Here is a 114,860-nt window from a genome sequence, read left to right on the forward strand (position 1 = left end):
GAGCAGAACGCCACGCCGATCTCCTCTAAGGGCAAAGCATCGCGACAGCGATCGTCAACCCCGCCGGGATCAAGTCCATGCGCTTTTCAAAATCTCTGCCGTTTTCCGCGCCGTGCTGCCTAGCACAGGCCGCCATGCGACCCGCTGCGGGCCTCGGGTCGATTGTTACACCAGTAAGCATTCTTCCGGCGCCGCGGGAAAATCCAGAAATCCGAACCTTCTAGTCAAGCGACGCCCTGCTTCAGTGGGCTTTTTTCGAGGACGATAGATGACAAAGTATAAGCTCGAGTATATTTGGCTCGATGGGTACACCCCGGTACCGAACCTGCGTGGCAAGACGCAGATCAAGGAATTCGATAGTTTCCCGACGCTCGAACAGCTCCCGCTCTGGGGCTTCGATGGTTCGTCGACGATGCAGGCTGAAGGCCGCAGTTCTGACTGCGTGCTGAAGCCCGTCGCCATCTATCCCGATCCGGCCCGCACGAACGGCGTGCTCGTCATGTGCGAAGTCATGATGCCGGATGGGGTCACGCCGCATGCAAGCAACGCCCGTGCGACCATCCTCGATGACGAAGATGCCTGGTTCGGCTTCGAACAGGAATATTTCTTCTACGAAAACGGCCGTCCGCTCGGCTTCCCGGAAAGCGGCTATCCGGCTCCGCAGGGCCCGTATTATACCGGCGTCGGCTATTCGAACGTTGGTTCGGTTGCCCGCGAAATCGTTGAAGAGCACCTAGACCTCTGCCTCGCTGCCGGCATCAACCACGAAGGCATCAATGCCGAAGTGGCCAAGGGCCAGTGGGAATTCCAGATTTTCGGCAAGGGCTCCAAGAAGGCCGCCGACCAGATCTGGATGGCACGCTACCTCCTGCAGCGCCTGACCGAGAAGTACGGCATCGACATCGAGTATCACTGCAAGCCGCTCGGCGACACCGACTGGAATGGTTCGGGCATGCATTGCAACTTCTCGACCAAGTTCATGCGCGAAGTTGGCGGCAAGGCCTATTTCGAAGCGCTGATGGCGCAGTTCGACAAGAACCTGATGGACCACATCAACGTTTACGGCCCCGACAACGACAAGCGTCTGACCGGCAAGCACGAGACGGCACCGTGGAACAAGTTCTCCTACGGTGTTGCTGACCGTGGCGCCTCGATCCGCGTTCCGCACTCCTTCGTCAAGAACGACTACAAGGGCTACCTCGAAGATCGCCGCCCGAACTCCCAGGGCGACCCCTACCAGATCGCTTCGCAGGTTCTGAAGACCATCTCGGAAGTCCCGACCTCCGGCTTCGCTTCGGCTGCAGCCTAATCGCCGCCAAGCTGGCCCCTTCTAAAGGTACTGACCAATGAACAAAACGTTTGGAACGGCGGCCCGCTGGCTGCTCGTCCTCCCCTATATCGGCCTACTCTGGCCGCCCTTCTACAATAGCCGCGAGCCGGCGCTCTTCGGCTTTCCCTTCTTCTACTGGTATCAACTGCTCTGGGTGCCGATCACCGCAGTGCTGATCTGGATCGCCTACAGGAGCGTGCGCGATGGGGAGTGACATCAACGTAACGGCGCTCTCCGTCTTCATCTTCTTCTTCGTCCTGGTCACGATCATGGGCTTTATCGCCGCCCGCTGGCGCAAGCCCGAAACGCTTGCCCATATCGACGAATGGGGTCTCGGCGGCCGCTCGTTCGGCACATGGATCACCTGGTTCCTCGTCGGCGGCGATTTCTACACCGCCTACACGGTCATCGCCGTGCCGGCGCTCGTCTATACGGTCGGCGCCTACGGTTTCTTCGCGCTGCCCTATACGATCATCGTCTATCCCTTCGTCTTCATGGTCATGCCGGTGCTCTGGAAGCGGGCGAAGGAGTTCGGCTATGTGACCGCTGCTGACGTCGTCCACGGCCAGTACGGTTCACGCGGGCTGGAACTGGCGGTCGCCGTCACCGGCGTCATCGCCACCATGCCCTATATCGCCCTGCAGCTCGTCGGCATGACGGCAGTCTTGAAGGCGCTCGGCCTGCATGGCGAATTGCCGCTTGCCATCGCCTTCATCGTGCTGGCGCTCTACACCTATTCCGCCGGCCTGCGCGCACCGGCGCTGATCGCCTTCGTCAAGGACATCATGATCTATATCGTGGTGATTGCCGCTGTGGCACTGATCCCCTCGAAGCTCGGCGGCTACGCCAATGTCTTCAATGCCACCGATGCCGCCTTCCAGGCCAAGGGCTCGGGAAGCCTGCTGCTCGGCCCCCACCAGTATGTCGCCTATGCGACGCTGGCGCTGGGCTCGGCGCTCGCCGCCTTCATGTATCCGCATACGCTGACGGGCATCTTCGCCTCCAACAGCGGCCGGACAATCCGCAAGAATGCCGTCCTCCTGCCGGCCTATACGCTGCTGCTCGGCCTCTTGGCGCTGCTCGGCTACATGGGCCATGCGGCCGGCTTGAAGCTCGACAGCGCCAATGACGTCGTGCCGGTCTTGTTCAAGACACTGTTCTCGGGTTGGTTCTCCGGCTTCGCCTTTGCGGCGATTGCGATCGGCGCCCTGGTGCCGGCGGCTGTCATGAGCATCGGCGCTGCCAATCTCTTCACCCGCAATTTCTGGAAGGCTTACGTCGATCCCGCCGTGTCTCCGGCGGGCGAGGCGAAAGTCGCAAAGATCACGTCGCTCATCGTCAAGGTCGGCGCGCTGCTCGTCATCCTCTTCCTGCCGACGCAGTTTGCCCTCGACCTGCAGCTGCTCGGCGGCATCTGGATCCTGCAGACGCTGCCGGCCCTGGTCTTCGGCCTCTATACCGGCTGGTTCCGGGCGCCGGGCCTGCTCACCGGCTGGTTCGTCGGCTTCTTCGGCGGCACCTACCTCGTCTGGGACGCGGGCTGGAAGCCACTGCACGCGGTGACCATCGGCGGCGCGAGTTTCACCGTCTATACCGGGCTTCTGGCCCTTGCGGCGAACATCGTCGTCGCCGTTATCGTCAATCTGCTGGCACCGGCAAGGTCGGCAAGGAAAGCGCCGATGTCGTACCGCTGGTGAGCACACGACAGGACGTTGTCATGCTTCATCGGCAGGTAGGCTCATTCACACGCCTGCCGATATCGGCGCTTTTTTGCGCGCTTGACCGGGTGCGACGAGCCAGTGGCTCGCGAGGAAGATCCGGAATCCCAGAACAAGGTTCCTTCGAACGGGCACCCGACGTCTGTGAAGCCTTTGGCAGATTGTCCCTCAACGCCGGGAAGACTTGGCGGAGGCAATGGGAGAGATTGACATGGAAGAGCCTGACACCATTGCCGAGAGCGATAATCCGGCGCCGGGAAGGCAGAAGCACATTCTAATCGTCGACGATGATCGCGATATGCGAGACATGTTATCGGACTATCTGGGAAACCACTTCGAGGTTTCGACCGCAACCGACGGCCGGGACGCGAAGTGGATGGTTGCGCACCGGCTGATCGACCTTGCGGTCGTGGATCTCAATCTCGGTCGCGAGGACGGCCTGCAGGTGGTACGGGACCTGTCGAGCCAGGCCATACCCGTCATCATCATAACCGGAAATCGAGTTGACGAAGCCGATAAGGTCCTGGGCTTGGAGATCGGCGCCGTCGATTATCTGACAAAGCCGGTCCCGATGCGAGAATTCCTTGCCAGGATCCGCTCCCGGCTTCGCCGGCGTGAATCGAGAAAAGCTGTCCGCGGCGTCTCGTACTGCTTTGCCGGCTTTGAACTCCATCAGCGAGAGCGATCGTTCCGCCGGACAGGGGCAGATGAGATCAAGCTGTCGATCGGCGAATTCAACATCCTTTCGGCCTTCCTGCGTGCGCCGAGGCAGGTGCTCTCGCGTGAGCACCTCCTGAATGAAAGCAGGCTGAGGAGTGAGGACGTCTTCGACCGCAGCATTGACGTCCTGATTTTGAGGTTGCGCCGAAAGATCGAGCAAAACCCCGCGCAGCCATGCCTGATCAAGACGATCCGCAATAAGGGCTATGTGCTCGACGCAGACGTGACGGAACAGGATTATCTTACGTGAGAACAACCGTCGAACGCCTTACGATCGGTGTGATAGCCACCTGCGCCCTCATCCTGCTTGCCTTTGCCGGATACAGATCTGGTGCAGCCGACGACCTGACGGACGTGCCAGGCGCTGACATCAACGAGCCGATCCTGCCGATTGCAGCAATTACGGGTCTCGACGGGAGAAAAGTCGAGCTGGGGGCACAGCTGTTCTCCGACAAGCTCCTGTCGTCGCGGAGGATGTTTTCCTGCCTGTCGTGCCACGACCTGTCGATGGGCGGAACCGTTCGTTCGCCGCGCACGACCGGCTATAACGGGCGGATGCACCGTTTCAACGCCCCCTCAATCTTCAATGTGGGGCTGAATTATCGTCTGGGCTGGAGAGGCAATTTTACCTCCCTCGAGGCACAGAACGAAGCAGTCCTGCTGGACCGAAATTTGATGGCGATCACCTGGCCGGAGCTGATTTCCCGTCTGAGGGCGCATACAGACTATGCTGACGCCTTCCGGCGAGCCTATCAACGATCGATCCGCCGAGAGGACGTTCTCGATGCGCTTGCGACCTACGAGCGTTCGCTGGTGACGCCGGATGCGCCGTTCGATCGCTATCTGCGCGGCGATGGCAAGGCCCTGATGCAAAATGCCAAAAACGGCTTTCGTCTCTTCAAGACGCTCGGTTGCGCATCCTGCCACCAGGGCATGAATGTCGGTGGCAACGTGTTCCAGAAGTTCGGCATCTTCCAGGACACAGTGTCGGACAGGAAGACGATGGATGAGGGAGATCTTGGTCGTTGGACGATCACGCATGACGAGGCGGACATCGGCGTCTTTCGCGTTCCGAGCCTAAGGAACGTCGCGCTTACCGCACCCTACTTTCACGACGGACGCGTGGCATCGCTCTATGACGCGGTCAAGCTCATGGGGCGCATGCAGCTCGGCCAGGACGTATCAGACCCCGACGCTGCAGACATCGTCGAATTCCTGAAGAGCCTCACCGGAAAATTTGACGGACATGCGCTCGAACCCGCCGACTGAATATCTTGTTGTCTTTCTGCTTTTTGTCGGATCCCTGATTGCTGCCGTCATCGCTTCGGCGCATGGAGGGGACAATGGCGATCACCAGAATGTCCTGATGAGCTTTCGCCAGCTGCATGTCGACCAGGCCTCGCTGCAACGGGACGTCCTGCAGATTAGGGCGGGACTTCTGGACAATTACGATTCGCTCACGCGCTCTGTCGTCGGCCTGCACCGCGACCTCGAGGGCCTCAAACACGAAATTGAGCGTTTCGATACCGATCGGGACGGATTGCTCCGTCGAAATATCGACGACCTGAGCAAATCCATTCAATCGGAAGAGATTGCCGTCGAGGAGTTCAAGACCAGGAATGCCTTGCTTCGGAACTCATCCAGGATACTCAGTCACCTCCTGACAAAGGGCATGCAAGACGACCCAGCGCAAGACCGTCGAGTGGTCGACCGCTTCGATGGACTGATCAAACTCCTGATGCGATTTGCAGATGAGCCTCGCCCGGAACTTGCCGCCTTGCTGCGACTGAAATTTTCTGCCTTGATGCGCTCGCCCGACGCGCTCTCTCATGCCTTGTCGAGGCATGGCCAGATGATCCTCGTCACGCGTCCGAAGGTGGATTTGGCGATTGACGGTATCCAGCGCTCGATTGTACCGGCCTTCATCGACCAGTTCGAGCAACGCTATCTGGAAGCTTATATGCTAGCGAGCCGCTACGCCAATGAAGCAAGGCTCGCCCTGGCCGCAATTGCGCTTGTCCTGTGCGTGTTCGTCGCCGCTTTGCTGCGGCGATTGCGGATTCGCTCGCAGGGGCTCGCCGAACAACTCGCATTCGAAACCACGGCAAACCGGGCGAAATCAATCCTGGGGAGTACGGCTCCCGACGATTTCTCTCAGGACCTGAAAGCGGCGCTGAACGTCTTCTCGACCTTCTTCGAAGCGGACGAATTCGTGCTGTCAGTTTTAAATATTCAGACCGCGGAGGAAGAGGAACTCTACGAAACGAGACGAGGAGACGGTCTTCGAAGCGACGGTCTGATCGCGCGGGCGCTCCTGCATCTGTCGCGTGGCAGGCCGGCTCATTCGGCAAGCCACGCTGCGATCCTGACGGAATGCGATGACGCGATAGGCAAGATTGCGATCGGATCCGTGATGCGGGAGGCGGCAGCCGGTCCCATCGCATGCGTTCTTGTCCTGTCCTACCTGGACGGGCTTCCAAAGCTGACGCGACACAAGAAGCTGCTCCTCCTGTCCGCCGCCGGCGTTGTCATGGACGCGATCCGGCTGAACCGGGCGCGCAGCGACAAGGTCGCGCTCGAGCAGCGGCTCGAGCATGCCAAGCGCCTTGAGGCAATCGGCACTCTTGCGGGCGGGGTCGCGCACGAATTCAACAATTGTCTTGGTGCCGTGCTCGGATATGGTGAAATGCTCCTGCAATCGATCCGTCGCCGATCGAAGGCGTCCAGATATGCCGAAGAGATCATCGGCACATGTCATCGCGGCTTGTTCATCACCGACCAGATCCTGTCTTTCAGCCGCAAGCGCGAAAGAAAATTTCTGCCGTTCGATCTCCGCCACGCCGTCCGGGACAATATTGCCGATCTAAAAATCGCGCTGCCGACGGACTGCAGGCTCGAGCTTCACGTCGGTGACGCGCCGCTCGTCGTTCGCGCTCATCCGCTTGAGATACAGCAGATATTGATGAACCTTTGCAAAAACGCGCTCGAAGCATCGGAGGCGGACGGAACATGCGTCGTCACGTTGGAAAAATATGAGACTGCGGCGCGCCAATCGCTATCGCATGGCGAAATTGCAGGGGGGGCCTATGCCATGATCGGTGTCGCCGATGCCGGACCAGGGATCGCGTCTCATCTGCTCGATCACATATTCGAGCCTTTTTTCACGACAAAGAGCCTGCGCGGAGGAACCGGTCTCGGCCTTGCCGCGGTCCATGGCAGCGTCGCAGCGCTGTCTGGCCAGATCAATGTGAAGACCGAGGTCGGGCGTGGAACACGGTTCGACATCTATCTTCCGCTGGTCGACGAGAACCCGGTGCCTTTGCCGGCATTTCTCGAGGATATGGTCGTGCTTCGGGGCGCGGGCGAGCCCGTCGCGATTATCGATGCTGATGACGAGCGCCGCGCCAATTGGGAGGACCATGTGGCGGCATTCGGCTACGAGCCTGCCGGATTTGCAAACGCAGACGCGCTCCTCTCTTGGGCTGGGGCAGTGGGCGCGCCGGATCTGGTTATCGTCGACATGGAAACCTGTCCACCGGATGACTATCGGCGCTTGCAGCAGTACCTGCCCGGCACCGTCCTGCTCCCGATTAGCGAGGGCGACACAACCTGTGGCGTCGATAAAAACGTTTGCCTTCGACCGATCGGCGCCCGGGAACTTTCGCAACTCCTTCACCGCAAATTGGCAGAGCGAACCGACAACTTGGATAAAGAGAAATCCGAGACGCTGAACCGCTAGCGGATGGTCAAGGCATGGAAGGTCGTGACGTGACTGCGCCACGACCTTCCGCGGTCTCAGTCTATTGCGACATCTGGAAATTCAGCCGGTGATAGGCTTCGAGAAAACCGTTGCGCCGGAAGTTGTCGCGGGACGTGTGTTTGCCGCCGGATTTCTCTGGCCGCCCAGTTTCAGCCGTCAGGTAAAGGGCTCCCATCCGGCGGGCGATCCTGACGCGATTTTGGATCATCGCCGTCTGGACGCCCCGGCGTCGCGCATGTTCGAGCGTCCCGTCAATGCCGAGCCATGCCCAGCGATCCTTGGTGAAGAGTGCACAGGAGCCCACTGCCTCGTCGTCCAAAATGGCGACCATGACCGTCCAGTTCGGTCGACCAACGAGAGCCGCAAACCAGCTGCCCGTCTCACGAGGCAGTCCGAAGGCGCCGACGACAAGTTCGCCGTAGCGCGAAGGATCGGGATCCAGCACGAAGGTCAGGTTTTCGGGCTCCGGCAAGGCTCCGTCGCCGTGGAAGGCCAGGTTCTTGACGAGCTTCGACCATCCGTTGCCTGACGGTGCGAAACGCTGCTGTGTTGCCCAGGCCCTAAGATCACTCGTCATAGAGTTGTCAGCCAGCTGGAACGCGAACTCCCTCGCCGCATTGGCCTTGAGCCATCGAACGGCCTCGAAGGGCTCGAACTGGCTTGTGTCATCGAGCATGAAGGACCGGTTGAACTCGTGGATCGGAATTTCCGGTGAAGCCAGAACCGGAATGGTTCCAAACAGCTCGGAACGAAGCTTGAACGTCTTCCTGACAGCCATGGGCGCGGCGTCGTAGAGGTCTAACCATGCCTCCCGTTCGATCCATTCGACGGTCGACGGCAGGGGACTGCTTGAAGGTTTCGCCAAAGTTTTCTTCCTTTTTGATATTGCAAGCATGGAGGCTCCCCGCAGCCCAAGGCATGGACGGTGACGCTCGAAGATTCGCTCGGGAACCACGAGCGGTCAGGGCAACGGTCGTAAGGTCATGCCATCGGAGACCAGATTGTGACCGAAGCCGGCCGGGTCTTGAATGAACCGGGACCGCATTCAATCAGGGGAAAGATGCCGTAGGGGCGACTTCTTTTTCAATTTCAGAGGCCAGCATGCGAGACTGCATGACGGACTGTTGAACGGACGGCGCGAAACAATAGCCCACCCCGCGTTCGGTTTCGATCATCGGGGCTGCCTGGCCATCGCCACGAAGCTTCCGACGCAGGCGGTTGACGACAACGTCGATGGATCGTTCATCGAGCCTGTCTGCGCCTGCGTCCCGGCCACGCGACAGCTGATCACGTGACAGGATCGTTTGCGGGGATTGCAAGAATGTCGAAAGCACGCGAAACTCATTCGGTGTCAGAGGGCACCGAACGCCTGCCGGATCATGAAGCGATCGAAGACGCATGTTCAGCGACCACCCCGAAAATCGGAAGATCCGCTCCGGCTTGCGTTCGATCTCGGGCAGCGGGCGCCTCAGACAGACCCCAATCCTAGCAATGAATTCTCGAAGACCAAAGGGCTTTTCGATGTAATCGTCGGCCCCGAACTCCAGTCCGATCGCCTTGTCGGCTTCTTCGATCCGCTCGCCGGTTATGATGACGACAGGTATCGTTTCCATGCGAGCGACGTGCTTGACGATGTCCATTCCATCTTCGCCATCAAGGTTGAGATCGACGACGACAAGGTCGACATTGCCATTGCCGAGAAGGCGATCCAGCTCGGCCCCCGTTTTGCATGCGGATGGGCGAAAGCCCGATTCTACGAGACATTCACACAGCAATTCACCGATCGCAGGATCGTCGTCGACGATGACAATGTGTTTCTTCATGGTGGTCGATTTGGATTGGTGAGAAGGGCAGCGAGGGTGACCGGACGGGAATCGTCGGCGCGCTCGTTTCTGTACCGGCAAAATCCGGCGGATCTGGGGTCAGCGGCGAACACCGTTACGGTTTCACCTCTGTCGTCTGCGCTCCGGCCGGTGCCTGATCGATGACGAGAAGCTTCAGGGGCTCCAATCCGGGATTTAAGCCGGTATGCCAGGTAGACACGGATTCGATGATGAAATCGCCCGCCTTGAAAAACAGGGACTTGCCGGATTCGAGGTTCTTGACCGTCAAGGTGCCCGAAAGGACATAGCCGTAGCGGGGATAAGCGTGACGGTGAACGGGCAGCGAGGCTCCCGGCTCGATCGTGAAAATCGACGCCGCGACTTCGACTGGACCTTGCGGCAGACGCACGGGTTGATCGGCGATCGTCTGCGATGAACGGATGATTTGTTCTACCGATGCGGCCGAGCCTGCAAGGGCGGCGGTTGATATGGTCAGCGATAATCCAACAGCCATGAATAAACGCACGATTTACTCCCTCATTCTGGAACGTGGGAATGATCGCCTGGTGACGTGTCCTTGCGGTGTTGTTTTCGATCTTAATGGTTTCAGGTGCAACATCCGGCCTTCAAGCCTTGCAGTTGATGTTGCATTGCAGTATTCGGTACCCCGTCGTACCAACGGGTACGCCGCTCGTTCCGGAAGAAGAAATTCTGATAGCAAGTGCGACCATGGCTTTTGAAAGCGTCAAGGCCTTATTCCCCTCTGAAAGAGACGCAGTTCCATATCGGGCCAGCAAGACGAGGCAGAATATTCTGGTTGTCTCAGCCGATGCGGTCGAATGCCAGCAGCTGCGCAATCTGCTTTTGCAGCACGGCTTTGATGCTGTGGCGAGCGACAATCTTGTCGAGGTTAAAGCTCTGGCGAACCTCAATCTCATCGATCTCGTCATCATCGATCTCAATGTCGGAACCGAACTGGGTCTGGAGCTCCTCGGATCGATGGCGCCCGTCTTCCCGGTCGTCCTCCTTGGAGACGAACGCATCAGCGAGATCGAAAAGGTCGAGGGGCTCGAACATGGAGCGGAAGACTTCATCTCGAAACCTTTCGGCAAGTGCGAATTTGTCGCCCGTTTGCGCGTAAGCCTGCGACCGCAGGCGCAGCGCCCCAAGGCCAGTCGCCTGTACTCCTTTGCCAACCTTTCCTTGCGCACGAATGCGCGAAGGGTGCGGACCGCCTCCGGCAAGGACATCAGCCTCAGCGCCACCGAATATAACATGCTTGTGGCTTTCCTTGATCATCCGCAGACTATTCTATCGCGCGACGACCTGATCCGCGCCACGAGACGTCACGCCGGTGAGTTGGCAGGCCGGAGTGTCGATGTTTTGATCGTCAGGCTGCGCAGGAAGATCGAGATGGACGGTCAAATTCTTATCAGGACCATTAGAGGTCGGGGCTACGAGTTTGCGGCCGATGTGCAGGTCGTGGTGGGACGGGCCTCGTGACGGGCTGGTGCCCCCGATTGGAATCGGATCGGGGGCTCCGAGCGTTCAGAGCAATGCGCGGAGGTCCTCGTCTCCGGCGATCGGCTCGACAGTGCTCTCGAAGGCGTAACCGAAACCGCGGATCGTCCTGATGATCTCCGCACGGCCGCCCATTGCCACGAGCCGTTCGCGCAACCGAGATACGAGGCTGTCGATACTACGATCGCTGAGGTCCAGGTCTTCCGCGCTTACCACTTCGAGCAATTCCTCCCTAGTGATTGCCGCGTGATTGTTCAGCATGAAATGCATGAGGAGAGTACATTCCTTCCTTGGCAGTCGCGCGGATGATCGTGCGGTCAGCAGCTCCCTCGACTGAGTGTCCAATCCGAATTTGTCAAAACGGTAATTCTGCGGCCGCATCCGCGCACGCACGATGATATTGCGTCGAACACGTGCGCGCACCCGTGCTAGCAGCACCCGGTCGCAGTATGGCGAGGCTAAGCAGTCCGAAGCACCCGATTCCAAGATTTTGAGCGCCTCAATGTCGCTCAGCACCCGGTCAGACACGACGATGATCGGACAGGTCACCTGCGGGCAGACGTAGGAGACATAGCGGGCGACTTCGCTGGCATCGGCACCGAGCGAAAGCAAGATCGCGTCTGCCGCCCGATATGGCGCTGTGTCGGAATCAAAAGTCATCGGCGCACGCACCGACAAACTAACCAGATGACGTTCAAAAAACCGCGTCACCTCGGCCGCTCTCTCTAGATCGCGTTCCTCAAAAAGGATCTTCTGCATCATATTTTCAATATCTGAAGGAATAAGTCCCTCATCTCACCCGACTCATTCGGACCTGTCTCCCGCAGGCTGAGCATCCTGAAAATATCTATCCGCTAACCGATGCCATGAAAACCGTCTGGAGCAAGGTTGTCCGACAGCGATAGGCCCCGTCTTGAATGCCTGACAGTGCTCTGCGACCAGATTTGCGGGACATCGGCGACGCGGCTGCCGCCGGTGCCTGGTCAACACAACCTGCTGGAGCCTTTGCAAGACAGGTGCCGGTGCTTCGTCGGGCCGGTTGTCAACTGGATTGCCGACGCGATGCGGTCCTCCTCCCGCTGATAGCCGTCTTGGCCAATGTCCCTGAGCATGTGGTCACCGAGATCGTCCAGTCTGCCATGGTGCTTCGGCATGGTCACGAAACGGCAAAGAAGCTCACCTAAGGAGGCGGCTCGTCGCAACAGGCAACGTTTGCAGTTGTGAATGGCCTGGGGGGATTTGACGTCAACGATCATCTGAGCCTCCTATCGGGTTTTCCGGTAGCTAGAGGCTCGCAAAGGCTGGATGACGCTGAAAAAGCGCCGAGGTATTGCAGCTGTAACAAACCGACGGGCCATTTCGAATATTGGTGTCGAAGAGCTGCTCTAGACGGCTGCAGACGGGAGAACGTGGACGAGAGCAAAGGAAAGTGCAGCATGACGAGCCGGGACCTGAACCCGAACGATCTCGAGTTTTTTGAACTGCTGGTTGGCAGCTTCCGGAGAGTGGTCGGCAGGGAGCTTCTTGAGAAAAACCGTGGACCCGAATGGCTTTATGGGAACGCCCCTTTTGCGATTGTCGCCCATAACGCGGATGCAGAGCCGGTCTTCGTCTACGCCAACGCCACGGCCCAGCGGCGATTTGGCTACAGCTGGAGTGAGTTCACCCGGTTGAAAGCCAGGTTGTCGACCGGACCGGACGAGCGCGGTGAGCGTGCGCGGTTGCTGGATGCCATTACTCGCAACGGCTTCATGACCGATTACTGCGGGCTTCGGGTTACCAAATCGGGAAGTCGCTTCCGGGTGGAGGACGGGATCGTCTGGCAACTGAAGGACAGACGCGGTGTCGGCCACGGCCAAGCCGCCATGTTCTCAAAATGGGTCGAGACCAAGGATTGACCGACAAGCCCTGCCTGAGAGGCGGCCTCCCTGAGGCGCTGAAACGTTACGCGTAGGAGTGACATTGTAACGTTCAGATGACCTGCGCACCTCCTGCTCGGAGCTGAGACGCCGCCCCTCTCAGTCCTCATCGGTTAGTTTCGCGCATCGTCAGGGGTGTAAAGTAAAGCCCCCACCTTTTCGGCCGCTGCCCGCAGACGCTTGTCTCTGGTCCATAGGGCTGCTCGCTGATCGAGGAGAACTGAGGCCATCAAGTGGGCATCTGTGTAGCCAATGCCCATACTGAAAATGGCATGGCGATCAATCATCATCATGACTTCGTCGTGCGTCGCGACGAACGCTTCGCGCTGGGCCGCCAGGAAAGCTATCACGCCCCTGCGATCCCGAAGGCTGCCAAGTGCGAGCTCTCCGATCACGGCTGGATGGCATAAGAGACGATCATCCTCGATAATCTTACGCAGCTCTGAATCGGCCTGCCGGAAATGATCGATCCAGATGGAAGTGTCGGCAAGTATCACTTGCGAACTGCGCTCCGGCGGCGTGGGGCTGCCTCCGCATCCGGCATAGTTCCTCCGAGAGCGATGAGGCGTTTTCCCGATTCCAGACGGACAAGCGTCTCCAACGCTTGGCGGACCAGAGTGGCGGTTTCTTTCGTGCCGGTTAGGGACCTAGCCTTTTCCATGAGCGCGTCGTCGAGATTGATAGTCGATCGCATCGTTGGTTTCCTGATTGCGGTGTTATAGATAGCACCATTTGGTGATGAAATCTACGCCTGAGTATCCACTCTGATGCGTCTGCGGCCGGATGTGCAAATCCAGCAACGTGAAATTTCGTCTAGTCGCGGGCGCCTAAGCTTAAGGCAAGCCAGCGATATGCGTCGATGCGGTACTAGCCAAGAAACTAAAAACTGCAGGCGCGCGGGTTCGTATCCCGTCAAGGCGAACACGCTGATCAGGCATCTTGCTTGATGTCAATTGTGGTTCGGCTCGCCGGCGCCTTTGCGTCGTCATGTCGGACATTCGACCAACACCTGCACCGACGCATCGTAGCTGGCCGATGACCCGTATGGCCTCGTCCATGTCGGACGGAGGCCTTGGTTTCCTCCAACCGTGTCATCGCGACACGTCCAAACGCGTGGCCGCGACCTCGGCGAGTACAGACAGAGCCATTGAAGTGGAGTCTCGTGTCGGGTCGAAGAGACCGATGGTGCCTTGATTCGTGCCAGTTCATCTTCGCGGAAGCCTGCCTTCCGCAGTACTTCCTGCCGCCGTTGATGCGCCCTGCTAGGTCCTGTCCAACCGGGTAGTGTAGCTCGGCGGTAGCCGCCGTGGCTACGCGAGCATCTCTTGCTTATGCGCGCGAGGGCGCTACTACCAGGCGCGAGGTTACTCGTTCAAGTATCCGGCTATGCCCTTGATCTCGGTAAACTCGTGCAGTCCGAATTTCCCGTACTCGCGACCATTGCCGGATTGCTTGTAGCCGCCGAAAGGTGCCGCTGCGTCCCAGGCGGAGCCGTTGAGGCGAACGGTTCCGGCGCGCAGCCTGCCTGCAAGCGCGCGCGCCTCCTTCGGATCGCCCTGAATGTAGGCTGCCAGGCCGTAGGGCGTGTCGTTGGCGATCGCAATCGCTTCCTCTTCATTGTCATAGCCGATGATCGATAGCACTGGGCCGAAGATCTCCTCCCGCGCAATCGTCATCTGGTTGGTGACGCGGGCAAACACGGTCGGGTGCACGTAGTAACCTGCGTTGAGATGCGACGGGCGGCCGGGGCCACCCGCGACCAGCGCCGCTCCTTCCGCGATGCCGCGTTCGATCAACGCCTGGATCTTGTTGAACTGCGCGGCGCTTGCGACTGGTCCGAGGTTGGTGCGCGGATCCGAAGGGGGACCGACCACGAGCGCAGCCGCTTCCCTCGCGGCGATTGCGCTTGCTTCGTCCATTCGCTCCGCCGGCACCAGCATTCGCGTCGGCGCGGTACAGGTCTGGCCGGAATTGCCGAAGCACCGTCGTACGCCGGCGGCGACCGCGGCTGAAAAGTCGGCGCTGCGCAGGATGATGTTCGGCGACTTGCCGCCGAGCTCCTGATGCACCCGCTTGACGGTCGGTGCCGCGGCCTGCGCCACGGCAATGCCGGTGTGGGTCGACCCGGTGAAGGACACCATGTCCACGTCCGGGTGGCTGGTCAGCACCGCACCAACCGTAGGCCCGTCGCCCTGGACGAGGTTGAAGACCCCCTTCGGCACGCCGGCCTCATCCATGATCTCGGCGAGGATCACGGCGTTGAACGGAGCAATCTCCGAAGGCTTGAGAACCATGGTGCATCCGGTGGCGAGCGCCGGAGCGACCTTGCAAGCGATCTGGTTGATCGGCCAGTTCCACGGCGTGATCATCGCGACGACACCGACCGGTTCGTGCAGGATGCGTGTGGTCCCCTGCATGTAGTCGAAGGCAAAGGTCTCGCAGGCCTTCATCGTCTGCTCGAAATGGACAGCGCCGATGCCGGCCTGCTCAGCTCGGGCCATGGCGAGCGGCGCGCCCATTTCCCGTGAGATGATATCGCCGAGTTCGTCGTTGCGGCGCTTCAGGATCGCAACAATTCGCTTCAGCAGTTCGATGCGCTCTTCATTGGACGTCTGCGAGAAGGAGGCAAAGGCCCGCCGCGCGGCCGCGACCGCCTTTTCCGCGTCGGCGGCGCTGCCGAGTGCGATGGTACCCATCGGCTGCTCTGTCGAGGGATCGATGACCTCAAGCGTTTTCGACACGGAGGGCTCGATCCACTCACCGTCGATATAGAACTTGTCGGCATGTTTCATTGGTGGCTCCCATGGTTGGCATCTGGCGCACCATCGGAGGCGCGTTCCAAGAATCCGGCTACGGCCACGATGGCTGCGTCCGTGTACGGCAAGGCCGCAAATTCGCCCAGCGGCACGGGTTTGATGGGCGGGCGTAGCCGATAGTAACCGACCTCGCCGGCCGGAACGCCACGGCATTGAGCCAGCAGTTCAACCGCGGTCAGACCGCACAGCCGGCCCTGACATGGTCCCATTCCGCATCGTGTGAACGCCTTCATCTGGTTGAGGCCCGGCACGTCGAGCGCCGCAACTTCACGCAGTTTGCCGGCCGTTATTTCTTCGCAGCGGCAGACGATGGTGCCGTCGTCCTCGGGCACGCGAAACGTTTTGCCGGGCCGGAACCGATGCTCGATGAAAGTCCTGCCCCTGAGCGCAAGAGCGAGCTTTCGCGCGAATTGGTTCTGGCGCTGTTCGTAGGCACCATGGCCAATGCGATTTAGGTTCAGCGCCGCAGACAGGCCCGCGAGTTCTCCTTGGTGAGCTGAGGCAACCGCGCCGACAATTCCCGCCGCATCACCGGCGATCGAAATCCCCCGAACCGAACTGGTACCGCGACCGTCGACGACCGGGCGGAAGGCTGCCAGGCGATCGTCCCAGGCGTAATCGCACCCGGCTGCGAGCGTGAGATTGAGATTCGGCGCGATCCCCTGGTGTAGAAGGAGCAGGTCGCCTTGAATGTGCCGGGACTTGTTGCCGCGATGGACCCGCAAGGCGCCGAATTGTCCGGAACCGGCCGCCTCGAGCGCAGTCACCCCGCGGATGACACGGGTTCGACGGTGAACCTCCAAAAGAAGTTTCAGGCCCTTGAGGGCATAGGGTGACGTGGCAAAGCCAAGCAGATGAGGCAGGGCAGAGCGCCAGTTCTCGACCGGCGTGGTATCGACGACGGCTGTCACGGACACGCCTGCCCGCAGGAGTTGGCTTGCCAGCAGGTACAAAAGCGGCCCGGTCCCGGCGAGGATAGTTCGTCCCAAGGGCACCAGGCCCGACGACTTCATCAAGATCTGCGCCGCTCCTGCCGCCATGACGCCGGGCATGGTCCACCCCGGGAACGGGAATGGACGCTCGAGCGCGCCGGTCGCGAGAATTACTCGGTGGGCGGCGATCGGTCGAGCAATCCCGCCGAGCGAAATCCCGACCTCGAGCGGATGCGCGCCGTCGAAAACTTCTTCGTCAGCAGGCCCGACGCTCCACACAGTCGCACGGGGGGCGTAGCTCAAGTTCCCTTGCCGAAACCGCTCGATGAGCGTCCGTCCGGCAGTGTAGTCTGGCCCCATGCGGGCGAGGTCGGCATCTGATGCATGCTCGACCGACCGATAAATCTGCCCGCCAGGGGATTCATTTTCATCGGCAAGCAAAACCGCGAGACCGTGGATCGAGGCTTCGATGGCTGCCGAGAGGCCGGCAGGACCCGCGCCAACGACGACGACGTCATAGGCAGGCGCGAGATCGGTGGCAGACTGAATGCTTCTAATCATTCTTCCTGCCTCGGCATGGCAGCGCCGTCCTGTGTCTCGATCCGCATCCCTTCAGCAACGTTGGTCATGCACGCCTGCCGGTTCGGCCGGCCATCGATTTTGACGAGGCACTCGAAGCAGACACCCATAATGCAGTAGGGACCACGGGCGGCGCCGGACACCGGGCTGCGGCGCGTGCTGTCATATCCCGCGGCCAACAGTGCGGCGGCAACGCTATCGCCTTGTCTGGCCATCGTCGGCATGCCGTTGAATGTGAATGATATTGAACTCTCCCTTCGGTCAGGCAGCCGCCGGAACATGGAACCTCCGGGAATGAAATGCGGAAAGATCGTCAGAAAGCGCGCCGGCTGAAATCTGCCGTGGCAGGACCAGCGCATGATTGGCCGCCAGAGTCACGCCGGAATGGCAGGCACATGCGAACGCACCTGGAAACCTCTCTGAGTGCTCGTAAATGGGGTAGCCGTCCGGCGTCACCACTCGGAATGCGGCCCAGACCCGCACTGCACTGGCGTCCTTTAGAAGTGGGAATGTGCGCACAGCGCGTTCAGCCATGACCGCAGTAATCGGCCCGCGCGGCCGCTGGTGATCGATCGTGGCTTCCTTGCTTTCGCCGATCAGCACAGAGCCCTCGTCTGTCTGCCGCAGATAGCCGGTGGCATGGCTGAGGAAAGGCTTCAGCCGCTCGGTCACAATGATCTGGCCGCGGCTGGGCGAGAGCGGAACGTTCAGCCCGACCATCGGAGCGAGCGCGGTGTTGCCGATCCCGGCAGCAAGGACGATCTTGCCGGCACCGAGTCGCCACCCGTCTCCAGCCAATTCGAACGTACCTGCGCGATGACTGATTGCAATCGTCTTCCGATGCGGCAGATAATGAACGCCACGCTGCTTAAGCGCCTTATGAAAGCCCGTGAACAGCCGCAGCGGATTAACGTGTCCATCGAGCGGGCTGAAAATTGCGCCTGCCACTGTGTCGCCGACCAGGGGCAAATGGCGGCGCGTCTCCGTTTGGTCGAGTATCTCATATTCGAGGGGTGGCGTTCCTTCCGCGTCCATTCCTGGTTGGGCGGCGAGCTTCGCCATCGATGCGATACCGCGTTCCAGCTCCGTTGCGGTGAGCCGAATTGAGAAGCCGCCCGACCGGACAAAGCCAGTGTCGATGCCGGTTTCGGCCTTAAGTTCGGCTGCCAGCCGGTGCCAGTTCGCCGTCGAGGTTCGCGACCATCGCGAATACGCGGCATTGCCGAGGCCCTTGCTTGAGCTCCATACAAGACCGAAATTCGCCCGGGCGGCTCTGTTTGCCACATCGCCTTCGTCGACGATTGCAACCCTTTCCCCGCATTTCGATAGACCCCAGGCTATCGATACGCCTACCAGCCCTCCGCCGATGACGATTACGTCGTAATCCATTCCGCTAGCTTCCCTCGGCGCGTATTCCGACGGCCTTCTCCGGATCCGACCTCGCAATCAGATTGCTCCGACTTTGACTTTCGAACCATCAAGGAGGCGCGAGAGGCGGAAGGGGGTGGGGTCGACACAGGGTGTATCATTGGCAACCAGGTCGGCCGCCAAGCGGCCGATACCCGGGCCAAGGCCGAAGCCATGGCCGGAGCAGCCCGCGGCCAAATAGAGACCTCTCACACCGTCAGCCGGCGAGATGACCGGCACCGCGTCCGGCGTGAAATCCACGTAGGCTCCCCAGCTGTCGGCGACTTCGACCCCCGCCAGCGCAGGAAACTGCTCCGTGACCCGTTTCAAAATAGCCGCGATGGTGCGGCGGCTCGGCGGTGGGTCGAGAACGCGGATCCGCTCGAAGGCCGTCGGTTTGCTCTTGTTCAAGCTTCCGAATGCCTCAGGACCCTGAAGGAAGGATTTGCCGATGCCGAACTGCACCGCTTTCAGGCGCTTCATGAACATCGGCATGAACCAGCGGGCGTATCGAATACCTTGTGGGGTGATATCGAGCATCGCCCTGCCGCTGATGGCAAGCGTGTAGCTGCCATCCAGCCGGCGGGTCAGCGCGCACTCCGGCGTATAGATCGCCTCGCCCAGATTCGCCGTGGGCCGCGTACGAAGGGCCGTTTGGCGCACGCTTGCCTGCGGAAAAAGAATTCCGTACTGACGACAAAACATCGACGTCCAGGCACCGCCGGCGCAGAGGACGGCTTGTGTCCGAATGAGCCCCTTTTCGGTAATCACTCCCGCCACCGCGCCGTTGACCAGATCAAGGCCTCGGGCAGCGCACTCCTGGTGGATCGTCGCGCCAAATTTGCGAGCGCCGTTCGCGATCGTCGGCGCGGCGATGGCAGGCTCGCCCTTGCCGTCATCGATCGAATGCACTCCGCCCAGCCATCGGCGGCCGTTCGCCGGAACCGTGGCAGCCGCTTCCTTGGCGCTCAGCATCTTCGTATTGACGTTGAACTGCCGGGCCGTAGCACGCCATGCTTCCCATTCCGCCAGTTGCTGGGGATTGTCCGTAGCGTAAAGCAGACCGCATCGACGGAAGCCGACGTCCTCTCCGATTTTGGATTCAAACTCACCCCATAGCCGCAGCGCGACGCCCGAGAGCGGCAGCTCGCGCTCATCCCGGTTCTGTTGGCGGCACCAACCCCAGTTGCGGCTCGACTGCTCGCAGCCGACATGGCCCTTTTCGACCAGAGCGACGAACAGTCCCCGCTCCGCGAGAAAGAAAGCTGCCGTTGCACCAATGATGCCGCCCCCGATCACGACGACATCCGCCTTGGCAGGGAGCTGCTGATCGTTCTGTATGCGTTTGATAATTGGAGACATTGGATTGACCTGAACTTATCTTGGCGGCTGATCTATACGGCACTGTTCCTGCCCCTCCGGCAGAAACATCTGCGGCAATGACGGTTATCGCATCGGCCTGGAACGACGGTGCGAGCCGGGCGGGATACGCCTAGGCCTTGCCGTCCGATGCGCGATACGTGTCGATGACATCTTCGGCTGGAAGCAGCCTGTCGCAGATGAAATGCCCGATGGGCAGGGGCAGACTGCCTGGATCAAAGATTGGTGTCATGGCGCGTCCTGGAAGTGAGCTCATGGGAAGCTACCGGAGGAAGGCGAGCAGCATGCGTCGAATGATCATGCAGGGACGGCGGAAAATTCCGTGTTCGGCGGCACGACAGACAAATGTTCGGTCATTGAGCATGTAAGTTACGGAGCATCGTCTGACGACAGTGGTTTCGAACCGACTTCCGGTCGTAACACGACAGATGCCGCGATCGTTCATATCACCCGCTGCTACAGAAAATTGAAGAGCGTGCACAATCAAAAACAGAGATGAAGCCATGACTACAGACGTTCATGAGTCCCCTGCGCTTGCCATGATCCATACGGTCCCCGGGATCATCCCCGCGTTCAACGAACTCGTTGGCCACCATCTGCCCAGTTGGCGCACATTCAACATGTTAGATGAGAGCCTGCTGGGGAACACGATTCGCGAAGGCGTGCTGTCACGTCAAACGATGCGGCGGCTTGGGACTCACATTTCGTCGGCGGTGGATGCGGGGGCTTCGGCGGTCCTCGTCACCTGTTCCTCGCTCGGTCCTGCAGTGGATGCGGCAGTGCCGCTCTGCCCCGTACCCCTCTTCCGTATAGATGACGGGATGGCGATTGAGGCAATCCAGCGCGGGAGCCGAATTGGCGTCCTTGCAACTCTTGCAACAACAATGAACCCCACAACCCGCCTAATTGAACGCCATGCTCATAGGATGGGTCGGAACGTTTTCCTCACCAGTCGTCTTTGTGAAGGAGCCTTTGATAAATTGCGAAACGGGGACAGGGCGGCGCATGATGCGATGATACGTGAGGGTCTCGCTTCGCTCGTGGGCAGTGTCGACGTGGTTGTTCTTGCTCAAGCATCAATGGCAAATGCTCTAAATGAGATGAGCGAGGCATCGGTGCCAGTACTTACTACCCCTGAACTTGGTGTGGTGCACATGTCCTCCGCACTAAACGCGCGCTTCCGCGTCCAGGAAAGTGTGCAAAGTTAGAGCAGAGGTTTGCCGGTTTTCAGCAGTTCCGAACAGGCCGTCGTGAACCTGCGCGATCTGATCGCAAGGAGGTGACCAAAGAAGGCTTCGTGCATCAGGCGGCGCGGCATCGGCTGAAGGAGACAGTTTGCTGCAAGCCGTCCCATCGGATGGTGTGCGCGGGGAGAAGGGAAAGGGAAATGCTTTTAGGAGTGATCGCCGACGATTTTACCGGCGCAAGCGATATTGCAAACACAATTGCAAAGGGCGTGGCGCCTAACGGCGGACTGCGTACCGCGCAGTTTCTCGGCGTACCGAAAACCGCTGCAGCTGCCGACGTCGAGGCGGGTGTGGTTGCCCTGAAAAGCCGAACTATTCCAGTCGAGGAGGCGGTAGCGCAATCCCTTGGCGCCTTGAACTGGCTTCTGGCCCAAGGCTGCCGGCAGATCGTCTTCAAGTACTGCTCGACATTCGATTCCACCCGTGACGGCAACATTGGACCCGTGGGCGAAGCGCTTGCGGACGCTCTCGATGTGAAAAGCGTCGTCGCATGCCCGGCTTTCCCCGGTGCTGGCCGCACTGTCTACATGGCGCACCTGTTCGTCCATGACCGGCTCCTGAGTGAATCCGGGATGCAGAACCATCCGCTTACGCCCATGACGGACCCCGACATTCGCCGATGGCTGCGATACCAGACCCGATCGTCCGTTGGGCACGTCGCGCTTGATACGGTTCGCAAGGGTGCCGAGGAAGTCGCCGCTACGCTTGCCGCGAAGGATGACACGTTGGTGATCGTCGATGCGATATCCGATCAGGATCTCATCACTATCGGGTCGGCGATTGCCGACCACAAGCTGGTAACAGGCGGGTCCGGCATAGCGATTGGTCTAGCCGAGAACTTCATTCGGTGCGGCCTCGCTACAGGAAACTCTGGCAGATTGATCGGAAGAGATGGGCCGGAAGCGATCCTGGCGGGAAGCTGCTCAGGTGCGACCCGTGGACAGATCGATGTCCATAAGCGAAACCACCCGACTCTAGCCATCGACGTCGACAAGGTGATGAGCGGCGAAACCACCTCCGACCACGTCATAGAATTCATAACGGGCAATCATGGCGAGGCCCCGCTTGCCTACTCCTCCGGTACACCTGAAGAAGTCAAGGCCATTCAGGCGAAGTATGGTCGCGAGGAAGTCGCAGCCAAGCTCGACGCCTTTTTCGCCGACACAGCCCTCAAACTGGTTCGATCGGGCGTGACACGGTTGGTTGTTGCTGGCGGCGAAACGTCTGGCGCAGTCGTCTCGGCTCTGGATCTTGGGTCGCTGACGATTGGGCAGGAAATTGATCCGGGCGTGCCAGTCCTCCTTTCCGATGGCGAAAAGCCGATCGCTCTTGCCCTGAAGTCGGGCAACTTCGGCTCTGCCGATTTCTTCGTCAAAGCGCTGAAAAGGTTGAAAGCAAGTTGAGTAGCTCGGAAAACAGACTCCGCGAGGATATCGTACGCTTGTCGCAGTCGCTCTATGAACGTGGATTCTCGGTTGGTTCCGCAGGCAACATCAGCGCGGCCGTTGATGACGTTATCCTCATGACACCCACGAACTCCTGTCTCGGCTTTCTAGATCCCGTCAAGATCAGCAAAGTCACTCGTGATGGTCGGCACCTGTCAGGGGACCAACCATCCAAAGAAATTTTTCTGCACAAGGCATTTTATGAAACGCGGCCCCAGGCCGGAGCGGTGGTTCATCTTCATTCAACCTATGCAACCGCGCTCTCCTGTGTCACCGACATCGACCCTGACGATTGCATCCCGCCGCTCACCCCATACGTTGTGATGCGCGTGGGCCAGGTCAAACTCCTCGAATACGTGCGGCCGGGAGACGAGAAGGCGGGAGATTTGATCCGGGCGCTCGGGGGGCATTATGCTGCGGTGCTTCTCGCCAATCACGGCCCGGTCGTCACCGGAAAAGATATCTCGTCGGCCGTCTATGCGGCGGAAGAACTGGAAGAGACGGCGAAACTGCTCCTCATGCTGCGTGGCCTGCCAAAGCGGATGCTGTCGGATGAAAATGTGGTCGAGCTCAAGTCCGTTTTCGGCGCGTATTAGCCCTCCGCTGTAGCTGTAAAAACCAGAATTTTTGGAGACCATGGTTAGATCAGAATGAGGCGGTACAGGTGTAAATTGTGCTTGCCTGGGGATCTTTGGCTTTGGGCGTCAGTCAACAGACAGGCGTGAGCGGCAATAATTTCCGCTTCTGGACCCCGAGCGAGCCTTCGCTGGCTGGTCAGCATCAGCAGAGATGGTGGGTGGAGCAGCCCGTCGCCAAGCTGATCGCCGAATGACGTGTTCGCGCCGCATTCCGAACCGGCAGACTCTTGCTCGGCAATGAGAATCGCAGACGTTCAACCGCGATCGGGGTTGTGAACTGACCGAAGCTGGAACTTGTTACCCCGCTACATTGTAAATCTCGGCAAGGTCGCGTAGATCCCAGTTCCCGCCAGACAACACTGCACACACTTTTTCGTCGCGCTTGACGTCTATGCTGCCCGCCAACAGTGCTCCGACGCCAATCGAGGCGGCTGGTTCAGCGATCAGTTTCGCATCCTTGGCAAGAGCACGCATCCCGGCGATGATGTGCTCGTCTTCAACGAGAACGATCTCGTCCACATATTTTTCGATAATTGGATACGGGTTTTGACCCGGAACGCTTATCCTCAAGCCATCCGCAATGGTGTTCTTCAAGGGAAGCGATGTGCGCTCCTTGTTTATCCGGCTGTGAAAATATTTCGGAGTCAGAGCAGGCTCTGCCCCTATGACGCGAACCGATGGTTTCGTTTCTTTTATCGCAGTGGCGATCCCCGAGATCAGGCCTCCGCCGCCCACGGGAACAATGACCGTATCTACGTCGCCCAGGTCCTCGAGTATTTCACACCCGATCGTTCCCTGACCGGCCATCACGATGGGGTCCTCAAAAGCGTGAACAGTCGCGTATTTGTTTTCTTCAGCGATTTCATACACCCTTTTCCATCTGGCGGCGGTGTCGCCATCGAAAAGAATGACTTCTGCCCCGAGGGCTTTTGTGTTCTCGATCTTGATTTTGGGCGTGGTCACCGGAACGACCAATATCGCTTTTACGCCCAGCATCCTGGCGGCATAAGCAAGCCCTTGGGCATGATTGCCCGACGACGTCGCAATAATGCCGTTTGCGATCTCTTCTCTCGAGAGCGAGAGAGCCTTGTTCAGGGCGCCGCGGATTTTGAAAGCGCCAGTAATCTGCAACGTTTCGGGTTTGAGATATAGCTGACAACCAGCGGCATTCTCAATTTTGTCCGCGCGCAAGAGCGGCGTGTGTCTGACGTGCGGTTTCAGCCGTTCGTGAGCTTCACGGATGTCCTGAATCGTGGGGTAATTGCGCATGGTCATCACTCAAAAAACTGAAAGAACGTGCCGACGTTATTGGCTATGGCGTTCTGATGGACTTTGCTGGCTGTCGTATTGTCGTGTATGGCCATCCCAGTGGAATCGAAGATCGTGATTTCCTCATCACTTTCTCGTCCTGGCTTCTTTCCCAACAATACCTCGCCGATCTCGCCATAAATGTCGTCTTTGGCGATGATGTTTTTATTCAACGGGTGCCAGGTCTCGCCCTTTTCTGTGCATTGCGCGATTGAGTCCACGACTACCTTCGCGTTCCTGAAGAGCTCCGGATCCAGCTCCTGTTTGCCGCGTTGGTCGGTGCCGATTGCAACGATGTGCGTGCCGGGTTTCACCCAATCTGCTTCCACAAGCGACCCCTTCCCGCGGGTCGTCGTAATCAGGATATCGGCCTGCTCAACGGCTTCTTTTTTTGAGTTTGCCATGATTACGGGAATGCCAAATTCGCTTTCGATATCCGTCTTGTATTTGGAAAGCGTGTCCGCGCGACTGTCCCATGCGTGGATCACTTCGATCTTCATGATCTCGTTGATCGCCCGGATTTGCATTCGTGCCTGATTTCCTGTCCCGATCGATGCGATCGTCCTGGCGTTCTTCCTCGCCAGGGCTTTGACGGAGACGGCTCCGGACGCCCCCGTTCTGAGACCAAGGATCAAGCTTCCATCCATAACGCAAATCAACGCACCGCTCCTGGCATCAAACAGGAAAATGGTCGCCATGCCATTGGGCACGCCGTGTGCTGTCGGGTTATCAATGAACCCTCCGGAAGAGGCTTTCATGGAGATCACTTCAATGGCTTTGTAATAACCAAGCTTGAAGTCAATTTCCCCACGAGGCGGTGGGAGATCTATTCCGATATAGTCGGGTTGCTCCACCTGATCACTGTTAAAGGCTTTGTAAGCCTCTTCCACCGCGCCGATGACTTCCGTCATGCCGATTAGCCGTTTTACTTCATCCTTCTTAAGCAGCAGCGTTTTCATGCATGACCTCTCGATTTTTGGCTTCATGGGATGCACCGGCACGGCACACCCTGAACCACAATCACCATAGTGGGAGATCGGCGAGCCTAGTGATCGCATTCGCTGCGACCTGAAGCAGATTGTTTTGTATCGCATGGGAGCGTTGGCAGAGAGTTGCGGCGGGCGTCTGTCCGAGCTCCGGCGAGAAAAATCGGAGGAGCTGCTTGCTCAGATTGGTCCGCATGCGGGGACCTCATCTAAAAGTCAGCGACTTTACCCCAGGCAGATTTTCGGAAGCGATCCGGATGGTAGGGGCGGGGATCGACGATCGGCTCGTTACCGCTCACGATGTCTGCGATCAAGTGGCCGGCGCCCGGACCGATACCGAAGCCGTGCCCGCTGAAGCCGGCGGCGAGGATGAAACCCGGTACGGCGGCGATTTCGCCGATCCCCGGGACCCCGTCCGGCGTGCTGTCGATATAGCCCGCCCATGCGGCAGCGATGCTGGTGTTCTGCAGGGGAGGCAGGAGGTCGAGTGCGCGCAAATGGGTGAGGCGAATGGTGGCTTTATCGACCGCGGGATCAAGGATGCGCATGCGCTCCATCGGCGTGGGGGCGTCCAGTCGCCAGCGGGCCAAGGTCTCATGGCCGGAGCGGAAGCCCTCAAGCCCGCCTGGGGCTAGGCTGCGCCAGCGTTTGACGAACATCGGCAGAAATTGCGGCGAGAACCTGAGTTGTTGCGGCGTCGGGTCGACGCGGCCGCGGCCGCTGATGGCGAGTGTATAGCCGCCGTCGGCGCGGCGCGTCACCGAAACGGCGGCCGTATGCAGCGCATCCGGAAGGCCGATGGCGCCCGGCGAGACGGCAAGGATCGACGAGCGGATAGCGACCTGCGGAAAGCGGATGCCGAGCTGGCGGCAGAAGGAGGAGGCCCAGGCACCGCCGGCAAGGATCGCCGTCGTCGTGCGGATCGTCCCATGCTCGGTGACGACACTGGAAAGGCGACCGCCTTCTGTCTCTATGCCGCGGGCGGCGCAAGACTGGTGCACGGTGCCGCCAAGCTTGAGGATCGCACGCGCGACCGCGGGTGCTGCACTCGCCGGATCTGCGGTGCCATCAGTCGGCGAAAAGACGCCTCCCTTCCATGGCTTGCCGGTTGCGCGGCCGCGCTCGGTCGCCTGGGCGCTGTCGAGCATATGGGTGGTGACGCCGACGGTCCGGGCGAAATCGCGCCAGCGTGCCCAGCCGGCCAGTTCCTCTTCGCTATTGCCGAGGTAGAGCAGCCCGCAGCGGCGGAAACCGGTGTCCTCGCCGCTCTCGGCGGCGAAACGGTCCCAAAGATCGAGGCTCTTTGTCGCAATCGGCAATTCGCGGGCGTCCCGGTTCTGCTGGCGGCACCAACCCCAATTGCGACTCGACTGTTCGGCGCCGATCCGTCCCTTCTCAACGAGGGCGACTTTCATTCCGCGGCGGGCAAGGTAATAGGCCGCAAACACGCCGACAATGCCGCCGCCGATCACCACGGCATCGGCGGCCGCGGGAAGTGCAAGGGATGACTCAACGTATTGCAGGGGTGCTGGCATGAGGCGGTCTCCGGTTACTGATAATCTAGCGGGCTTTGCGGATACGGCGCTGCTGGAGTTCGACCGGCCTGCAGCAGAACATGCCGTCATGCCGGAAATGCGCAGACAGTTGTGCTTCGCGGGCACGCTCAAAACCAAATAGACAGACAAGGGCAATGTGTTACGGTTAATCAAGGGAAGGCGGCAGCATAATCTGCCGCCTTCTGACGGCCGCAACCCGAAAAGGTGCTTCGTGAAACTCGATCGAATCGACGTCAAGATCCTCCACGAATTGCAGAAGAACGGTCGTATCACCAATGTGGAATTGGCCGATCTCGTGGCGCTCTCTCCGAGCCCGTGCCTGATGCGCGTGAAAAAGCTGCAGGCAGAGGGCTATATCGAAGGCTACTCGGCTCAGATCAATGTCGGCAAGCTTGGCCAGACCTTGACGGTCTTTACCGAGATCACCCTGAAAAACCACCGGCAGATCGATTTCGCCCGCTTCCTGGCAGCGATCGACAAGGTCGAGCAGGTCATCGAATGCCATCTCGTTTCCGGCGGCTACGATTACCTCGTCAAATTCGTGACGTCAGGGATCGGCGAATACCAGACGATCATGGAGCGGCTCACGGATATGGATGTCGGGATCGATAAATATTTCAGCTTCGTCGTGCTGAAGTCGCCGATCGTCAGGGCGCATATGCCGCTGACGAGCCTGTTTCCGCTGTAGAAACAGGCTGCAGCGCAGCGTTCAGAGGGCCTGTCTGCTAACTCCTGCTATAGGCGCGCACCAGTTCCGGATCCTGTGTCAGCCCATCGAGCCAGGCGGGATCGAGCTTCGGCACCGAGGAGAAGAGCAGCTGGGAGTAGGGATGCTTTGCCGCCTTGATCTTCTCGGGCGTGATTTCCTCGACCTTCTTGCCGCCATACATCACGACGATTTCGTCGCAGATCGCCTCGACGACGGAGAGGTCGTGGCTGATGAAGATGTAGGAAAGGCCGAGTTCCCGCTGCAACTCCTTGAGGAGATCGATCACCGCGGCTGCGACCACCGTATCGAGCGCCGAGGTGATCTCGTCGCAGAGGATGAGCTTCGGATCGGCGGCAAGTGCGCGGGCGAAATTCACGCGCTGCTTCTGCCCGCCGGAAAGCTCTCCCGGCCGGCGATGGCGCAGGCTGCGCGGCAGGCGGACCATGTCCATCAATTCGTCGATGCGGGCGCTGCGCGCCTTGGCCGGCATGCCGTGGTAGAAGACGAGCGGCCGGTCGAGGATATCCTCGACCGATTTTGCCGGATTGAGCGCCGTATCGGCATATTGGAAGACGATCTGCATCTCGCGTAGCTGGTCGCGCGAGCGCTCGCGGGCGCTGTGGCCGAGCTCCTTGCCGTCGAAGACGATCTTGCCGAAGGCGGCCGGCAGGATGCCGGCGATGGTGCGGGCAAGAGTCGACTTGCCGCAGCCGGATTCACCGATAATGCCGAGGTTGCGCCCCTTCTCAACCTTTAGGCTGACATTCTGGACGGCGCGCACCAGAGGGAGGCCATCGGCCTGGCGCTGGCCGTAACCGGCAACGACGTCCTGGATGGCCAGCAGCGGCGCCGGCACGGCCTCTATATCGGCCTCCGCATTGCGCGCCTTCGGCTCGAAGGCGGCCAAGAGCTCGCGCGTATAGGGATGTTTCGCCGCGGTCAGGATTTCTTCGGTCGTCCCCGTCTCCTGGACCTCGCCGCCCTTCAGCACGACGATCCGGTCGGCGATCTGGGCGACGACTGCAAGGTCATGCGAGACGTAGACGCCTGATATGCCGCCCGTCTTCATCGCCGACTTGAAGGCGCGCAGCACTTCGATCTGGGTCGTCACGTCGAGCGCCGTCGTCGGCTCGTCGAAGATCATCAGCTTCGGGTCGCCGATCAGCGCCATCGCCGCCGACAGGCGCTGCAGCTGGCCGCCGGAGACCTGGTGGGGGTAGCGGCTGCCGATGATCTCGGGCTCGGGCAGCGAAAGCGCCCGGAAAAGCTCGACCGCGCGGCTTCTTGCCTCCTCGGCGGACATCAGCCCGTGGATGCGGGTGACTTCGATCACCTGATCCATGATCGATATGGCGGGATTGAAGGCGGCGGCGGCCGATTGCGGCACATAGGCCACTTCAGTGCCACGCAGCCTGGCGCGCTGCTTTTCGCGGAGCTTGACCATGTCCTTGCCGGCAAGGGAGACGCTGCCGCCCGAAATGCGACAGCCCGGCCGCGAATGTCCCATCAGGGTGAGCGCGATCGTCGTCTTGCCCGAGCCGCTTTCGCCAATCAGCGCAACGATCTCGCCTTCTGATATGTCGAGGCTGACGCCCCGGATGATTTCGACGCGCCGGCCGGAATCGGTGGTGGCTTCGACCCTGAGGTCGCGGATTTCGACGAGATTGGTCATCACTCGCTCCGATCGCGGATTTTCTGCGGCAGGTTGTCGATCAACAGGTTCACGCTGATCGTGAGGCTGGCGATCGCAAGCGATGGGAACATGACGGCGGGAGCCCCGAAAGGCAGGCCGCCGATGTTTTCACGCACGAGCGCGCCCCAGTCCGCATAGGGTGGCTGCACGCCGAGCCCGAGGAAGGAAAGGCCGGAGAGCAGGAGAACGATGAAGACGAAGCGGAGTCCGAGATCGGCAAGCACGGGACCGACGATATTCGGCAGGATTTCCGAGCGGATCAGATAAAGGGTGCTTTCGCCGCGGATGCGGGCGACGGTGATGAAGTCCATGGAATTGACGTTGACGGCGAGCGCCCGCGCGAAACGGTAGGAGCCGGGAATATAAATCACCGAAAGCGTCAGGATCAGCACCGGGATCGACGACCCGACGGCTGCGACCACGACTAGGCCGAAGAGCTTGCTCGGGATGGAATTCAAGGCATCGAGAAAGCGGGAGAGCAGCGTATCGAGCCAGCCTCCGGCAACGGCCGCGATCATGCCGAGCACGACGCCGCTGAAGCAGGCGATCGTCACGGCCGCAAGCGAGATGCCGACCGTATAACGCGCGCCCATGAGGATACGCGAGAAGACATCGCGGCCGAGATAGTCCGATCCCATCCAGAACTGCTGGGATATCGGACCGAAATAATCGTAATCAACGATTTCGCCCACGGGGTAGGGGACGAGCAAATGCGCGAAGATCGCGATAAAGGCCCAGAAGAGGATGACGGCAAGGCCCACGAAGCCGACCAGGTTGAAGCGGTAGCCGAGCCGGCGCGTCATGGCGGGCCGCTGTTCGATATGGGATGTCATCGCAGCCTCGGATTGGAAAGAATGGCAATGATATCGGCGAGCGTGATGAGGATGAGGTAGCCGACGCAGAAGATCATAGCGCAGGTCTGAATGAGCGGCAGGTCGCGCGTGGCCACCGCATCCACCATCAGTTTGGCAATGCCGGGATAGTTGAAGATAGTCTCGACGATGATGACCCCGCCCAGCAGATAGGATAGCGAAAGCGCGATCGCATTGACGATCGGACCAAGGGCGTTCGGCAATGCATGTTTCAAAACAATGCGACTGCGGGAGGCGCCTTTCAGCAACGCCATTTCGGCATAGGGCGTGTTCAAGGTTTCAACCACGGCAGCTCGCGTCATCCGGATCATCTGCGCCGATACACCGAAAGTCAGTGTAATCACCGGCATCGCATAGACCCGCAGCATATCGGTGAAGGTTTTCGCTTCATTCGTAAGGGAAATTGCCGGGAGCCACTGCAGATAGACCGCAAAGAACAGGACCGCCGATGTTGCAATCATGAATTCGGGCACGGAGATCACGCCAATCGTAAGCACGGTGACCGTCCGATCATAGAGCGAGCCACGCATCATGGCGGCCGTGATGCCGAGCGTCAGCGCGATCGGAACCGCGAACAAGGCGGTTATGCCGGCGAGTTTCATAGAGTTCACGAAACGCCCTCCGATCAAGTCGGCGATTGGCATGTCGTTGGCGTAAGAGGTGCCGAGGTCGCCGGACAGCAGTCCCGTCATCCAGTAGACGAAACGCAGGAAGGCCGGCTCGTCGAGATGCATGGCCTTGCGTAGCCCCTCGACCGCCTCCGGTGTCGCGGCCTGCCCGAGCAGGATCGACGCCGTGTCACCGGGAAGCATCGTCGTTGCGAAAAACACCGCGAAGGAGACGATCAGAAGCGTGACTGCGGAGATGAACAGTCGACTGGCAATAAGAGACAGGACGTGATTCTTCATATGCAGACCTCCCGTCGGCCGTTGGCTGACAGTATATCACGAAAACAGGCGGACGACCGGGGGCTTGTCGCCCCCGGCATGTGCCGATCAGCCTTCCAGCCAGATATATTCCGGGAAGGAGTAGCCCATCATGCCGCCGAGCGGGTTGGTCTCGAGTCCCTTGATCTTGGAGGACACCGCATCGACGTTGGAGAGGTAAGCCGGAATGATGGTGCCGGCTTCTTCCGACACCATGACCTGCATCTCGTTGTAGATCTCGCGGCGCTTGGCCTGGTCGAGCGAGCCGCGCGCTTCGAGCAGCATCCGGTCGAATTTTTCCGACTTGTATTGGCTCTCGTTCCATGGCGCATCGGATGCATAGAGGAGCGAGAACAGGATGTCAGGTGTCGGCCGCGGATTGATATTGCCGAAATGGATTGGCGCCTTGAGCCAGTAGTTGTCCCAATAGCCGTCGGACGGTACACGCTGCACGTCGAACTTCATGCCGATTTCTGCGCCGGCGGCCTGGACAATCATGGCCATGTCGATTGCCGAATTCGCTGCATCGGACGCGATCACCGGGATCGACTGACCGAGAAGGCCGGCTTTCTCGAAGAGGAACTTTGCTTTTTCGGGATCGAACGCTTTCGGTTTCAGGTCTGCATTGTAATAGAAGTTGGACGGTGAGATCGGCTGATCATTTCCGATCTCGGCAAGCCCGCGCAAGGCCGATTTTTGAATCTGCTCGCGATTGATCAGATACTTCATACCTTCCACGAAGCCCCTCTTGTCGCCGGGCGCTGTGTCCAGGCGGATATTCAGGTTCGTGTAATTGCCGGCGGTCGTCTTATTGAGGAAGAATCCTTCCTTGCCATCCACGAGGCGCACGGAGCGTGGATTGATGGCGGCGGCGAGATGGATGTCGCCCGAGAGCAATGCATTGACGCGGGCGTTGTCCTCGGCGATCGCGAAGAATTCGAACGAGTCAACGTTCGGATGGTTAGGCTTCCAATAATTCTTGTTCTTCAGGCCGACCGAGCGAACACCGGGCTCGAAGACCTCGCGGACGAAAGCGCCGGTACCGTTGCCCTTGGAGAAGTCGGTCGTGCCGTCGGCGACGATCATGAAATGGTGCATGCCGAGGATCATCGGCAGGTCGGCATTCGCGTTTTCCAGCGTGATCTCGACCGTCAATTTGTCGACGGCCTTGAAACCGGTCATCTGCTTGGCGATCTTGGCGACCTTTGAGCCGACCGCCGGGTCGAGATGACGCTTCATCGAGAAGACGACGTCGTCGGCCGTAAGCGGCTTGCCGTCGTGGAAGGTGACGCCGCTGCGCAGCTTGATCGTCCAGACCTTTGCGTCCTTGCTTTCGACCGACTCGGCGAGCTCCATTCGCGGCGTGCCATCGGACTGGATATAGGTGAGGCGATTGTAGAATGCGCAGCAGCGCACATAGTCGGTCGAAAGCGAAGCTTTCGCCGGGTCGAGCGTGTCGGCCGTCGAGGACGACCAGCCGGCCGCCTTGAGGGCGCCGCCGGCAACGGGCGTGGCCGCTACCGCCTGCGAGGCGCGGCCGAGGATGAGGCCGCCCGCAGACATGGCGACGCCGCCGGCCAGCATCAGTTGAAGAAGTTCGCGACGGGTCGCGCCGCGGCGGATGGCGTTTTCGATCATTGCGTCGTCCGACGCGGTCCAGTTGTTGATTTTATCGCTCATGTCATTCCCCTTTTGTCGTCCGGTTGGGGGCTGCCCGTCTTTGCGAGCTTGGCCCGAGGTTGCATTGCTTTGAGATCAATTTCGCGCAGCGGCCACCGCTTCGGCGAGGCCGGCCATCGAGGTGAAGTGATAGTCGGGCTCGGTGAATTCGGCCGGCTCGATGGTGCCGCCATATCCCTTCTGCGCATGGCGGCGCTCGATCCAGCAATTGGTCATGCCGAGCGCGCGCGAGATGCCGATGTCATGATATTGGCTCTGCGCCACGTGCAGAATATCACTTTTGGATGCGCCTTCGCCGGCCACGAAATCGAAGACGCTCTCGAAGAAAGCCGGATCCGGCTTTTCCGTTCCGGTATCGTCGGCCGTGAAAACGGCATGGAACGGGTTGCCGAGCTCGGCGGAGAAATGGTCGAAGGCCCAGCTCCGGGCATTGGTCATGGCGATCAGCCGGTAGTCGCGGGCAAGCCGCGCCATGGCCGCCGCGCTGTCGGGAAATGCCTTCCATGTCCTGGCGGAATCGCGCAGCCGTTCGCCATAGACCTTCTCGACGGGCAGGCCGAGATCGGGCGCGATGACGAGATAAACGCGCACGAGATCGTCGGGGAAGAGGATAGCATCCTCGTTGTAGCGGGCGGCGCGATAAAGCGTCAGCGCCTGCTCGCCGTCGATAGTCACACCCGCCTCGGCGGCGATCTCCTGGAGGCAGGACTTCAGGCCGCTCTCGAAATCGATCAAGGTCCCGACGACGTCGAAACTCATATATTTGAATTCAGGCAGAGACTTCGTCATGTCGTGTCCCCAGTGTCGGGCGCAGGCCGCTTCAGCCGCGGCCGCTTCGCAAAAATCTATCTCGTTCCCAAGCCCGGTTTTCCCGGGTTTCTTATGATGAGCCCCCTATTTTAAAGGGGCGCTTGGCTTCTGCTCATCTGGAGTTTGGCACCTTCTCGGCACGGATTGCGCCGAATAGGCGCCGTGATGCGGCACAAAATTCTGAATATCGGCATCCCGCAGTATTTCCTCGGTCGAGGTTCAATCCCTCAGCGCCCGCCTGACGTCGGGGTCCTCCAATGTCTGGTCGAGCGTCTTGGCGGTCCGTTCCAGGATCGCGTCGATATCGGCATCGGTGCAGCAGAGCGGCGGGGCATAGCCGATAACGCCGTTGGCGAAGGCGCGGATCACCAGGCCGTTCTCCCAGGCGCGGTCGAAAATGCGCCGCGCGGGCTGCGCTTCGGCGGGAAGCGGCGTGCGGGCCGTCTTGTCGGTCACGAGTTCGATTGCCGCCAGCATGCCGCGTCCGCGCACATCGCCGACCAGAGGATGGTCCTTCAACGCCTCGAGCCCCGCCATCAGCCGGGCGCCGGCCTTGACACCGTTCTCCAGCAGGCCGTTCTCGTAGAGCTTCAGCACCTCGAGGGCGACGGCGGCGCTGACCGGATGGGCGGAATAAGTATAGCCGTGACCGATCGCCGAAGCGCCAGCGCCCTCGGCGATCACCTGATAGACATGGTCGGCCATGAAGACGGCACCCATCGGCACATAGCCCGATGTCAGCCCCTTGGCTGTCGTCATGAAATCGGGAACGACCTCCTCCTGCGAGCAGGCAAAGAGCGGTCCGGTGCGGCCGAAGCCGGTGATCACCTCATCAGCGACAAAGAGAATATCGAGCTCGCGGCAGAGGTCGCGCATAGCCTTGAGCCAGCCGTTCGGCGGAACGATGACGCCGCCGGAGCCCTGGATCGGCTCGGCATAGAATGCGGCGACGCGATCCGCGCCGATCGCCTCGACCTTGGCCCGCAAAGCGGCAAGCGATGCCGCGATGATCGCCTGCGGATCGTCGCCGGCCGGATTGCGGTAAGGATAGGGCGACGGAATCTTATGCTGCCAGTCGAAAGGAATGCCGAAGCCGTCATGGAAGACGGGCAGCGCGGTCAGGCCCGCACCGACCGTCGAGGAGCCGTGATAGCCCTGCTCGATCGAGATGAACTGGTCGCGCTGCGGCTTTCCGCGCGCGTTCCAGTAGTAGCGGATGAAGCGGACCGTGCTGTCGACGGCGTCGGAGCCGCCGAGCGTGAAATAGATGTGGCTCAGATCTCCGGGCGCCCGCTCGGCAAGCTCGGCGGCAAGGCGGATGGCCGGTTCCGAACCCAAGCCGAAATAGGCCGTCGCATAAGGCAGTTCGCGCATCTGGCGCGTCGCCGCCGCGACGATCGACTCGTGACCATAGCCGGCATTGACGCACCAGAGGCCGGCAAAGCCGTCGATCAGTTGGCGGCCGTAAGCATCGGTGACCGTCGCGCCCTTGGCGGAGGCGAGAACCCGCACGCCCTGCGCTTCATGGCCGCGATAAGAGGCAACCGGATGAACGAGATGAGCGCGGTCGAGCTCGATGAGGGAATTTCTGTACATGAACGTCTCCTGCCTCAGCCGAGGGCCTGATTGACGAGTGCGAAAGTGGCGGCGGCCGGATAGGCGGCGCGCGGGGTTAGCGGCTTTGCCATGGCGATGCCGCCGCCGACATGGGCGAGGCCTTGCGCGGCGAGCCAGGGGGCAAGCCCGGTATCGGAAGTCGTGTCGATACGCAAAAACCGTCCGGGGCGGCGGGCGATGAAATGCGCGGCGAGAGCCTTGGCGTCATCGAGGCCGCCGGCAACGACAGGACCGATGACTTCGCCGCGGCCGAAAGCGCGCAGCACGGCAAAGCCGCAGATGCGACCGCCGCGGCGCATTACCGCGACGTCGCCGATTTTGGCGAGATAGGCGATCAATCGCCTGCGATCGGCGCCGAAGGCGCAACGGTCGAGTTCGATGATTGCATCGATGTCGGCGCCGGTCGCGGCTTCCGTTCCCGGCAAAGCAGCGACCTCTCCCGCAACGCCCTGATACTGCAGGATCGTGCCCGTCTGCGCAAAGCCGAGTTTTTCATAAAGCGGCAACCCCTCTTTCGTCGCGACCAAGCGGAGAGGCCGGCTGCCGGCGGTCTCCAATGCGGCATCCATCAGCCTGCGGCCGACGCCGCGTCCACGCATCGCCGCGTCGACGATCACCATGTTGATGGTGGCGCAGTCGGCCGCGTACATGGTCGTCAGCGCTGTTCCGACGACGCGGCCCGCTTCGATCGCAACCACACCTTCGCTGAGAGCAAGCGCCATCTGCCAGTCTTCCAGCCGGTGCGGCCAGCCCGCCTGCCGGGAGAGGGAGACCGCCGCTTCCAGGTGTTCGGGGCCGAAGGCCGCAAGGTCGATCTGACTTGTCTGCATTGGGATGTCCTTCATCTCTTGCCGGCAAGTGTGATGCAGTATCGACCGGCAGATTGTCTGAAGGCCACGATCCCGGCAGTATCTTATAGCGTTGGTCGGACGCTCCGCCGCATCTTATGCTGGCAGGCGCGCATGCTTCGCAAATCCCTCGGCCGAAACGAACAGCCGCGGCGGCGGCCATGCGCAACCTTCTGCCAAAGCCGGCTCAGGATACGAAACATTCTGCTTTGCCGGTCCGGATTTCAGTCGAGCGGACGTCCGCACCGCGGCCTATGATGAGGGCAGACGAAACAACTGGAAACGCTCAGGATACCGTCATGGCTCACTTCCGTCCGAAATACATTACCTTCGATTGCTACGGCACGCTGACCAACTTTCAAATGGCGGAAGCGGCCCGCGATCTCTATGGCGAACAGCTCGACGAGGCGCGCATGGTGGAGTTCATCAAGAACTTCGCAGCCTATCGCCTCGACGAAATCCTCGGCGACTGGAAGCCCTATAAAGAAGTGGTGCACAATTCTCTCGAACGGGCCTGCAAGCGCAACGGCATAATATTCCGCGAGGAAGCCGCGCGCATGGTCTATGAGCGCGTGCCGACCTGGGGGCCGCATGCCGACGTCCCGGCCGGTCTTTCGAAGGTTGCCAAGGAAATTCCGCTGGTAATCCTGTCCAACGCAATGAACGTGCAGATCATGTCGAACGTAGAGAAACTCGGAGCGCCGTTCTATGCGGTCTATACCGCAGAGCAGGCCAATGCCTACAAGCCGCGCTTCCAGGCCTTCGAATACATGTTCGACATGCTGGGCTGCGGCCCCGAAGACATCCTCCATTGCTCCTCGTCCTTCCGCTACGACCTGATGTCGGCCCATGATCTCGGGATCAAGAACAAGGTCTGGGTCAATCGTGGCCACGAGCCTGCCAACCCCTATTACGGCTATGTCGAGATTCCCGATATTTCGGGTCTGCCCGGCGTCGTTGGGCTTTGAGGACGCGAGGCGATGAAGCTTCAATCCTACTGGCACGATACCGCTCCGGCTTTCGCCAATGCGGCGCAGGGGCCTGTCGAAGGTCACTATGACGTCGCGGTCATCGGCGCCGGCTTTACGGGGCTTGCCGCGGCGCGCCAGCTCGCCAAGGCGGGTGCGCGCGCCATCGTGCTGGAGGCTGAGAGGGTCGGCTGGGGAGCATCCGGGCGCAATGGCGGCCATCTCAACAACGGCCTTGCCCACAGCTTCATCGGCGCCAAGGCCGAACTCGGCAAGGAGCGCGCCATCGCGCTCTACCAGGCACTCGACGCCTCGATCGACACGATCGAGGCGATCGTCGCCGAGGAGGAGATCGACTGCAATTTCCGCCGCGCCGGGAAACTCAAGCTCGCCTCCAAGCCACAGCATTTCGATGCGATCGCCCGCAATTTCGAGGCTGTTCACGCCGAAGTGGATCCCGAGACGGCCCTGCTGTCGGCAAGCGAACTGAAAAACGAGGTCGGCGCGACCTTTCATGGCGCGATGCTGTCGAAGAAAAGCGCCATGATGCATATGGGGCGCTATGTCGTCGGGCTGGCGGAAGCGGCCGGACGCCATGGCGCGATCATCGTTGAAAACGCTGCTGTCACCGACCATCGCCGGGCGGATGGCAGACATGTGCTGAAGACCGCCAAGGGCGTCGTGACGGCGGATCAGGTGCTGATCGCAACGGGCGCCTATACGACGCCCAACTTCGGCTATTTCCGCCGCCGCATCATCCCGGTCGGCAGCTTCATCATCGCAACCCGGCCGCTGACGCAAGCGGAGATCGCGGCGACCATGCCCGGCAACCGCACCTGCGTGAACTCGATGAATATCGGCAATTACTGGCGGCTGGCACCCGACAACCGGCTGATCTTCGGGGGCAGGGCACGCTTCTCCGCCGCCTCGGATCAGCGCTCCGATGCCAAAAGCGGCGCGATCCTGCGCGAGAGCCTCAGCCGCATCTTTCCGCAGCTTGCCGATGTCGAGATCGATTATTGCTGGGGCGGGCTGGTCGACATGACCAAGGACCGCTACCCCCGCGCCGGATATCAGGACGGAGCCTGGTTTGCGATGGGCTATTCCGGCCATGGGGCGCAGCTCTCAACCCATCTCGGCATGATGATCGCCGACGCGATCCTCGGCCGCCCGGACCATAATCCATTGAAGGGTCTGGAATGGCCGGCGGTGCCCGGTCATTTCGGCAAGCCGTGGTTCCTGCCGCTGGTGGGACTCTATTACAAGATGCTCGACAAGGTTCAGTAAGCCGGCTGTATCTTTTTCCTCCCAGGCAGATAGAGGGGTTGTGTTGGCAACCCCTCTATCTGTTTTATCGGCAGGAACCGGTCAGGCGAGGCCGCCGATGTGGAAGGATTTCATTTCGAGATATTCCTCGATGCCGGCCTGCGCGCCTTCGCGGCCGAGCCCCGACTGCTTGACGCCGCCGAAGGGGGCGACCTCGGTCGAGATGGCGCCGGTGTTGAGGCCCACCATGCCGAATTCGAGCGCTTCGCCGACCCGCCAGGCGCGCTTGAGGCTTTCCGTATAGAAATAGGCGGCAAGGCCGTAGGGCGTGCCGTTGGCTGCGGCGAGCGCCTCTTCCTCGGTCTCGAAGCGGAAGAGCGGCGCGACGGGACCGAAGGTCTCCTCGCTGGCAAGCTGCATCTCGGTGGTCGCGCCGGTCAGGACCATGGGGGCTGTATATTGCCGGCCGGCCGGCAGCTCCGCTCTTCTGGTGACGATCGTCGCGCCTTTGGCCAGCGCATCATCGATGTGGCGGTTGATCTTGGCGACCGCCGCCTCGTTGATCATAGGCCCGATCGCCACGCCTGTTTCCGTTCCCGGACCGACCTTCATCCTGTCGACACGGGCCGCGAGCTTCTCGGCAAAGGCGTCATAGACGCCGGCCTGGACGAGAATGCGGTTGGCGCAGACGCAGGTCTGGCCGCCATTGCGGAATTTCGAGGCGATCGCGCCCTCGACAGCGGCATCGAGATCTGCATCGTCGAAGACAATGAACGGCGCGTTGCCGCCGAGTTCCAGGGAAAGTCGCTTCACGCTGTCCGCGGCACCCCGCATCAACAGCGAGCCGACGCGGGTCGAGCCGGTGAAGGAGATCTTGCGGACCGCCTCGTTGGCCATGATCTCGTTGCCGATCCCGGTCGGCATGCCGGTGACGATGTTGATCACGCCGGCCGGAATGCCGGCTTTTTCAGCAAGCCAGCCGATGGCGAGCGCCGAAAACGGCGTGAATTCCGAGGGCTTGATGACGACGGTGCAGCCGGCGGCGAGTGCGGGCGCCACCTTGCGGGCGATCATCGCATTCGGAAAGTTCCAGGGCGTGATGATGCCGCAGACGCCGACCGGCTCCTTCAGCACCACAATACGGCGGTCCGCCGTCGGCGAGGGGATCGTGTGGCCGCCGATTCGGCGGGCTTCCTCAGCAAACCATTTGACGAAGGAGGCGCCATAGCGGATCTCGCCGCGCGCCTCGTCGAGCGGCTTGCCCTGTTCCGTGGTCAGGATCAGCGCCAGATCCTCGATATGGTCGATCATCAGCGCGTGCCAGGTTTCCAGCAGCGCGGCGCGCTCGGCATGGGTCTTTTTCTTCCATGGACCATAGGCCGCCTCGGCGGCTTCGATCGCGGCGCGCGTTTCGGCGGCTCCCATGTCGGGCACCGTGCCGATGACCGTTTGCGTGGCCGGATCGGTGACCTCGACGCTATTGCCGGATGCGGCGGCAATCCATTTTCCGCCGATGAGCGCCTGTTGCCGGAAGAGGCCGGTTTCCTTCAAGTTCTGCATCTGTCTATCCCCGATGAAGATGTTACAACTGAGCGAGAATGGAGGCGGTGATCGCCTCGGTTCTGTCCTTGCCCTGGATCGTGCCGATGCCGCAGGCGGTGGTCCATTCGATCGCCTTGATGATGGCGCCGGCGGCGGCTCTCTCGCCGAGGTGATCGAGCATCATGGCGCCGGACCAGATGGCGGCGATCGGATTGGCGATGCCGAGATGGGCGATGTCGGGCGCCGATCCATGTACGGGTTCGAACATCGACGGCGCGCTGCGATCGGGATTGATATTGGCGGAGGCGGCAAAGCCGAGCCCGCCCTGGATAGCGGCGCCGAGGTCGGTCAGGATATCGCCGAAGAGATTGGAGGCGACGACCACATCGAGGCTTTCCGGCGCCATCACCATGCGCGCCGCCATGGCATCGATGTGATAGCTCGTGACCTCGACATCGGCATATTCATCGGCGAGCTTACGGGTGATCTCGTCCCAGAAGACCATCGAAAATTTCTGGGCGTTCGACTTCGTCACCGAGGCGAGCTTGCCGCGGCGGGCGCGCGCCTGTTCGAATGCGAAGCGCAGGATGCGTTCGACGCCCGTCCGGGTGAAGATCGATGTCTCGACGGCGACCTCGTCCGCCGTGCCCTGATGGACGCGGCCGCCGGCGCCGGAATATTCGCCCTCGGTGTTTTCGCGGATGCAGAGGATATCGAAGCCTGCCGATCTCAGCGGACCCTGCACACCGGGCAGCAGCCGATGCGGGCGGATATTGGCATATTGCACGAAGCTCTTGCGGATCGGCAGCAAAAGGCCATGCAGCGATACCGAATCCGGCACCTCCGCCGGCCAGCCGACTGCGCCGAGCAGAATGGCGTCGAAACCGCGCAGCGTCTCGATGCCATCGGCCGGCATCATCGCGCCGGTCTCTTTGTAGAAGGCGCAGGACCAGGGGAATTCCTTACCGTCAAGCATGAAGCCCGCCTTGTCGGCTGCCTTCTGCAGCACCGACCAGGCGGCTGCGGTGACATCGCGTCCGATGCCGTCGCCGGGAATAAGAGCGATCCGATAGTTTGTCATGGCGATATCCTCCTCAAAGGCTGATCAAGACGCTCTTGCTCTTGCGGTTGGCGTGATAGGCCTCGCGGCCGAGATCCTTGCCGATGCCCGACTGCTTGTAGCCGCCGGTCGGCAGGATATGATCGCGCGAGCGGTTGTATCGGTTGACCCAGACCGTTCCGGCCTGCAGACGGCGGGTGAGCCGGATTGCCCGGGAAAGGTCCCGGGTGAAGAGCCCGGCGGCAAGGCCGTAGGTCGGATGGTCGGCAAGTGCAAGCGCCTCCTCCTCGTCCCGGAAGGTCTGGAGCGTCAGCACGGGACCGAAAATCTCTTCGGTGATGGCGGGTGAGTTCCGGTCGATCCCGGCGATCAGGGTCGGCCTGTAGAAATAGCCGGGACCCTCCATCGGCATGCCGCCGGCCAGGCATTCGCCGCCGGCTTCGACAGCCGCCGAGACGATCGAATGGATGCGATCCTGCTGCCTGTCGGAAATGATCGGCGAATATTGCGCCGCGCCATCCCAGGTCGGGGCGGCAGCCACGATCTTCATGCGGGCGACGATCGCCTCGACGAGCGGGGCGGCCGCAGTTTCCTCGACGATGAGGCGGGAGCCGGCCACGCAGGCCTGGCCGGCATTGCTCATGATGCCGGCGGCAATCGCAGCCGCCGTCTTGCCGAGATCCGCATCGGCGAAAACGAGCTGCGGGCTCTTGCCGCCAAGCTCCAGCGTCATCGGCTTGATGCCGGTGCGGGCGATGTTTTCCATGATCGCCGAACCCGCGCGCGTCGAGCCGGTGAAGCTGACCTTGCTGATGTCAGGATGTCCAGTAATCGCCGTGCCGGTGACAGGGCCGTCACCCAGTACGACATTGATCAGGCCGACAGGCAGGCCGGCGCGAAGCGCGAGTTCGGCAAGGCGGATGGTCGAAAAGGGCGTGATCTCGGACGGCTTCAGAACCACGGCATTGCCGGCGGCGAGCGCCGGGCCGAGCTTCCAAGCCGCCATCGATACCGGAAAATTCCACGGTGTGATCGCGCCGACCACGCCATAGGGCTCGGTCATGATCATGCCGAGATTGCCGTCGTCGGTCGGCACCAGATCGCTGCCTTCCTTGTCGGCAAACTCGGCGAAGAAGCGGATCTGTTCGGCTGATACCGCGATGTCGCCTTCCACCAGATGGCCGACGGGACGGGTCGATGACAGCGCCTCCAGCCTTGCGAGCTCGGGCGCTTCCTGCTCGATCAGATCGGCCCATCGATGCAGCACCTTCAGGCGCTCACGCGGGCGAATGCCGCCCCAGTTGCTGTCCTTCAGCGCGGCCTTTGCGGATTGAACGGCATGGTCGACCAGGTCCTCGCCGGCGACAGGGCAATCGGCATAGGCCTTGCCGTCGGACGGGCGGCGCATGGGAATGACGCCCTCGGCCGGTATGAGGCGATCTCCAATGAGATGGCCGATGGGAAGGGAAATTCTGTCGGGATCGAAACTTAGGGTCATGGCAATACCTCGGATCACTGAAACGAGGCTAGCCGAACGGCCGAAGTAGCTTGATCCGATGATGGCGGGGAGGGCAGCGGAAAAACCCGTTCTGCCGCCGCCCGGCAGCTTATTGTTTTGCGTCCCGATGCATGGCGACATCGGAACGCGGAAGCCCTCTCACGCCATGACGGTGACGTAGATCTTGCGGACCGTCTCGATGGTCTTCCAAACGCCGACGAAACCGGGCTTCATGACGAAGCTGTCCCCCGCCTCGTAGACCACGGGATCGCCGCCTTCGGGCGTCAGTTCGACGACGCCAGACAGGATGTGGCAGAATTCGAAGGTCTCGCCCTTGATCGAGCGCGTGACGCCGGGCGTGGCTTCCCAGACACCGGTATGGATCATCTCGCCGCGGGCAATATCCTGCGCCCAGGTCTTGAACTGAGGGTCGCCGGAGATCAGCCGCTCGGGCAGCGGCACGTTTTCGCGCGGCGCAAAGGAAGGGTTGGGATCGATGGTCTTGAGAAGTGGCATGGAGTTTTCCTTTCGAGGTTGGACATGTCAGTAGCCGCGACGGCGGTCGATGAGGCCGACCGGATCGGATCCGGCGCGCATCCGCTTGATGTTTTCGGCAACGGCGCGGGCGGCGGTCTGGGGCTGAGTGACGCTCGCCACATGGGGCGTCAGCAAGATGCGCGGATGGCCCCAGAAGGCGTGGTCCGCCGGCAGCGGTTCCGGATCGGTGACGTCGATCACCGCGCCGGAGAGATGGCCGCTGTCCAAAGCCGCAATCAGGGCTTCATGATCGAGCTGCGGCCCGCGGCCGGTATGAACGAGCGCCGCGCCCTGCGGCAGGCGGCTGAAAAGATCGGCATTGAGAAAGCCGCGGGTCTCATCGGTGAGCGGCAGAAGGCAGACCAGAATATCGCTCTCGGCAAGCATGGCCTCGAGGCCGGCATCTCCCGCGTGGCAGCTCACGCCTTCAAGTTCATGGTGTGATCGGCTCCAGCCCGACAGGGGAAAACCGAAAGGCTTCAGCCGCTCGAGCACGGCCCGACCGAGCACGCCGAGGCCGAGCACGCCGATGCGGCGCTCCGAGGCCTGTAGCTGCGGCAGAGCCTGCCAGAGCCGGTCGCGCTGCTGGCCGATATAGGCGGGCAGGTTGCGGTGAAGCACCAGCGCGGCAAGCGTCACATATTCCTGCATCATCCGTACGATACCGTCCTCGACCATGCGCACCACCTTCACGTGATCCGGCACCTCGGCGATCTGGAACTGGTCGACTCCGGCGCCGATGGAAAACAGCACTTCGAGATTGCGGTAACGAGAGAGGTCGGACGGGACCGTCCAGGTGATCAGGTAGCGCACCGCCTCGGGGTCGACGGTCGCGGGGTCCATCGAAAAATCCAGATCCGGCAGTTCGCGCGCGAAGATCTCCTGGAAAATTGCGCCGCGGCGGGCATCGGAATTGAAGAGAAAGGTCATCGGCGTTGATCCTTTAAGTCTTGCCGCAGTCAGGCGCGGCAGCGGGCGGCAAGCGCCTCGACCATCGCCTGGCAGGCGGCGAGTTCGCTCGTCAGAATGAACTCATCGGGCTTGTGGGCGCGGGCGATATCGCCAGGACCGCAGATGATCGCATCCACGCCCGCGCGCTGGTAGAGGCCGGCTTCGGTACCGTAGCTGACGGCGGCGAGCGGCGCTTTGCCGGTCAATTCCCGGAGGAGACCGGCAAGCGGTGCGGTGGGCGCAAGCGAGAGAGCCGGATAGGCGCTGAGGATTTCCCATTCGACGGCAAAACCGCGTGCCTTCTGGGCTTCCGCCGCGTTGCGCACGAGAGCAAGCGGAGAGACGGGATCGATGCCGGAGATTGCGCGTGCCTCCACTTCCAGCGTGCAGACCTCGGGAATGATGTTGACGGCTTGGCCGCCGCTGATCGTTCCGGCCTGCAGGGAGGAATAGGAAGGCTCGAATGCGCCGTCGAACGGCCCTTGCATCAGATCCTCCGCCGTTGAAATTGCCGCATTCAGCACGTCCGCCATGGCATGCACCGCGTTGAGACCGAGATCGGGCCGGGAGGAATGGCCGGAGCGGCCCTTGATGATGATGCGCGCGGCGGCCTTGCCCTTGTGGGCGAGGATCGCCTGCATGCCGCTCGGTTCCCCGATGATCGCGCCGAGCGGCGGCGCGCAGAGTTCGGGCAGCCGGGCGAGCAGGTGAGGCACACCACGGCAGCCTGCCTCCTCATCATAGGAAAAGGCGAGATGGACGGGGCGGGCAAGCGGGCTCGCCGTCAGCGTCGGCACGGCGGCGAGGACGGCAGCCAGAAATCCCTTCATGTCGGAAGTGCCGCGGCCGTAAAGTCGCTCTCCTTCGGTTCTCAGCACGAAGGGGTCGGCGCTCCAGCCGGCTTCGTTGGCGGGGACGACATCCATATGGCCGGAAAGGATGTAGCCCGGCCTGTCGGAAGGGCCGATAGTCGCAAAGAGATTGGCCCGATCGCCTTCGTGGCCCGGAAGAATATGAGCTTCGACCGCGAAGGAGCGGAGATAGGCATCGATCCAAGAGACGATCGCGCCATTGGGCGTGCCGACGATGGAGGGAAAGTCGATGAGCTTGCGGAGGATCTCGACTACTTGCATGAGCATCCTATTGCAGGCCTGCGTTGATTGCGAAACCGGCCGCCAGAGTCTTGGGAGGACGTGCAGCGCTGACGGAAGGAAACATTCCCAAACCTCTTGGGTGAATGGCGATACCGCCACTGGAATCTTTTACAACCGGCGAGGTTTTACATGCCGAAAGCATCGCACATTTGGTTGATTGTTGCGCCGGCATGGGATTTACCAGCGATTTCTGCTGGCAATTTTCCCATAGTCTGATCGGGAAGGCGCCGGGTAGTATTCGACGGCGTTTTCCTGGATCCATTTTGGAGGAGCGCGTGACCGCTAGAAAATCGAGACTGGTTGACAGCTTCGAGATGCGCATCGCCGACATCAATACTGTCGATCTCGAACAATTGCATGCCCTGTCGATCGGCGTCGGCTGGCCGCACCGCGCCGATGATTGGCAATTTGCCCGTGATCTCGGCAAGGGTGTGGTGGCGCTGGATGAGGTCGGGCGCGTTCTGGGATCGGCCATGTGGTTTCCCCATGGTGAGGATTTCGCCACGATCGGGTTGGTCATCACCTCGCCGCGCCTTCAGGCCAATGGTGCCGGCCAATGGCTGATGGAACACATTCTGGCCCAGATTCCTGAATGCAATCTCGGTCTTAATGCCACGCGGGCGGCAAAACGCCTTTACCGTTCCCTCGACTTCACCGCCGAAGCCGTCGTCTTCCAATGTCAGGGCGAGGCGTCTTCTCCCGCTGAAGTGGAAATACCGGCCAGCGTCGAACTCCGAGCGCTCGACATGTCGGACCTCTCGGCGGTCGCCGCTCTGGACAAAGAGGCTTTCGGCGCGGATCGCACCGTGCTGCTGAGCCGAGTTCTTCTCGCGTCCAGCGGCTTAGGGTTGATCCGCAACGGAAAGATTGAAGCCTACTCCTTCTGCCGGCGATTCGGCCGCGGGTACGTCATCGGCCCCATGTCGGCAGCCAGCGATGCTGATGCGATCGCCATCAGTCGCCCGCACATCGCGGAGCACACGGGCAAATTCCTACGGCTGGACACACGTGAGAAAAGCGGAGCCTTCTCCGATTTCCTCTCCGATTGCGGCCTTCTCGTTTTCGATACCGTCACCACCATGTCACGCGGACGCCCATGGCCGGAAGTACGCGAACGCCGTCCCGCCGGCACACCGAAAATATACGCATTGGCCGGTCACGCGCTCGGCTGATCTAAATCCGGTGACTTCGAACAAGGGAGAAAATATTCATGGCGATGGTTCGCTTTGCGATAGGCTAACCCGCCGCTGGCCGGTATCAAGCAAGATCTGCTTGGTGAACTCACGCTGCCAGCTACGTTTTCTACGGCGTGCAAACGGCAAGCGCTGTGGAAAATTTTCACATAACGGGAATCACGCTTTCCCATTTTCCGCAACTTGTGGGGGCTTTGGGAAAGCTGGGACGTCGCCACAGTTCCGAAGACTGCCACCAAATCACCGATTACGCGCGGATGCTCCTCGATGATATTGCGCAGCTCCGCATTTCCCTGTCGGATGGTCAATCCAGATCGAGGTCCAGCTCCTGCGAACAAGAGGCTTATGCGACGAACTGGAGGAAATGCTGCGGTCGTCGCTGTTCGCCTATTGCGAACTTATCCTTACGGAAGAAGAGGAAGCCGGTCGTTTGTCGGTGCCGGGCCAAGCTTTGACCACTCCAGCCGGTTTGGCCGCGCCCATTCGTGCCGCGCTGCCTTCGAAAGCACCAGGCCATGACCCAAACGGTCCGGCGCGTAGGCGAAGCCATTGCGGATCTCGATTGGCGTTTCGACCAGGTGGTCAAAGTTCTGGAAGGAATATTCCAGCCATTCCACCTCTGGCAGGGCGACAGCCATGTGAACGCCGATCTCCAGGAAAGTGTTGCCGAGGCTGACCGGGATGCCCAGTTCGGCAGCCAGCCAACCGATGCGTATAACATCCGTCACTTGGCCGTGAACGTTCAGAATCCTTGCCACCATCCCACAGGAAGACCCGGCGACCTATAGGCGACCTTCGAAAACGAGGTTTCCCGTGAGCGTGCGGAAAACCGCTGGAAGGAGGCGTGTTCATCCATGGCTACAACACCAAATCTGCGAGCAACTCCTCGTCGATCTTTGCACCGTGAGGGCGGCTTGGACTACGGCAGGCTTCAGGGAGCTCATCCTTCGACGCCACCTTTTTCTCCCCCGACATCCGCGCCACCGAGCCGCCGCACGAAGTCCGCGAAGAAGAGCGAGGCGTTAGCGGCCCGTTTGTGCACCGCGATCGTCTGAGGAATTCGCGAAAACACTCCATCGACCACCCGGAAGCCTTCCATCCGCTCCGAGGCGTTGAAGAGGAATTCGGTCAGTCCAGCCGCCGCGTCGCATTCTCGGTCGGCGAGAAAGTCGAGCGCCGCCGCAGGGCTGTCAACATGTAGCACCGTTGCTCGCTTGAGGATTCGTTCAAGCTGCTTCGTATAGGCGGCGCTACGTGCGGAAGCGATGCGAATTCCGTTGGAATCCAGCTCGTCCGCCGTCCGGTAGGGTGAGGCCACTGGAACCAGGTAGGTGGCCTCGACCGAGATGTAGGGAGGCGAGAAGCTGAAGCGATCGGTTCTTGATGGGTCAGACGCGATGAAGGCGATGTCCCACTCGCCGCCATCAGCAGCGGAAAGAATATCCGCGGCCGATCCGTATCGTATCAGGGAAAGCCCCCGATTAAGTTCATGGGCGATCCTACCGGCAATTTCCGCGCTCGGGCCTACCAAGGCGCCGGCGTTTTCGTCCCAGCGAATCAACGCTGCGTTCGACATGTTGACGGCGGCCCTAATAGTTCCAGCCGGCGCTATCTCCGACCGGACCTCATCCAAGGTGAACATGCTATGTCTCCCTAGCGCGAAAACCTGGACGCAAGTGCTTCCGATCCTCTGGCAAGGAGGGCAACGTCGACGCCAACCGCCGTAAACAGCGTTCCCTGTGCAATGCAGCGAGCCGCAAACGTTTCGTCAGCCGTCAAGATGCCCGACGGCTTGCCGACGGCTTTCAAGCGCTCGATCGCATTCTCGATTGCCGAGACTACCTCAGGATGTCCCGGTTGGCCGGGATAACCGAGGCTGGCTGCGAGGTCCGCCGGACCGATGAAGATCCCGTCGACTCCGTCGACCCCCGATATGACTTCAAGCTGATCAAGCGCCTCTCGTGTCTCGATCTGCAGCAAGAGGCAGATTTCCTGTTCGGCGGTCTGTGCATAGTTCGGCACGCGCCCGAAACGGGTGGCCCGGGTGAGGGCGGATACGCCGCGAATGCCCCGCGGTGCGTAACGCGCGGCGGCCACTGCCGCCTTTGCCTCCTGTTCATTCTGCACATATGGAATGAGAAGCGTCTGGACGCCGATATCGAGAAAGCGCTTGATCAACACAGGGTCGTTGGAAGCCGGGCGCACCACGGGGGCGACGTCGTACGGCGCGACCGCCTGCAACTGTGGAAGCACAGTGAGGACGTCGCTGGGAGAGTGCTCGGTATCGAAAAGCAGCCAGTCGAAACCGGACGGTGCGACGATTTCCGCTGCATAGCTGCCCGGAAGGCCGCACCACAGCCCGATCTGACTTTGACCGCCCCGGAGTTTTCGCTTGAACCTGTTGACGGGGAGTTCCATTAGATCCTCACACGAATGAGACGCCGATCGAGCCGACGGGGCCGTAGTCGGCCTGGATCACGTCGCCCTGGGCGATGTCCACAGGGCGGGTGAAAGAGCCGGCCAGCACGATTTGCCCCTTTTTCAAACCGCCGCCCACCCTATGGAGCTTGTTTACCAACCACGCGATCCCGGCTGCCGGATGGCCCATGATCGCTGCAGAAACACCGGATTCCTCGATAATGCCGTTCTTCGAGAGCGTCGCGCCCACCCAGCGAATATCGATGTCCATTGGACGAATGATGCGGCCCCCTACGACGATCGCCCCAAAAGCGGCATTATCAGCGATCGTATCGGTGATTGCCCTCGGAACCTCGGTGCGATAGTCGATGATCTCCAGAGCCGGGACTACGAATTCAGTTGCCCTCATCACGTCGTAGATCCGCGTACCGGGTCCCTCGAGATCCTCGCCCATCACAAAGGCGAGCTCGACTTCGAGGCGGGGCTTGATAAAAATGTCCGCCTTGATCTGTGCTCCGTCGTTGTAAAGGGCGTCATCGAGGATAACACCATAGTCGGGCTCGGTCATCTTGGATGCCATCTGCATCGCGCGCGACGTAAGGCCGATCTTATGGCCTACGACCCGAGCACCCTTCGCAGTCCGAGCTTCCGCCCACAGCGCTTGAATGTTGTAGGCATCTTCAAGCCCCAGACCGGGGTAGGTCTTGCTCGGTTGAACGATTGGCTTGCGGTCGGTTTCTGCCTTCAGAAGGGCGTTGGCCGCCTCTTGACGTTCCTGTTCTGTGATCATGTGTTCGGCTCTGTCGTTGGTTATTTAATTGGTGGACGCGGCAGCACGGCTTCGCCTGGCTCCATGACGTAGGTGTAGTCGAGCGAGAACCAGGGGCCGTCGACGTCCGGCTCGGACGGATGCGGTTCGTCATGGCGCACGAAGTCGCCGGTCAGGGCTGCGGTCACTCCAAACTGGACGTCGGAATCGATGTTCGGATCGCTTGGATCGAAGACCTGGGAAATCAGCGTCTTGTAACCCTGCTTGAAGATCAGGGCGTGAAGATGCGCTGGTCGGTACGGGTGACGTCCCTGCGCCTTAAGCAGTCGGCCGACGACGCCGTCGACCGGGATCGGGTATCCGACCATCTTCACGGTATTGAACCAGAAGCGGCCGTCGGCATCCGTCGTAAACTTGCCCCGAAGGTTCATCTCAGCCTGATCGGGATCCTGATTTTCATAGAGTCCAACAGGAGAAGCATGCCAGACGTCGACCTCGGCACCCGCGATCGGCCGGCCGTCCCGGTCTACCACTTTGGCGCGGACATAGAGTGGCGTGCCTGGCGTGTCGGAGCGGATGATCGTGCCGCCGTTTTCGACACGGGGAGAGTTCAGGCGCCAGAACGGGCCGAGAAGAGACTGCGAGGTCTCTGTCTGGCCGCTGTCGCCATTGTTCAAAAGGCAAACCAGCGAAGATACGCCGAGAGATCCGGCCATGAGAACAAACTCGTTGTGGCTGTCCGTCTGCAGTTGTCCGATCTCGTTTAGTATCGCCGTAGCTTCGCGGAACTCGACTTCGGACAATCTCACCTCCCGCACGAATGCATGGAGATGCTTCACCATCGCGATGAGGATCTCTCGCAGACGTGGATCCTCGGTTTTGTTCATCGCCGCGAGGACAGCAGGCGTCAGCTCGCTTTCGGTTTTTATGGCCATAGGGCTACCTCCCAATGATGGCGACTATTAAAAATAATCGATTATCTGTCAATGAATGCTACGACGACTTTTTCTGTCAGCGCGGAAAAAATCAGTCTAATATCAAGTTAATATATTGAATTTACTAGATTAAATCAGCGAAACAACGGGCCACGACTAACGAAAACGGGTTCATCTGCATTTTTCGTTGACATAAATAATCGTTTATCATATCGATCATCGACAGTTGATCAAAATCGCCAGGGAGTAGGGATGAGCTCGACCGACGACAGCGCCTCTGCGCCAATGACAGACGAGGAGACAGCGTCCGCGGGCTTTTCCGATGATGGCAAGAACACTATCGGAAGCCAGTTGGCATCGCGTCTCCGCGAGGCGATCATCTCTGGCGAGCTGGAGGCGGGCAGCAAGATCAATCTCGACAAGGCGCGCCGCACGTTCAACGTCAGCTTAAGCCCTCTGAGGGAGGGACTTGCCCGCCTCATCTCCGATGGCCTGGTGGAGTTTCAGGACAACCGCGGCTATCGCGTAGCTCCGATCTCGCTGGCGAATCTGGAAGAAATCACGACGCTCCGCGAAGAGCTCGAAGTCTTCGCCCTGCGGGAATCCATGCGTCTCGGTGATGTCGAGTGGGAGAGCAATATAATGCGCTCGCTCCATCGCCTGAACCGCACGGATCGAGATGCCTCACGGCCTGAGACGCTCGAGCAATGGGAGGCTCTTCACCGGGAATTCCATCTCACACTCATTTCCGGTTGCGGCAAACCGCTTCTGTTGCATTTCTGCGGTCTCTTGCTGAACCTGAATGATCGATACCGCCGGGTTTTCCTCATCAGGACTTCCGGCGACCGGAACGTCGGGCAGGAGCACAGCGAGATTGCGCAAGGGGCGGTTGCGCGGGATATCGAATACGCCAGCGAGAAACTGCGACAGCACATCCACCGCACTGGGACGAATCTTCGAAATCATCTCGCGACGAAAGGGATCGCGTGATGGCGGCGCCTGGATCAAAATCAGAGCAACAAATTGGCGTAGCGCACTTCTCCGCCATCTTCCTGACGCCGAGCGATTTTGCGAAGGCCGCAGCGCGGGCAGGCTTTTCCAGAATTGGACTGCGACTGAATCCGGCTTTTCCTGGAGCGCCGTACTACGAGCTGCCTGTCGGCGGCCACGCAGCGGACGAATTGAAAGCCGTACTGCGCGGCGAGGCGCTCGAGGTCTTCGATATCGAGTTCTTTGTCATCGCCCCCTCGTTCAACGCCTCGTCTCTGGAACCCGTAATGGCTGCGGCCGCCAACATCGGGGCCAAGCGACTAAGCGTGTGCGGCGACGATCCGGAGCAGAGCAGGCTGCAGTCGAACTTCAGCGAATTCTGCGGCCTTGCAAGCGGCTACGGATTGGCGGTCGATATCGAGAACATGGGTTGGCGGACGGTCAGAACGTTCGCTGACAGCGTCAATCTCCTGAAATCGAGCGGTGCGCCCAATGCCGGCGCACTCGTCGACGGAGTGCATTTCTTCAGGAACGGCGGAACGTTGACGTCGCTGCGCGCCGAGATCGACAGGGTCAAGCACGTCCAGTTGTGCGACGTCGCCGGACCCGCTCCGGGCACGGCCGAGGCCATGATCGCGGAGGCACGAGGCAAACGTCTTGCTCCCGGCGAGGGGGAATTGCCCTTAGGCGATTTGGTCGCCATCGCCGACGGGGCCGCATCGGTCTCAGTCGAAGTACCTCTTTCAGGCTCGGCGGACGCGGAGGAGCATTTGAAGCGCCTGTTCGAAGGGGCCGTACGAATATTTAAGCCGGATCAGTGATCCCGGCGCCGGCGAGGCGAAAGCCGCGCCGAGTGGAGGAAGCCAACACATGGGTTACACGTTTGATTTTGGTGCGGTCTTCGACCGCGCCCCGGAATTGTTTTGGGGTTCGCTTGGAACGTTGGGTCTCGCCTTCGCCGGGATGCTGCTCGCTCTCGTGATCGGAATCCTGGGCGTTGCAGTGAGAACGTCGAAGATCGCGTGGGTTCGCGCTCCGGTCATCGCGTTCGTCGAAGTCGTCCGCAACACGCCGTTCCTAGTGCAGATCTTCTTTATCTACTTCGCCCTTCCGCTTATGGGCATCCGCCTGAACCCGACGACCACGGCTGTCATCGCGCTGGGGATCAACGGAGGCGCCTATGCCATCGAGATCATCCGCGGGGGCGTTGAGAGCATCAGCAAGGGACAGATCGAAGCTGGTTTCGCGCTCGGGCTGCACAAGGCTGACGTCTTCCGCCTCATCGTTCTCAAGCCGTCACTGCGAGCGATTTACCCGTCTCTGACGAGCCAGTTCGTGATGCTGACCTTGACCACTTCGGTGTGCACCTCGATCGCCGCATATGAGCTGACATCCGCGGCGCAACGCATCGAGTCAGATACGTTCCGAAGCTTCGAAGTCTACTTCACGGTGACCGCAATCTACCTGGTCATCTCAAGCTTAATGATGGGAATCTTCGCTCTGATATCCCGTTCCTACTTCAACTATCCGACTCGATAGGAGGCGCTCATGGGTCCCATCGGCGAAAACGAGCTGTTCTTCCTCCTGCAGGGTCTGAAATGGACCGTATTGCTGGCGATCATCGGTTTCATTGGCGGAGGCGTGTTCGGCATTTTGATCGCACTTGTGCGCACGTCGAAGCATCAGTTCGCCCGGCTTGCATCATCTGGCTATATCGCGCTCTTCCAGGGCACGCCGCTCCTGATGCAGCTCTTTGTCGTCTACTACGGCGTTGCCTTGCTTGGCATCGACGTCAACGCCTGGGTCGCAGTCGCGATCGCCTTCACTCTCCACGCGAGCGCCTTCCTCGGCGAGATATGGCGAGGCTCGATTGAAGCCGTTCCCAAAGGGCAGACCGAAGCCGCGAACGCTCTTGGCCTGCATTACGTCTCCAGAATGAGGGACGTGGTTCTGCCACAGGCTTTGAAGATCTCAATGCCTGCGACCATTGGCTTTCTTGTGCAGCTCATTAAGGGGACGTCGCTTGCGGCGATCGTGGGCTTCATCGAGCTGACCCGCGCTGGCCAGATCATATCGAACCAGACCTACCGCCCGCTGCTCGTCTTCGGGATCGTCGGAATAATCTACTTCATGATTTGCTGGCCTCTCTCCCATGTCGGGAGCGGCCTCGAGAAACGGATGGCAAAAGCCGCCCGCTAAGCCTGCTTCGGGAGAAGCAAACAGCACAAGAGGAGGAAAGTGCAATGAATACCAATCGCAGGAAATTTCTCGGTCTAGCGCTGGCGACCGCTACCTTCGCCACCGTTGGCGCTGCGGCAGCCACCGCGGCATCTGTCGAGGAGATTAAGTCGAAGGGAACGCTCGTCGTGGGCATCCAAGGCGACAACGCGCCTTGGGGCTTTGTGAACTCGAGCGGCAAACAGGACGGCTTTGACGCCGACGTGGCGACGCTGTTCGCCAAGGAACTCGGCGTGAAAGTCCGGTTCCAGCCGCTCGCGGTAGCGAACCGTATTCCGGCGCTGACGACCGGCAAGGTCGATATTCTCTTCGCCACGATGGCGATGACGGAAGAGCGCGCCAAGTCGATCCAGTACAGCAAACCTTATGCGGCCAACACGATTTCACTTTATGCCGCCAAAGCCGACGCCGTGAAATCGACGGCCGACGTGGCTGGTTGGGAAATCGGCGTGCCGAAGTCCAGTTCGCAGGACAAGGCCGTAACCGACGCGGTCGGATCGACGGCCACCATTCGCCGCTTCGACGATGACGCGGCCACTATCCAGGCCCTGATCTCCGGACAGGCAAAGGCGGTTGGTGGCAATCAGTTCTACGGGCAGAGGCTGGATGCAGCCAGCGCCGGCACCTATGAACGAAAGATCGACTTCCTGACGACTTACAACGGCGTGGGAACGCGACTCGGCGAGAAGGACTGGAACGAGACCGTCAACGCGTTCCTCGACAAGATCAAGGGCAACGGCGAACTCGCGGCCATCACCAAGAAGTGGATGGCAATCGATCTTCCCACGTTCCCTGAATCCATCCCCAACATCCCGTTTACGGTCAAGTAAAGCATAAATGGAGGGCGCCGTGCTCAATTCCCCCAACGATCATTCGACCTTGATATCCCTTGATAAAGTGGAGAAATGGTACGGTTCCTTCCACGCCCTGAAGAACATCAATCTATCGGTTCGCAAGGGAGAGAAGATCGTCCTTTGCGGACCGTCCGGTTCCGGCAAGTCTACCTTGATCCGTTGCATCAACGCTCTTGAATTGATTCAGGACGGCAATATCGTGGTGGAAGGTCAATTGCTGGACGGCACCACCAAGGCGGTCGACGCCATTCGACGTGAAGTCGGAATGGTTTTCCAGAACTTCAATCTGTTCCCGCACATGACCGTCCTGCAAAACTGCGCGCTTGCACCCATGAGAGTGCGGGGCGCAAGCCGTGCCGACGCAGAGAAGTTGGCGCGAAAGTATCTCGACCGCGTTCGCATCCTCGATCAGGCGGAAAAGTATCCAGCACAACTCAGCGGCGGGCAGCAGCAGCGCGTCGCCATCGCGCGCGCCCTGTGCATGGAGCCGAAAGCGATGCTTTTCGACGAGCCCACATCCGCCTTGGATCCCGAAATGGTCAAAGAGGTTCTCGACACCATGATCGGCCTCGCAAGAGACGGCATGACGATGATCTGCGTGACCCATGAGATGGGCTTCGCCCGGCAAGTTGCCGACAGGGTCATCTTTATGGCTTCCGGAGAGATCGTCGAGGAGGCGGAGCCCGAAATCTTCTTCAAGAACCCCAAGCATGACCGGACGAAGGCATTTCTCGGCGATATCCTTGCGCATCACTGATCGAGCAGAGACATGGACAACACCAAATTCCTGGTCGGCTTAATCGGCGCCGACATCCAGATGTCAAAGTCGCCGGCGCTCCATGAAACGGAAGGGCGCCACCTGGGACTTGATTACGAGTACGAGCTAGTGGACCTGGCAGCGCGCGGATTGCCTCCTTCCGCGCTGCCAGATCTTCTGAACGAACTGGAAAGCCGCGGCTTTGCGGGAACCAACGTCACCCACCCGTGCAAACAGACCGTGTTAGCTCACCTGACGCGCCTGTCCGAAGATGCTGAGATGCTTGGAGCCGTAAACACGGTCGTGCTTCAGAACGGCGAGCGGATCGGACACAACACCGACTGGTATGGCTTCTACAAGAATTTCGAGCGCGGCTTGCCCGGCGTCGCGAAGGCTCATGCCGTTCTGCTTGGCGCTGGTGGTGCTGGGGTGGCCGTCGCGCACGCTGCCGTGAAAGTCGGCATAGAAAAGCTCTCGATCTTTGATCAGGACGAGCGCCGCGCCTCCACTCTCGCCGATCAGCTCAACGAGAGATTTTCAGGAGAGGTCGCGAAGCCGGTCAGAGACGTCGGTGCTGCGCTCGCCACCGCAGATGGCCTGATCCACGCCACGCCGACTGGTATGCGAAGCCATCCGGGGCTTCCGATAGATCCCGATTGGATACAGCATCATCATTGGGTGGCGGATATCGTCTATATGCCTTTGGTGACCGAGCTCCTTGCGTTGGCAAAGCAGAAGGGCTGCCGAACGCTCCCAGGCGGAGGAATGACCGTATTTCAAGCGGCCGCAGCCTTCGAGCTTTTCACAGGCCGGTCGCCTGATACGGAACGAATGTCGCGCCATTTCGACGAGCTGTGCCGAGTGGCAGCCTGATCAGGGGACTACTCCATGCCGCATATTATCATCGACTACAGCCGAGGCGCCGCGCAACGCATCGCCATCGACGAGTTGACCCGCGCGGTTCATCGCCGAGTCCGCGACGGAGGGATGGTCAAGCCAACCGTGGTCCGCACGTTCGCTAGAGAAGCCACCGTCTCCTGCGTCGGCGACGAGCATCCCGACAATCACTTTGTGCAGATAATTGTACGCATGGCCCCAGGCCGTCCTCCGGAGGTCAAACGAGAGCTGCTGAAATCGGTGCTCGAAGCTGCGCGTGACGTCGCGGCTTCCGCACTGGAAACCGGTCGGCTCGGGCTTCGCGCAGATCTCTACGAATCCGACCCAGACTTCGCATTTCAGGAAATAGCGTTCGCCTGATCCGGGCAGCGCCGAACAAGGACAAATGTAATGAGCCTCATCTACGTTCTCAACGGACCAAACCTAAATCTCCTCGGCAAGCGCCAGCCACATATCTATGGGCACGAGACATTGGTTGACGTCGAGGCGGACTGCCGCAAGTTGGCGTCGGAGCTGGGGCACGAGATCCGTTTCCATCAAAGCAACCGCGAATACGAGATCATCGACTGGATCCACGAAGCGCGCGAGGACGGCGCTGGCATCGTCATCAACCCGGCTGCGTTCACTCACACGTCGCTCGCTATCCTCGACGCACTGAATACCTTTGAAGGCCCCGTGATCGAGATCCATATCTCCAACGTCCACAAGCGCGAGAGTTTTCGCCACCACTCCTTCGTGTCCCACCGGGCCGACGGCGTCATCGCAGGTCTCGGCACCGAAGGCTATCAACTCGGCATCCGCAGAGTTGCGACCATGCTCAAGCTTGAGAGGAAGGACTGATAGCGATGGCGAACCGGGTCAAGCTAGCGGTCCTTGGGGCGGGGCTAATCGGCAAGCGTCATATCAAGCACGTGATGGAAGAGCCGGCCGCAGAGCTGACGGCAGTTGTGGATCCCACGCCAGTCGGCCAAGCGATCGCTAGTGAGGCTGGTGTCAGATGGTTCCCCAGTTTTGCCGACATGATGATTTCCGAGCGCCCCGACGGAGTCATCATCGCGACGCCTAACCAGGTGCATGTCCAAAATGGGTTGGAAGCCGTGGAGGCGGGCGTACCAGCGCTGATCGAAAAACCGATCGCGGACGACATCGCTGCCGGCGAGAAGCTTGTGCAAATGGCTGAGGCCAAAGGCGTGGCGCTGCTGACGGGACATCACCGCCGGCATAATCCGATGATGCAGAAAGCGAAGGAGATCATCGACAGCGGGACGCTCGGTCGGATCCTGATCGTGAATGCGATGTTCTGGCTGTTCAAGCCGAACGAGTACTTTGACATCCCCTGGCGGCGAGAGCTTGGAGCGGGGCCGGTCTTCCTCAATCTAATTCACGACATCGACAACCTCCGTTTCCTTTGCGGCGATATAAACGCCGTACAGGCCCGTGAATCCAACGCAGTGCGAAGCAACGCCGTTGAGGAAACCGCGGTCATCCTCATCGAGTTCAAAAGTGGTGTTCTCGGTACTGCTTCCGTGTCCGATTCCGTTGTCGCGCCGTGGAGTTGGGAGATGACCACGGGAGAAAATCCCGCTTACCCGAAAACCGAAGAGACTTGCTACATGATCGGCGGAACACACGGGTCTCTGGCCGTGCCGTCGCTGGAAATATGGAGCAGTGCCGAAAAGCGAAGCTGGACCGCGGCATTTGAGCGCGACAGAGCCCCATTCGAAAACAAGGACCCGCTTGTCATGCAGATCCGTCAGTTCTGCCTCGTCATTCAGGGCAAGGAAGCTCCTTTAGTCAGCGGTCGCGAAGGCTTGGAGACATTGAAAGTTATTGAGGCCGTCAAACGGTCGGCCGCCATGGGAGGACGCGTCGTCCTCTAACCAGAAGTTAAGGCAAACGGCAAGAAAACACGTAGCTGTTTCATGATAGCTCCTGCGTCCCAATAGCCCGGAATCCGCGAAGACGCTCTGGTCGATCGGCACGCGGTGTTGTCTCGATAGTCCATCAGCGTTGGAGGCATATTTCGCCTACGCAAGCTGCTTACAGCGGGAGAGGCTAAGACTTCTGGAATTGAAACTGATTCTCGAGAAACGCATCGTATGGTACAGCTCCAAGTTGCTTGCATACTATGTCAGATTCGAAGGTTCCGGAACATCAAATCCGAGGTTTCGAATGAAAAGCAACGAAGATAGGCCCTAAACGGGAAGGCGACGAAAATTGTCTACATAACAACAGTTTAGGAGCTCTGAGCTAAGCGTTGATCGTTCGTATCCCTTCAAGGCGGCCAATATTGCTAATCAGACTCCGCTGATTTCATGATGGAGTACGGATCGGCTCCGATCGCTCTACTGACCTTCACAAACTCCGCTGCGTCGAGGCGCCGTTCGCCCAACTCAAATTTTGAGACGAATGTTTGGCGTTGGCCTATCCGCTCGCCTAGCTCAGCTTGCGTAACGTTCGCGGCTTTTCGAGCTGCAATGAGGCCGTCAATCATCCGGCCATAAACAATCGCGTGAAAGGAAGACAAGTTTGACCGCCAGTTGAAGAAAAAACCGGCAACTCCAATAAACCCAGTTTTCGGATACCCCAAAATAGGGTATCAATCAGGGGTGGCAGGGAGAACGGTCATGGAATTACGCCAGCTATCCTACTTCGTTGCGGTGGCCGAGGAGCTGCATTTCGGCAGGGCGGCGGCAAAGGTGCATATCGCCCAGCCGGCCCTGTCGAACCAGGTGATGGCGCTCGAGAAGGAACTCGGCGTGCAGCTGTTCCTCCGCACGACACGCCGGGTGGAACTGACCAGGGCAGGGGCGGCCTTTTACGAGCGATCGGTCAGGATCCTCAGCGAAGTCGACCTGTCGACCGAGATCGCCCGGTCGGTTGCCGGCAAGACAACCCGCAAGATTGCGATCGGTACCGTCTATCCCGCCACGATCGGCGTGCTGCCGTCGTTCCTTGCGCGCATCGCCCGCAAATATCCCGATACCTGCCGATCCCAGAGTGCCAGCGCACGCGACAATTCCTGCGCCTTGCCGAATTCGAGGCGCTCCAGTGCGCCTTCGAGGTCGCCCAGCCGGATTGCGCAGGCGGCCGCCATTTCCCCAACGCCCTGCGTCTCGCGAGCAATTCGTCGGAGCTCGGTCGTATCGAGCCCCTGACCCACCATGGCGGAAAAGGTCAAGAACGAGGCATCAAAACCTGAAAGGGCTGTTTGCCACTGTCCGCGTTTAAAGGCGACCACAGCTTCAAGGCGCTTGAAGCGTGCGTAGCGGTCCGGTGCGATCGCACGGTCGAGCAAGCCAAGCGCGGTCGTGCAGTCGCACGCAGCAGCCTCCAAGTTCGAAGGTTCGCCGCTCATGGTAAGTGAACTCCCTGATGTAATCCCCAGATGATCGGCCGACCGAATGCGTCCCAGCAATGTTCGGGCGAGCCCATATCGACATTTATCCACATTCCAAGCCGCCGCGTTGGACGTCCTTCTTCTCCGCCGTTGGAAGCTCACTATTTCGATTATAGCCTCGATCTGGAGCGTCGAGATGGACGACGATCTGCATTGCCACCCACGAAATCGAAACCCTTCCTCCCGAACGCGACGAGTGCTTCGGTGATGGTGCGATGGCCTGTCTCCGTTGCGGCCGATCCTGCTCGTTCATGGACCATGATGGCTGTGGCATCTGCGAGGAATGCCTTGCCCCGTGAACGGCTCGCATCGACGCGAACGGATTGCGATTGAACGAGATCGATTGCTCCGGGGTGTGGCTCTGATGCCAATCAGGCGGTTCTCGATCGGTAAATGCGGCCGCGCTTGATACGCAGAAGTTTTAGGAAGAGGTCCACTGCTTCCGGCTCGGTTTTGAAGACATGCACCACGCGCTGGCCACGGCTGTCGATGCGCCTCCAGCAACGGATCAATGACGTCTCGCCGAACAGCGTCGGCTAGATCGACAGTATCGCACCCCTCGGTCACAAGATCTCGCAGTCACGGTTGCCTCCTTCCGGTAGCGCGATTAGCCTCAGACAGTGAGCGGAGGAGCAAAACGAGACCAGCGCGCTGATTCTCGGTGGTGCCTTCTAATATACTCTCCATAAAGTAGACCCGCTGAACAGGTTGCATATTTGCGCGCACACTCTCGTAAATTGGGTTGGAGGGGATAGCGTGGTGTATGTCAATGCAATTGGCGCAATATGCTTCGGAATTGTCGTCGGATGGGTGACGTACCGGACAATCCGGCGTCAGAAGCAGGCAGTTAATCTGTCCGATATCGCGGCTGTACTTGGAGCAATTGGTGGTGGCGCGGTCACGGCTCTTTTTTCCGGCGATATGTTCTCTTTTTATAGCATCGGTCTGCTTTTGGGATTCTTCGGCTACCTTATCGTCGGAACCTTTTTCCTGAGCAGCAGCGACTGGCTCGGCGGCGGCGATTGATGTTCTAACGCCTGGAGGTCCTCGGCGATGTGGTACAGCGACTGGAGAGTGTGGGCTGTTGTCGCAGCCCTCGGCCTTTTGGTTCTTGTCTTTGCTATTATTCGATTTTTTGTCCGAAGGCGGGACGCCGAGATCCTGATCGGACGCGACGTGAAAAGTCTTGACGACGATGATGAAGGCGGGGTCCGTGGTCGTCCGCGGGACGCGTCCCGGGGGACGCGTCGACCGCGGCCTCCCTCCACGGGAGAGGACGCTTTTCGCCATGGTAGAGATATGGCGTTGCCGCGCCCCGAACCCGATCGCTCGCCGCGGCCGACGGAGAAACGCAAGGCGAAACTTGATCGCACGCCGCCGCTCTATCCAGCTGGACCGGCTTCGGACCCACGCGACGATCAGGCAATGCAGAAGCCGACGGACGACAAGGATATTGGGGAGAAGTTGGGAAGCCGGATCCCAAAGGTGATAATAACCGGTGCCGGCTCCGAAAACATCGTAGTCGATGGAGGCCCGCTGAAACGCTTCGTCAATGTCGAAGTCCTCAATTCCGCCGGCGCCAATATTCGCTCGGCAGGTGAGATTGGTCCAGACCGCCTTTTTGTCATGCGGCTCGCTATTTCAAGCCTGTCCCTGACCTCTCTTGTCCGCAATCCGCAGGAATTTCCGGAAGAGACCATTCCGAAAGACTCGTTTATCGATATCGTCGTCACCAGCGCTGAATTCGAAGTTGCGACAGATGGGGAGTCCTTCGCACAAAGTGCTGTCGGAATGCTCTTCCTGCCGGGCGATGGCGGACCAGCAACCCTCAACGGCAAGCAGTCGATCGATTTTCGCGCGAAAGCGTCGATCGCCGGAAAAGGCTATTGCCACATCGTCTTCAAGTTCCGGGGTGCGATTATCCAATCCTTTCTGCTGACCAAGGCTTCCGAAGTCGCTGGTGGCAGAGGTGAGATCACCGTCGACGTCGAATTTTCTCTCGGCGGCGACATGCCGCCAAAAGTTCCTGAGGTCCCCGAGCGTGACCGCCTGAGTATGCTGACATCGATGCGCAAGGAGGGTTTCAATCAGCTTATCATCTCGGGACGGGACGGCAGCGACGCCACGACTGCAGTCTTCAACATTGACGGCAAGGGCTTGAGCAAGACGATATGGGAATTGCGCGGCGCCTTAGAGAACCGCGCGGCAACCGCCCGCAGGCGCTCGAAGGCGGATCTCGAACGGGACTTGAAGGAGATCGCACCGCTCGGCGCGAAACTGTTCAATCAATTGCCAGCCCAACATTTTAAGACCCTGATGCCGCTCTTGAACCGTAAGTTTGATGGCGTCATCCACGTCGCGCGAGCCAATTCTGCCGAGTTCGTCGCGCCCTGGTCGCTGGTCTATGACATTCCCCTGACCGGCAAGACGCCGATCGTCTGCGAAGTCGTTTCCAACTGGGATGGCCGCTCCGACCTTGTGAGCGGGGACGTCAGACAATGCCCACACGGTCCACATGGGAAGGATGTGCTGTGTCCCTTTGGGTTCTGGGGCATGCGCTACGCAATAGAGCAGCTTGTGTCGACCGAGCACCCGCAAACGGCGATCGACGTCTACGAGGATTGCAAGATTATGGCGGTTCAGACGCTATATGACGTCGATTTGGCGTCCCTGTCAGCTCATCTTGCTTCCCTGACCAAGATCATCTCGGCGCGTTTGCCAGGTGCGACCGTTTCGATCCAGAAGTCGAAAGCCTCCCTGGAGACCACCCTCTGGCAGGACATGCCGATCCTCTATTTTTATTGTCACGGGGAGCGGACGAACCCGTCCGATCCCGACGTCCATCTCGGTATCGAACGGGGGCAACTCATAACGGCCAATGACCTGAATAGCTGGGCTTGGTTTTGGATGTTTCAACAGGGTGCAATGATGTGGCAAAAGACACATCCACTTGTCTTCATCAATGCCTGTAGTTCGGTCGGGATTTATCCCGAAACCCTCATGTCCTATGTGGACGTGTTTATCGGACGGTTGCAGGCAGCCGGCGTCATCGGCACTGAAATCAAGGTCCATCAGAAGCTTGCGATGGAGTTTGCGGAGACGTTTTTCACACATCTCCTCCTGCCGGGCAATACTGTCGAAACCGCACTCCGGGCGCTGAGGCTCGACTATCTAAAGGAGGGAAATCTCTTCGGGCTGGTCTACACGCCCTATTGCTGGGCCGATCTACATCTTTCTATGCTCAGGCCTGGAGCAGATAACGGCCCGTGACAGTCCCTGGATGCACAAGGACTTCGCGGCCATTCACGCGGGAAATCCTATTTGCTGATTTCTCGAAGCTGTAGAATGCGAGGTCGAGCAAAGCCTGCGCTACCGCTCCGCCATCATGCTGTGTGGTGGTCGACTCAACACCAATTTAGTCGATTCATTGAAGAATTCGCTGTTGTGGGTAGTGCAATGACAATGGTTTAACGCGAGATGCACGCGGCCTCAGTAAACGATCACCACTTCAACATAGGCGACCGACAGGCAAATGTTGCGAAAGAGCGTCTGTACATACGATGCCGCAAAAGTATACAGATCTTCCCTTTTCAATTTATATTTGTATGGTAGTCTTTTGCCTGGGGAATTTCTTTGCATACGTCAATATTGACTCGGCGTTCGTCGCTGAGGCCGTCGACTTGTTGCTGCGAGGGGGCGATGAACCTTGGAAAGTATTTATTCGTGCATCTGTCTATCCTCTCGTTGAGCGGATGTGGAACCTTCGTCCCTGACCTGAGAGACTGGCCGAACAATGCGACCGATGCTCAAAGCGAAGCGATGGTTCAGGGCATTGTGCGCGCGATTCGGTGCGAACTGCGTAACGCGGTGACCGCGACTGTCGACGCCGATATCAGGTCGGCGGAGGAGAACAAGACGGCTCCGTCCTCAGAATTCCTCAACAATTGGGGTGCAGAGGTCGCGCTAACTTTAACGGTGTCTGAAAAGACGAACATTGCGCCCGATTTCAGTTGGACGCCTCCCGCGAGCTCGGCCAATATTTTCACCCTGGCAGGTGGAATCGGTGGTTCTGCGGAAGCTACCCGCATCGAAAAGATGAACTTTTTCTATACGATCCGTGATTTGTACTTGCGATCGGGCGAACGATGCGAGTTCAAGCGAGACCCCTCACTGGGGTCCCTTCTCATCGTGAGCGATCTGAAAATTGGCAGTGTGCTGAACTCGCGCATAAACGCCACAGCGTTGGGACAAGCCCCAGGGCCATCCGAAGGCAAGCAGAACGTTCTTTCACATCAGGTCACGTTCGAGGTTGTCTCAGCTGCAAATCTCAATCTCGCATGGACGCTCGAGCGTGCCAGCATCAATCCCGCAGGGGACCTGTTTTCGACGAATCGACACCGAACCCATGATTTGCTCGTGACCTTCGGCCCACTGGACGGTGCTCAAAACGGGCAATCACTGATTGCCATAGCTGAACAATCTCATACTACGTCTCAAATTGCGAGCGGCGTGGCAAGCGGCTTTCGGACAGCGCTATTTCGATAGGAGGAATCTGTGACAACGAAACCGCGAAAATCTAAAGGAGTGAAAACCAGACAGAAGCGTAGCGACGACCAAGATAGCGGAGCGTCAAAAGCCGAGGCTGGGCAGTCCGATGCTACCGAACTATACACCAAACTCTCCAATGCAGCTGAAGCTTTGGTCAATAGCAATGCTGTCATTCTGGAGACTGAAGATAGCGACGATACGATGGTAGGCCGTGTTGCAAGATGTGGCAAGCCTGCGGTGCAAATTCGGGTAATGCCGGATGGTTCACGACTAGAGTGCTACCTCCAGTCTGACTGCACCTATGCGGGATGCGTGCCAGTTCGTTGAAGCATGATGGAACCAATCGCAGCCGTAGCCGTCATATAAATTGCCCCATTGACGGAAAATCTTCTGAGCAAACAGCGAGCCCGCTCTTGTTCTACCGGCATCAACCCGAACGACACCGGAGACTCCGGGGTAGAGGCGACGGATCGTCCGGATGATACGCGGCGGTGAAGTATCCGGTTTGGTTTGCAGGAGCCGGGATCAAGCACCGGGGCACGGGTCTCGTCCATGAACAGCTTGGTCGAGCACGTCAGACCGGCAATCAAGTCAACTCTTCCTGTGCAACGATTAGACCGTTGTGACACCCCGTCGGCGGCGCGTCGTCAGTAGAAAGACAAACTACATCGACCTGGCGCGCTGCGCCGGCGGCTAGGGCACGTCCTGAGATCGATGAATCAATCGTGATGTGACAGCGACATGTTTGGCTGATTCAAATCCCTCCATTGATGGAGGTGGTTCGATGGCCAGAGCGCTCAGTGATGATCTTCGGTTGCGGGTTCTAAAAGCTTCGGACGAGGGCATGTCGGCACGGCAGGCGGCGGCCCGTTTCGGAGTAGGCGTGTCGAGCGCAATCCGCTGGATTGCGCGGGCCAAGATTGGCGAGTTGGCGCCGCGGCCGCAGGGTCGTCGCCGCGCCTCCAGCCTGGATGCGAACGAGGCCTTTATCGTTGGGCTGATCGAGGAGCGCAAAGACATCACGCTGAACGAGATGGTGGAGCGGCTTGCCATCGAGCAATCTGTGCAGATCAGCCGCAGCGCGCTCGGCGCCTGGTTGCAGGGGCGAGGCTGGACATTCAAAAAAAGTCCGCTCATGCATTGGAGCAGGAGCGGCCCGACATCCTGAAACGACGCCAGGACTGGTTCGACGGGCAGCCCGATCTGGAGCCAACGAAGCTCGTTTTTATTGATGAGACCGGCTTGTCGACCAAGATGGCCAGACTGCGCGGCCGTGCTCCACGAGGCCAGCGTTGCCGGGCCGGGGTGCCGCATGGCCACTGGAAGACCACTACCTTCACCGGCGCACTGCGACTGACGGGAATGACTGCCCCTTTTGTGTACGACGGCGCCATGAACAGCACCGTGTTCCTGGCCTATGTTGAACAGGTTTTGGTCCCGACGTTGTCGCGAGGGGACGTCGTTATCATGGATAACTTGCCTGCACACAAGGGTGGCGGTGTACGCGATGCGATCGAGGCAGCAGGCGCAAGCCTTCTCTACCTTCCGCCCTATAGTCCCGATTTTAACCCGATCGAGAACGCCTTTGCCAAGCTCAAGGCGCTGCTGCGTGCCAAAGCGGAGCGAACCGTCAGCGCGCTATGGGACACGGTCGGATCAATCCTACACCTCTTCACAGCGGCCGAATGCGCAAACTACTTTAGCGCAGCCGGATATGAACCGGATTAAACAGGATCTGCTCTAGCTTATGTCGACGACATGCCGATCCGCATTTCTGGCCAGAAAGCGGGCTTTCGTGGTCGAAGCAACACCGCCACCCTGGAAGAAGCCTTCAATCGTCTGCCAGAGCTTCGAATGCTTCGGCTCGCATCGTGCCGTGGAGCAATTGAACCAGAAGGTCGTGCTTTCACCGCCTGCCAGCGGCGCGGCCTCCACGGCCCGGATATATCCTTTCACGACCTCGGGCTCGGGATTATGGTGTTCGCCATCGCCGCAATAGATGTAGTGGCGGGCACGGATCTTCTCGACGAACACCGTAGAATAGCTGTTGTGCGCTCCATGATGGGGCACCTTCAGGACATCGACGTCGAGCCGTTTGTCGTCGCCGATAAGGTTGGCTGCCGTGAGGTATTTCATAAGGCTCTCATCGCCGGCGTCTCCCGTCATCAGGATCCGCCGACCATCGCCTTCAACGAGCAGCACGAGAGACGCCAGGTTGGGGGGCGTAACGTCCCCTTCGATCCCTTTCGTATTCTGTTGGATCCGTCGAGCAAGCTCGGTCGGCGACAGCCCGTTGCGCAGATCGTCGATGTCCTTGCGGTGGCTCTCGCGCAGTTTTCGCAGATATGTCTCGTTGCCCTTCAGCCATGCAATCCACTGCTTACGAAGCTCTTTGAGTTCGACCTTTGTCGGGCCGAGGACCGTAATTTGCATGGAGCCGAGCGCGATCGGATCCTTAGGACGCGCCACCATCATTGCGCCATTGACGTCCGGGTTCAAGGGAATGCCGAGCTGGTCGTCACCGACCCGCCAGTTGACTTCGATCGCGTCGCCGACACTCAGGGCCAGCATCTCGGCACGTTCGGCGGCTCTGGCCGCCTCGGATGTGCCGAGTCCCGCCGCGTTGAGGCCCGCAAGCGCATTGGCGCTTGCGGCAAGCGCCCCATCGAGCTTGATGTCTTCGCTGCGAGCGATATCCTCGAGAAATGCGTTGTGCCAGATCGCGCGAACCTCCGGCGGTCGCGGGGCTGCGGGTTGTTTGAACGGCATGCCGTTGCTCTGCATATGGTCGAATACCCGCCATTTCACCTCGTCGTCCAGCAGCCGCAAGACACCGCCGATATGGTCGCGGTCGATATGCGATACATAGACGACGTCAATGGCTTTGCTGGCATGGCGCAGGGCGGCAAGCGGTGCGGCGATAAACGTATCGTAAGCGTCCGGAAGCCCTGCATCCGCCAGCATTCGCTTGTCGTCGCTCGATGTGATCAGCAGGCAGTCGCCGCTGGCCGCCGGAAATACCTCGATACGCATCAGCGAGCGCCTTTCATCTGTTGTTGAAGTCGATCGGTGAGGTCGTCGACGGGCTGGATCATGCGGAGGACCTCCCGAAGGCAGGCGGTAAGATCGACGACGCCAAAACCTGAGCCGTTGTTCCATTCGTAGCCCGATCCCGGCAGAGGCTGGGACGTCCGCTGGATGATCCCGCCGATCTGGGCGGCGGTGAGCTCCGGGTTCAGCGACAGCATTAGCCCGGCAACCCCGGCGACGTAGGGGCTTGCCATGCTGGTGCCCGTCATCTCGATCCATTTGTTATCCGGATCGAAGCCGCAGGCGGCAACGATTTTTGTCCCTGGAGCGGCAATCTCCGGCTTCATCCTGCCGTCGCGGGTCGGCCCCTGGCTCGAGGAGACATTGATCCTCTCGCGCGTTTCGTCGAGATTTGCCACGCCGATCACGCGCGGGCCGCAAGCAAGCGAGCTCAGTGTCGAATGGTCGACGAACGTGGCGGGCCCGAAAAAGGACGGTAGCCGCCATTGCGCCCGAATGCGTCCTCGAACCGGGTCGTCACGTTCGATCCAGGCATTGTAGCGTCCGTTTCGCACGACTTTACCTGTAAGACGTATTTTCCAGGCGCCGGCCGTAATTCCAACGATCGGATCGGCCATGTATGGGCTTAGATAGATCGAGATTCGGTTATCACCGTTTTTGGGATCGGTAAGCACATTGTAGATCGACACGACAGTGCAATCGGCAAGCAGAAGGTTTTCGACCCTCTGGCCGGGCGAAACGGGACCGATGCGCATTCCTGTCGGCGAAAGCAGCTCGACGTCGAATTCGTCCTGAGCACTGTACCAGATCTCCAGCTCGTTTTCGGAAATGTCCTCCACACCGTCGCCGACGACCAGCCATTCCAGGTCACGTCGCAAAGCAGCCGATGGGATGTGGCCGCTCGAGTGCACGCGACCCGACCAGAAACCGGTGTCGCCTTCATATTCAGGCGCCTCCTGTCCGGCATTTCCCGCAGCAACGCAAATCGACCGCCCGGGTTCGGTCATCGACACGTCGATCCAGCGCGACAGGAAGCCAGAGGCATCGTGCGGGCCGCCGTTCGTGCCGAGACTGATGTTGATCGATATCGCTTCGATATCCGGCCTGGCCTCGGCCAGCGCGAAGAGGTAAGACATGGCATCGACAATGCAGGTCGTGTCGTAAAACGACTTGCTGCGATCCTGGTCCTCGTCGGGAAGCGATATCAGCACCGCCGCAATCTTCGCTTTCTTGCAAAGTCCCGACCGACCTGCCGCGATGCTGGCGACATGGGTGGCATGGGAGCCACGAATTTGCTGGGACTGCGGCGCCAGATCGTAGGGAGAGACCCTCGCCGCCTTTGCCTCCTTCAACGCGAATGCAATGTGTCCGGCAGTCAGTTCGGACCCTCGCCCCTTTGTCTTTCCGGCCCTGTCCTCGGAGACGGGAAGGTCGGGTGGATCGAAAGCATCGCCGCCCTGATCCCATATCGCTATGACGCGCGAATTGCCCGCTTCGTCCAGGAAGTCCTCGTGCGCGAAATCGATGCCGCCGACATCGATGATGCCGATCAAGACGTTCTCGCCGATATTGTCGATTTTTTGATCGTGTCCGCCGACGGTGAGGGAGCCTTCGTTGAACTGCTGGAAACGATGCGCCGATGGCTCCTGGCCTTTGTTGCGGGCCACATGAGGGTTCGGCGCGGAGAGCGTCTCGGCGAGTTCGATTGCCTGTACGACAGGGTCCGAATCCAGCTTGTGCAGGTCCGACACGCGGATCGTGGCGGTGCCAACGCGTCCATTTCGGCGCGTGACCATGGCCGGCGTCTTCGCACTTTCCCGGTTGAGGAGAACGAAGACGTTCACCTCGACGTCCTTTGCCAGCTCAACCTGCTTTGGGCCGCGCGAAATCCTGTCTATGATATGCTTCGATGCCTTCACGCTGTCGCCGGCCGTCAGATTGGCGAGATCCGGGACGGCAAGTTTTTGCGCAGCGGGTTTCAACCGCACCGCGCCGTTCTGCTGCGCGCGAACGGCGTTAACGCTGGAGTCGCCGTTTGCCACGCAACGCAGACGACTGTTGAGTTTGCGCATCCGGTCGAGTGGGTTGACCACCTCCACCTCCTTCAAATAGTGCCAGAGCTTGTTGGTGGTATCAGACCTTCAACAATCCACTTCAGCGCGCCGTTGATCAGGTTTGCCAGCCTCGCCCCAGGGACCGCCGCACGCGCCTGCGCGACGGTTCTCGCGTTCGCGAGATAGCCGGCGGAAAGCCGGTACGGTCCCTTTCCGGGACCGATCTCGGATGCATAGACGTCCTTCTTCGCAATCTCGAAGCCTTCTTCAAACCATCTTTGCGGATCCGAGGTCTCGGCCGCGGTGGGGTCGGCTGGTGGTAGCGTGGCAGCTGCGGCTATTGCGGCTGAAGCCGGCCCGCTGTCGCCGAGCATGCCGTCCCATACGGCATGCTGGCTCGGATCGTCGGCAAGCCCGATGTCGACGAGCTCGCCGTTTCCGCCCCTGTCTCCGTCCGGCAGGTCCTTGGAAAAGCGCTGCGTTGCGTGCAGGGGTTGATGCGCGTCGCCGAGCAGATGCAGCAACCAGACGAGATCGAAGGATTTGAGGTCCTCGGAGGATTTTGGATCCGATAGCGCGGCTGGCAGTACCTTGATTTGCGAGAGGGCGTTCACCGCCGGTGAACCCTTGGTCTGCGTTCCATCCTGCGAAAAGGGAATGTCAAAGTAATGCCAGTAGTCGTGGATCAGGTGATCGACGGTGCCGAGGTTTCTGCTGGCCTGAGGGCTGCCAACCGGGTCATCGCTCCCGCCCTGATAGCAGCCCGGCGCTCCGAGCGTCCTGCAGCTGAGCTCCGCCTTGATGTCGTCGGCCCAGACCGCGGCATTGACGAAGGCGGCCTGCGCGACCTCGTCGGCCGGCAGTCCCTCCATGCCCTTGATCCAGAGAGGATAGGCAAGATGGTGCTTTATCAAACCATCGACCTTTGCGTGCACCGCAGGGGTAAGTTTGCCATAGGCCAACGCGGCGATTTCCTTGTGGCCCATGTCCCACCAGGCGAAGGCCTGGCCGGATGCGAGCGAAAAAGCGGATGCGAGAACGATCCCAAGGCGCCGCACGATCCCTCCCAGCGAAATGGTTGCGCCATCATGATTTCACAAACTGTGCGCGAGTCAAGCGTACCGTGGGTGAATAATGCGCAGTCTTGGTAGCGCAGATCATTGAAAAGCAGCCAAACCGTCAGTCAAAACATCGATTTACATCATATTTATGAAGTGTAATCATGTAACCTATCCACCGACACCGAACACGTTACTCTCCGCATAGAGATTTCTAATCGCACAATTATACAAAAATCACACAATGAAATTGATGTATTTTGATTTTCGGTATCGAATGGGATGGAGATCGATTTCGAGGTGCGGCAGGGTTTTTATATTACTGGGTGGGGGACATCACGGTGGAATGGACGGCAGCGCGCGGTCGCGCCAAGGCGTTGTGGGCGCTCTTCATCTCGCCCTGCCTTATGGTGCTTCGCTACACGGCGGCGGCTCAGGACTACGCCCTTCCAGGCACCACCGCTCGAGTTGAAGGTCACGAGACATCCGCTCGATGCCGCTCACGCCGAGACACTGGAGCTCCTGAAAATATCCAGTTCACCCGAAACGGATGCCAAGTCGCGCACGCTCGCTATCAAGATGCAGAATCTCGCGGCGACCGCGCGGCTCGACCCTGAACAGTCCGCGCTTCTGCGGGCCGACTTCGGAAAACTCCTGGCGCGCGCCAATGTCAGGTCGAACATCTCGCCCTTCGACATCCAGAAAGCGGCTCTTCGATGAGATCGAGATGAGGGACAGTAGCGAGGAAGCCCTTCTGGCGCTCAATGAGAGTCAGTTTCCTCCATGCCGACGACCATGGAGGGCAATGCGCAGCTGCGCGAAATCCTCAGGCGTCTATCGCGTGTGGTTTGCAATGCGCAGTCTTTCTTTCACTTCGTCCTTGTCTCCTACGCGCCGCCACTGTTTTCCGCCGGTCGCGCTGTCGATATCGTCAAACCATTCGAGCGCGGTCTCGATGTAAGCGCGCGGCAGGCGTCCAGGCTCAAGGACTTCCATTAGGTCGGTCAGCATCACGACCAACAGCCGCATACGCAGAACTCTGAAATCTTTGTTCGGCTGGAGGTCATCAGAAAAGCGCAGCCTGATAAAACCATCGGGCCTGGCCGTCTCCATTTGGGTCGGATTGCAGGATTTCGGAGAATGATCCGAAGTCGAGAATGGTCAGATCCTTTTGGCCCTCGGTCATTTTAGAGCCGATTGCTCTCAGCTCTTCTCGAAATATCAGACAGTCACGCCAGGCATCGATATCGGGGTGCGAGTTTACCCATCCGTCCGCGATCGCACTGCGGACGTTTTCCAGACAAGACTCTAGGCGATGATTGCGGTCGAGGGCGTCGACGTCGAGGGTGCCAATATCGCGGCGATACATCTCCACCCACGCCAGAAAGCTGCAGAGACGATAGACATGGCTGACGAACCGGTATTGCTTGTAATGTTCGCCGGCCAGGGCAGTGGGGTCGCGTTTCGTCTGGGTTTTCAGGAGTTGAACGCTATAGCCCCTGGCCGGAGTTTCCGATTTGGCGATGCTATGGAGACCCCCTGAAAGTTCCTCCGCGGCAATGAAGATCGGCATGCGGTATCGCCTGTATATTCCGATCAGGGTCTGACGCGCTTTCCACCGTTCGAATGAGCGGACGGCGAGCACATCTTTAAGGTAGAGCGCAATCAGTGTGCCGAACGTCGAAACGAAAGCCCCGATAACCGAGGCGGTGAGGATGTCTTTGATCGTCAGGGCTTGCACAAACGATCCCCGAACAAGTCCCATTTGGTCCGCTGCCATTACGCGGCTCTCCATGGCACCTCGGACTGAAGGACCGCGGTCGGTCCCAGGATCTGCGGCTTCTGGTTATATTGCAGGTCTTCCAGCCGGCCGCGTGTCTTGTCGACAAGGTCTTCGAAGGTAACCTTGCCTGCGCTTCGCAAGATGCTGGCAAGACTGTAGGTGAACGCACCATAGCTTGTGGCGCCGTGTCTGTATTCGTACGACAGTTGGTCCTCGCCGCATGCCTCTATGATAAGGGGAAGATACGGGCCTGCCGCGAGCGCCGGGTCTTGCTTTTTGAGGCGGTTGTATTCCCGTGACGAAGTACCTCGCAGCATGGACGCACGACCGATCCTCTCGCTTGCGCCAGAATTCCCGAAATACGTTGCTTCGACGTCTTTTTTGGGACTGAATTCATCGACAATCCTTTGGAAGTCGCGGCTCACCCACATTTGGGTTTTGCTATCCCATTTCAGTTCCCGGTGCCTGATGTCGTCCGGTGGCGTGATCCCGCGGGGCCGTGCGCCGCCATCGCGATGAATACCACCCGAATGGCAGCAATCGAATATCATGATCAACCGGGTGTCATAGGGCAGCTGGCTGTAGAGCTCGTATATCTGATCGTCGGCGACGTAGGTCTCCGGGGACCAGTTGAAGTCCCAGGGCACGAGCGTCTCGACATAGTGGTCAGGTTCGAAATTGTTGCCGTATTCTGGAACCCTGGCTCCGTGACCGCTGTAGTAGAATATCAATTCGTCACCCGGCTTTGGATCATCCAACAGCCACTGCAGGCGCGACTTGATACCCTCGGCTGTCGCGCGCTTGTCGAGACATGTGCGGATGGCTTCGGGTGGCACGCCGCAATCCTGGAGAACGGAGCTCATCATGAAGACGTCGTTGATGCAGCCTTCGAGCCGGTTCGCAGGATCCGGATAGTCGTTTATGCCGACGAGCAGTGCTTTCTGACGCTTGCGATCCTTGCCCTCTACGGAACGGGTCTGGGCCACCACCGAAGGTGCGAAGACCCTCGCGTTCGTCGTTTCAGCGGCGATGGACCGCCACACGTTTGAAATTGTCGCCGGGTTTGTCAGGTAACCAACCGCCGAGTGATCTGCGACACCTTCATCATCGAAAGGCGTGTCGGTCTGGCTGAAGTTACGCGCGTCCGGGAGCCTTATCGGTGCCGTGAAGACGTCGTCGTGAACGTTGTAGAGGTGGTACCAGAATTCCACGTCAAGGGGCTGGATTCGGCCATTGGTCAGGTTGCGAATGACGAATGGATTGCCGATTTGCGAGCCGAACGTGACATAGTGTGCGCGGCTGAGGATGTCGGCCAACTCTTGGGATTTCGCATCGCTGTGAGCGAACGCGTTATATGTAATCAGAGAGCCGAGGCTGTGGGCGAGAATGACATCCGGCTTGTGATCCAGAATTGCGTCGTAGACGCGCTTGCGCGTCTTTCTTTTGAAAGTCTCGTCCTCCACCCAGGCAACCACATATCCTGCCGTCCATTTGATCCTGTCGGAGATATCCGAGACGATGCCGCGTTCTCGTCTGAACGTTTCGGTAGCGCCGCTCTTTGCAAGCTTCCAGATGGCCGAAACGCTTTCTGCAAAGCTGATTTCCGTCTTCTCGAATATGTCGTCATAGGTCATGAATTCGGGTCTAATCGATAGGCCGGGCACTTTGGGAAAAGCGGTTTCCAGAGCGTCGGTCCATATCTGCGCCCACGCTGATGCCCTTTGGTCGCCAAGTCCGTGCACCCCTAGTATTTTCAGCTTCCTATCCGCCATTGTCCCCTCCCGGCGCTTGGAAATGTGATCGTCGCGTTGCCCGTGACGCAGTCAGGGCGCCGATCGCTGCGATCCCAGTCAACATTTTCCGGACTTCCAAACCGTTTGTGGAGAAGGGGCCAGGTGCTGGATGCGGCAATGCCTCTACGCTTAGAGCTATTCAACTATTGGGCACATTCAGAGGAAATGCAACCGCTGTAATCCGTTTGCGCTATCTGCTGGTGGTCGCCGAGAAGGTCATTTGTTGTCCATGCCAACCGCCACGGAGATATCATCCATTTGGTCCGATCGCCCGAGCGGCCTAGCAGGCGAGAACGGCGATGCGATGCGAACCGATCGTCAAGTCGGGGTCGCCACCTTACCCATTATCGGTGATCGCTCATCCTTGCGATAACCTTTGGTTTGACATCGGCGGTGCCTTGATGGCCGCTGCCTCAGGCAATCGAAATAGTCGCAACCACAAATTCGGATCGCGGATGCGGTATCGACAGCAGACGATGTATAAAGCAAAGCCACAGCTGCATATGCAAACTTGCGAAAACGTGTTAGATAACGTTGCGAGAAAGAATACATATATTCGACCAGACGCAAGTTACGCCTGTTTTCCACGGCTCCCAAGCATTGCACTTTAGATCCCGGTGCAGCTATTAAGATAGCTACGATCTATAGTGCACTTTTATGGTGCCGTGTCGAGTCTACTCACGCGACTAGCGCCAGTTATTGTTCGATGCCGAAGCGAGAACTGTCGACGCCTAAAATCTTATTGTGGCGTTATTTCGAGCAAAACCGGCAATTTATCCTCCCACTCCCGTCCGGAAGAAACCTCCAACAAGCTCGAAAAATCAGTTATTTCCGTGATCTTCCCGGAATATGGTGCGTCCCCAAATGCCCTAGGGCATCCAGCGGGATAATTGTGCATCACGCTCGGTCATTCTTGATCACGGTGCAGCACAGTGGAGCAGGATGCTACGACGTCTCATCTGCGCCGCTAACGCCAAAGTTCTGAAGGCGTGGCGGTAGGCAGCCGGTGGGGCAGGGAATTGGACGCTGGAGCGAGGCTGCTGCCGCAAGGCTGACCCGTGCTCATCCGGCCTTGGCGATGATCGCGCTGCCTGAATTGGGTATATGCGCGAACTCCTGCGTTTCGATCTAAAGCCGTCCACCGCTAGGTGAGTGAAGCAGACTTTGACCGCTGTGAGGCCGACGCTCCGATCGGCGGAGCTACGGACTAGCGAATTGATGTTACGGACCGGGCGTGAAAACCATTCCGATGAAATGCACGCGACGATTGTCTCTACGCTGCTCCTCGTTCTGCGGAACAAGATGCACGAGATCGGCGGAGCCGCACGCGATCGTCTGGATATCTACGTTCTGCATGGAGGCGAGATCGACTGGCGGCACATAACCTTGAGCTTGGAGACGATTGAAGAGTTCGTTGAAAAGCCAGGCCTGTGCGCTCTCAGCACGCAATTGACTTGCTTCCAATTCCTGAGCCCGCCGCTGCTCGGACGACAGGCCTGCAGAGTCGACACGATCAGAGTGGCCCACAATAATAACTTGGCAAAATCTATTCGCCGCGGGATCACTTTCTGCCGTCACGGCCGATTCAACGAAGACTTCGAGCAGATCACGAACCGTTTGGCTAAGCTCAGCGTGCAACGCCGGAAAATCAAACCGTTGCGGTGCATAGCCGGAGCAAGGTACGTCTCCGAGATTGACTTTCATTTGGCTCTCCCTAGCTGGTCGGATGCGACAGGTCCATTGCCAGTTGGCCACGAACAATCACTCAGGTCACGCTGTCAACCGCCGAAAGTTCGGTTGCAGCCGGAACAGGCAACATCAAGAATCAACTCGTTCCAGTTCCGAAACGCCATCCCCGGTTCTCCCACCCATTGACGAAAATCAACGCCCCTAACAGCCCGAGGTGCTCGCCGGAATGGTCTGGACTTTCTCCAGACGGGGTCAAGTCTTTCAACTTCCGTTAATCATTCAGCCGCCGATACAAGATCCTTTCAACAAATCATATTGCACCGCGGTCGTCATCGTATGAACGTATGATACCAGTGGTATTGTCTGACCGAAACCATCAGAGGTTTAAACTTGTTGCTTCACGGAATGGTGCGATGACGGAACTGTCGAATCCTGCATTATCGGAGCTAATTGGTACAATCTACGATTGTACACTCGACGCTTCGAAATGGGATCAAGCGCTTGAATTCATTGTTGGGGTATTTGCCTGTGAAAAGGCAATTCTGTCGCTCAATGATCTGATTGAAGATCGGATCCTGATCAAGAAAAGCGTGGGATGGGAGCCGTTCTGGCTGTATGAGCGGGAGAAACACCTTCCCGAAATTCACGGCAAGCTTAGTGCTTGGCTTCTGCGCCACCCTGATCTCAATAACCCCTTCGTTGCATCGCGGGAAATTCCACCGACGGACCTCGAAGCATCGGCATATCTGCAGAAGTGTCTGAGACCCCAAGGCATTGTGGACGTTGCGCATTTTTTTATGATTTCCACGCGCACTCATTTCTCGGAGTTGGTGTTGTTTTGGGCGGAGCAACATGGCTCAGTGATTGAGCGCGCGATTGAATTGGGAGCGTTGCTGCTGCCGCATCTCCGACGCGCCGTAACAATCAGCAACGTGCTCGGCATCCGCACGATTGAACGCACATGGATGGCCAGCACACTGGACGCGCTACGCCAGGGGGTTGTGTTGGTAGATGGCCACGGCGCCATCCTGCACGCCAACCGGTCGGCCGAGCACATGCTGCAGAACGGCAGCCCTATCGAGGGTGTCGGCGGGGTTCTTCGTGCCAAGCGCCGCACGGCCAACACTGAACTCTCCAAAGCTCTTACGCTTGCGGCGCGGGATGAGTCGACTATTGGAGATGCCGGCACTGCGATCTGCCTTACGGAGCAAAACTTGCCGCAGATCTTCGCGCACGTTCTGCCGATGGGAGGTGGTCAACTGCGTTCTGAAATGCAGCCAGGCGCGGCGGCAGCGGTGTTTATCGATGCATCGCCGGACGGGCAAAGCAGCGCGGACGCACTTGCATCCGCATTCAGGCTGACAGAGGCCGAAACCCGCGTCCTCGCTAGCCTCGTTGCAGGACGCTCACTGTCGGAGACTGCAACCGAACTCGGTATCGCCCACACGACAGCAAGGACGCATCTCACCCATATTTTCGAGAAGACTGGTGTCTCACGTCAGGCCGATCTCATACGTCTGGCAATGCAAGCTGCTCATTCTAGGCCGGTTAGTAGCCGCTGAGACGATGATCCAATGCACGGCCGCTGGCGAGGGGTGGTAAGGAGCTCCGCCTGGCCGCCTGCATCCGTCTGGGACCCGTAATGTTGCTCCAAAATCGCCCCGATCCGCCAAATCTGAGAGCGGCGTTCTTCACTGAAGAGACGTCCTTTTTGGCGTGTTGGTTTGGATTGGTATCGTACGTTTGTATGACGACAGGAGGTTAGCTGACGCCTATGTTGACTGTGACGCCGGTGGGGCTCCCTGAGGCTCCCGAGCCATGTCGATGTCCCGCAGCGTCAAAGTAGCGGTAAAAAACCGCAGCGATCATTCAATTTGTCCGTTCGAGCAAGGATCTAGTGCAGGGCCAGTGGATGGCCGGCTGGGCGTCCGATAGCCATAAACTGTTGGGCCGAAGCGGCCGTTACCCACGATAGGATCGAGGTATAGCAACAATGTCAGCGATGTTCCTCTTTACTGAGCAAGGCATTTTGGTCAATCCGGACCCGTCGGACAATCCTGATAGTCATCATGTCCCCTCACACGAGGCAGGGACCCAGATCAATTTCCAGGTGATGAATATCGGGGATGAAGATGGTGTCGCCGAGGTTGGAGTCGAGCTGGACGGTAACTTCGTCACACAGTTTTCTTCCAACCTCCTTCCCCCAGGCGGAACTGAAGTCGGCTTTGTAAGTCTCGGCCGTCTAGAAACGGGTACGCACACGGTGTTGGTGTTTGTGAATCCGGGCGCCGGCACAGCTGATCATCTGACAAATACCTTCGATGTCATTTGACGGATCCGGGTCAACAATGGGGTATTACGATGTCATCTGCGACCTGCGAAGTCTTTCCGCCAACTATCGCCACGATAGCAGACGGTATCAAGGTTTATCGCTGTACAGGAATTGTAGCGACGATCAACGACACGGATGCCGATATCTTCTACAATGTAGATCTTATCCTTATGGATTCGTTAGGTCATCGCGTGGTGACGGAGCAGCGCGACATTGTGGCCCCGCCGGGATCAGCTTCGTCGGGACCGTTCTTCGCCGACATTCTCGCGGATCAATTCTTCAGCGGCGACACCGTTACTTTCACCGGTCAAATAGGGGTCACCGCCGGCTTCGCCGGGACGGATTTCAAGCAGAGCCAAGTGCTGATCGAGTAACCAACAAATTTGGCTCGGCGCAGCGATGAAACGCCATAAGCAGACTTGAAGCGCGTCCCGCTCAATGCCGGTTCGGCGAACTACACGCCGGTGAGTCTTCCGGCGGCGCAGTTCATGCTCCGAGCACCTGACGAGCCGCTGAACTTAGGCAATACGCCATCGGCGGAGTTGGTGTTCCTGACGGTGCAATAGAATGTAAATGCTCCGCTTGGAGGCGCTGGCTTCGATTTGTGGCTCAAGGTGGATCCGGGCCCGTCCGGAAGATCGGCGCTCTGATGGCAGTCCGCAGATCGACCTGAGGAGGTGATTATGGGTCAACCCGGAAACGTCGCGCTCACCGTCGAACATGATGGGTCCGTCGAGGCGATCGCCTTCAGTCCGGACGGCAGCCGGTTCGCCAGCGGTGGCGGCGACACAATGTTGCGGGTGCGCACCGTAGGCACCGGGGCACCCCTGGACGTTCCCAGCGAGGGGTTCGTGTCCAGCATCGCGTTCAGCCCTGACGCGACGACATTCGCCGTTGCGGATTTCGAGCAGGTCCACGTCCGCGACGGCTCAACCGGAGCTGCGATCTGGAGCGGACCGATCGAAGCGGGCACCTCGGTCAACGTGGTCCGCTTTACCCCGGATGGCACGATGCTGGTCGCCGCTACCGACATGGTGGTGGCCCTGTTCGACAGCGCGAACGGGGCGCCGGGGCTGCGTATTCCCGTCGACCGGCCGCTCATCGCCGATCTCGACCTGAGCCGCGACGGCACCAGGATCGCTCTGGCGATCGACGAACGCCATGGCGGCGATCACCGAAATGCCGGTTCCGCGCGCGTACTCGAAGTGGCCACCGGCACCGAGCTGGGGCGGCTCACTCCGGACAATGCCGTTTTTGCCGTCGCGTTCAATCCGGACGGCTCCGTGGTTCTGTGTAGCGCCGCCGACGATACCGTCCGGATGTTCGAGGCGGAAGGCGGAGCGCAACTGTGGCCAACCGAGGACGAGGTCGACGAAGACGTCACCGCACCGAATTCTGTGGCATTCGATCCCAGGGGCCGGTGGATCGTGGTCGGCGGCGCAGACGGTTTCGCCCGGATACTGGAGGCGGAGTCCGGGGTGGAGCGGGGGCGGGCGCCCAAGGCACCCCCAGGGCTCCCCGACCCGGGTTTCGGTGCGGTAACCCATGTGGCGTTTGGCCCGAACGGCAAGGTGGCGGCCAGCGCCTCTATCGACAATGTGGTGCGCCTCTTCAACCTGGACGGCAAGGAACACTATGCCGTCAACACCGACGAAGTGCTTGCGATGGCTTTCAGCCCGGACGGACGCTGGCTGGGGTTGGGCTGCCGCGGCCACGCCGTTGTAATCGACAACGGCGACTTCGGCGCAGTGGGGTGAGTCATGGACCCTCACGAACTACTGGATCAGGTCGGTAGCAGGCTGCTCGCACTGGCGGAACACGCCGTCAACAGCCTGGTCCAGCAACTGCCTCAGCTCGGAGACGACCCGTCGGCTGCCGGCACGGTGTTGGCCGGCCGGCTCCTGTCGGTCCATGACCGGCTGCCCGCGGGGAATTCGCTGGTCGACCTTTTTCGCCAAATGTTCGGCAACCTGGAGGCCGGCTCATCCGTGCGGCTTCACGGCTGGCGGCGGGCGCCCGATGCGCCGCCCGGGCTCGCGCTGGTGCTGAGCGACCCCACCGATCCGGCGGCAGGGCGCGCCGTGCTCGGGGTGACGCCGGGCGGTCCGATATTTGACCTGGTCGTTACTCCGGGAGCCAGCCTGTCGATGTTGCCGACTCCCGGGCCGTGGACGGCAAGACCCACGATCGCCACTCCCGAAGGCTGGGATGCTGCCTTCGGTCCCGGCCTGGACCCGATCGTTCCGAATGGGACCGTGTCCGTTCGGGTCGAGCGGGCCGAACGGCTGTCGGTCGGGATGAGCGAAGGGCCTGGAATGAGCGTGGCCGGCATCGTCCTGAGCGTCGCCGCGACGCCGGGGCAGCCGCCGCATGTCGAGATGGAGCTGCGCGGCCTCACCGTCGCCATCCTGCCAAAGGTCCTCGCTGACCTGCTCGGCGCCCGCGGTGCGATGGCGGGCGGCCCCGGTGCCGTCAACGTCACTATCCGGGCTGATCGGGTCGGCGGACTGCGGTTTGTCGACACCGGCACCTTGAACGTCCCGCTGCCGCTCCGGCTGAATGTGCCAGGAGTCCGCACCCGTGGTGCGGCCATCAAGTTGAGTATCGACGGCGGTGTCCCGCGGCTTGCCTTGTCTATGTCAGCCGCAGCCGACTTGCCCGGGCTGCCGTTGCACGTCTCGCTGGATGGAGCCGGCATCGATCTCCCGGTGGTCCTGTCGCCCACGACACCTCTGGGCATTGATCCGAACGGGCTCGAGGAGGTGTTCCCGGAAGGCCTTGCCACTGAACTTAGGCTGCCGCCCGTATCTGGTGGCGGCGTCGTCCGTCGGACGGAAGACGGCTATGCCGGACTGATCTCCCTGGATCTGGGCGTGTTGCGGTTGCAGGCCATCGCCCTGCTCCGGCCGCCTGTCGGGAGCGATCCGATCAGTTTCCTCGCGCTGCTCTCTGCTACGTTCCCGGCTCCGGGCCTGCAATTGGGGCTGGGCTTCGCGCTGGACGCGGTAGGAGGACTTATCGGCGTCCATCGTAGCGTCGAGGTCAACGAATTACAGCGGCTGATCATGGACGGCAATGCCGACCGGGTGCTGTTTCCGGACAATGCCGTCGAGCGTGCCCGGGAGATCGTCGGATCGCTGGAAGCTGCGTTCCCGATCACCCCCGGCCGAATGCTTGTCGGGCCGATGGTGCGCATCACCTGGGGCGCACGCATCGTGTCGCTGTCGGGAGCGCTAATCCTGGAACTGCCCGCACCGGCGCGCGCGATACTGGTCGGGCGCCTCCTCATCTGCTTGCCCGATCCCTTTGTGCCGTTGATCCGGCTCCAGGCCAGCGTGCTCGGCCGGGTCGACCCCAGCGTTCCCGTGGTCGAATTGCTCGTATCGCTGACCGGATCCTGGATCGTCGGGCTCGCCGTGCGCGGCGAAATGTACATGCTCGTGCGCGGCGGTCACGACCCCGTATTCGTCTTGTCGGCCGGCGGCTTCCATCCCCGTTACACGCGCCCCGCCGGGGTGCCGGCGCTCAGCAGCCTACAGATCGATCTTGCCCCGAGCCTCGTGTTCGGGTTGCGGATGGAGGCCTATCTCGCGGTGACCTCCAATGCCGTCATGTTCGGCGGCCAAGTGCAGCTGGACGCGACGATCGCCGAATGCGGCGTGCAGGGTTGGCTCGGTCTGGACGCACTGTTCGTCTTTGACCCGGTTTTCGCGTTCTCGGTGCGTGTACGCGCGGGCGTGGCCGTCCGTGCGTTCGGCAGGCGGCTGGCCAGCGTCGGGCTGGATTTTACCCTCGAGGGACCGGCCCATTGGCATGCCTTCGGCACAGGCAGCATCTCGGTGCTGTTCTGGGATGTCGAATTGGACTTTGACATCGTTTGGGGTCAGCCGGCGGTGGGTCAGGAAGGCGGGCGCGATCCGATCGAGTCCCTGCGTGTAGCCGTGGGCATGGCTCAAGCCTGGATGGCGGAGCGACCGCAGACGGAGCGCAGTGCACTCATGCTCACCCCGGAGGCCAACAAGAAGCTCGCCAAAGGCGACATCGTGCATCCGGATGCCACCCTACGCGTGACCCAGACAGTGGTTCCGCTGGGCGTCCCGATCACCCGGTTCGAACGCCGCCAGGTGCCGGTGCAGACGTGGACGATCAAGGTGGTGACCCTCGGCCAGAGTACCGTCGACGTAGCAGGAAATCCGAACAAGTTCCCCGCGCTGGCCGAACGGTTCGTCCCCGGCGAGTATTTCGAGCTTACCGAGGACCAGCAGCTCAGCGGACCCGCCTTCGTCAATCACGCCGGCGGCGTGCGGGTAGACACGGACGGCGTTTCCGTCGGCGTCGGACACCGGGTCGACGACCGCTACGAGACTGCCTACGAGCCTCCTCCTCCTCTCCCGGCGCGGGAGTTCTCAGGCTGGGCTGGGCGCTACCGTGGCGAGGCAGTATATGCGGTCAGCGTGGCCGAGCGGCTGGAGCGCTGGCGCAGCTCCGACGCCACTGTGCGGGTGCGTCGGCCGACGCTGAGTGTGGCGGCCGTCAATGACCTGAGGCCCATGCTCAGCGACGTCTCGCTGGTCAATGCCACGGCGAATGTCTGGGAAGCGTTGCACCAACGGCTGGACACGGACCTGGCCGTGCAGCTCGTCGAGAGCTGGGAGCTGAACTCATGAGCACCCGGTGGTTCTTCTCCTCGGTGCAGGTAGGGGCGTCAGCCTCGGCGAGAGAACGCTCGCTGAAAACGTCCGTGACGTTTGCGCGCGAAATCGACGGCCGGAAAGACGAGGAGCCGGCCGACGGGCCAACGCTGTCGCTGCTCGGCCCGGAAGACGTCCTCGGTTTCGACCGGACGATGGTCCTGCGGGAGGAGCCGCCCCCAGGCGCGGCACCGGCCGCGGAGAACATTCTGGCCAGCATCGAACTGGCACATGCGGACTTGCCGTGGCTGCTGTCCCCCGGATCCGGCCAAAATCCGCCCCGGCGGATTCAGCCGTGGTTCGTGCTGGTGGTGCTCGACGACGATGAGGCCCAGCCGCCGCGCGAGGGTGACCCGCTGCCGGTGCTCACCGCGCCGGTCGCCGCGCTCCCCCCGCTGGCCGATCGGTGGGCGTGGGCGCATGTCGAGGCGCGCCTTGACGACGGCATCGCGGAGTTCGACGCCGCAAGACGCCTTGTCGAGTTGGGCGCGCGCCAGCACTCGGCCCAAGTGATCGCGCGCCTGGTATGTCCGCGAAGGCTGAAGCCGGACCGGGGATGGATAGCCGCCGTTGTCCCCGCCACCGAGGCCGGCCGGAAGGCGGGGCTGGCCGAGACTCCAGTGGGGTCGGCCACGGTTGATGCCTGGCCGTCGGTCGGCGGCGGTACCGTGGAGCTTCCCGTTTACCATTGGTGGCGTTTCCGCACCGGGAAGGAGGGCACTTTCGAGGAGCTGGCGCGGCGGTTGAAGTTTCGGCATGCCGCTGAGGCCGGGCTCGGCACCCGAACCGTCGACGTCAGCCAACCATGGTCGCCCGAGCAGGGGGGCGGCACGGTCACGGTCGCCCTTGATGGCGCGTTGCGGGTCCCGGGGTCGGCGGCGTCCGAGGTTTGGTCGGATAGCGCCGCGCAGGAGACCTTCAAAGCCGTGGCCAGGAAGCGCCTCGACGAGCCGGCCAGGCGCCGCGACGAGATCGGCGATCCGGAAGCAGACCCGGATACCGTTGCGGTCGCGCCGCCGCTGTACGGCAGCGACCACACCGGCCAGCAGACCGTGCCTGCCAACCCCGAGAGCTGGATGACCACACTCAATCTCGAGATCCGCCGGCGCGCGGCCGCCGCGCTCGGGGCCCGCTACGTCCAGCTGGAACAGGAATTCCTGATGGCCCGAGCGTGGGAGCAGGTCGGCGAGATACGGGAGGCGAACAGACTGCTGGCAGTTACGGAATTGGCCGCAGCGGTGGCGGAGCAGGCCCAGCACAAGCATCTGGACCCGCTGGACGCATCCGATCTGGTCGCCGTGATGGCTCCGGCGAGCAAACGCATGCGGCTGCCCGCGGCCGTCACCGGTCTCAACGCATCGGCTACTTTGGCGGCCACGCTGGCTGGATCCCCGGTGCTGGCAGGAGCGGCGACTTCCTCCTTTGCCCGGCTGACCCGCCGCGGCGGGGCGTTGTCGCGCCGCGCCGCCCGCGGTGCGAACCGCGCTGACAATGCCAGGACCGTTCCGGTCATCACGCAGGAGCTGCTCCAGATGGAAGTGATGAACGTGGACGCGCCTGACGCCGGCTTGCCGGGGGAGATGCGTGCCCTGCTCAAACCGTTCCCGCTGCAGTGGCGGCGTCTGGCCGACCGCATCCCCATTGCAGCCGTGGCAAGCCGCACCGATACGGAGGCCCGGCCACTGCGGCCGATCATGGCTCACCCCACCTTTGCCGTTCCGGTCGCCACGGAACTGCTGGCCCTTTGGCCGGAGTGGGCCGTCCCGGGCATAGGAGCGTTACCGCTGAATTGCGTGACATTGCTGGAGACCAATCCTGAGTTTTGCGCCGCCCTGCTGGTGGGGCTCAATCACGAATTCAACCGGGAACTGTTGTGGCGCGAATTCCCCACCGACCAGCGCGGCACGTCCTTCGCCCGGTTTTGGCCTACGGCCGGAGCCGATATCGACGAAATCGCCCGTTGGCCTTTGGACGCCCCGTTGGGCAGTCAACTTCGCGCTGCCGGCGAGGGCAGCCTAGCTTTGCCCGTGCGCGGCGAATTGCTCCGGCGGTTCCCGGGCACGGAGCTGGTTGCGGTGCCCGGCCAAGGCGGCAAGCTGCCCGAAACGTTCAACGGGGTGGCGGCTACCCCGCTTGCTCTGGACGAGTCCACGGTTCTGTACCTCTTCGACGGAATCGGAAGGGAGCGGGCTATTGCGGAAGACTGGTTCTTTGTTTTCCGGGAACCGATGCGTGGCACGCAGTTCGGCTTCGACACCGGTGCGCAGCCTCCGGAGATGGAGACATGGGCCGATCTCACCTGGAGCGGTGTCCGTGTGGACGCCGCCAGATGCATAATTCTGGCCCAGGAAATCGCCCCGCCGAAATGCTTGCCGCCGGCCGACCCGCCGATGTGGGGGCGGGATGCCGCGGACATGGCCAGAATTGCCTACCAGCAGCCGTTTCAGCTGGCCTTCCGGGCCGCGGCGATGCTGGGTGCCTGACTTTGGCCTAAACACGGGAGGACGCGCATGACCGAAACGTTTGCCGCACGTGCGCAACTGGACCGAGCACGAACGGAGGCGGATACCGCCCAGGCTCGTGCGGACGAACAGCTGGCCGTGGTGCGGCGGCTGCAGGATGCCATGCAGGCCGCCGACCCCCACGCCACTCAGGAGCTGTTCGTTGCTGCAACCGCCGCCCATGCGAGGCTCCAACAGGAAGCTCATCTGCGCGCCAGTCTGGCTCGAGGCGCCGAAGACGCATTGACGCAGGCCATGAACGCGGATGCCGCGCTCTTTGCCGACCGCAACACGGACCCGATTGCCCTGCTGCCGGTGCGGGTGGAAACCATCTGGTGGGAGCCGCATAAGCTGCGGGTTCGGGTGTATCCGGATGACATCCTCATGCCCGGCTCCAACGCGGAACTGACACCCGCCGAAGCCGACGCCGGCGCCGAGTACTGGCGGGCGCCGGGACCTGAGGCTTGGCGGGAACTGCTCAAGCGGCTGCGACCTGCGCGCGCGGCGTGGGCGGTCCGCGCCTGCCGCCCGGGTAGCCCGCCGCCGACCGTGCGGTCCGACGGTGAGGGAGACCGTCGCGTCCGCACACTCGCAATGCCGAAAAAATGGCGGTTCATAGGCCTGCTCGGCGGTGAGGTGGTCGTGGACAAGCTGGGCCGGACGGTGCCGGATCCCCTGCCTGTCGGCCTGTTGCGCTCCGACGAGGAGGAAGGTTGGGAGACCGACTGGTTCGCGGCGCTCCGGGCCGGGATGGCCGTGGAGCTGACGCTCAACGAAAACGACCGCCTGGACGAGTTGCTGGTCGTTGGGGTGCGCGACGGCTCGGCGACGGACGGCGCCGCGCAACTCCGCGACCTGCTCCTCGGCCACATGTTCGGCAGCGAACTCGGCATGCTTCCGGCCGGTACTCCGACCAACAACACCCCGCGCGCCCGCTCGGCTTGGTCTTCGGTCCCTGCCTGTCCCGAGCCGGATCCGGAACCGCCGGCCGCTGGGCGGCCGGTGGCGGACGCGTTGGCGGCCGCGCTCGGCCTGCCAGATGCCGGTTTCCTGCGCAACTGCCCCGGCGCAGACGATGCCGAACCGTCGGCCGTCGAGGCGCTGTCGCTGCTCACCTGGCCAACCCTGGGGAAGGGGTTCACCGAGGCGGCGGTCTCGCATCTCGACCTGGGGTCCAGGCAGACCAGGAGCACCGATCCGGCCCGACCCTGGCGCGGGATCCGCGATCATCTTGCGGAACACGTGCGCGGCCGCGGGCCGCTGCCGACTGTGCGGGTCGGCCGTCAGCCCTACGGCGTACTGCCAGCAACCGCGCTGAGCGACTGGCAGGCCGAGCGGAACGGCGACGTGGACGGACTCCTCGCGCCATGGCTGCTGCGACTGCGGGAACGCTGGCGCGCGATTCTGCGCAACGATGATATAATCCCGAAGGTGCGGCCCGGAGAGCCGGTCGACCAGGTGGTTGTGGACGTGTTGCAACGGCTGCCCGTGGCGACGGGCTTGGCCATGCGCCGGATGGACGGGCCTGGGTTCGCAGTGCCCAGGATCCCGCGTGACCAGCCGCCCGCCAACCTGGATCTGCCAGGCTTGTCACCGGACGGGACATTGCGGTGGACCACCCGCTCCGACGGCTGGACCGACCTTGGCTGGGGCCTCGATGATGCGACCGGCGCCCCGGCGTTCGTCCCTCGGCTCACCCCGGATCCGGTCAGCTTCCCCATCAGGGCGCTTAACACCGCCGACTATCTGGGGGCTGTGCGCACCTTCCTGTCCGGAGAGCTGGCTGCGGCCGACTACGACCGGTCGTGGCCGGTGGAACTCTCCTCCGGTCGGGAGACCCCGCCTCGACCCAGCACATTCTTCCACCTGCCAAGCGGTCGCGGCGAGATGCCGAACGAAGAGGAGCCGGCCGAGGGCGAGGAGCCGCATGAGCTCCCTCCGGAAGAGTCACCCGACGCAAGCGGGTTGCTCGATGCGCTGCTGTTCCTGCCCAACTGGACGTTCATGGACGGTGACGACGGTGAGGACGACCCGCTTCGCCAGGCACTCGCCGTCACCGGCGAGGTGGACCAATTGGTGGCGGACGTGCTGGAAGGGCTGTCCGAAAGGGAGCGCACCGAACGCGTTGCGGCGGTCAGTCACGCCGCAAGCGCCTTGCCCAGGCTGGAGCAGGCATTTCGGACCATCGCTGCCGTGCCGGTGACCCGGCTGCCTGAACTGCTGTTGGAGGTCATCGACGTCTATTCGCACCGGCTGGACGCCTGGGTCACGTCGCTGGCCTCGCGGCGGCTGGCGCAGCTACGGGAAGCCGGTGTCGATGGGGTCCGCCTCGGCTGCTACGGCTGGGTCGAAAATCTGGCTCCGCCCGTGCCCAGGGAAACGGTTGAGGTGGAAACCGAGGACGGAGCGGAAATGGCCACCGTCTCCGAAAAGGATGGCTATATCCACGCACCGTCGCTACAGCATGCGGCGACGGCGGCCGTGCTGCGCTCAGGCTTCATCGGCAACCCCGACAATGAGGCCTACGCCGTTAACCTGAACTCGCGGCGTACCCGGATCGCTCGCTGGCTGCTTGGGGCCGTGCGTCGAGGGCAGAACCTTGGCTCGTTGCTGGGCTACCGGTTCGAGCGGTCGCTTCACGACGCGAACCTCGACCACCTCATCGAACGGTTCCGTCGCCAGTTTCCCCTCCCGGCCGTGCCGGAGCCCGAAGGAGAGGGCGCCGACGGAGACTTATGGGCGCGCAGCACGGAAATCATCGCCGCGCGCAATGTCGTCGATGGAATGGCTCTTGTGCGGGCCGGTCCGGGTGTGATCGACATGGTGCCGGAAGCCGACCGGCCGAAGACGGTCGCGCTGTTGCGCGATCTAGCGGATGCTCTTGATGCCGTCGGAGATTTGGTGCTGGCCGAGAGTGTCCATCAACTCGTCGGCGGCAGCCCTATTCGCGCGGGGTTGGCAGCCGACACCTTGGGCCGCGGCGAGGACGTGCCCGACACGTTCCAGATGGTGCGCACGCCGCACCGTGCCCGCGCGCTGACGCACCGGCTGGCCGTTCTGCTCCCCGCACAGCCGTCCGGGTCGACCGGATGGCCTACCGACGACCCCGTTGCTGCGCTTGACCCCGGACTGGAGGCGTGGATCGCACATCTGCTCGGCCCAGCCGCGGGCTGGACGCTGAGCGGTGTCCTGCTGCGTGACCCTCGGGCAGCTCCGGAGGCCGGCGAGGCCTTCAACATCACCGCTGACCGGCTCGGGCTTGGCGCGCTGAGCACTCTGCTGGATGCGGCGGGCGCCGACCATGCCCGGCTCAACGATGCGGTCCGGCGCGTTTTCGGCGCAGCGCCGGGTGTGCTGGTGACTTTTGCCGGTGATGGCTGGACCGACCTGAGGGGCCGTGCGCTTCGGATTCGGTCTCTGCTGGCCACGGCCCAACCCCTGCTGCCGGCACACCTGCCTGGACGCCCGGGCAACCCAGTTGATGTGGCAGACCTGCGCGAACGGCTGGCCCGCTTTGCGGACCCCCGGCTAGTCGCCAGCCACCCCGGAGCGGCGGCGCTGCGCACGCTGGCCACCGATCCGCTCGGCCCTGACGGGACGGAAGGTTGGTTGTCGCGCGCGCGGACGGCGCTGGCCGAGGTGCTCGGCACGAATATCCCGTTATTGCCCGCACTAGCCGGGCCGTCGCCGCGACGATCGTGGCTGCGCCGGGAGGTCTCGCCGTCGACAATGATGTGGGTCTGCGCGTCGGGTCCCGGGGCCCGGGACTTGCCGGGCGCCATGATCGAGGACTGGTTGCGGCACAACGCAAAGGTGCGGCCGGTGGCCCGCACGCTCCACGAGAGTTTGCTGGTCGCAGGGACCCGGGCTGGGCGGGTCGAGCCACTGCGCGCGGCACAGGATCCGCAGGGCGAGGCCGACCCCTGGATTGGTGGGGCCTTCACCGGCGGACCACGCCCGCAAGCCACCGCACATCTGGTGTGGCACGCCCCTCTCGAAACCGGAGACGCGGCCTTTACTGGACTGTTGCTCGACGAGTGGATCGAGTTGTTGCCGGGACTCGATCTGCCCGGCCCGCCGGGGCCAGCGGCTGCCAATCTTGTTCCGGAGACCGAACTGACCGGAGTTGCGTTCCACTACGACCGGCCGGACGCGAAGGCGCCGCACAGCCTTCTCATCGCCGTCCCCCCCGACCTGGACCGCGGCTGGACCTCGGACGGTCTGGTCCAGGTACTTCGCGAAACACTCGAACTGGCCAAGCTGCGTGCCATCGACCTTGCGGATCTGCCTCTACTGGATGACTTGATCCCTGCCATCCGGATATCCTCGAACGGCGCGACCGGACAGGCGCTTTCCAGGATCGAGACCCGTCGGCCTAATACCGACCCTCAGGGGCCATTCCGGTTCGAGCCGGGGCACCGCACGGACGGCGTCGAAGCCGGTCTGGCTGCCCGTATTCACGATCCCCTCTGGCTGCTCACCCGCCAGTGGCAGTTCGGGGAGTTCGCCGCTGAGGACGCCGGCTCTCCCGCAGTGGTCCGGATGGCCGGCGAGAGTACGCCCATCGACGCCTGGCGCCCTGCCGGGAGGCCGGACTGGATGCCCTACGACATTCGCCTCGGACCATTGGACGCGCAGGTCGAGGATGAGCCGGTGGCGGTGGTCGACCCGCGTGCCGCGGGGGAGTCGACGGTAAAGGTCGATGAACGTCTGCGCGCCGAGGGTGGCGCCATGCTGCTCCGAATGCTCGACGACGCCGGGTTCCTCTCCGCCGCTACTGCCGTGCTCGCGGCTCACCGGCTTCCAGCGGATCGGCAGGACACCAGCCTCCTTGGCCTGCTCGACGGCCTGCTGCCGGACGCGCAATCGGTGGCTGCCGCGCTGGATGCCGGCACTTTTGCCGCCGAAGCGGATCCGAGGCTTGGCGAGATAGCCCGCGGCTGGCGGGTGTGGTGGATAAACCAGTTGAGCGAACGCGGTCCGGATTGTTTCGACGAACACCGCTTCGAGCATGCGGCGGAGGTTTCGACGGGCGGTTCCGTGCTGCTTGCCGAGGAGTACCTGGGCGATGGGCTGGACTGGTACAGCCTTGACGTACACCCCGACCCAGAGATCGAGGCGGCGCCCCCGGCGCCGCCCCGCCCGTTCGTCCACGAGGGCCTGCCATCGCTTATATACTACGGGGGATTGCCGGCCGACCGGTTCTGGGAGATGGAGGATTCCAGGGTCGATCTTGGCGCGATGGAATTGTCCACGCTGGACACCGGCCGGCTGCTGCTGATCTCCTTCGCCACAGTGTACGGCAACGACTGGTTCCTGGTGCCGCTGGAGGTGCCCGCTGGATCGTTGACGGTGCTCGACCAGGTGCTAGTGCGAGACGTGTTCGGCCGCCTTCACAAGGTCGAACGCGCCGGCCGGGAGGACCCTTCCTGGTCGCTGTTCACCCTTCACAGTCCGGATCCGGATCACCGCGCCGCGTCGGGCCTGCTGATGCTGCCCACCGAACGCGGCCAGACGGGGGCACCGCTGGAGAGCGTGGTCCTGGCTCGCGACGAGTTGGCAAACCTGGCATGGGCGGTGCAGCATCTATATACCGATGGACGAGGTGAGATAGTGGAGCGTCGTGATCAGTGGATGCGACAAATTCGGGAGCCTGCTCCGGTCGGCGAACTGCCGACGTACAGGGTGCAGACCGAGGTGCCGGACTACTGGCTCCCCCTCGTGCCCGAGGCTCTCCGCCCCGGTGTCACCCACTTCCGCTTGGCCACCTTGACTGGGCCCGGCCTCGGCTCGCGCCTGGAAGGCCGGCTGCTCAGGCCGCGACAGTGGATCTACGAGGAGGAGGTGCCGCGCGATGGGGTGCGCCTGACGCGACGTCCCGTGCTGGCCCGCTGGTTCGACGGCTCCTCGCACGTTTGGATACGGAGGGAAAAGACTCCCGGCACCGGAGAAATTTCAAGCGGCCTCGCGTTCGACACGGTTCGCCCGACCGAACCATGGCCGCGGTGAGTCATGGCATCTATCTCACCGGACAAGCTGCTCTGGACCATTCTGTTACAGGCGTTCTCGAGCGAACGCCATCGCACAATCAGGTGGAATAGTTCGGGTGTTTCGATTCCCTGCGCCAGAACGTGGCCGCGGTAACCCTGCGGCTAAGTAGGGGAGCGACTTCGGCGAATGCTTGTTTGAACGTTTCAGTATGCTCCTTGTAAACGGGTAGCTGAGCGATCTCGTAAATCATGGCTGAACCTTTAGGGTAAGCTGGGCGTTAGGACCTTACTTCGTGCGAATTTGAAGTTATCTTCGCGTACGGTCGTGAATACCCTCGCACCGATGGCTTTCGCGACCTGGATCGCCACATGACCGACCCCTCCCGCGCCGCCGTGGATCAGAATGCTTTCCCCGACTCTTAATGCCGCACGCGCGACCAGGGCCTCCCACACCGTCCCGCCAACCAGGCTCAGGCTTGCTGCTTCGAGATGGCTTAGCGAGGAGGGTTTCCTTCGGATGATGTTTTCGTTCGCAACGTGGTATTCAGCATAACTTCGGTCGAGCGCTGGGGGCAGAAGAAACTCCGCCTCGCGCCATGCTGGAGTTTGTTGCTGATCAGATCGGCGCCGCTCCAGACGAATTTGCCCTCTATGCACGCCGTGAAGAAACGCGTCGGGATCACGTGGCGCGGCTGATGATGTACATGGATAGGTGGCGTCGATCCAGAGGTAGGGCCACTCACCCTCAATGGGCCGGGCGAGGAATGCTTTGACCTTGTCGTCGATCTCCTCGCAGAGTCGGGAGACCTGGCTCTTGGAGATGCCGCTCATGCCCATGGCTTTGACCAGGTCGTCGACCGAACGTGTCGAAACGCCCTGAATGTAGGCTTCCTGAATGACAGCGGTCAGGGCCTTCTCGGCCATCCGGCGCGGTTCGAGAAAGCTCGGGAAATAGCTGCCTGTCCGAAGCTTCGGAATGCGCAGTTCGACGGTGCCTGCCCGTGTCTCCCAGTCCCGGTCGCGATAGCCGTTGCGCTGGGCAAGCCGAAAGGAATTCTTCTCGCCGTAGCCCGCGCCCGCCTTCGCGCCGACCTCCAACTCCATCAGCTTCTCGGCTGCAAAGCCGATCATCTCGCGAAGCAAATCGGCGTCGGCGCTCTTCTCAACGAGCGAGCGCAGGTTCATCATGTCGTCGGTCATCAGTGATCTTTCCATCAGGTTGAGCTTGAACAACCCGACCCTACCGGAAAAACACTGATGGCCGCCTTCCTGCTACACCACTCCCCGGGACATCATCGGAAAACCGACTTGCGAAGTTGTCGGAGTTGACAAAGTTGCCTCAGATCGCCATCTTTTGGTCAGGAGAATTGTCATGGCCCAAAAGATCCAGTCCAAGACCCCGAAAACCAACGCTGATGGCTCAAACACCATTATGACGATGTTCGTTCTTGACGCGAACCCTTTCGAAGGGGTCGCCGGGTTCCAGTTGCCCGCTGGCGCGCGGGTCGCTGTGGTGACTTCGCAGCCGGAAGCAGCGAGTTCTGTCGCCCGGACCGTCGGTAAGCGCTTTCGCGGCAATAGCATGGTCGTTCGAAGAATGCGCCGACTTGCGAAAGCCAAAGAACGCGACGAGACGACCAATACAGTCAACAAGGCGGCCTTCGAGCCGGATGCGCGCAGCCGGGCTGTGCTGCAGGGTGTCCGGATCGCGCAGAACGACTTACAGGCAGCAGGCGGCGCCTTCGATCTGGAGCAGGTCAGGGCGCTCCTGCACGGGGTCTCCCGTCAGGCCGTAGATAAGCGTGTGCAAGAGGGAAGTTTGCTGGCCGTTCCCGGTCCAAGCAATAGACGCTGCTACCCCACGCTTCAGTTCAACCGAGATGGTACTGTCGTGGGAGGCCTCAAGGAGGTGCGGGATTCCCTGCCCGTCGAGAGCCCTTGGGCTGTGTTGAACTTCCTTGCACGGGCAGATGTTCGCCTGAGCGGGCGGAAGCCTATCGATGTTCTTCGAGAGGGAAATCTGCAGTTGGTTCTCGAGGCTGCCAACCGCTACGGTGAGCAGGGCGCGTGACCGTCCCTCTGCCACCTGCAGATTTGCATAGCCGCAATCCCAAGATGGTCTCGATCCCCGTGGGGTTTAACCTGCATCGGTTCTACACGGCAATCTATGAACCGGTCTTCTTCGACCGATCAACGAGTGGTCGCTTCAACGCTCCCGATGGTTCATTCGGCGTGCTCTATGTGGCGCAACTGGTCAACGGGGCATTTTCAGAGACGTTCCTGCGTTCCCCGGGAAACACATTGATCGATAGTGCCTTCTTGAGACGCAAAGGCTATGTTCGACTTGAGACGGTGTCGCCGCTAAAACTGATCGATCTGACCGGGCCGGGCCTTGCGCTTGTTGGAGCGACGGCCGAAGTCCCTCATTCGGGGCTTCACTATGATGCACCTCAAGCCTGGTCGAAGGCGCTATTCGACCATCCTGTGAAGGCGGATGGAATTGCCTATCATTCACGCCACGATGACACGGAAATTTGCTACGCGATTTTTGAGCGCGCGGGAGCAGCTCTCGTGGAGGTCTTTCGCGAGCTGGACCTTGATGAGGATTGGTTCTGGGACATCGGGGCTCGCTATGGGGTTGGCTTGGCGCCGTAGCTTCTAGCCGTCCGAACGGAGGGCTATCTCCGGCGCGAAGTTAGCCTTGTCTTCTCTTCTTGGCGTTACCGTGAACGCAAAAATCGCGAAGCTTGCTCTCTTTAATTGAAGAGATAGGTCTCGCGATATTTTGAACCGGAATCCACGCAACCCGTTTTCTCTCCAGTGGTTCCAGGCATCAGCTGTGGGGTAGCTCGTCCAGGGACCTGCAATAATCGGTGGGAAGATGATGATGGCGAGCGCCTTCATAGCCGCAAGTATCTCCTTCACGCGAACTGGTGCTGCTTTTGGAACTGCGTCCATCGTCTCCTCCTGTGCGGCAATCGCTCGCAGGTCCGTTCGTCAATAGTTATCCAATACTGCAAGTCGGATCTTGCGTTGCACAGGATGCCAGGCGCCACTATTTTGATGCGACGAGGCGACGAGAGCAGGAAATGGATTCGCAGCTCGACATGTTTTCGAAGGCGCCGCTTCCTGTGGTGGAAAAAGTGAGCGCGCGCGTGGTGCTGCGTCGGCCACCGCAGACCAGCGCGATGTCCGACGAAGACATGGCGCGGAAACTTCAAGAGAGCGGAAACTATCGCATCCTCAGGAAGCTCGTCGCCCGGCCTGTCGTCACGGTTAGGCGGCCCCAATTCTCCGGTTTGGGGGTGGTTCTCGACACGGAGACCACGGGTCTCAATCACCGCACCGACGAGATCATCGAGATCGGTGCAGTCGCCTTTACCTTCAATGATGATGGAGTGATCGGCGATGTCATCGGTGTCTATGGCGGCTTGCAGCAGCCGTCCATGCCAATTCCGCCCGAGATCACGCGGCTGACGGGAATCACGGACGCGATGGTCGAGGGGCAGGTGATCGATATCCAGTCCCTGCGTAGGCTGACTGAACCGGCAGACCTGATCATCGCCCACAATGCCGGCTTTGACCGGCCGTTCTGCGATGCGTTCTCCCCCGTCTTTTCCGGCAAGGCGTGGGCTTGCTCGGTTTCGGAGATCGATTGGAGCGCCCGTGGCTTCGAGGGAACGAAGCTCGGCTACCTCATAGGCCAGGCCGGCTACTTTCATGAGGGCCACCGCGCTGTGGACGACTGCTTTGCGCTTCTTGAGATCCTCGATCAGCAGCAGGCAGACGAAGAAAGTCCCTTCAACGAACTATACCGCGCCAGCCAGCAATCGCGTGTTCGCATTTTTGCTGAGCACAGTCCGTTCGACATGAAGGACCATCTGAAGGCGAGGGGCTATCGCTGGTCGGACGGCAGCGACGGTCGCCCTAAATCCTGGTGGATCGAAGTCGATGAAGACGATCTCAACGAGGAGCTTCGCTATCTTCGCTCGGACATTTACCAATGGGACGAAGCGGACCCGCCGATTTTGCACCTGACGGCCTTCGATCGGTTCAAAGCCTGATCGAAAGGATGACAACTCCGGGTCAACCCTTACGCTCCGGCCTTTCACTTCGTCGTTGCTGATTGTCGCGACGCGAGGTCCAGCAGCACGTTGGCGATTGCCTGGCCATCGTGCTGTCCGCGGCTCCATGCATCCTCATATTCGCCGGTGATTGCTTCGTAGGTCTCGTTGCTGCTCGGGCCATGAGACAGATACGAAAACGCGCCCACCGTTTTTTCAAAGGGAAAGAGGACGCGATTTTCCAGGGCGTGGGTCAAAAGCCGGCCCTGCTGCGGCTGCACTCTGGCCCACAGGGCCTCGACGCCCTGCAAAAGATCGCCCAGCGATCGATCCGTGGTCTCGCGGCATTGCAAGACGTTGCCGATCCAAACCCGCGGGCACCTGACATCTGCCAATGCGTCGGCGATCTCGGCGATGTGCAGATGCGGGAGCAGGCTCGTGTAAAAGCTTCCAGGTCCGAACGCGATCAAGTCGGCGCGCGCGAGCGCCTCAATCACCGCCGTATTCGCAGTGGGGGGAGTGCCCGATGCGGTCGATAACTCTATCTCCGCAATCCCGACCTTGGCGTCCTCCTCGGACAGCTTTGTAATCACGTCCTGCCTATCTACACGTTTTCCGTTTTTCAGTGTCGCACTAAGCGTGAGGTCACTGTCCAGCGATGACGCCCATACATCGCCCTCGATGCTGCAGAGCTTTCGGAACACGAAGACCGCCGTGTTGACGTCGCCGTTATGGGCCAGAGTGGCTCCCGCGAGTATGAAATTCCCAATGCTCCCGTTACGGAAATCGAAGTCGTTTCCAACTGTCGAGGAGAAAGTTTTCAGGTAATTCAGGATCGCGCCGCGTAGGCCAGGTTCCATGCGTTCGAGAAGCGGATGACGGCCCTGCGAGTAAAACAGGAACTCGGACAGCGCCTCGTCTTTGCCGAGGTTACTGGAAAGGCGAGCGTTGCAGATCTTGACGACATCGCCAGCGCGGCCCTCACCGTGCGCCATTGTCATCAGAGCCTGGCGGAGATCGCCGACGGCGAGAAGGCCGATCCGCTCTCGGATGATCTTGGAACTGCCGCCGCTGTCCCAAGCGGGTACGATGCGGGTCAGTTGTGCTTTGCCGCACAAAGCAATGTTGATCGCGCGACAGGCGCTACCGCCGGAAAACAGGACAATGCGTTTCAAGCGGGACTCCGGAATTTGATTGGCGCTTCAGGTCGAGGAAGCGCCCAGCTTCTGTTCGAACGTATCTATGACCCATGTCAGGACCGAGGCCATTTCGATCGGTATGGTTGTGTCGACTTCGAGTGTCGGACCAAGTCGACTGGGTTCGGCACGCTTCGCAAGCTCTATGAGTTCCGGCACATATGCCAAACCTGGATGCCCGGCAAGGCGCTGCCCGCTCCTGTTTTTGTAACGATCGCCGATGACCTCTGGTGGAGCGTGACACCAGAGTTCAACGACCTCCGTGATGCCGGCCATGGCGATATGCTCGCGAAGCACTTCCACGGGCTGGAATCCGAACCATGCGTCGACGATGAACGTCGAGCCCGGGGCCGCCTCTGCAACGGAAGAGAATATGGCTTTGTAGCTGGCCCTCCCCAGGATGCGATTGAACGGGCGGTCGACACTTTCGATGAGCTCCAAAAAAGGGTTCTTGACTGTGTCGAGAGAGAGCAGCGGCCAGCCGGTTTCCTTGCAGAGCGCGTGCGATAGCCCACTCTTTCCCGATGCAGGCACGCCGTTCACCATCACGAGGCGCTTGCCGGTTCCCCGAGGCGAATGTGAAGCGAGATCGAGTGCGGCAAGGCCACATCCGATTACGCCGGCATCGTCACCAAGTTCGGCAAGGCGAACATCGGCATCATACCAGGTTTCCAGTTTGGGGAGGAAGCCGAGCGATCGGATCGCAGCTTCGCCCATGCCGCCTCCAAGGACGACAACATCGGGGTCGAATGCAGCCGATAGGGTATTGATTGCCGCCCGCAGCGGACCGCCCCACGCTCGCATGACACCAATTGCCGGCTCATCGCCTGCCTCGGCTTGCTGGAGCAGGTGTTCGAACCGGATGTCCGAGCCGTATCCCGCCTCGTAGAGATGTCGCCCCAAGGAGGTGCCGGAAGACTCTGTCTCGATACATCCACGCTGGCCACAGGGGCAGGGTTGCCCTCCGATATTTACGACGAGATGACCGAGTTGTCCGGCGCACCTCCTGCCGTTCACAATTTGCCCGCTTTCCATGACCGCGCCGCCAATTCCGGTGCCGATGGTCATCATCACAGCGTTGCGAAGACCCTTGGCCGCTCCCCGTCTCGACTCGCCAATGAGTGCCATGCTGCAATCGTTGGCGACCAGGGTTGAGCGGCCAAAGGTCGTTGACAGTTCATGCTTCAGGTCCACGCCCGAAAGATTGAGAAAGCCTCCTGAGATGATTTCGCCGGACCAACCGTCGACACGACCCGGTATTCCGACGCCGATGGCGCGAGCGCCATCACCGTCCATCCCACGGACGAGGTCCTTGATAAGCCCGATGGCAACCGCAGGGTCGCGACTACCCGCTATCGAGCGCTTCTTGAGAATCGCCCCGGATGGAGAGATTCTCGCTGCCCGCATATTCGTGCCGCCGACGTCGATGCCGATTGCAAAATCTTCAGGAGACATTTCTGTTCGAACCTCAGGCTGCGGCCTTTTCGGCGCGATAACGCCGGATGATATTCTGAATGTCCTGCAGGCGGGAGACAGCAATCGTCGAAAGTTTTTCCTTCGACACCTTGCGATCAAGCGAAATGCAGTCTTTCCAGAGCGAGCGGCCAGCGATGACACCGGATGCGCCGTTCTTCATTGCCGCTTCGACCTGCGGCAGGAAGGTCCTGTGATCGACGCCGGCGGACAGGACGGCCCACGGAACGTCGCCGGAAATCTTGGTGACTTCAGCGCAAGCTTCCTCGTTGCCCGGATAAGGAATCTTCAGAACCTTCGAGCCGAGCTCCAGGCAGGCGCGCGAGCCCTCGACGATCAGCGACGGGACCTTCGCTTCGTATTCTTCCTTGCTTTCGCCTTCCAGCTGATAGGTCAGGAATTCCACGACCAAAAGCAGGTCCTCGTTGGCGAAATCCTCGATGCGCTTTTTCAAGGTTTCGAGGTTCGCTGTGTTTGCGGCCGGCCTATCCATGCGGAGGTAAACCATGATCTTGCCGCCCGTTGCGCCAAGTTCGCGCACCTTGCGGGCGTCAATCCCGTCGACCATCTTGGAAATGCGATAGCCTTCAGGGGAAACGTCGAAGCCGGAGGCGTCGATACCAATCAGGAGAGCGGTATCGCGGGGCAGGATATCCTTGTCGACGAGATCGGGAACAGCGCAGATAGGATCGACCAGCACGCAGCCTGCCTTGGAGGCCAGGTATAGCGTGATGTCCGCCTTGGTCTCGCCGAGCGTCGCGTTGCTGATTTTCGCCTGTTCTTCCGGCGTCGTAGCAAGTACGGTACGCATGCCGCCGCGCTGGTCGCAGGCGATAACCATCATGGCTCCACTAGCATCGCAAATCTGATGATAGCCGCGGCGCTCTGCGGTGGTCATAGCTGTCATTCTCATTCTCCCTCTGGATCGAGACTTGTGTCGGGGTCGGGTGATTGGGTCTGAACAGGACGCACGTCCTCGTTTCGCGCCATCGCAGGTGTTGGCCTGGCTGGTTCGATGTCAATGTTGAATTGTGATCCGGTTCGGTGTAACTTTCGAAGCCATGTAACACGTTGCAGAAAGGAATTGCAAGCTGCTTCCGCAAACACCACAGGACACGGCATCCCGTGCGACCCTGCATATGGTCGCCAAGCTTCACTACGAAAGCGACATGCCGCAGGTCGAAATCGCCAAGAAGCTAGGCGTTTCCACCGCAACCGTGTCCCGCCTGCTAACCCGGGCGCGAGCACTTGGAATTGTGAAAATCGAAGTCATGGACCTGGTTGTCCCTGACGAGATCACCGCGCAACTGATCGAGGCTCTCGGTCTCAAACGCGCCGCCGTGATCGATACGCCATCGACAGGTGTCCTCGCCGCTCTGGCTGCCCCGCTGGGCAACCTCCTTAAGGAGGAGAATCTCGCGAAGGGCGCAACGATCGGGATTGGATGGGGACGTGCGGTTCGCGAGGTCATTCAAGCTGGATTGCCACGCATTCCGGATGCGCGCGCCGTTGCGCTGAATGGCGGCCTGCAGCAGTCGGCCCCGCATTTCCAGATTAACGAGTTCGTTCGTCAGGCGGCTGAGCAGTTCGGCGGGACCGCCCACTTTTTGCACGCCCCATACTTATCCTCGGTCGAACTTCGCGATGCTTTCTTGAGCGATCCCGTTGTCAAGGAAACCTCCGGGCTCTGGGACAAACTCGACTGTGCGATCGTCGGGATTGGATTACCTCACGCTATCAATCCGCCGGAAGCAAGCGCCGCGACCCTCAACGAACAATCGATCGGCGGAGCCGTTGGCGATGTCATCCGTCACTACGTCGACCGCGACGGGAAGCTGCTTCCGTGGGAGGGCGAGGAACGCATGATCGCCGCGACGCCAGCTCAACTCCAAAATGCCGGACTGTCGATCGGAGTGGCTGCAACGATCGAAAAGGCCGCCGGAATCGTTGGGGCGGTTCGCTCTGGGATGATCAACGCGCTCGTAACCGATACCTCGACTGCGCTTGCAATTTTGGAGATTTGTCAAGAAAAAGCAAACAGCTAACTGCTGACAATCGGCCGCCGCAGAGCATGTGAAATAATTTTCTGGAAAAAATTACTTGACGGCGCGTGGCCGTTGACCTGATTATTCCCCCGCTGATCGGGCGTGAGACAGAGGAGTTCTCAGAGCCCAATTTCAATCAGGGAGGGAATCATGGAACGTCGTTCGTTCATCAAATCTGCCGCCATCGCTTCGCTTGCCGCTCCGGCTTTGATCACCGCTGGTCGCGCGGTGGCTCAGGACAAGAAGTTCACAATCGCACTCATCCCCGGCCTCACGACCGACGCATTTTACATCACGATGCGGAAGGGCGCTGAAGCTGCGGCGAAGGCCGTAGGTGCTCAGCTGGTCTTCCAGGGAGCGCCCGAATTCAATCCGGTAACTCAGGTTCCCGTTCTCGACGCCGTCATTGCCAAGTCGCCTGACGCACTGCTGATTGCGCCGACCGATACAAACCAGCTTATCCAGCCGCTGAAGCGAGCCTCGGATGCCGGCATTCCGATCATTACCGTCGACACGTTTATCGGCAGTGGCGACTATCAGACCGGTGCGGGTGACGGCGATTTCCCCTTGTCGTACATCGCGTCGGACAACATTCTCGGCGGTGCGATTGCCGCACGCGCGTTGGCCACCGCTATCGGTGATAAGGGCAAGGTGTTCGTCTCCAACGTCAAGCCGGGCATCTCGACGACTGATCAGCGAGAGCAGGGCTTCAAGGACGAGATGAAAAAGCATCCGAACATCGAGGTCCTCGAAACCCAGTTCAACGAAAACGACGCCAACAAGGCTGCTTCCCAGCTCCAGGCAGTCTATGCCCGTAACTCGGACCTCGCCGGGGTCTTCGGCGCGAACCTCTTCTCAGCGATGGGCTCATCGAACGGTGTTCAGCAGGCTGGCCAGATTGGCAAGATGAAGGTCGTCGCCTTCGATGCGCCGGGCTCAATCGTCGACAGCCTGAATTCCGGTCTTGTGGATATGGCGATCGCACAGCATCCCGCCGAAATCGGGTACTACGGCGTCATGTCGGCATACGCACATCTCACTGGAAACTCGATCCCGACTAAAATCGGCACCGGGTTCACGGTCATCGACAAGAAGAACGTCGCAGACCCCGCAACCGCAAAGTTCATCTACGCAGAGTGAAAGCCTCCCAAGCTTCACGGGACGTCCGGTCGCACTGATCGGGCGTCCCACGTTACGGCGCAACAGCCATCTGCTAACTTCCGGGAGCGACTGAATGGTCGAGCAAGCAAATCCGACGAGTGCGTCGCATGTGGCCCCCCAGGCCGACCATGCGGACGTCAGTAAAACCGTCATCCAAAAAATCGCCCAGCTACGCGCATGGGTTTTTCTCGCCGCCCTGCTTGTAGTCTTTGAACTTTGGGCGCGCATCGATTTTGGCGGGACCTTTGTCGGTTCCTCGTTCAATTGGCGTTCGGTCGCGATTTTCGCGGTAGCGCCGCTTCTTCTCGCTATCGGTCAGACCTTCGTTATCATTTCCGGCGGCATCGACCTCTCCGCGGGCTTCATTATGGGCCTGGCCGCGGTCGTTGCGGCGCATGCTATAAACATGCTGGGCGTCTACATGCCCTTGCCGATCGCGATGGTGCTCGGAATTTGCATTGCCGTCGCGGCCGCTGTCATTCCTGGAACCATCAACGGCTTGCTGATCTCGCAGCTGAAAGTTCCACCCTTCATCGGGACGCTCGGCATGTTCGGTGTCGCCAGAGGTTCAGCGTTCCTGTTGGCTGGCGGAACAACCGTCCCGGTGAAAAACAGCTATCTGGCCGAACTCGGAAATGGTCAGGTTCTCGGTCTTCCATACCTCGTTATCGTCGCCGCGATCGTGGTGGTCGTCATGCATTACCTGCTGAGCCAGACGCGTTTTGGCCAGCACAATTATGCAATCGGTGCCAATGCCCAGGCCGCCCGTCGCGCCGGCGTGGACATCAAACGGCATTTGCTGCGTCTTTATATCCTGTCGGCGATTTGCGCCGGCATCGGTGGGGCTCTTTACGCCGCGCGTTTCACCGCCGGCGCTGCTCAGGCAGGTGAACCACTCCTTCTCGATAGCGTCGCGGCGGTGGTGATCGGCGGGGCAAGCCTGTTCGGTGGCTCAGGTACTATAGTTGGGACGATCGCCGGTGCGCTCGTCATCGCGGTCATCCAGTACGGCCTTGTGTTTATGAACGTCGAACCATTCTGGCAGTTCATCGCGGTCGGCGTCGTCATCATCATCTCGGTGCTTATCGATCAGGCCCAACGTCGGTTCAGCGGAGCAAAGCAGGATGAATAGTGCAGCACCTCTTCTCGAAGTCCGGAACCTGTCGCGTTACTTCGGCGCAGTGAAGGCCTTGGATAATTGCTCCCTAGTCGTCCGGCCAGGCGAAGTCGTGGCTCTCGCTGGCGATAACGGCGCTGGCAAGACCACAATGATCAAGGCGATATCGGGGGTCTACCCACCAACTTCAGGCGAAATTCTTCTCGAAGGAAAGCCCGTCTCCTTTTCGTCGCCCGAAGATGCCCGGGAACAGGGTATCGAGACGATTTACCAGGACCTCGCCCTGGCGGACAATCTTTCGATCGGTGCAAACATCTATCTCGGCCGGGAGCCGATGAAGAAAGCCTTTGGCTTCCTTCCGGTACTCGATCGAAAGGCGATGGCGAAAGCCGCCGAGGAAACGATGGCGTTGCTCGACTTCCACGTGAAGCGGCTCGAGGCCCCGGTAAGCAACTTTTCCGGCGGTCAGCGTCAGGCTGTTGCCATCGGACGGGCCGTGTTCTGGAACGCTAAAATATTGATCATGGACGAGCCGACCGCAGCGCTAGGGGTACCCGAGCAGCGGAAGGTGGTCTCGCTGATCAAGTCGCTGAAGTCCCAGGGCAAAGGTGTGATCTTCATTTCCCATAACCTGCAGGACATCTTCGCGGTCTCCGATCGCATCGTCGTCCTCAGAAGAGGCGTCGTGGCCGGTGCTCGCAACATCGTGGACACCGACCACAATGAAGTCGTCAAGCTGATGGTCGGCGGCTAGGCGCTACAACACAAAGCGCATCAACGCCAACCCAACACTGAAAGGCATTGTAAGGAAGGCTCGCAATGTTTGGATTAGAAGACAAAAAGATACTCGTGACCGGGGGCAGTGGCGGCATCGGTATGGCAACCGCTGGACCTCGGAGGATGACATCGCTTCTGCGATCGTTTTCCTCTTGGGTAGCAGCGCTGCGATGATTACCGGGGTTTCGTTGCCGATCGATGGCGGTTTCACCACCGGCTGAGGGTTGCCAGAAAAGGGGGTAAACACCCATCCCCGAAGCCTCTCTCAAATTATTGGAATTCCAATGGCCACAGCTCTCTCTGTAAACTTGAATGCGATCGCCTTCCTGAGAAATCGTCGCGACCTTCCATGGCCGAGCGTCGAGGGTATCGGGCGCATCGCGCTTGAGGCCGGTGCTCAGGGTCTTACCGTCCATCCAAGGCCCGACCAACGTCACATCCGGTTATCGGACCTGCCGGTTCTGAGGGAACTAATTGATAAGTTCGCCGATACGGAATTCAATATCGAGGGTTATCCAACACGTGAATTTCTCGATCTCTGTATCGATGCACGTGCTGATCAGGTCACCCTCGTACCAGACGATCCATCTCAAGCGACGTCGGACCACGGCTGGGATGTTCGCAGGCACAAAGCCTTCCTAGCCGAGACCACGGCCGAACTGAAACGCTACGGGATACGTGTTTCGTTGTTCGCGGATGGCGACGGCGATCAGGAGGCGATGGAAGTCGTTCGGGACATTGGTGCTGACCGCATCGAACTCTACACCGGTCCCTATGGAGGCTGCTTCGATGACCCTAAGCGGGCGTCGTCTATTTTGGAGCTTCTGGGCAGGACCGCTGACGCAGCCCGGGCCATGGGCCTGGATGTCAATGCCGGCCACGATCTGACTGTTGCGAACCTGCTGAACTTGATTGGCAGAATTCCCAATCTCGCAGAGGTTTCCATCGGCCACGATCTGACGGCCGATGCATTGATTCACGGAATGGCCGAGACCGTTCGGCGTTTCAGGCGCGCCTGCGGCCAAGAACTCTAATTCGGATTTTTGGGACTGCCATGAGTGACATCAGGTTGGTGATTTTTGACTGCGACGGCGTGCTGGTGGATTCCGAGATTCTCGGGATCACCATTGAAAAGGAGCTACTGGCGAGCGCCGGCTACGATATCAGCATTCCGATGCTGACGGAGCGTTTCAGTGGGATGAGCTGGCAGGACATACTGACGATCATCGAGGCGGAAAGCGGTCTGAGCCTGATGTCCAAGCTCCTCGACAAGACTGAAACCGAACTTGACATTCGACTTCCGAAAGAGGTCGAGGCGGTCGATGGAGTCCGGGCTGCGCTCAAGACCCTCCAGTTCCCCAAGTGCGTGTGCTCGAACACAAAGATGTCTCGGCTAGACGCAATGCTGGAGAGGCATGGCCTACGCCAATTCTTCGGTGCCAGCGTCTTTTCAGCGAAAGACCTCGGCGAGGGGAGATCGAAGCCGAAGCCGGACATTTTCTTGTTCGGAGCGAAGAAGATGGGCGTTGAGCCGGTGCACACTGTAGTAGTTGAGGATTCTATTCACGGCGTTCAGGCGGCACGTTCGGCGGGCATGCGTGTTGTAGGCTTTACCGGAGGAACGCACACATTCCCGGGTCATGCGGCGAACCTCATCGAGGCTGGCGCGCATACGATCGTATCGCATATGCGAGACCTTTCCGCAGCCGTCAGCGAAATCGCAACCTACGAACCAGGCTAACCGCAGGCCGGCTATCCAATTGATACTGACCTTGCCCCTGGAAAATTCCAGTTCCAAATGGCCTAAATTATTGGGGGCACGTCAGATGCAAATACGTCTCTCGATACAGTTGTTCGCCACATCGAGTATCTCATCAACCGCGTTGGTGAGGACCGGGTAGCGCTTGGATCAGATTTTGACGGCACCACGGTGCCGAGCCAGATTAAGGATGTCAGTGGAGTGCCGCACCTGTTCGAGGCGCTATGGGTAGAGCCGGATTTGGTCGGCGAACGATATCGAAATTCGCTTCTGAAAACTGGCTTAGGGTGTTTAGGCTCACTTGGAAGTGATGCTTCGTGCTTCGTTAGCGCTGAGATACTTGGGGCGTGAGGTCTTGTATAGGCTCGCGAAATGTAAATGGCATGTTCCATGAATAGCCCCGTTCGGCCATAATAGGATACCCAATGAAGGACCGCATTTTACAATGTCGCAAATCCTGCCAGCGAGATCGGTGAGTGCGAAACAAGTTCACGAAGGAGCCTCCCGCCTCAGGGAGGAAGCGCCCGCCGCCTAGCGGCCGATCGACCAGGTTGTCGATCCGATGGTCGAGGCGGGACTCGTGGCTCGCGTGGCGAAAATAAGCCCCGTGCTCACCGTCAAAGGCTGACGTCATGCCCTCAACGCTCGACCGCTGCGGTCAATTAACGCACGGCCGCGGTCGAGCCGTCTCCGCTGACGAGGCCGGCCTTTGTCGCTCCGTACCTGAAGGCGGCGATGGCCTCTTTCGAGCTGACAGGCCAATTCCGCATGTACGAATCGACCGTGAAGTCTGGAAACTCGGTTCGTATTCGCTGGGCAAGCGCCCGGGCCTCTTCTGTCTTTCCGAGCCGCGCGCTTGCCATAGCTCGTATCATCAGGGATTCGCCGTGGACAGGAGCTTTGAGGGCGGCCTCGATCGCCGCCTGGTCGTTTCCTGCGACGTACTGCGCGATCGAAAGAGCCGCCGAGTACCAGGATGGCGCGCTGGGGTTCAAGCTCATCGCCCTTTCGGCCAGAGCCACGCTACGCTCGGCGTCGCCGACCACGAGCGGCATGTTGTAGGCCATCAATGCGAGATTGTCCGCATCGTTCGGAGCCAGAGATATGGTCCGCTCGAAGTCTTCGCCGGCACCTTTCAGGTCGCCGTCGGCCGCGCGCAAGGTGGCCCTTTGTCCTAAAGCGACCCAGTCGTTGGGGTCGATTTCCAGGGCGTGAAGTGTGTCCTGCCGGAACGTTCGCATGGCCCCATCGGCATCGCTCGAATATCCGAGGGTGCCTACGACGGAGTAGGCGATCCCCAGTTCGCTCCACGCCCGTGCGAATTGCGGGTCGAGGGCGACGGCCTTCTCGAGATAGTCAATCCCTGCCTGAACGTCGTCCCTGGTTCCGAGTTGAAAGCGGTCAGTACCCAAGAGATAGAGATCGTAAGCATCGAGGCTCGAGGGCGGCTTGCGACGGGCCACAGCGCGGCTGTCCTTGGCGATCTCTCCGTATCGCGGCGAGGCGATGCTGCCGACGACCCTGCCTGTGATCTCGTCCTGTACCGCGAACAGATCGTCCGGCGACCGATCATACCGTTCGGCCCAAACGTGGGTTCCGGTGGCGGTGTCGATCAACTGGGCTGTGACCCTCAGGAAGTCTCCCCTGGCCTGGACACTGCCCTCCAGCACATAGCGCACGCCGAGTTCGCGGCCGACCTGCCTGACGTCGGGGCTTTTGTCCTTGTAAGCGAAGCTGGAGTTCCTGGCGATGACGAATATCTCGGGGTGCCGTGCGAGGTCGGTTATGATGTCCTCGCTCAGTCCGGATGCGAGCCTTTCCCACCGTTCGTTGCCGTCGAGGTCGTTGAAGGGAAGAACGGCGATCGTACGCATGTCGTCCGGCCGTCTCTCGGCCCAAAACGCCCAGCCGATGGCGAGGATGGCCACCGCTGCTGTCAGAGCGATCCCCCATTTCAAATGCGGACGCATTCTTAAACGCCAAGGGCGGCCGGAACCGGAAAGCCGCAGCGTGTAGGTCCGCACCGGGCGGGAGATGTTTTTGACGCGATGCTCGCCCGCGTAGTCTATGGGCACGGCGACCTTGCCCTGCAGCTGATCGAACACGGTGCCCGAAATCAGCACGGCTCCGGGTTTGCAAAGCTGCTCCAGTCTGGCGGCCACATTGACACCGTCGCCAAGGAGGTCGCCATCCTCCGCGACGACGTCGCCGAGATTGATGCCGATTCGCAACACGACCCTTTGGTTTGCCGCAACGGCCGCTTGTTGGGCCGACAGCGTCGCCTGGATGGCGATGGCGCAATTGACCGCGTCGACAACAGAGGCAAACTCGGCGATCGCGCCATCGCCCATGAGCTTGACCATCCGCCCTCCGTGATTGTCGATCAGTGGATCGAAGATGTCGCGATGAAGGTGCCTGACCGAGGACAAGGTGGCCTTCTCGTCGTCCTCCATCAACCGGGAGAACCCGACGATATCGGCGGCGAGGATGGCCACCAGACGGCGATGTGCTTGCTCTCCCACGGTAGCCACCCAACTTCGTTACGCAAACGGCACAACTCGGGCTGCCTCAACATCGGCTCGGGCTTATCATACCCTCGTTGAGGACTGAGCGCGATAGCCAGCTGAGAGCGTGGGCAGGGCTTTTGCTTTCGGGGAGGCAACAGGCGTCGTCCAGACTTCAGCAGAGCTTTTGCGACGGCGGGGCTTGTTGCGTCGAGGTCTTCGCGGGCCGTCGGAATTGAAGTGGTTTGCCACAACGACCTGTCCCCTTGCAATTTCGTGTTTAGCGCCGGACGACCGCTGGCAATCATCGACTTCGACAGCGCATCACCGGTACCTCGGATGCACGATCTTGGCTACGCCGCATGGATGTGGCTCGATCTCGGTGACGACGATATCGAGCCTGATCTGCAACGACGCCGATTGACCCTGTTCTGCAAGGCCTATGATACCGAGTGGATTTTCCGCGTGTCATCGATTTTATTTTACTGCGACAGCGGATTCTGCTTGCGCAGGGGCGACGCATTGGTGATGTGGCTATGGAACGCTGGGCGGCCGATTGCCACGAATGGACCATCAGGTACCTCCACAATATGTTCGACCCATCGGACGCCAATAGCGGGGCCACAGACACCGGAAACTTCTAGTCGGGGCGAATACCCACGAACCGGGTTGTTTCATCAATTTTGATTTGAACTCCCCGAAAAATTCGCGTTTAAATTTTGGCGAGCGGTCCACCATGGACCATTCGAGGGGCGCAAAGGGGTTTGCCGACACATCACCCGATTTCACGCGCGTCCTCATCATAGGAAACGGCGGCTCCGGCAAGACCTGGCTCGCCCGTCGTATCGCGGAACGGCTTCGCTATCCCGTCGGGCTGACAAAGCATTGAAATCGAGCGCGTCCAACGGAGGAAGTTGGCATGAACGAGCAGTTCCTACGGCTGCAAGGGGTTGTTCTCAATAGCCCTTTGTTGCCGGTCCTCCTGGATGATTGGGAGAAGGTTGCTCTGCCAGATTCCTGGCTCGTGACTGGGGCGATTGCTCAAACGGTATGGAACCATCGGGTGGGGCTCCCTCTGCCTCATGGCATCAATGACGTCGATATCGTCTATTTCGATGCCAACGACCTCTCTGAGGATGCCGAAGCGGAACACGCAGCTCGAATACGCAACGCCTTTTCCGAACTGGGCGTTTGGATCGATGTGAAAAATGAGGCAAGAGTTCACCTCTGGTATGAGACGAAATTCGGCTATCCGATCAAACCCTACCTGTCGACCGTCGATGCTATAGCGACGTTTCCGACGACGGCCACGGCGGTTGGCCTTCGCCCCAGCAATGGCCGACTCGAGTTTTGCGCTCCCTTCGGCCTTTCCGATCTCCTTGATGGTATTGTCCGTCCGAACAAGAGCCAGGTCAGGCAGGAGATTTACGAGCAGAAGGTCAACCGATGGATCAAAATATGGCCAAAGCTCCGTGTAGCGCCTTGGGCTGAGGAAGAAGAATGAGGAGCTTTATCGGTACCGATCCCGCTCCGGCGGGAGGACCCGACTCGGCGATGCGTTTTAAACGCCGAGGTCGCCGATCTGTACGTTCAAAGTTCCATTCGCATGATGCATCCTCAATGAAGGGCAGCTGCTGTGATCCGAACTAAGGTCGATGCGCTGTGGTTTAAGTGTTGCTCCGCATATCACCTGCAGCTTTTTCCCGCCTCTCAGACGGTGTCAAAGCTCGTCGCGCTGCAAGACATGATCGAGCGCGAGTGCGATGGTCCGCTGTTGCGGGTGCCCGCACAGGGCTTGCACATGACGGTTGTGACATTGCTCAATGCAGCAAGCCAACTCAGCACATCGAATGACGAGGTCTGGAGTTTGAAAGGCAAGGGGTGGCAGGAAACCATAGAAAGGTCGCTCAGCGCGACATTTCCCTTCGACATCTGTTTCCGTGAAGTCGCCGCATCAGAAGCCGCTATTTTCCTGATGGCGCAGGAGCCGCCGGAGCTGCGGCGGCTTCGTTCAACCATATCCGCTGCCGTTTCGTTCGAAGATTGGAGGCCGAAACCACCGCGTATAGGTCACATAACGCTATTCAGGTTCTCTGCGGAAGAATGGCTGTCTATGCCAAACATCGATGCCGGGTTGTTGCCCATCGAATTCAAAGTGGAAACCCTCCAGTTAGTGAAAGAGCGAAGGTACCCAAGCGTGGAGGTCGACATGCTCGGGGAACTCCCATTTCGGGGCGCGAGCATGTCGTGACATTCGCCGCGGCGACATCCGACTTCCATCGTCAGGCGTGGAGCGGCCTTTCCCGATTTGGCGGCCGCCGGTAAAGGATCAATCCTGTCGTGTGGAGTGATCTTCGATGGCCGCGATATATCTCGCGACCGATCGCTCGACGACACGCGATCCGTCATGTTTGATCGTCCTGCCTGAAAATCCGCCGTAGATCGCCTCGAAGCGGTATGGACGCACCGCTTCTCCCATGCCCTTCACTGTTCGGGCATTTAACGGAATGAGGTTCGGGAAACTGCGCATGAAGCTTACATATCTGCGATCGAGTGTTACCTGCATCGTGTCCCCGGTGAACAGCGCGCCGCGACCGTCTTCCAGCCAAGGGCAGTAAAGCACCGAACTGCCGGCGAAATGGCCGCCGCAGCGGATCAGAGTTGCCTGCTTCAAACCAAGGATTTCACTCGTCCATGGACTGAGTGCCGGGCCTGACCTCTGGACCCATTCGCCATCATCGGCATGAACATAGACAGGCACATCGCCAAAAGCTTCACTCCACTCTATCATCGACGCATAGAAGTGCGGGTGCGAAACAGCGATGGCCGCAAGGCCGCCCAGAGCAGCAACTGTCTTTCGGCTGGTCTCGTCCAGAAGGCTGAGGCAGTCCCAGAGAATGTTGCCGTCCGGCCCTTCGATGAGGAAGGCTCGCTGACCGATCCCGAACTCCGGTGATAGCTGAAGAGAGTGTAAGCCTTTGGCTTCCTCTATCCATTGTACTTTGTGGGTCGAGCTGAGGTCCGCCATGTTCGTCCACGCCTGACCTGATGGCGGCACGAACTGACGATCATCTTCGCAAACGGGACAGGCAGATGGCGGCTCTGCGCTCTCGCCGAACTGAGTGCCACAGGCGGTGCAGATATGATATGTCATTGCTCAGCTCCCATTGTTACGCGCTCACAGTGAGAGCCGCTCAACCACTTGGTTCATGTCGTCGCAAACATGTTCCGCGCCCGCGGCCGCGAGGCACGAAGCGAGGCTGCCGTAGGTATGTCCACCGCCCGTGAAACCCAGAACCCTCATGCCGGCGCGCTTGCCGGCCATCACGCCGGCGACGGAGTCTTCGACCACGATCGTGTCGGCAGGATCAACCCCCATCTGCGAAGCGGCAAATAGGAAGACGTCCGGTGCCGGTTTTGGGCGCTTGACCTGGTCGACCGAAAACACGTGCGGTGCGAGCAATGGGAGCAGGTCCGTGCGTTCCAGATTTTCGCGAAGACTGACAAGCTCGGTCGAGGAGGCAACGCAAACCTGATCACCTCTTTCGACAATCGTCTGGATAGCCGTTGCCGCACCTCGAATTGGGGCGAGTTCGCCGGGAAAGCGACGCTGACATTCCAGCAAGAGATCATCAATCCAGCTTGTCGGCAGCTGCAGATTTAACTCAGTGCTCAATTGGCTCCATGCAATCCGGTGGGGAACGCCGGCAAATCGCTCCGCTATTGTCGCGGCTGTCGTCGGATGGCCAAGGCGGGTCAACGCTTCAGCGTCAACCGCGCAGAATATCGCTTCGGAATCAATGAGAACGCCATCGCAATCAAATATCACCAGCATAAGTCGGCCCGCTCACCCTTTCGTTCTGAACTGTCGCGTTGTTTCCGCAGGCATCCGGGCACAGCCATCGGCAAGTCTGCAGCGGAATGGGCAGCGAATGCCCAGTCGTAGCACAGGGGACGTGAATCAGATATCGGTCTAATCGATTGTGCGACGAGAGGTGATGGTTTGAGATCGGTTCTCTTCGATGTCGACGGTGTCCTTGTTTATGGCTATACAGCTCAAAAGGACCGGCTCCGACGCTGGGACGAGCATCTCCTGGCTGACCTCGGCATTGACCCTTCGGCCTTTCGTGATCTCTTTATCCGGCAAGTGTTCGAGAAGGAGGTTTTGACAGGACGGAAGGCACTTCTCTCCGCTCTGGAAGTAACCCTTCCGCAGCTGGGCTTTCATGGCTCTCCGTTCATTGTCGCGAGCTACTGGCTCAACCGTGACAGCCATCTTAACATTCAGTTGCTTGATGTCGTTCGTCACCTGCGACGAGCGGGAGGCAGCCGACTTTATGTTGCTACCAACCAAGAGCATATGCGAGCGTTCCACCTTTGGAACCGACATGGTTTCGAGAACATTTTCGACGATATGTTCCACGCTGCAAGACTTGGTGCGTTGAAACCCAATCCGGCCTTCTTCGAGCGCATAGCCAGTGTTCTCGGCCCACAAAGTGAGCCGCCCCTCTTTTTCGATGATTCAGAAGCGGTGGTGGATGCCGCGAAGGCCTTCGGATGGGAGGGGGTCGTCTACAACCAGCTTAGCGATTGTACAGGTCATCCCTGGGTATCAAGGGAATTGTCTAGATAAGGCACAAGCCTCTGAGTTGTGGTCGTTCCCGTTGCGGCCGCGGCAGCTTGCTCCCCACGGTGGAATGTGGCCGAGTGTCAGGCCATGGGAGGAAACGGATTGAAATGACCACTAACTCGGAGGAGCGCAATTTGGCGCTCCGGATAAGAACCCACGGGATCATACTTGGAACCGAGCGTTTCGAAGAATGCGTACGTTTCTATCGAGACTGACATAGGTCGACGGGCCTTCGACTATGAGTTCGGACGAACGTATATCATCTGTTACTTTGCACCTGCGGTAATTATCATACGATTTAAAACGCTAAATAATCACAAAAATCAGTTGCTTGCTCGAAGTTTCTCGACTACGTTTTTCACAGGATAGTTCCGAAATAACCGGCCCTCGCCGGTGATACTCAGCAGTCGTTTGACCTCGCTTGAGGGAGGATGATGACGTTGTTTGTCCGACTTCATTTCTTCGCAACGGTGGAGCGAATGCGTGATCTCGTCTCGATCCGATACCGACCTACGACGGCAATCTGACGCGTCGTAAATCCTTTGTTCCACTTTTCTAAGATGGTGCTCCCGTATGGCGCGCCCGAGGTTTGTTATGCAAAAGCAAGCTGTCGTATTCAATGGTCAGGAAGTCGGGATCGCGGTCCCTGTCGAAAACCGCCTCAAATTCATCGCTGTCCGCTTCAATGTCATCGACTTGGACAACAGGCTCTTTGACACGGTTACTGAAATCCGGCGCGCCATTACAGAGCATCTCGCGTCTAGCGGTCGTGCGCTCACCTCTCACTGAGTGGGAGGAGATATTCTTCAACGCAACGGCACAACTGGGATTGCGGGCGCACTTACGAAACCCTGCAAAGCTAAGCCGAAGAACGACGTCACTCGCACTTGGCCTACCCTTTGCAACCCCGGCCATCGCCGGGCAGGCCAAGCGCTGATCTACATCACCTGGGGGTTCTTCCCCCGTCATGCATCACGCCGCCTACTGGTTGATCATTGTCGGAGAGATGCTGACCGGGATTCTCTGTGTCTTCGGGGCAGGTAGGCTCATCGCGGCGTCCAACCGGCCCCAAGAACTTTTCTCAAAAGCGAAGCGGACGGCAACTTTGGGACTGACGGTTGGCATCGTCGTCTGGTTCTTTGGCTTCATGACCGTCGCTGCCGAATGGTTTCTGATGTGGCAATCACAACAGTGGAACGGTGTCCAAGCCGCATTTCGATTTATCGTATGCATCGCCCTGGTCCTGATTTATTTGAATCAGCACGATCCAGAATGAGGACACCGGGTTGTGGGTTTGATCCCAACAAGGCGAGCAGTCCGGACCGCTTGCTGAAGGGTCGAGCAGTCGGATTGAGCGAAGCGCCGATCTTCAATCGGTAAGACGGATAGGGGGTGGGCAACGCGGCGACGCTCAGGTTGCGTTGAAGCGGCGAAGCCGACAAAGGCCTGGCAGCATCTGGCGCTGGCGTCGATGTGTGAGCGAGACAGCGCTCCTAGCGTCAAGCAACCAGCAGCAATCAGGCCCAAAATAGATAGGTTTCGACTATACCAAGCCCGCCGCCATCGACATGCAAAACCTCTCCGCTCACGAAGCGGTTCGCCATCAGGAAGAGGATCGCCTGGGCGATATCTTCCGGTCGGCCGATGTTGCGGGTGAGCAGGGTCGAAGCGGTTGTTCGAGCACCTGCCGCTTGGCCTCGCCCATCAGGCCGTCGAGCAGATCCGGCAATTATATAGTTGCACCGCGGTCAATGGGCGAGCGTTACGATGAGAGAAAGTCGCTTAACTTCTGATATGGAATGGCGGGAGAGGATCGCAAATCTCTATGACGAGATACGTTCTGGTTCGGACGCGGTTGCTGCCTGGAGGCTTTGGTGCGACACCCGTTCGACCCTGTTTCGCGTGACGGTTCAGCTTGTACCGGAAGCATCGGAACGGACAACGTGGGCACAGTGCGGCTAAGCCTCATTCGTATCGACGCCCAAAGCTGCATCCCGCCACTCGCCGGCCATGACAGCAACGGTAGAGGTGTCTGCGCTCGGAAAGCGCTGACATCGCTTGCAAAAAAGACATGCAACGCACAGCGTTGAGATTCCCGGCTGATGTCATCCGCGAGAGGCAAATATAGAGTTCACCCTATCTCGGCTCCGAGCAGGCCCCGCCCCGCGACCGGATGGCGATGGTTCTCTCGGCAATCCGACACATGCGGCAAGCGCTATCCCCATGTCACGTTTGTTCGCGGATTACATGAAAATGATCCTAATTGATGAAAATCAAAGAACGGGACACTTCATCTGGCAGACACTGATCGGCGCGATCGAGTTGGTCGGATCGACGTGCATCTGCGTTCGCACCAAACGTGGAGCGGGATGCAGAAAACCGCACACTTTTTGACGTCCCGCTCCGAGGGAGCTCTGTGATGAATGAAATTGCTCCATGACGAAGAAGAGCTTGATCATCGTTGCGCTGGTCCTGGTGATGGCAGGCGCCGCTTATGCCTTCGTCACCTTCCGCAGGACCGGTCTGCCGGCGGGCATCGCCAGCGGCAATGGAAGGATCGAGGCCGTGGAAATCGACATAGCGGCGAGAACGGCGGGACGGATTGCCGATATCCTCGTGAATGAAGGCGATTTCGTCGCGGCGGGGCAGGATCTCGCCCTCATGGACACCGAGCAATTACGGGCACATCGACGCCAGGCCGAAGCCGAATTGCGCCGAGCCAAGATTGCCGTCGGCACAGCGAACAGTCTCGTCAAGCAACGGGTAGCGGAGCAGGAGGCAGCCGTTGCAATTGCCGGGCAGCGGCAGGCCGAACTCGATTCCGCTACGACAAGATTGAACCGGTCCGAGCAACTCGCTCGTTCAAGCACAATTTCGCAGCAGATCCTGGACGATGCCCGGGCAACCTTCCAGAGCGCCACAGCCGCGATGGCGGCGGCCAAGGCGCAGGTGGCGGCGTCCGAGGCGACCATAGGTT

At 60.2% G+C, this 114,860-nt stretch carries 106 protein-coding genes and 4 pseudogenes (1 of these 110 running past the window's edge); 59 read left to right on the plus strand and 51 right to left on the minus strand.

Annotated features, from left to right (window positions below; all coding sequences use genetic code 11):
- Window positions 1-268 precede the first annotated feature (268 nt).
- The 6 genes from H4W29_RS28785 to H4W29_RS28810 all read left to right on the plus strand — a co-directional run bounded on the left by H4W29_RS28785 (window position 269) and on the right by H4W29_RS28810 (window position 7,507).
- Window positions 269-1,309, plus strand: coding sequence for a glutamine synthetase beta-grasp domain-containing protein (locus tag H4W29_RS28785; RefSeq protein ID WP_113322021.1), 1,041 nt, complete (start codon window positions 269-271; stop codon window positions 1,307-1,309).
- 37 nt (window positions 1,310-1,346) lie between these two features.
- Complete coding sequence (locus H4W29_RS28790) at window positions 1,347-1,544, plus strand: DUF3311 domain-containing protein (RefSeq protein WP_192732189.1); 198 nt, start codon at window positions 1,347-1,349, stop codon at window positions 1,542-1,544.
- Complete coding sequence (gene mctP / locus H4W29_RS28795) at window positions 1,534-3,027, plus strand: monocarboxylate uptake permease MctP (protein WP_192732190.1); 1,494 nt, start codon at window positions 1,534-1,536, stop codon at window positions 3,025-3,027. Before H4W29_RS28790 ends, mctP begins: the two co-directional genes overlap by 11 nt.
- 232 nt (window positions 3,028-3,259) lie before the next feature.
- Entirely contained in the window at window positions 3,260-4,018 is a 759-nt protein-coding gene (locus H4W29_RS28800) for a response regulator (protein WP_192732191.1), read from the plus strand.
- Complete coding sequence (locus H4W29_RS28805; protein WP_192732192.1) at window positions 4,015-5,037, plus strand: cytochrome-c peroxidase; 1,023 nt, start codon at window positions 4,015-4,017, stop codon at window positions 5,035-5,037. The genes H4W29_RS28800 and H4W29_RS28805 overlap by 4 nt, the downstream gene beginning before the upstream one ends.
- Window positions 5,015-7,507 carry a DAHL domain-containing protein gene (locus tag H4W29_RS28810; RefSeq protein ID WP_192732193.1) on the plus strand — a complete coding sequence of 831 codons (2,493 nt, stop codon included), beginning with the start codon at window positions 5,015-5,017 and terminating at the stop codon, window positions 7,505-7,507. The genes H4W29_RS28805 and H4W29_RS28810 overlap by 23 nt, the downstream gene beginning before the upstream one ends.
- A gap of 61 nt (window positions 7,508-7,568) precedes the next feature.
- Here H4W29_RS28810 and H4W29_RS28815 read toward each other — a convergent pair whose 3' ends face one another.
- From H4W29_RS28815 to H4W29_RS28825, 3 genes are all read right to left on the minus strand, one after another.
- The gene (locus tag H4W29_RS28815) at window positions 7,569-8,393 is read right to left on the minus strand and encodes a GNAT family N-acetyltransferase (protein ID WP_192732194.1); all 825 of its coding nucleotides are present in this window, start codon (window positions 8,391-8,393) and stop codon (window positions 7,569-7,571) included.
- 184 nt (window positions 8,394-8,577) lie between these two features.
- Window positions 8,578-9,432, minus strand: coding sequence for a response regulator (locus tag H4W29_RS28820; RefSeq protein ID WP_192732195.1), 855 nt, complete (start codon window positions 9,430-9,432; stop codon window positions 8,578-8,580).
- A 34-nt stretch (window positions 9,433-9,466) separates the two neighbouring features.
- A complete protein-coding gene (locus H4W29_RS28825; RefSeq protein ID WP_312872438.1) occupies window positions 9,467-9,877 on the minus strand; it encodes a cupin domain-containing protein in 411 nt (136 codons plus the stop codon).
- 56 nt (window positions 9,878-9,933) lie between these two features.
- Here H4W29_RS28825 and H4W29_RS28830 point away from each other — a divergent pair, with 56 nt between their 5' ends.
- Window positions 9,934-10,854 carry a winged helix-turn-helix domain-containing protein gene (locus H4W29_RS28830; RefSeq protein WP_192732196.1) on the plus strand — a complete coding sequence of 307 codons (921 nt, stop codon included), beginning with the start codon at window positions 9,934-9,936 and terminating at the stop codon, window positions 10,852-10,854.
- Between the two features lie 45 nt (window positions 10,855-10,899).
- On the opposite strand, the gene H4W29_RS28835 is transcribed toward H4W29_RS28830, so the two are convergent.
- Complete coding sequence (locus tag H4W29_RS28835) at window positions 10,900-11,634, minus strand: winged helix-turn-helix domain-containing protein (RefSeq protein WP_192732197.1); 735 nt, start codon at window positions 11,632-11,634, stop codon at window positions 10,900-10,902.
- Window positions 11,635-11,855: 221 nt separating this feature from the next.
- Window positions 11,856-12,128, minus strand: a complete 273-nt coding sequence (locus tag H4W29_RS28840) for a hypothetical protein (RefSeq protein ID WP_192732198.1) — start codon at window positions 12,126-12,128, stop codon at window positions 11,856-11,858.
- A 180-nt stretch (window positions 12,129-12,308) separates the two neighbouring features.
- On the opposite strand from H4W29_RS28840, the gene H4W29_RS28845 reads away from it, so the two are divergent.
- Complete coding sequence (locus tag H4W29_RS28845) at window positions 12,309-12,770, plus strand: MEKHLA domain-containing protein (RefSeq protein ID WP_192732199.1); 462 nt, start codon at window positions 12,309-12,311, stop codon at window positions 12,768-12,770.
- A gap of 134 nt (window positions 12,771-12,904) precedes the next feature.
- On the opposite strand, the gene H4W29_RS28850 is transcribed toward H4W29_RS28845, so the two are convergent.
- From H4W29_RS28850 to H4W29_RS28880, 7 genes are all read right to left on the minus strand, one after another.
- Entirely contained in the window at window positions 12,905-13,288 is a 384-nt protein-coding gene (locus H4W29_RS28850) for a type II toxin-antitoxin system VapC family toxin (RefSeq protein ID WP_192732200.1), read from the minus strand.
- Window positions 13,285-13,485, minus strand: coding sequence for a type II toxin-antitoxin system VapB family antitoxin (locus tag H4W29_RS28855; RefSeq protein WP_192732201.1), 201 nt, complete (start codon window positions 13,483-13,485; stop codon window positions 13,285-13,287). The genes H4W29_RS28850 and H4W29_RS28855 overlap by 4 nt, the downstream gene beginning before the upstream one ends.
- A 670-nt stretch (window positions 13,486-14,155) precedes the next feature.
- Window positions 14,156-15,583 carry an aldehyde dehydrogenase family protein gene (locus H4W29_RS28860; RefSeq protein ID WP_192732202.1) on the minus strand — a complete coding sequence of 476 codons (1,428 nt, stop codon included), beginning with the start codon at window positions 15,581-15,583 and terminating at the stop codon, window positions 14,156-14,158.
- Window positions 15,580-17,100, minus strand: coding sequence for an NAD(P)/FAD-dependent oxidoreductase (locus H4W29_RS28865; RefSeq protein WP_192732203.1), 1,521 nt, complete (start codon window positions 17,098-17,100; stop codon window positions 15,580-15,582). The genes H4W29_RS28860 and H4W29_RS28865 overlap by 4 nt, the downstream gene beginning before the upstream one ends.
- Window positions 17,097-17,399, minus strand: coding sequence for a (2Fe-2S)-binding protein (locus H4W29_RS28870; protein ID WP_192732204.1), 303 nt, complete (start codon window positions 17,397-17,399; stop codon window positions 17,097-17,099). The genes H4W29_RS28865 and H4W29_RS28870 overlap by 4 nt, the downstream gene beginning before the upstream one ends.
- The gene (locus tag H4W29_RS28875; RefSeq protein WP_192732205.1) at window positions 17,380-18,507 is read right to left on the minus strand and encodes an NAD(P)/FAD-dependent oxidoreductase; all 1,128 of its coding nucleotides are present in this window, start codon (window positions 18,505-18,507) and stop codon (window positions 17,380-17,382) included. The genes H4W29_RS28870 and H4W29_RS28875 overlap by 20 nt, the downstream gene beginning before the upstream one ends.
- A 57-nt stretch (window positions 18,508-18,564) precedes the next feature.
- The gene (locus H4W29_RS28880) at window positions 18,565-19,887 is read right to left on the minus strand and encodes an NAD(P)/FAD-dependent oxidoreductase (RefSeq protein ID WP_192732206.1); all 1,323 of its coding nucleotides are present in this window, start codon (window positions 19,885-19,887) and stop codon (window positions 18,565-18,567) included.
- A gap of 521 nt (window positions 19,888-20,408) precedes the next feature.
- Here H4W29_RS28880 and H4W29_RS28885 point away from each other — a divergent pair.
- From H4W29_RS28885 to otnC, 3 genes are all read left to right on the plus strand, one after another.
- Window positions 20,409-21,113: an aspartate/glutamate racemase family protein gene (locus tag H4W29_RS28885; RefSeq protein WP_192732207.1), complete on the plus strand. Its 705-nt coding sequence runs from the start codon at window positions 20,409-20,411 to the stop codon at window positions 21,111-21,113.
- A 179-nt stretch (window positions 21,114-21,292) separates the two neighbouring features.
- Complete coding sequence (otnK, locus tag H4W29_RS28890; RefSeq protein ID WP_183727306.1) at window positions 21,293-22,555, plus strand: 3-oxo-tetronate kinase; 1,263 nt, start codon at window positions 21,293-21,295, stop codon at window positions 22,553-22,555.
- On the plus strand, window positions 22,552-23,193 hold the full coding sequence (gene otnC, locus H4W29_RS28895; RefSeq protein ID WP_192732208.1) for a 3-oxo-tetronate 4-phosphate decarboxylase: 642 nt from the start codon (window positions 22,552-22,554) through the stop codon (window positions 23,191-23,193). Before otnK ends, otnC begins: the two co-directional genes overlap by 4 nt.
- A 339-nt stretch (window positions 23,194-23,532) precedes the next feature.
- On the opposite strand, the gene H4W29_RS28900 is transcribed toward otnC, so the two are convergent.
- The 3 genes from H4W29_RS28900 to H4W29_RS28910 all read right to left on the minus strand — a co-directional run bounded on the left by H4W29_RS28900 (window position 23,533) and on the right by H4W29_RS28910 (window position 27,064).
- The gene (locus tag H4W29_RS28900) at window positions 23,533-24,510 is read right to left on the minus strand and encodes a threonine/serine dehydratase family protein (RefSeq protein ID WP_192732209.1); all 978 of its coding nucleotides are present in this window, start codon (window positions 24,508-24,510) and stop codon (window positions 23,533-23,535) included.
- On the minus strand, window positions 24,510-25,502 hold the full coding sequence (locus H4W29_RS28905) for an ornithine cyclodeaminase family protein (protein WP_192732210.1): 993 nt from the start codon (window positions 25,500-25,502) through the stop codon (window positions 24,510-24,512). The genes H4W29_RS28900 and H4W29_RS28905 overlap by 1 nt, the downstream gene beginning before the upstream one ends.
- Before the next feature lie 236 nt (window positions 25,503-25,738).
- Entirely contained in the window at window positions 25,739-27,064 is a 1,326-nt protein-coding gene (locus H4W29_RS28910) for an NAD(P)/FAD-dependent oxidoreductase (RefSeq protein ID WP_192732211.1), read from the minus strand.
- A gap of 232 nt (window positions 27,065-27,296) precedes the next feature.
- On the opposite strand from H4W29_RS28910, the gene H4W29_RS28915 reads away from it, so the two are divergent.
- Window positions 27,297-27,773, plus strand: coding sequence for an Lrp/AsnC family transcriptional regulator (locus H4W29_RS28915; protein WP_183726782.1), 477 nt, complete (start codon window positions 27,297-27,299; stop codon window positions 27,771-27,773).
- Between the two features lie 37 nt (window positions 27,774-27,810).
- Here the strand turns inward: H4W29_RS28915 and H4W29_RS28920 are convergent, their stop codons facing one another.
- The 7 genes from H4W29_RS28920 to H4W29_RS28950 form a co-directional block, all read right to left on the minus strand.
- Window positions 27,811-29,466, minus strand: a complete 1,656-nt coding sequence (locus tag H4W29_RS28920) for an ABC transporter ATP-binding protein (protein WP_192732212.1) — start codon at window positions 29,464-29,466, stop codon at window positions 27,811-27,813.
- Window positions 29,466-30,320: an ABC transporter permease gene (locus H4W29_RS28925; protein ID WP_192732213.1), complete on the minus strand. Its 855-nt coding sequence runs from the start codon at window positions 30,318-30,320 to the stop codon at window positions 29,466-29,468. Before H4W29_RS28925 ends, H4W29_RS28920 begins: the two co-directional genes overlap by 1 nt.
- Window positions 30,317-31,267, minus strand: a complete 951-nt coding sequence (locus H4W29_RS28930; protein WP_192732214.1) for an ABC transporter permease — start codon at window positions 31,265-31,267, stop codon at window positions 30,317-30,319. Before H4W29_RS28930 ends, H4W29_RS28925 begins: the two co-directional genes overlap by 4 nt.
- 87 nt (window positions 31,268-31,354) lie before the next feature.
- The gene (locus H4W29_RS28935) at window positions 31,355-32,965 is read right to left on the minus strand and encodes an ABC transporter substrate-binding protein (protein ID WP_192732215.1); all 1,611 of its coding nucleotides are present in this window, start codon (window positions 32,963-32,965) and stop codon (window positions 31,355-31,357) included.
- A 75-nt stretch (window positions 32,966-33,040) separates the two neighbouring features.
- Complete coding sequence (locus H4W29_RS28940) at window positions 33,041-33,754, minus strand: HAD-IA family hydrolase (protein WP_192732216.1); 714 nt, start codon at window positions 33,752-33,754, stop codon at window positions 33,041-33,043.
- Between the two features lie 240 nt (window positions 33,755-33,994).
- Entirely contained in the window at window positions 33,995-35,371 is a 1,377-nt protein-coding gene (locus H4W29_RS28945) for an aspartate aminotransferase family protein (protein WP_192732217.1), read from the minus strand.
- A gap of 14 nt (window positions 35,372-35,385) precedes the next feature.
- A complete protein-coding gene (locus tag H4W29_RS28950) occupies window positions 35,386-36,222 on the minus strand; it encodes a GNAT family N-acetyltransferase (protein WP_192732218.1) in 837 nt (278 codons plus the stop codon).
- 317 nt (window positions 36,223-36,539) lie between these two features.
- Between H4W29_RS28950 and H4W29_RS28955 the strand changes: the two genes are divergently transcribed.
- Window positions 36,540-37,208 carry a haloacid dehalogenase type II gene (locus tag H4W29_RS28955; RefSeq protein ID WP_192732219.1) on the plus strand — a complete coding sequence of 223 codons (669 nt, stop codon included), beginning with the start codon at window positions 36,540-36,542 and terminating at the stop codon, window positions 37,206-37,208.
- Window positions 37,209-37,220: 12 nt separating this feature from the next.
- The gene (locus H4W29_RS28960; protein ID WP_192732220.1) at window positions 37,221-38,495 is read left to right on the plus strand and encodes an NAD(P)/FAD-dependent oxidoreductase; all 1,275 of its coding nucleotides are present in this window, start codon (window positions 37,221-37,223) and stop codon (window positions 38,493-38,495) included.
- An 81-nt stretch (window positions 38,496-38,576) separates the two neighbouring features.
- Here the strand turns inward: H4W29_RS28960 and H4W29_RS28965 are convergent, their stop codons facing one another.
- The 6 genes from H4W29_RS28965 to argE form a co-directional block, all read right to left on the minus strand.
- The gene (locus H4W29_RS28965) at window positions 38,577-40,034 is read right to left on the minus strand and encodes an NAD-dependent succinate-semialdehyde dehydrogenase (protein ID WP_192732221.1); all 1,458 of its coding nucleotides are present in this window, start codon (window positions 40,032-40,034) and stop codon (window positions 38,577-38,579) included.
- Window positions 40,035-40,056: 22 nt separating this feature from the next.
- Window positions 40,057-41,097: a tartrate dehydrogenase gene (locus H4W29_RS28970; protein WP_192732222.1), complete on the minus strand. Its 1,041-nt coding sequence runs from the start codon at window positions 41,095-41,097 to the stop codon at window positions 40,057-40,059.
- 13 nt (window positions 41,098-41,110) lie between these two features.
- Window positions 41,111-42,574 (minus strand): aldehyde dehydrogenase family protein, encoded by a 1,464-nt coding sequence (locus H4W29_RS28975; RefSeq protein WP_192732223.1) that lies wholly within the window; start codon window positions 42,572-42,574, stop codon window positions 41,111-41,113.
- Window positions 42,575-42,733: 159 nt separating this feature from the next.
- Complete coding sequence (locus tag H4W29_RS28980; protein WP_183800654.1) at window positions 42,734-43,090, minus strand: cupin domain-containing protein; 357 nt, start codon at window positions 43,088-43,090, stop codon at window positions 42,734-42,736.
- A 27-nt stretch (window positions 43,091-43,117) separates the two neighbouring features.
- The gene (locus H4W29_RS28985; protein ID WP_192732224.1) at window positions 43,118-44,041 is read right to left on the minus strand and encodes a 2-hydroxyacid dehydrogenase; all 924 of its coding nucleotides are present in this window, start codon (window positions 44,039-44,041) and stop codon (window positions 43,118-43,120) included.
- Between the two features lie 29 nt (window positions 44,042-44,070).
- Entirely contained in the window at window positions 44,071-45,195 is a 1,125-nt protein-coding gene (gene argE, locus H4W29_RS28990; RefSeq protein WP_192732225.1) for an acetylornithine deacetylase, read from the minus strand.
- 335 nt (window positions 45,196-45,530) lie between these two features.
- On the opposite strand from argE, the gene H4W29_RS28995 reads away from it, so the two are divergent.
- Entirely contained in the window at window positions 45,531-46,388 is an 858-nt protein-coding gene (locus tag H4W29_RS28995; RefSeq protein WP_246517600.1) for a GNAT family N-acetyltransferase, read from the plus strand.
- A gap of 425 nt (window positions 46,389-46,813) precedes the next feature.
- On the opposite strand, the gene H4W29_RS29000 is transcribed toward H4W29_RS28995, so the two are convergent.
- From H4W29_RS29000 to H4W29_RS29020, 5 genes are all read right to left on the minus strand, one after another.
- Complete coding sequence (locus H4W29_RS29000; protein ID WP_312872439.1) at window positions 46,814-47,137, minus strand: enolase C-terminal domain-like protein; 324 nt, start codon at window positions 47,135-47,137, stop codon at window positions 46,814-46,816.
- Between the two features lie 212 nt (window positions 47,138-47,349).
- The gene (locus H4W29_RS29005) at window positions 47,350-48,051 is read right to left on the minus strand and encodes a transporter substrate-binding domain-containing protein (RefSeq protein WP_192732226.1); all 702 of its coding nucleotides are present in this window, start codon (window positions 48,049-48,051) and stop codon (window positions 47,350-47,352) included.
- 11 nt (window positions 48,052-48,062) lie between these two features.
- Window positions 48,063-48,827: a 4-hydroxy-2-oxoheptanedioate aldolase gene (hpaI, locus tag H4W29_RS29010; RefSeq protein WP_192732227.1), complete on the minus strand. Its 765-nt coding sequence runs from the start codon at window positions 48,825-48,827 to the stop codon at window positions 48,063-48,065.
- A gap of 7 nt (window positions 48,828-48,834) precedes the next feature.
- Window positions 48,835-49,617 carry a 2-oxo-hept-4-ene-1,7-dioate hydratase gene (gene hpaH / locus H4W29_RS29015; RefSeq protein WP_192732228.1) on the minus strand — a complete coding sequence of 261 codons (783 nt, stop codon included), beginning with the start codon at window positions 49,615-49,617 and terminating at the stop codon, window positions 48,835-48,837.
- A gap of 20 nt (window positions 49,618-49,637) precedes the next feature.
- The gene (locus tag H4W29_RS29020; RefSeq protein ID WP_192732229.1) at window positions 49,638-50,531 is read right to left on the minus strand and encodes an intradiol ring-cleavage dioxygenase; all 894 of its coding nucleotides are present in this window, start codon (window positions 50,529-50,531) and stop codon (window positions 49,638-49,640) included.
- Between the two features lie 252 nt (window positions 50,532-50,783).
- Between H4W29_RS29020 and H4W29_RS29025 the strand changes: the two genes are divergently transcribed.
- Genes H4W29_RS29025 through H4W29_RS29070 form a run of 10 tightly spaced genes read left to right on the plus strand, consistent with a single transcriptional unit; the run spans window position 50,784 to window position 58,147 of the window.
- Entirely contained in the window at window positions 50,784-51,521 is a 738-nt protein-coding gene (locus tag H4W29_RS29025; RefSeq protein ID WP_192732230.1) for a GntR family transcriptional regulator, read from the plus strand.
- A complete protein-coding gene (locus tag H4W29_RS29030; protein ID WP_192732844.1) occupies window positions 51,521-52,342 on the plus strand; it encodes a sugar phosphate isomerase/epimerase family protein in 822 nt (273 codons plus the stop codon). The genes H4W29_RS29025 and H4W29_RS29030 overlap by 1 nt, the downstream gene beginning before the upstream one ends.
- Before the next feature lie 49 nt (window positions 52,343-52,391).
- Complete coding sequence (locus H4W29_RS29035) at window positions 52,392-53,060, plus strand: amino acid ABC transporter permease (protein ID WP_192732231.1); 669 nt, start codon at window positions 52,392-52,394, stop codon at window positions 53,058-53,060.
- Between the two features lie 9 nt (window positions 53,061-53,069).
- Window positions 53,070-53,720 carry an amino acid ABC transporter permease gene (locus H4W29_RS29040; RefSeq protein WP_183726508.1) on the plus strand — a complete coding sequence of 217 codons (651 nt, stop codon included), beginning with the start codon at window positions 53,070-53,072 and terminating at the stop codon, window positions 53,718-53,720.
- A gap of 44 nt (window positions 53,721-53,764) precedes the next feature.
- Complete coding sequence (locus H4W29_RS29045) at window positions 53,765-54,589, plus strand: transporter substrate-binding domain-containing protein (RefSeq protein WP_192732232.1); 825 nt, start codon at window positions 53,765-53,767, stop codon at window positions 54,587-54,589.
- Between the two features lie 7 nt (window positions 54,590-54,596).
- Window positions 54,597-55,370: an amino acid ABC transporter ATP-binding protein gene (locus H4W29_RS29050; RefSeq protein ID WP_192732233.1), complete on the plus strand. Its 774-nt coding sequence runs from the start codon at window positions 54,597-54,599 to the stop codon at window positions 55,368-55,370.
- 12 nt (window positions 55,371-55,382) lie between these two features.
- A complete protein-coding gene (locus H4W29_RS29055; RefSeq protein WP_192732234.1) occupies window positions 55,383-56,243 on the plus strand; it encodes a shikimate dehydrogenase in 861 nt (286 codons plus the stop codon).
- 15 nt (window positions 56,244-56,258) lie between these two features.
- Complete coding sequence (locus H4W29_RS29060; protein WP_192732235.1) at window positions 56,259-56,627, plus strand: 5-carboxymethyl-2-hydroxymuconate Delta-isomerase; 369 nt, start codon at window positions 56,259-56,261, stop codon at window positions 56,625-56,627.
- Window positions 56,628-56,657: 30 nt separating this feature from the next.
- Window positions 56,658-57,107, plus strand: coding sequence for a type II 3-dehydroquinate dehydratase (gene aroQ / locus H4W29_RS29065; RefSeq protein WP_192732236.1), 450 nt, complete (start codon window positions 56,658-56,660; stop codon window positions 57,105-57,107).
- A 5-nt stretch (window positions 57,108-57,112) separates the two neighbouring features.
- Complete coding sequence (locus tag H4W29_RS29070) at window positions 57,113-58,147, plus strand: Gfo/Idh/MocA family protein (RefSeq protein WP_192732237.1); 1,035 nt, start codon at window positions 57,113-57,115, stop codon at window positions 58,145-58,147.
- Window positions 58,148-58,560: 413 nt separating this feature from the next.
- Here H4W29_RS29070 and H4W29_RS29075 read toward each other — a convergent pair whose 3' ends face one another.
- A complete protein-coding gene (locus H4W29_RS29075) occupies window positions 58,561-58,761 on the minus strand; it encodes a helix-turn-helix domain-containing protein (RefSeq protein WP_192732845.1) in 201 nt (66 codons plus the stop codon).
- Between the two features lie 133 nt (window positions 58,762-58,894).
- Between H4W29_RS29075 and H4W29_RS34715 the strand changes: the two are divergent.
- A pseudogene (locus tag H4W29_RS34715) lies at window positions 58,895-59,251 on the plus strand (LysR family transcriptional regulator); the annotation flags it as partial.
- A gap of 787 nt (window positions 59,252-60,038) precedes the next feature.
- Here the strand turns inward: H4W29_RS34715 and H4W29_RS29085 are convergent.
- Complete coding sequence (locus H4W29_RS29085; RefSeq protein ID WP_376776613.1) at window positions 60,039-60,197, minus strand: WGR domain-containing protein; 159 nt, start codon at window positions 60,195-60,197, stop codon at window positions 60,039-60,041.
- Between the two features lie 226 nt (window positions 60,198-60,423).
- On the opposite strand from H4W29_RS29085, the gene H4W29_RS29090 reads away from it, so the two are divergent.
- From H4W29_RS29090 to H4W29_RS29105, 4 genes are all read left to right on the plus strand, one after another.
- Window positions 60,424-60,693, plus strand: a complete 270-nt coding sequence (locus H4W29_RS29090; RefSeq protein ID WP_192732238.1) for a hypothetical protein — start codon at window positions 60,424-60,426, stop codon at window positions 60,691-60,693.
- A 27-nt stretch (window positions 60,694-60,720) separates the two neighbouring features.
- Window positions 60,721-62,937, plus strand: coding sequence for a CHAT domain-containing protein (locus H4W29_RS29095; protein WP_192732239.1), 2,217 nt, complete (start codon window positions 60,721-60,723; stop codon window positions 62,935-62,937).
- Window positions 62,938-63,366: 429 nt separating this feature from the next.
- A complete protein-coding gene (locus H4W29_RS29100) occupies window positions 63,367-64,212 on the plus strand; it encodes a hypothetical protein (RefSeq protein WP_192732240.1) in 846 nt (281 codons plus the stop codon).
- A 787-nt stretch (window positions 64,213-64,999) separates the two neighbouring features.
- A protein-coding gene (locus H4W29_RS29105) for an IS630 family transposase (RefSeq protein WP_192732241.1) occupies window positions 65,000-65,943 on the plus strand; the annotation gives its coding sequence in 2 pieces (ribosomal slippage) (window positions 65,000-65,336 and window positions 65,336-65,943; 945 coding nt in all).
- Between the two features lie 12 nt (window positions 65,944-65,955).
- Here H4W29_RS29105 and H4W29_RS29110 read toward each other — a convergent pair.
- Genes H4W29_RS29110 through H4W29_RS29120 form a run of 3 tightly spaced genes read right to left on the minus strand, consistent with a single transcriptional unit; the run spans window position 65,956 to window position 70,378 of the window.
- The gene (locus H4W29_RS29110) at window positions 65,956-67,248 is read right to left on the minus strand and encodes an MBL fold metallo-hydrolase (RefSeq protein WP_192732242.1); all 1,293 of its coding nucleotides are present in this window, start codon (window positions 67,246-67,248) and stop codon (window positions 65,956-65,958) included.
- The gene (locus H4W29_RS29115; protein WP_192732243.1) at window positions 67,248-69,359 is read right to left on the minus strand and encodes a S8 family serine peptidase; all 2,112 of its coding nucleotides are present in this window, start codon (window positions 69,357-69,359) and stop codon (window positions 67,248-67,250) included. Before H4W29_RS29115 ends, H4W29_RS29110 begins: the two co-directional genes overlap by 1 nt.
- Before the next feature lie 11 nt (window positions 69,360-69,370).
- Complete coding sequence (locus H4W29_RS29120; RefSeq protein WP_192732244.1) at window positions 69,371-70,378, minus strand: S1/P1 nuclease; 1,008 nt, start codon at window positions 70,376-70,378, stop codon at window positions 69,371-69,373.
- A 468-nt stretch (window positions 70,379-70,846) separates the two neighbouring features.
- On the opposite strand from H4W29_RS29120, the gene H4W29_RS29125 reads away from it, so the two are divergent.
- Window positions 70,847-71,098: a hypothetical protein gene (locus tag H4W29_RS29125; protein WP_192732245.1), complete on the plus strand. Its 252-nt coding sequence runs from the start codon at window positions 70,847-70,849 to the stop codon at window positions 71,096-71,098.
- Between the two features lie 63 nt (window positions 71,099-71,161).
- Window positions 71,162-71,377 carry a hypothetical protein gene (locus H4W29_RS29130; RefSeq protein ID WP_192732246.1) on the plus strand — a complete coding sequence of 72 codons (216 nt, stop codon included), beginning with the start codon at window positions 71,162-71,164 and terminating at the stop codon, window positions 71,375-71,377.
- Between the two features lie 67 nt (window positions 71,378-71,444).
- On the opposite strand, the gene H4W29_RS29135 is transcribed toward H4W29_RS29130, so the two are convergent.
- From H4W29_RS29135 to H4W29_RS29145, 3 genes are all read right to left on the minus strand, one after another.
- The gene (locus tag H4W29_RS29135) at window positions 71,445-72,158 is read right to left on the minus strand and encodes a hypothetical protein (protein ID WP_192732247.1); all 714 of its coding nucleotides are present in this window, start codon (window positions 72,156-72,158) and stop codon (window positions 71,445-71,447) included.
- A complete protein-coding gene (locus H4W29_RS29140) occupies window positions 72,158-73,933 on the minus strand; it encodes a caspase family protein (RefSeq protein ID WP_192732248.1) in 1,776 nt (591 codons plus the stop codon). The genes H4W29_RS29135 and H4W29_RS29140 overlap by 1 nt, the downstream gene beginning before the upstream one ends.
- Window positions 73,934-75,175: 1,242 nt before the next feature.
- Window positions 75,176-75,658 (minus strand): OmpA family protein, encoded by a 483-nt coding sequence (locus H4W29_RS29145; RefSeq protein WP_192732249.1) that lies wholly within the window; start codon window positions 75,656-75,658, stop codon window positions 75,176-75,178.
- Window positions 75,659-76,056: 398 nt separating this feature from the next.
- On the opposite strand from H4W29_RS29145, the gene H4W29_RS29150 reads away from it, so the two are divergent.
- The 7 genes from H4W29_RS29150 to H4W29_RS29180 all read left to right on the plus strand — a co-directional run bounded on the left by H4W29_RS29150 (window position 76,057) and on the right by H4W29_RS29180 (window position 91,176).
- On the plus strand, window positions 76,057-77,205 hold the full coding sequence (locus H4W29_RS29150; RefSeq protein ID WP_192732250.1) for a helix-turn-helix transcriptional regulator: 1,149 nt from the start codon (window positions 76,057-76,059) through the stop codon (window positions 77,203-77,205).
- A gap of 431 nt (window positions 77,206-77,636) precedes the next feature.
- Entirely contained in the window at window positions 77,637-77,975 is a 339-nt protein-coding gene (locus H4W29_RS29155) for a hypothetical protein (RefSeq protein WP_192732251.1), read from the plus strand.
- 29 nt (window positions 77,976-78,004) lie between these two features.
- Complete coding sequence (locus tag H4W29_RS29160) at window positions 78,005-78,349, plus strand: hypothetical protein (RefSeq protein ID WP_192732252.1); 345 nt, start codon at window positions 78,005-78,007, stop codon at window positions 78,347-78,349.
- 309 nt (window positions 78,350-78,658) lie between these two features.
- Window positions 78,659-79,732 carry a WD40 repeat domain-containing protein gene (locus H4W29_RS29165; protein WP_192732253.1) on the plus strand — a complete coding sequence of 358 codons (1,074 nt, stop codon included), beginning with the start codon at window positions 78,659-78,661 and terminating at the stop codon, window positions 79,730-79,732.
- Window positions 79,733-79,735: 3 nt separating this feature from the next.
- Complete coding sequence (locus H4W29_RS29170; protein ID WP_192732254.1) at window positions 79,736-82,642, plus strand: DUF6603 domain-containing protein; 2,907 nt, start codon at window positions 79,736-79,738, stop codon at window positions 82,640-82,642.
- A complete protein-coding gene (locus tag H4W29_RS29175) occupies window positions 82,639-85,149 on the plus strand; it encodes a hypothetical protein (protein ID WP_192732255.1) in 2,511 nt (836 codons plus the stop codon). Before H4W29_RS29170 ends, H4W29_RS29175 begins: the two co-directional genes overlap by 4 nt.
- A 27-nt stretch (window positions 85,150-85,176) precedes the next feature.
- Window positions 85,177-91,176: a hypothetical protein gene (locus H4W29_RS29180; protein ID WP_192732256.1), complete on the plus strand. Its 6,000-nt coding sequence runs from the start codon at window positions 85,177-85,179 to the stop codon at window positions 91,174-91,176.
- A 269-nt stretch (window positions 91,177-91,445) separates the two neighbouring features.
- Here the strand turns inward: H4W29_RS29180 and H4W29_RS34255 are convergent.
- Window positions 91,446-91,712: pseudogene (locus H4W29_RS34255) on the minus strand (NADPH:quinone oxidoreductase); the annotation flags it as partial.
- A 2-nt stretch (window positions 91,713-91,714) separates the two neighbouring features.
- On the opposite strand from H4W29_RS34255, the pseudogene H4W29_RS34880 reads away from it, so the two are divergent.
- Window positions 91,715-91,867: pseudogene (locus H4W29_RS34880) on the plus strand (DUF4158 domain-containing protein); the annotation flags it as partial.
- Here H4W29_RS34880 and H4W29_RS29190 read toward each other — a convergent pair.
- Window positions 91,866-92,357: pseudogene (locus H4W29_RS29190) on the minus strand (transposase); the annotation flags it as partial. The pseudogenes H4W29_RS34880 and H4W29_RS29190 sit on opposite strands and share 2 nt — an antisense overlap.
- A 172-nt stretch (window positions 92,358-92,529) precedes the next feature.
- Between H4W29_RS29190 and H4W29_RS29195 the strand changes: the two are divergent.
- Together H4W29_RS29195 and H4W29_RS29200 are read left to right on the plus strand one after the other, a co-directional pair.
- Entirely contained in the window at window positions 92,530-93,228 is a 699-nt protein-coding gene (locus tag H4W29_RS29195; RefSeq protein WP_246517500.1) for a hypothetical protein, read from the plus strand.
- Window positions 93,225-93,812, plus strand: a complete 588-nt coding sequence (locus tag H4W29_RS29200; RefSeq protein WP_312872443.1) for an RES family NAD+ phosphorylase — start codon at window positions 93,225-93,227, stop codon at window positions 93,810-93,812. The genes H4W29_RS29195 and H4W29_RS29200 overlap by 4 nt, the downstream gene beginning before the upstream one ends.
- A gap of 3 nt (window positions 93,813-93,815) precedes the next feature.
- On the opposite strand, the gene H4W29_RS29205 is transcribed toward H4W29_RS29200, so the two are convergent.
- Window positions 93,816-94,115, minus strand: coding sequence for a hypothetical protein (locus tag H4W29_RS29205; protein WP_192732257.1), 300 nt, complete (start codon window positions 94,113-94,115; stop codon window positions 93,816-93,818).
- Window positions 94,116-94,246: 131 nt separating this feature from the next.
- On the opposite strand from H4W29_RS29205, the gene H4W29_RS29210 reads away from it, so the two are divergent.
- Window positions 94,247-95,221, plus strand: coding sequence for a 3'-5' exonuclease (locus H4W29_RS29210; RefSeq protein ID WP_192732848.1), 975 nt, complete (start codon window positions 94,247-94,249; stop codon window positions 95,219-95,221).
- Between the two features lie 44 nt (window positions 95,222-95,265).
- Here H4W29_RS29210 and H4W29_RS29215 read toward each other — a convergent pair whose 3' ends face one another.
- The 3 genes from H4W29_RS29215 to H4W29_RS29225 are packed head-to-tail and all read right to left on the minus strand — an operon-like array spanning window position 95,266 to window position 98,797.
- A complete protein-coding gene (locus H4W29_RS29215) occupies window positions 95,266-96,396 on the minus strand; it encodes a gluconeogenesis factor YvcK family protein (protein ID WP_192732258.1) in 1,131 nt (376 codons plus the stop codon).
- 27 nt (window positions 96,397-96,423) lie between these two features.
- Entirely contained in the window at window positions 96,424-97,872 is a 1,449-nt protein-coding gene (locus H4W29_RS29220; RefSeq protein WP_192732259.1) for an ROK family protein, read from the minus strand.
- A 13-nt stretch (window positions 97,873-97,885) separates the two neighbouring features.
- Window positions 97,886-98,797, minus strand: coding sequence for a tagatose-bisphosphate aldolase (locus H4W29_RS29225; protein WP_192732260.1), 912 nt, complete (start codon window positions 98,795-98,797; stop codon window positions 97,886-97,888).
- Between the two features lie 232 nt (window positions 98,798-99,029).
- On the opposite strand from H4W29_RS29225, the gene H4W29_RS29230 reads away from it, so the two are divergent.
- The 8 genes from H4W29_RS29230 to H4W29_RS29265 all read left to right on the plus strand — a co-directional run bounded on the left by H4W29_RS29230 (window position 99,030) and on the right by H4W29_RS29265 (window position 105,100).
- The gene (locus H4W29_RS29230; protein ID WP_192732261.1) at window positions 99,030-99,935 is read left to right on the plus strand and encodes a sugar-binding transcriptional regulator; all 906 of its coding nucleotides are present in this window, start codon (window positions 99,030-99,032) and stop codon (window positions 99,933-99,935) included.
- 150 nt (window positions 99,936-100,085) lie between these two features.
- Window positions 100,086-101,075 (plus strand): ABC transporter substrate-binding protein, encoded by a 990-nt coding sequence (locus H4W29_RS29235; RefSeq protein ID WP_192732262.1) that lies wholly within the window; start codon window positions 100,086-100,088, stop codon window positions 101,073-101,075.
- Between the two features lie 94 nt (window positions 101,076-101,169).
- Entirely contained in the window at window positions 101,170-102,228 is a 1,059-nt protein-coding gene (locus tag H4W29_RS29240) for an ABC transporter permease subunit (RefSeq protein WP_192732263.1), read from the plus strand.
- Window positions 102,221-102,967, plus strand: a complete 747-nt coding sequence (locus H4W29_RS29245; RefSeq protein ID WP_192732264.1) for an ATP-binding cassette domain-containing protein — start codon at window positions 102,221-102,223, stop codon at window positions 102,965-102,967. Before H4W29_RS29240 ends, H4W29_RS29245 begins: the two co-directional genes overlap by 8 nt.
- A 46-nt stretch (window positions 102,968-103,013) precedes the next feature.
- Window positions 103,014-103,211: an SDR family oxidoreductase gene (locus H4W29_RS29250; protein ID WP_312872511.1), complete on the plus strand. Its 198-nt coding sequence runs from the start codon at window positions 103,014-103,016 to the stop codon at window positions 103,209-103,211.
- 63 nt (window positions 103,212-103,274) lie between these two features.
- Complete coding sequence (locus tag H4W29_RS29255) at window positions 103,275-104,024, plus strand: pyridoxine 5'-phosphate synthase (protein ID WP_192732265.1); 750 nt, start codon at window positions 103,275-103,277, stop codon at window positions 104,022-104,024.
- 20 nt (window positions 104,025-104,044) lie between these two features.
- Window positions 104,045-104,731 (plus strand): HAD family hydrolase, encoded by a 687-nt coding sequence (locus H4W29_RS29260; protein WP_192732266.1) that lies wholly within the window; start codon window positions 104,045-104,047, stop codon window positions 104,729-104,731.
- A 132-nt stretch (window positions 104,732-104,863) separates the two neighbouring features.
- Window positions 104,864-105,100: a membrane dipeptidase gene (locus H4W29_RS29265; protein ID WP_312872512.1), complete on the plus strand. Its 237-nt coding sequence runs from the start codon at window positions 104,864-104,866 to the stop codon at window positions 105,098-105,100.
- A gap of 311 nt (window positions 105,101-105,411) precedes the next feature.
- Here H4W29_RS29265 and H4W29_RS29270 read toward each other — a convergent pair whose 3' ends face one another.
- On the minus strand, window positions 105,412-107,271 hold the full coding sequence (locus tag H4W29_RS29270; RefSeq protein WP_192732267.1) for an adenylate/guanylate cyclase domain-containing protein: 1,860 nt from the start codon (window positions 107,269-107,271) through the stop codon (window positions 105,412-105,414).
- A gap of 222 nt (window positions 107,272-107,493) precedes the next feature.
- Here H4W29_RS29270 and H4W29_RS34885 point away from each other — a divergent pair, with 222 nt between their 5' ends.
- The 4 genes from H4W29_RS34885 (at window position 107,494) to H4W29_RS29290 (ending at window position 109,504) form a co-directional block, all read left to right on the plus strand.
- Window positions 107,494-107,940, plus strand: a complete 447-nt coding sequence (locus H4W29_RS34885) for a phosphotransferase (RefSeq protein ID WP_210332384.1) — start codon at window positions 107,494-107,496, stop codon at window positions 107,938-107,940.
- Window positions 107,941-107,989: 49 nt separating this feature from the next.
- The gene (locus H4W29_RS29280) at window positions 107,990-108,142 is read left to right on the plus strand and encodes an AAA family ATPase (RefSeq protein WP_246517504.1); all 153 of its coding nucleotides are present in this window, start codon (window positions 107,990-107,992) and stop codon (window positions 108,140-108,142) included.
- Between the two features lie 30 nt (window positions 108,143-108,172).
- Window positions 108,173-108,757, plus strand: a complete 585-nt coding sequence (locus tag H4W29_RS29285; protein WP_192732268.1) for a nucleotidyltransferase family protein — start codon at window positions 108,173-108,175, stop codon at window positions 108,755-108,757.
- A gap of 132 nt (window positions 108,758-108,889) precedes the next feature.
- Entirely contained in the window at window positions 108,890-109,504 is a 615-nt protein-coding gene (locus H4W29_RS29290; protein ID WP_192732269.1) for a 2'-5' RNA ligase family protein, read from the plus strand.
- A 78-nt stretch (window positions 109,505-109,582) separates the two neighbouring features.
- On the opposite strand, the gene H4W29_RS29295 is transcribed toward H4W29_RS29290, so the two are convergent.
- On the minus strand, window positions 109,583-110,407 hold the full coding sequence (locus tag H4W29_RS29295) for an MBL fold metallo-hydrolase (RefSeq protein ID WP_192732270.1): 825 nt from the start codon (window positions 110,405-110,407) through the stop codon (window positions 109,583-109,585).
- A gap of 24 nt (window positions 110,408-110,431) precedes the next feature.
- Complete coding sequence (locus H4W29_RS29300; RefSeq protein ID WP_192732271.1) at window positions 110,432-111,088, minus strand: HAD family hydrolase; 657 nt, start codon at window positions 111,086-111,088, stop codon at window positions 110,432-110,434.
- Between the two features lie 168 nt (window positions 111,089-111,256).
- Between H4W29_RS29300 and H4W29_RS29305 the strand changes: the two genes are divergently transcribed.
- The 3 genes from H4W29_RS29305 (at window position 111,257) to H4W29_RS29310 (ending at window position 113,159) form a co-directional block, all read left to right on the plus strand.
- Window positions 111,257-111,886, plus strand: coding sequence for an HAD family hydrolase (locus tag H4W29_RS29305; RefSeq protein WP_192732272.1), 630 nt, complete (start codon window positions 111,257-111,259; stop codon window positions 111,884-111,886).
- Window positions 111,887-112,456: 570 nt separating this feature from the next.
- Window positions 112,457-112,672, plus strand: coding sequence for a hypothetical protein (locus tag H4W29_RS34595; protein ID WP_246517505.1), 216 nt, complete (start codon window positions 112,457-112,459; stop codon window positions 112,670-112,672).
- A gap of 178 nt (window positions 112,673-112,850) precedes the next feature.
- Entirely contained in the window at window positions 112,851-113,159 is a 309-nt protein-coding gene (locus H4W29_RS29310) for a DUF2165 domain-containing protein (RefSeq protein ID WP_192732273.1), read from the plus strand.
- Between the two features lie 241 nt (window positions 113,160-113,400).
- Here H4W29_RS29310 and H4W29_RS29315 read toward each other — a convergent pair whose 3' ends face one another.
- Complete coding sequence (locus H4W29_RS29315; RefSeq protein ID WP_192732852.1) at window positions 113,401-113,616, minus strand: SDR family oxidoreductase; 216 nt, start codon at window positions 113,614-113,616, stop codon at window positions 113,401-113,403.
- A 703-nt stretch (window positions 113,617-114,319) separates the two neighbouring features.
- On the opposite strand from H4W29_RS29315, the gene H4W29_RS29320 reads away from it, so the two are divergent.
- A protein-coding gene (locus H4W29_RS29320) for an HlyD family secretion protein (RefSeq protein WP_192732274.1) crosses the window boundary here: on the plus strand, window positions 114,320-114,860 show its 5' portion. 518 nt of this gene lie beyond the right edge of the window; 541 of the gene's 1,059 nt are visible here — the first part of the coding sequence; it begins with the start codon at window positions 114,320-114,322; its stop codon lies off the right edge, out of view.

The organism is Rhizobium viscosum (assembly GCF_014873945.1).
GTDB lineage: Bacteria > Pseudomonadota > Alphaproteobacteria > Rhizobiales > Rhizobiaceae > Rhizobium > Rhizobium viscosum.

Excerpts from the sequence above, each read along its gene's own strand:
- H4W29_RS28785 (WP_113322021.1), top strand. The coding sequence starts at position 269 with ATGACAAAGTATAAGCTCGAGTATATTTGGCTCGATGGGTACACCCCG.
- H4W29_RS28790 (WP_192732189.1), top strand. The coding sequence starts at position 1,347 with ATGAACAAAACGTTTGGAACGGCGGCCCGCTGGCTGCTCGTCCTCCCC.
- mctP (WP_192732190.1), top strand. The coding sequence starts at position 1,534 with ATGGGGAGTGACATCAACGTAACGGCGCTCTCCGTCTTCATCTTCTTC.
- H4W29_RS28800 (WP_192732191.1), top strand. The coding sequence starts at position 3,260 with ATGGAAGAGCCTGACACCATTGCCGAGAGCGATAATCCGGCGCCGGGA.
- H4W29_RS28810 (WP_192732193.1), top strand. The coding sequence starts at position 5,015 with ATGCGCTCGAACCCGCCGACTGAATATCTTGTTGTCTTTCTGCTTTTT.
- H4W29_RS28835 (WP_192732197.1), bottom strand. The coding sequence starts at position 11,634 with ATGATGCAGAAGATCCTTTTTGAGGAACGCGATCTAGAGAGAGCGGCC.
- H4W29_RS28840 (WP_192732198.1), bottom strand. The coding sequence starts at position 12,128 with ATGATCGTTGACGTCAAATCCCCCCAGGCCATTCACAACTGCAAACGT.
- H4W29_RS28845 (WP_192732199.1), top strand. The coding sequence starts at position 12,309 with ATGACGAGCCGGGACCTGAACCCGAACGATCTCGAGTTTTTTGAACTG.
- H4W29_RS28855 (WP_192732201.1), bottom strand. The coding sequence starts at position 13,485 with ATGCGATCGACTATCAATCTCGACGACGCGCTCATGGAAAAGGCTAGG.
- H4W29_RS28860 (WP_192732202.1), bottom strand. The coding sequence starts at position 15,583 with ATGAAACATGCCGACAAGTTCTATATCGACGGTGAGTGGATCGAGCCC.
- H4W29_RS28865 (WP_192732203.1), bottom strand. The coding sequence starts at position 17,100 with ATGATTAGAAGCATTCAGTCTGCCACCGATCTCGCGCCTGCCTATGAC.
- H4W29_RS28870 (WP_192732204.1), bottom strand. The coding sequence starts at position 17,399 with ATGTTCCGGCGGCTGCCTGACCGAAGGGAGAGTTCAATATCATTCACA.
- H4W29_RS28875 (WP_192732205.1), bottom strand. The coding sequence starts at position 18,507 with ATGGATTACGACGTAATCGTCATCGGCGGAGGGCTGGTAGGCGTATCG.
- H4W29_RS28880 (WP_192732206.1), bottom strand. The coding sequence starts at position 19,887 with ATGTCTCCAATTATCAAACGCATACAGAACGATCAGCAGCTCCCTGCC.
- H4W29_RS28885 (WP_192732207.1), top strand. The coding sequence starts at position 20,409 with ATGACTACAGACGTTCATGAGTCCCCTGCGCTTGCCATGATCCATACG.
- otnK (WP_183727306.1), top strand. The coding sequence starts at position 21,293 with ATGCTTTTAGGAGTGATCGCCGACGATTTTACCGGCGCAAGCGATATT.
- H4W29_RS28900 (WP_192732209.1), bottom strand. The coding sequence starts at position 24,510 with ATGACCATGCGCAATTACCCCACGATTCAGGACATCCGTGAAGCTCAC.
- H4W29_RS28905 (WP_192732210.1), bottom strand. The coding sequence starts at position 25,502 with ATGAAAACGCTGCTGCTTAAGAAGGATGAAGTAAAACGGCTAATCGGC.
- H4W29_RS28910 (WP_192732211.1), bottom strand. The coding sequence starts at position 27,064 with ATGCCAGCACCCCTGCAATACGTTGAGTCATCCCTTGCACTTCCCGCG.
- H4W29_RS28920 (WP_192732212.1), bottom strand. The coding sequence starts at position 29,466 with ATGACCAATCTCGTCGAAATCCGCGACCTCAGGGTCGAAGCCACCACC.
- H4W29_RS28925 (WP_192732213.1), bottom strand. The coding sequence starts at position 30,320 with ATGACATCCCATATCGAACAGCGGCCCGCCATGACGCGCCGGCTCGGC.
- H4W29_RS28930 (WP_192732214.1), bottom strand. The coding sequence starts at position 31,267 with ATGAAGAATCACGTCCTGTCTCTTATTGCCAGTCGACTGTTCATCTCC.
- H4W29_RS28935 (WP_192732215.1), bottom strand. The coding sequence starts at position 32,965 with ATGAGCGATAAAATCAACAACTGGACCGCGTCGGACGACGCAATGATC.
- H4W29_RS28940 (WP_192732216.1), bottom strand. The coding sequence starts at position 33,754 with ATGACGAAGTCTCTGCCTGAATTCAAATATATGAGTTTCGACGTCGTC.
- H4W29_RS28945 (WP_192732217.1), bottom strand. The coding sequence starts at position 35,371 with ATGTACAGAAATTCCCTCATCGAGCTCGACCGCGCTCATCTCGTTCAT.
- H4W29_RS28950 (WP_192732218.1), bottom strand. The coding sequence starts at position 36,222 with ATGCAGACAAGTCAGATCGACCTTGCGGCCTTCGGCCCCGAACACCTG.
- H4W29_RS28955 (WP_192732219.1), top strand. The coding sequence starts at position 36,540 with ATGGCTCACTTCCGTCCGAAATACATTACCTTCGATTGCTACGGCACG.
- H4W29_RS28960 (WP_192732220.1), top strand. The coding sequence starts at position 37,221 with ATGAAGCTTCAATCCTACTGGCACGATACCGCTCCGGCTTTCGCCAAT.
- H4W29_RS28965 (WP_192732221.1), bottom strand. The coding sequence starts at position 40,034 with ATGCAGAACTTGAAGGAAACCGGCCTCTTCCGGCAACAGGCGCTCATC.
- H4W29_RS28970 (WP_192732222.1), bottom strand. The coding sequence starts at position 41,097 with ATGACAAACTATCGGATCGCTCTTATTCCCGGCGACGGCATCGGACGC.
- H4W29_RS28975 (WP_192732223.1), bottom strand. The coding sequence starts at position 42,574 with ATGACCCTAAGTTTCGATCCCGACAGAATTTCCCTTCCCATCGGCCAT.
- H4W29_RS28980 (WP_183800654.1), bottom strand. The coding sequence starts at position 43,090 with ATGCCACTTCTCAAGACCATCGATCCCAACCCTTCCTTTGCGCCGCGC.
- H4W29_RS28985 (WP_192732224.1), bottom strand. The coding sequence starts at position 44,041 with ATGACCTTTCTCTTCAATTCCGATGCCCGCCGCGGCGCAATTTTCCAG.
- argE (WP_192732225.1), bottom strand. The coding sequence starts at position 45,195 with ATGCAAGTAGTCGAGATCCTCCGCAAGCTCATCGACTTTCCCTCCATC.
- H4W29_RS28995 (WP_246517600.1), top strand. The coding sequence starts at position 45,531 with ATGCGCATCGCCGACATCAATACTGTCGATCTCGAACAATTGCATGCC.
- H4W29_RS29005 (WP_192732226.1), bottom strand. The coding sequence starts at position 48,051 with ATGTTCACCTTGGATGAGGTCCGGTCGGAGATAGCGCCGGCTGGAACT.
- hpaI (WP_192732227.1), bottom strand. The coding sequence starts at position 48,827 with ATGGAACTCCCCGTCAACAGGTTCAAGCGAAAACTCCGGGGCGGTCAA.
- hpaH (WP_192732228.1), bottom strand. The coding sequence starts at position 49,617 with ATGATCACAGAACAGGAACGTCAAGAGGCGGCCAACGCCCTTCTGAAG.
- H4W29_RS29020 (WP_192732229.1), bottom strand. The coding sequence starts at position 50,531 with ATGGCCATAAAAACCGAAAGCGAGCTGACGCCTGCTGTCCTCGCGGCG.
- H4W29_RS29025 (WP_192732230.1), top strand. The coding sequence starts at position 50,784 with ATGAGCTCGACCGACGACAGCGCCTCTGCGCCAATGACAGACGAGGAG.
- H4W29_RS29030 (WP_192732844.1), top strand. The coding sequence starts at position 51,521 with ATGGCGGCGCCTGGATCAAAATCAGAGCAACAAATTGGCGTAGCGCAC.
- H4W29_RS29035 (WP_192732231.1), top strand. The coding sequence starts at position 52,392 with ATGGGTTACACGTTTGATTTTGGTGCGGTCTTCGACCGCGCCCCGGAA.
- H4W29_RS29040 (WP_183726508.1), top strand. The coding sequence starts at position 53,070 with ATGGGTCCCATCGGCGAAAACGAGCTGTTCTTCCTCCTGCAGGGTCTG.
- H4W29_RS29045 (WP_192732232.1), top strand. The coding sequence starts at position 53,765 with ATGAATACCAATCGCAGGAAATTTCTCGGTCTAGCGCTGGCGACCGCT.
- H4W29_RS29050 (WP_192732233.1), top strand. The coding sequence starts at position 54,597 with ATGGAGGGCGCCGTGCTCAATTCCCCCAACGATCATTCGACCTTGATA.
- H4W29_RS29055 (WP_192732234.1), top strand. The coding sequence starts at position 55,383 with ATGGACAACACCAAATTCCTGGTCGGCTTAATCGGCGCCGACATCCAG.
- H4W29_RS29060 (WP_192732235.1), top strand. The coding sequence starts at position 56,259 with ATGCCGCATATTATCATCGACTACAGCCGAGGCGCCGCGCAACGCATC.
- aroQ (WP_192732236.1), top strand. The coding sequence starts at position 56,658 with ATGAGCCTCATCTACGTTCTCAACGGACCAAACCTAAATCTCCTCGGC.
- H4W29_RS29070 (WP_192732237.1), top strand. The coding sequence starts at position 57,113 with ATGGCGAACCGGGTCAAGCTAGCGGTCCTTGGGGCGGGGCTAATCGGC.
- H4W29_RS29075 (WP_192732845.1), bottom strand. The coding sequence starts at position 58,761 with ATGATTGACGGCCTCATTGCAGCTCGAAAAGCCGCGAACGTTACGCAA.
- H4W29_RS29095 (WP_192732239.1), top strand. The coding sequence starts at position 60,721 with ATGTGGTACAGCGACTGGAGAGTGTGGGCTGTTGTCGCAGCCCTCGGC.
- H4W29_RS29100 (WP_192732240.1), top strand. The coding sequence starts at position 63,367 with ATGAACCTTGGAAAGTATTTATTCGTGCATCTGTCTATCCTCTCGTTG.
- H4W29_RS29110 (WP_192732242.1), bottom strand. The coding sequence starts at position 67,248 with ATGCGTATCGAGGTATTTCCGGCGGCCAGCGGCGACTGCCTGCTGATC.
- H4W29_RS29130 (WP_192732246.1), top strand. The coding sequence starts at position 71,162 with ATGCCGACGACCATGGAGGGCAATGCGCAGCTGCGCGAAATCCTCAGG.
- H4W29_RS29135 (WP_192732247.1), bottom strand. The coding sequence starts at position 72,158 with ATGGCAGCGGACCAAATGGGACTTGTTCGGGGATCGTTTGTGCAAGCC.
- H4W29_RS29140 (WP_192732248.1), bottom strand. The coding sequence starts at position 73,933 with ATGGCGGATAGGAAGCTGAAAATACTAGGGGTGCACGGACTTGGCGAC.
- H4W29_RS29145 (WP_192732249.1), bottom strand. The coding sequence starts at position 75,658 with ATGAAAGTCAATCTCGGAGACGTACCTTGCTCCGGCTATGCACCGCAA.
- H4W29_RS29150 (WP_192732250.1), top strand. The coding sequence starts at position 76,057 with ATGACGGAACTGTCGAATCCTGCATTATCGGAGCTAATTGGTACAATC.
- H4W29_RS29155 (WP_192732251.1), top strand. The coding sequence starts at position 77,637 with ATGTCAGCGATGTTCCTCTTTACTGAGCAAGGCATTTTGGTCAATCCG.
- H4W29_RS29160 (WP_192732252.1), top strand. The coding sequence starts at position 78,005 with ATGTCATCTGCGACCTGCGAAGTCTTTCCGCCAACTATCGCCACGATA.
- H4W29_RS29165 (WP_192732253.1), top strand. The coding sequence starts at position 78,659 with ATGGGTCAACCCGGAAACGTCGCGCTCACCGTCGAACATGATGGGTCC.
- H4W29_RS29170 (WP_192732254.1), top strand. The coding sequence starts at position 79,736 with ATGGACCCTCACGAACTACTGGATCAGGTCGGTAGCAGGCTGCTCGCA.
- H4W29_RS29175 (WP_192732255.1), top strand. The coding sequence starts at position 82,639 with ATGAGCACCCGGTGGTTCTTCTCCTCGGTGCAGGTAGGGGCGTCAGCC.
- H4W29_RS29180 (WP_192732256.1), top strand. The coding sequence starts at position 85,177 with ATGACCGAAACGTTTGCCGCACGTGCGCAACTGGACCGAGCACGAACG.
- H4W29_RS29195 (WP_246517500.1), top strand. The coding sequence starts at position 92,530 with ATGGCCCAAAAGATCCAGTCCAAGACCCCGAAAACCAACGCTGATGGC.
- H4W29_RS29205 (WP_192732257.1), bottom strand. The coding sequence starts at position 94,115 with ATGGACGCAGTTCCAAAAGCAGCACCAGTTCGCGTGAAGGAGATACTT.
- H4W29_RS29210 (WP_192732848.1), top strand. The coding sequence starts at position 94,247 with ATGGATTCGCAGCTCGACATGTTTTCGAAGGCGCCGCTTCCTGTGGTG.
- H4W29_RS29220 (WP_192732259.1), bottom strand. The coding sequence starts at position 97,872 with ATGTCTCCTGAAGATTTTGCAATCGGCATCGACGTCGGCGGCACGAAT.
- H4W29_RS29225 (WP_192732260.1), bottom strand. The coding sequence starts at position 98,797 with ATGACAGCTATGACCACCGCAGAGCGCCGCGGCTATCATCAGATTTGC.
- H4W29_RS29230 (WP_192732261.1), top strand. The coding sequence starts at position 99,030 with ATGGTCGCCAAGCTTCACTACGAAAGCGACATGCCGCAGGTCGAAATC.
- H4W29_RS29235 (WP_192732262.1), top strand. The coding sequence starts at position 100,086 with ATGGAACGTCGTTCGTTCATCAAATCTGCCGCCATCGCTTCGCTTGCC.
- H4W29_RS29240 (WP_192732263.1), top strand. The coding sequence starts at position 101,170 with ATGGTCGAGCAAGCAAATCCGACGAGTGCGTCGCATGTGGCCCCCCAG.
- H4W29_RS29245 (WP_192732264.1), top strand. The coding sequence starts at position 102,221 with ATGAATAGTGCAGCACCTCTTCTCGAAGTCCGGAACCTGTCGCGTTAC.
- H4W29_RS29255 (WP_192732265.1), top strand. The coding sequence starts at position 103,275 with ATGGCCACAGCTCTCTCTGTAAACTTGAATGCGATCGCCTTCCTGAGA.
- H4W29_RS29260 (WP_192732266.1), top strand. The coding sequence starts at position 104,045 with ATGAGTGACATCAGGTTGGTGATTTTTGACTGCGACGGCGTGCTGGTG.
- H4W29_RS29280 (WP_246517504.1), top strand. The coding sequence starts at position 107,990 with ATGGACCATTCGAGGGGCGCAAAGGGGTTTGCCGACACATCACCCGAT.
- H4W29_RS29285 (WP_192732268.1), top strand. The coding sequence starts at position 108,173 with ATGAACGAGCAGTTCCTACGGCTGCAAGGGGTTGTTCTCAATAGCCCT.
- H4W29_RS29295 (WP_192732270.1), bottom strand. The coding sequence starts at position 110,407 with ATGACATATCATATCTGCACCGCCTGTGGCACTCAGTTCGGCGAGAGC.
- H4W29_RS29300 (WP_192732271.1), bottom strand. The coding sequence starts at position 111,088 with ATGCTGGTGATATTTGATTGCGATGGCGTTCTCATTGATTCCGAAGCG.
- H4W29_RS34595 (WP_246517505.1), top strand. The coding sequence starts at position 112,457 with ATGGCGCGCCCGAGGTTTGTTATGCAAAAGCAAGCTGTCGTATTCAAT.
- H4W29_RS29310 (WP_192732273.1), top strand. The coding sequence starts at position 112,851 with ATGCATCACGCCGCCTACTGGTTGATCATTGTCGGAGAGATGCTGACC.